Here is a 111766-nt window from a genome sequence, read left to right as displayed (position 1 = left end):
CGCCGACCTCGGCCCGGGCGACAACTTCCTGGCGTCGGGCGGCAACTCGCTCGCCGCCGCCCGACTGCTGGAGTCCCTGGAGGGGGAGTACGGCGTACGGCTGCGCGCCCCCCTGCTGCTGCGCCAGCCCGACCTGCGGGCCGTCGCACGGCTCGTCGAGGAGCGGATGCCCAGCGCGTCCCTCGCCTGAGGACCCGGAGCCGTCCCGTCCGCCGGGCCCCGTCCGGCCCGGTGCGGGACGGCTCCGCCCCCGGTGCGGGACGGCTCCGCTCCCTGTCGCGCCCCCGTCGCACCTCCCGATCTGAACAGCGGCGCCCCGGCCCCAGCGCCGGGGCACCCGGAAGGGACCCAGCCATGACGCCCGTCCTCCCCACCCTCCCCGCCCTGGTCGCCCGGCAGGCCGAGCAGCACCCGAGCGCGCTCGCCCTGACCGACGGCGCCACCTACCTCACCTACCGCGAACTCCACGACGCCGCCGGCCGGCTGGCCGCCGTCCTGGCCGCGCGCGGGATCGGCCCCGGCAGCGCCGTCGGCCTGCTGTGCGCCCGCTCGGCCCGGTTCGCCGTCGCCCAGCTCGCCGTCTGGCGGGCCGGCGGCCTCGTCGTCCCGCTCGACCCGGCCTACCCGCGCCCGCGCATCGCCGAGATGACCGCCGACGCGGACGTCCGCCTCGTCCTCGGCGACAAGGCGCTGCTCGCCGACGCCGGACTGCCCGCCGAACGCACCCTGGTGCTCACCGAGCGCGGCACCGAGGAGACCGGCGCGGCGGTGCCCGACGCCGCCGACCCGGACGCGCCCGCCCTGCTCTACTACACCTCCGGCTCCACCGGCCGCCCCAAGGGCGTGCTCGTCCCGCACCGTGCCGTCACCGACCTGGTCACCGCCCCCGACGGGCTCGCCCTCGGCCCGCGCGACCGGGTGCTGTTCCACTCCACGCCCTCCTTCGACGCCGCCACCTTCGAACTGTGGGCGCCGCTCGCCCACGGCGCCGCCGTCGCCGTCTCCCCGGCCGAGCGGCCCAGCGCCGAGGAACTCGTCCGCGACGTCGAGCGGTTCGGCGCCACCACCGCCTTCATCACCACCGCGCTCTTCCACCACCTGGCCGCCAAGGAGTCCCGGATCTTCGGCGTGCTACGCACCCTGGCCGTCGGGGGCGAGGCACTCGCCCCCGAGTACGCCGGGGCCGTGCTGCGGGCCTTCCCCTGGCTGGAGCTGTACAACGTCTACGGGCCCACCGAGGCCACCACCTTCACCACCGCCCACCGGATCACCCCCGCCGACTGCGCGGGCGGCCCCGTCCCGATCGGACGCCCCTTCGGCGGCGCCCGCGCCCTCGTCCTGGACGAGCGGCTCGCCCCCGTCGCACCCGGCGAGGTCGGCGAACTCTGGATCGGCGGCGGGCGGCTCGCCCAGGGCTACCTCAACCGCCCCGAACTGACCGCCGAGCGCTTCCGCGAGCTCCCCGGCAGCGGCCGGGCCTACCGCAGCGGCGACCTGGTGCGCCAACGCCCCGACGGCGCCCTGGAGTTCCACGGCCGCACCGACGACCAGGTGAAGGTCCGGGGCTTCCGGATCGAGCCCGGCGAGGTCGAGCAGGCCCTGCTGCGGTTCCCCGAGGTGGCCGAGGCGGCCGTGGTGGTCCGCCGCCCCGGACAGGCCGACGCCGCGCTCACCGCCTGCGTCGTCCTCGCCGAGGGCGCCGGGGCGGCCGCCGAAACCCTGCGCACCCGGCTCGCCGAACGGCTGCCCGCCCACCTGGTGCCCACCGCCTGGGCCGTCCTCCCCGCACTGCCGCTCACCGGCAACGGCAAGGTCGACCGCCGCGCGCTCGCCACCGCCCCGGACCCGGCGGCGGAGCGCCCGGGCGTGACGGCCGAGCTCACCCCGATCCAGCAGGTCGTCGCCGAGGCCTGGAGCCGCGCCCTGGAACGCCCGATCACCGACCCGGCCGCCGACTTCCTCGCCGAGGGCGGCCACTCGCTGCTCGCCATGTGGGTCGTCGACGACCTGGCCGGCGAGTTCGGCATCGACCTGTCCCTCGCCGACTTCCTCGGCCACCCCACCGTGGCCGGCCAGGCCGAACTACTGGAACGCGCCCTGCGGGACGCCGACGACACCCAGGGAGCACCCCAGCGATGAGCAACGACCAGAACGACCTGCTGCGGCGCGCCCGCAACCGCCGCACCGCCCTCACCCCGCAGCGCCCGGCCGCCGCCGCCGCCGTCGACGCCGGCCCGGCCCCGCTCTCCCACGCCCAGCAGCGGATGTGGCTGATGGAGCACCTCGGCCAGGGCGGCGCCCTCTACAACGTCCCGATCGCCACCCGGCTGCGCGGGCCGCTCGACGAAGCCGCCCTCGCCACCGCGCTCACCGGCCTCACCGAGCGGCACGCCGTACTGCGCACCCGCTACCCGCGCCGCGGCGAACAGCCCTACCAGCACCTCGAACCGGCCGGCCCCGTCCCGCTGACCGTCCTGGACGCCACCGGCGACGGCAGCGAGCAGCTGACCGCCGAGGCCGCCCGCCCCTTCGACCTCACCGACGGGCCGGTGCTGCGCGCGCTGCTGCTGCGGCACGCGCCCGAGGACCACACCCTGCTGCTGACGATCCACCACATCGCCGTCGACGGCGGCTCGCTGCCCGTCCTGGCCGCCGACCTCGCCGAGCTGTACGCCGCCGCCCGCGACGGCGTCGAGCCCCGGCTCCCGGCGCCCGGCATGCCGTACGCCGAGTACGCCCGCCAGGAGCGCGCCCGCGACGCCGAACTCACCGCCGCCGCCGACGCCCTCGCCGCCCGGCTGGCCGGCGCCCGCCCGCTGCCGCTGCTGCGGCCGGTCGCCCCCGGCGCCCGCGACCGCCGGGCCGGCCTGCACGCCGTGCCGCTCGACCCCGCCACCGTCGAAGGCCTGCGGCAGCTCGGCGCCCGGCACGGCGCCACCCTGTTCGCCGTCGTCCTCACCGCCGCCTTCGCCACCCTGCGCACCGCCGCCGGCCAGGACGACCTCACCCTCGGCTGCGCCAGCGGCCACCGGGCCCGCCCCGAACTGCGCCGCACCGTCGGCCTGGGCGTCAACACCCTCGCGGTGCGGGCCGAACCGGCCGGGGACGCCTCCTTCGCCGAGGCCGTCGCCCTGGTGCGCGGCGCCCTGCTGGAGGCCCAGCAGCACCACCAGGTCCCCTTCGACCTGGTGGTCGAGCGGCTCGGCGCGGCGGCGCGCGGCGCCGACGGCACCCCGCTGCTGGCGGCCAGCTGCGACCTGGTCCAGCCCGCGACCGCCCTGACGCTGCCCGGCCTGGACGCCGAACACGTCGACGTCGACCTGGAACTCGCCAAGTTCGACCTCACCCTGGTGCTGGAGGAGGGGCCGCGGCCGCGCTGCCTGGTCCAGCACGACCACGCGGCCCTGGACGGCGCCACCGCCGCCCGGCTGGCCGAGGCCTTCGCCGCCGTGCTCCGCGCGGCCGTCGAGGACCCGGACCGCCCGCTCGCCGAACTCCCCGGCGAACCGCTGGTCCGCGCCGACCGGCACCCGGTGCTGGCGGCCCTGACGGCCCACCCCGGGGTGGCCGACGCGGCCGTGGTGGAGACCGCCGACGGGCCGCCGCTGGCCTACGCGGTGGTGCGCGGCGCGGTCACCCCCAGCGGCACCGACCTGCGCGCCCGGCTCCGGGCCGCCGTCCCCGCCGCCGAACTCCCGCTGGCCGTCACCCTGATGGACCGCATCCCGCGCGGCGCGGACGGCGCCGTCGACCGCGGCCGGCTGCCCGGCGCCGGTGCCGCGGCTCCTGCCGGTGCCGCCGCTCCCGCCGGTGCCGCCGCCCGGGCCGGGGCGGACCTGGCCACGGCGGCGACCGGCCCGCTCGACCTGGTCCGCACCGCCTTCGGCGAACTGCTCGGCAGCGTCCCGCCCGCCGACGGCGACTTCTTCGCCCTCGGCGGCCACTCGCTGGTCGCCGTCCAGCTCGCCGAACGCCTGCGCACCCGTGTCGGGGTGCCGCTCACCGGCCTCGACATCCTGGAGCACCGCACCCCGCGCGCCCTCGCCGCCCTGCTCGCGGTCCGCGAGGAGGAGCGCCGCGCCGCCCTCACCCGCGTCGACGGCCTCCACAGCACCGAGCCGCGCACCGGCACCGTGCTGCTCACCGGCGCCACCGGCGGCGTCGGTGCCGCCGTGCTCCAGGAACTGATGGCCCAGGGGCGGCCGGTCCGCGTCCTGGTCCGCCCGGAGTCGGCCCACCTGCCGGCCCTGCACGGCGCCGAGATCGCCGAGGGCGACCTCGCCGACCTCGACAGCCTCCAGCGCGCGGTCAAGGGCGTGGACGCCGTCATCCACGCCGCCTGCACCTTCACCGAGCACGAGGTCGACACGGCCGCCATGCGCGCCCTGCTGGACGGCTGGTCCGGCGGCCCGTTCGTCTTCGTCAGCAGCATCGACGCCTACGGGCGCCCGCCCGGCACCGAGGTCGCCGAGGGAGGCCCCAGCGGCGCGCCCGTCACCGCCTACGGGCAGGCCAAGCTCGACTGCGAGCGGATGCTGTTCGAGACCGCCGAGGCCACCGGCCACGGCCCGGCCACCGTGGTGCGCGCCCCCATCGTCTGGGGCCCGCACCACCGCCTGCGCGACCAGCTCCGCTGGGGCTCCACCGGCGACCTCTACCAGGCCGCCCTGGCCGGTCGGCCGGTCGCCCTGCCGGCCGCGGCCGACGGCGAGCCGGAGGAGTGGAACGGCGCCGCCTGGGTGCACTCCGCCGCCCTCGCCCGCGCCCTCGCCGCCTGCGCCCTGCCCGACGGCCCCGCCGCCGGCCGGATCGTCAACGCGATCACCGGGCACGTCTCCTGGGCGGAGTTCGGGACCGAGCTGATCCGGCTGCTCGGCTCCGACAGCACCCTGGACCTGCGCCCCGACGCCGACGCCGAACTGCGGCGCCCGTGGCACTACCGGGCGGAGACCCTCGCGGCCGCGCTCCAGCCGGAGCCGGGGGAGGACTGGCGCAGCGTGCTGGCGGCCATGGTGGGCTGACGGCACCCGCCGGGCGGCGGTCGGCCAGCTCCGATCCGGGGGCCGGCCGCCGTTCGACGGGTGTGAGGTTCTGAGCTGCCGGGATCCGCCGGAACCCGGCTGGCCCGTCGAGGGAAGGGAGGGCGACCGTGCTGACCACTGTGGGCCCGTTCCGCCTCGAACGAGGGGTGACGTGCCTCCGCGACGAGGACGATCCGCCGCTGCCGTCGACCGACCCCGCCGCCTGCCGGTCGGCCTGGCACGCGGCGGCACGCAGCGCGCGGGGCCGCGCCGGTGAGTTCGTCGAGCGGGAGTACCCGCAGAGCTTCCACACCGCGACGCTCACCGACCGGGCCGGCCACCACGTCCTGCTGTTCCACGCCCAGTGGCCCGTGGTCGCCTTCGTTCCGGACCGGCGGTACCGCTGCACGGACGAGTTCCTGGACGCCCCGGGCTGGGCCGACACCCCCCTTGCCGGGGCCGGCTTCGCCGTGCTGGGGCGCGAGTTGCTGCTGTCCCCCTTCGCGGAGTGCGACAGCTCCGGGCTGTCGGACGCGGAGCGGCGGCAGATCCGGTACTGGCGGCCGTCGACCCTCGGTGCGGCACTCTTCAACACCTGGGACTGACCACCCCGTGCCGGTCGACGGCTCGGACCACCTGGGGCCGGGCGCCCCCCCGCCGGGCAGTGGCTCGGCGCCGGGCGGTGGCTCGGCGCCGGTGCGGCCGGGCCGTGGCCGTGGCGCGGATCCGCCGGGTGCGTCCGTGATCGGCCAGGAGGCCGAGCGCGGGGCCGCTGGGGGCCGTCCCGGCGGTGCGCAACTGGAGCCGGTCGGCGGCGGCGAGCACCTGCTCCGCCGCCCAGGGCTCGCCGAGGGTGACCGCCCGCAGCTGTGCCCACTCGTGCGGGCGCCGCACGGCGGACTCGTCGGCTGCCACGGCCTCCTCCGGGTTGCGCTGCGGGCGGGTTGTGCTGCGGGCGGGTTGTGCAGCGGGGTCGTGGTCGGCCCGTCGTCGTGCACGGGGTCTCCTCTCGTCGGGCCCCTCAGCCGATGTCGACCACCCGAGCCCAGCTCGGCGGTGCGGCCGGCCGGTACTCGCCGTTGTTCTCGTCGTACCGGGCCTGGCGACGGAACCGGCCCACCACCGTTCGGCACGAGGGCGCGACCGACGGCCAGGGCGTCTGCCCGTCCGTCAGCACCACGACGACGTCCGGCTGCGGCCTGGTCCGCAGCGCCGCCGCGAAGCCCGTCCGCAGGTCCGTCCCGCCGCCGCCGACCAGCGGGATGCCCGCCGCGCGGCAGAGCGCGCCGACGGACTGCAGGGCGGCGTCGCAGGACAGCACGGTGACCAGGTCGTGCCGGCCGCCGACCGCCCGGCCGATCGCCGCGACCTCCAGCAGCGCGCTGCCCAGCTCCCGGTCCGCGACCGACCCCGAGGTGTCGATCACCACCGACACCCGGGGCGGGCGCCGCCGCAGGCTCGGCAGCACCACGCCCGGCAGCGAGACCGCGCGGCGGGCCGGCCGGCCGTAGCTGTAGTCCCCGCCCGCGCCCGGCCCGGACACCGCCGAGCGCAGTGCCGCGCCCAGCAGTCGGCGCCACGGCTGCGGCGGGTGGAACGCCTCCTCGGCCCAGCGTCGCCAGCCCGCCGGGGCGTTCCCCGGGCGGCCCCGGATGCCCTCGGCGACCCGGAAGCGGACCGCGTCCTGTTCCTGGGCGGTCAGCCCGTGGGCACCGTCCGGGCCCAGCTCCCAGGGGCGGTCCACGCCGTCGGCGCCGCTGCCGCAGTCCAGCCAGGCCAGGTTCAGCCGGCGCAGGTCGAAGCGGAAGCTGCGGACGTAGTCCTCCATCAGCTCGCCCCCGGGCAGGTCGAGGAGGTCCGGCGTCAGCGCGCCCGCAGGCGTGACCAGGCCGTCGCCGAAGGCGTCGTCGTTGATCTCGCAGTCGGCGGCGATGTTCATCCGCAGCCGGTCCGCCGGTTCGGTCAGCCCGAGGCTGCGGGCCAGGCGGTCGCTGCGCCCGTGGTGGTCGCGCAGCAGGTGCGAGACCTCGTGGACCCAGATCGAGGCGAGGTCCTCCACCGGGGTGCGGTCGACGAAGGCGGGGGAGGCGTAGCAGCGCCAGTGGCGGTCCACGGCCATGGTCGGCACCTGGCGGTCCTCCACCAGGTGCAGGGCGAACAGCGCGGTCGCCAGGTAGGGGCGGGCCCGGGCGGCCTGGAGCCGGGCGGCGTACAGCTTGTCGCGGTCCAGTGGGCGCGCGTCCGCCGGGTCCGGTACCGGCTTCCGCCCCGGTGCGGACAGTGGTGGGGGCACCGGGACGACCAGCGGGCGGGCGGTGAGCGGTTTGCCGCGCCTGCGGACGTCCAGCGGGGTGGCGGCGGGCCGGGCGTTCCACCCGGTGTCCTTCGGCGTGGTGCCCTTCGGCGTGCCGCCCTTCGGCGTGCGGCTCGTGCTCATCGGCCGGCCGTCACGTCGGTCCGGGCGGCGGTCCGGACGGCGGCGCGGTCGGCCCGCCGGGACAGCGCCACCGTCGAGGCGAGGTGCTCGATCGCCGCCGGGACCTCCCAGTCCTCCCGGCGCAGCGAGGCCAGCGTGGTGGCCGGGACGACCAGCACGTCCGGCGCGCCGGTCGCCATCGCCCGTACCAGCAGCGCCCAGGCGGCGTCCCAGCGGGCCCGCTCCGGCCGGTTGCGCACCGCGGCCACCACTCCGTCCAGCACCACCTGGCGCAGGTCCCCGCGTTCGGGCAGCGCGGCGGCGGCCGGGTCGGCGAGCAGCAGTTCGGGGTCCGGCAGGTCCATCCGGTCCATGCCGGCCATCAGCTCCAGCCCCGGCCCGTCCCCGACCGTGCCCCGGACCAGCAGTGACAGCACCTCCCGGGAGGAGCCCGCCGCGGTGGCGAAGGCGATCAGCCGCAGCGTCATGTCCCAGCTGCGCGGGGACGGCCAGGCGCCGCCGCGCCGGGTCTCGTTGGTGGGCAGCCGGTGCACCAACTCCGGCCTGACCGTGAGCAGTTCGCAGACCGCCCGGCGGGCGAAGCCGACCGCGGCCGAGAGCTCCGCCGGATCGAGCTCCGGCAGGGTGGCGACCGGCCACACCCCGCCGAGACCGCGCACCACCACCTCGTGGTCGTGCACCCACTGGAGGTGGACGAACCGGTTCGCCAGCGGCGCGCTCAGCTCCCACCCGTCGGCCGCCGAGGAGCGCGGGTTCGCCGCCGCCACGATCCTCACGCCAGGCGGAAGTCGGAGCGAACCGATGCGCCGCTCCAGGACCAGCCGGAGCAGCGCCGCCTGGACGGCGGGCGGCGCGGTGGACAACTCGTCCAGGAACAGCAGCCCGTGCCCGGCCCGGACCAGACGCACCGCCCAGTCCGGCGGGGCCAGCGGGATGCCCTGCTGCGCGGGGTCGTCGCCGACGACCGGCAGGCCGGAGAAGTCCGAGGGCTCGTGGACGCTGGCGATGACGGTGGTCAGCGGCAGGTCCAGGGCCTCGGCGAGCTGGGTGAGGGCGGCGGTCTTGCCGATGCCGGGCTCGCCCCAGAGCAGTACGGGCAGGTCCGCGGCCACCGCCAGGGTGAGCGCCTCCAGTTGGTCGTCCGGGCGGAGTTCGGTGCGGGTGTCGGCGAGCAGGTCGAGGAGCTGACGGGCGACGTCGAGCCGGGCGGGGGTGGGCGGGGTCATGGGCATGGGCATGGGCATGGGTGATCACCTTTGGAGGTCGGACGTCAGTGGGTCGTTCGGGATGCACGGGATGCACGGGATGCACGCGGTGTACGGGATGCACGCGGTGTACGGGGTGCGCAGGTCGCGTGCGGCCGAGCGGTGTTCAGCGAGTGGCGGCGATCCGCGGCGGGCGTGGGAACGGGTAACTGCCGTGCAGGTGGCCGGGCATGCGGAACCGGTAGAGCCCGTAGGGGGTGAAGCCGGCCTCGGCCCTGGCCCGCCCGTCGACGGTCAGGCCGGAGCGGTAGAGGCCGTAGGCGATCCGGCGCTCGGCGGCCGCCGCGAGCTCGTCCCGCAGGGAGCCCTCGCGCAGGGCCGCCTGTCGGCCGAGCAGGTCCTCCACCACGGCCAGCGCCCCGGCGGTGTCGCCGTGGTTCAACCGCTCGCGCACATCGGCCAGTTCGGCCGGATCGCGGTGCGCCTGGTCGATGGCGCGCAGGCAGGGCAGCGGGGTGCCGGACAGCGCGGCCAGCAGCTCCTCGCGGCGCAGCTGCACCGGGTCGTGGTCGAGCGCGGTCAGCACCCCGTCGACCACGGCGATCCGGTGCCGGGTGCCACGGCACTCCACCAGCCGTTGCCCGGCGGGCGGTCGGTCCTGTTGTCGGGGCCGGTGGCCGGGCGCCAGCGCGGCCGCGACCAGTGGGTGCAGCCGGTCGGCGTCGAGCTCGCCGCTGTGCAGCAGGTCGAGGTCGGGCGGTACCCAGGTCGCCGCGTCGGGCAGCAGCGGCAGCGCCCGGACATCCCCGACCGCCGCTTCGGTGCGGCCGTCGGGTCCGAGCACCAGCCGCTCGCCGCGCCCGAGCCGGACCGCGACGGGCCCGGGCGGGAGTCCCTCGGCGCGCAGCAGCAGCTCGGCCTCGGCGGCCCAGCGGTGGTCGGCGCGGCGCAGCCCGTGCGGCCCGACTCCGCTGTGCGGTGGCCCAGTTGGCGGGTGGGATCCGGCTCGCGCCGTCAACTCGCCGCTGCGGCCCGCGTCCCACAGGTGCCGGTGCAGGTCGAGCCGGTACCGGCGGCTGGGGCGCGGATGGGGGTGCGGGGCCGGGCCGGGAGCCGAACCGTCCCAGAGCGCCAGGCCGATCCGCTGCCCGTACTCCGCCCAGGCGGGCGGCGTCCGGACGACGAGGTGCACCGGCCGTTCGCCCGGATAGCGGGCGAGCGGCACGGTCAGCCCGGCGCGCAGCAGTCCGGCGGGGGCGGTGCGCGGCAGGTGCCAGCGCAGCAGGTCCGGCGCCAGACGGCGCAGGTCCTCGCGTACCCGTTCGGCCAGTGCGTGCCCGTGGGTGCGTGCGACGTCCCGCAGGCGGAAGTCGACCTCGACGTTGGCGGCGGCGCAGGCCCCGGCCCAGTCACCGGCGAGTCGGCGCGCGGTGGCGGTTTCGATCATGGAGGGCGGCACGGCGTACTCGCGTACGCGCCGCCAGAGGGAGAAGCGGGAGTCATCCTCGTTCGCGGTGGGGGTGAGCATCAGCACTCACCTGTGGCGAACGGGACCTCCGATCCGAGAGCAGCGAAAGTGTTCATCGCCGGGGAGCATAGCGCCCGCCGTCGCTGCCGCGCCACGGTTATTCGCCACGGCTCCGGTGCGGGTCGGTCCTTCCGGTGTGCGTCCGCCGGTTCGCTCAAGGATCGCTGGAGGGCGGGTCACGGGCGGTGGACCGGGTCGGCCGGGCTGTGCTCCGGTGGACGCCGGAGGAGGTGGGCCCCGGCTTGTCCGGGCCCCGTCGGTGCCTTCGTCGCGACGGGTGTCGCGGCCCGGCTCCAGCACCGGGCCGGCCGGCGGCGGGCGGCGTTCTGGGCGGCCGGGGCGGCCCTGCTGTACGTGGTGGCGCTGATGGTCGCCATGGGCGTCGACATCCCGCTGAACGACGACCTGGCGGCGGCCGGCGACCCGTCCCGGATCCTCGAACCTCGCCGCGGTGCGGGCGAGGTTCGAGGGGACGTGGGTCGCGGCCAACGGGTGCCGCACCGCGCTCTGCACGGCGGGGCTGCTGGCGCTCGGCCGGGCGCTCGTCCTGCACGGGCGCGGCGCGCGCTGAGCCCGGCCGCTCGCGGGGGAGCGGACCCGACGCCCGCGGCGGGCTCCCACCGGGGGCGTCCGGGCGGTACGTCCGGCAGCGTGTGCTCCTGGTCAACCCGCCGTCCGGCTGGCCGATTTCGCCCCCTTTCGCCCCCGGGCCGGTCGCGGTGCCGGGGGTCGGCGGCGCAGACTGGTCGGTACCCGGAAGTTCCGACACCAGGGGGCAGGCATGGCCTTACGAGCCTTTGGGCGCAGCGGAGTTGGACGACGGGCGGGTGGACGGTCCCGGGCGGTGGCCGGCGCGCTCGCCGTCGCCGCGCTGGCGGCGGGTGCGGTGGTCGCGGTCCCGGCCGACACCGCGGCGGCGGCCGGGCCAACGGGGGGCACGGGCGCCAAGGTCGTCTACCTCACCTTCGACGACGGCCCCAGCCCCGCCCACACCCCGAGGATCCTCTCGATCCTCGACCGCTACGGAGTCCGCGCGACCTTCTTCGAGCTCGGCGAGAACGTCGCCGCACACCCCTCGCTCACCGCCCAGGTCGCCCGGCAGGGCCACAGCGTGCAGAACCACTCCTGGTCGCACCCGGACCTGCGCCGGCTCTCCGGCTCCTCCTTCGACGCCCAGGTCGCCGACACCGACCGGGCCATCCGCGCCCGGACGGGGCACACCCCGACATGCCTGCGCCCGCCGTACGGGGCGGTCAACGGCACGGTGCGCTCCCGGGCGGCGGCGCTCGGCGAGCAGGTCGTGCTCTGGTCGGTCGACCCGGCCGACTGGTCCCGGCCGGGCACGGCGGCGATCCGGTCGCGGGTGTTGAACAACGTCCGCCCCGGTTCGGTGATCCTGCTCCACGACGGCGGCGGGGACCGCAGCCAGACCGCGGCTGCCCTGCCGACGATCCTGTCCACCCTCAAGGCGCGCGGGTACCGCTTCGCGACCCTCTGCTGACCGGCCGGGGCCGGGCCCGGTTCAGCCCCACCAGGCCCAGTTCAGCCCGACCGGGCCCCGCCGGAAAACCAGTTGCCCGCGGGCCGATCCTCGACCACGATCACCGCATGGACTTTTAACGGCTGCCACGTAGCACCAGCGAACCCTGTCGCGCGATCGACCTCGGAGCCTGACGGCTCGGTACCGAGGCGATGACCCGCGCCCACGTGTGCATCCGTCATCCCGGGAGCGCCCGCGATCCGCCCTGCCCAGCTCCGGCCCGCCACGGTCGGGGCCGCGCGGGATCGGGGTCCGTGGGGCGTTCCCGCACAGTCCTGAGAGCAACCACCACCATGAATACCGACCGCAAGGCCCACTGGGCCGTGCGTCAGTCCGCCCTGCCCACCATCGTCCGCCCCTGCCCGGACTGCCCCGGCACCCGGCACCGCCCCTCGGGGAAGATCCGGGTCAACGCCAGCGGAAAGCTGCTGGACGTCTGGCTGCTGCTGAGCTGCGCGGGCTGCGACCGGACCTCGAAGGTGCCCGTCCACGAACGCGCCCACGTCTCCTCGCTCGACCCGGCCCGACTGGTGGCCTACGAGACCAACGACGCCGCCGTGGTCCGGGAGTGGGCGACGAGCGCCTCGCTCGCCGCCCGGAACGACTACCGCCTCGACTGGACCGGCACCTGGGAGCTGGAGGTCCGGACGCCCCTGCACCTGCTCGACGACCCGACGCCGCTCACCGTCCTGGTCGGCTTCGAACTGCCCGTGCCGGTCCGGGTCGAGCGGCTGCTGATGCTCGGGCTCGGCCTCAGCCGCACCGCCGTGCGGCGGATGGTCGAGGACGGGCGGGTCCAGCTGCCGCCCGCCCTGGCGCCGACAGCCAAGGCGCACCGGGACTTCGAACTCACCCTCCAGCGGCCCGCTTCGGTCGGGTCCGTATCGGGCGAGGCCGCGCCGGTTCCGGCTGCCGCGCCGGTCCGGATCGCCACGGTCGCGGACCTGAGCGGCCCGGGGGCGTCCCGTGCGCCGCGGCGCCGGCCCCTCGTGAGGAGGGTCGCGGGCGCGTAGGGACGGGTACCGCCGTGTCTCCCGCGCGGCTCACCGGCGCATCGCCCGCCGGTGGGCCGCACGGGAGTCCGGCCGGATCAACGGGCCGTTCAGCGATGCCCGTTGAGGACCAGTGCCCAGGAGAGACAGCCCAGTGCGGCCGTGCACAGCAGTGCGCGCAGCACGTTGAAGCGCACCCAGCGTGCCTCGAAGCGGGTGCGCACCGCCGCCGGGTCGGCGATCCGCTGCGGCGCCCCGGCCTTCTCCAACGCGTCGTTCAGCGGGATGTTGACCGCACGGGTGACCCCGATCGCCGCCGCGTACAGCACCAGGGCGGCGATCGTGGCGGGCAGCGCGCGGTGACCGTCCGAGGGCAGGTGCAGGGCGACCGCGCCGGCCGTGGTGAGCAGGGCGCCGACGAAGCCGAGCAGGAACCAGCCGTTCAGGATCGCCACGTTGACGCGCTGCATGACCTCGATGAACGTCCGGTCCTCGACCCGGGCGAGCGCCGGCATCACCGAGCACGCGTAGGCGTAGAACAGCCCGGCGGTCAGTCCACAGGTGACGGTGGCCGCCACCAGGACGAGTGTGCGTGCCGTTTCCAATTCCCGCAGCCCCTCTGCTCGGTCGTGCCTCTCCTGCGCCCGTGCTTCCGTTCCGCTCGTGCCGGAGCTCCGATCCGGCGGGGCCGATCATCCGGCATCCGGGCCGCTCGGGCCAGCTCGACCGCTCAAGAGTCCCTCAAAGGACGACCCGTCACATCATCTCCGGCACGTACCGCGCCCAGTGTGACCCGGTGGTCGGCCCCGTCCTGCGGATGACGGCCCCGGCGGGCCGATCCCTACGTTGGCTTTCCATTTGCCTAAGCTTCCTAGGTAATCCCATACTGTTCATAGGATGACGCGGCAGCCACCGGGACGACCCTCCGCACAGTGCTCCGGCCTGCGCCCGTCCTCGAAGGACTCCACGCCGAACACTCCACGTCGAAACCTCCGCACCGAAGACTCCGCACCGCAGAAACGAAGAAGCGCCATGATCACCACGCCCGTCACCGAAGCCCTCCTGCACGGCCACCTCGACGTCGAACACACCGGTCGCGGCCTGATCCCGCACCGACTGCCCGCCGCCGCCCGCCGCCGGATCCCCGACGAACAGCTCGCGATGGCCCAGTCCCAGCCCTCCGGCGTCCGACTCGCGTTCCGCACCCGCGCCACCGCGCTGGCCCTCCACACCGTCCCCACCAAGCGTGCCTATCCCGGCGTGCCCGCCCTGCCCGACGGCGTCTACGACCTCCTCGTCGACGGCCGACCGACCGCCGAGGCGACCGTCCCCGGCGGCAACCTGCGCACCATCGACCTCACCACCGGCCGCGGCACCCTCACCGAAGGCCCGCCCGGCACCGCCCACTTCACCGGCCTGCCCGCCCACGACAAGACCGTCGAGATCTGGCTCCCGCACACCGAGACCACCGAACTCATCGCCCTCGACTCCGACGCGCCCCTCACCCCCGTGCCCGCCGGAACCCGCAACCGCTGGCTGCACCACGGCAGTTCCATCAGCCAGGGCTCCAACGCCACCCACCCCACCGGGACCTGGCCCGCCCTCGCGGCCCTCGCCACCGGCCTCGATCTCACCAACCTCGGCTTCGGCGGCAGCGCCCTGCTCGACCCCTTCACCGCCCGCGCCATCCGTGACACCCCCGCCGACCTGATCAGCCTCAAGCTCGGCATCAACGTGGTCAACGCCGACGCGATGCGCCTGCGCGCCTTCACCCCGGCCGTCCACGGCTTCCTCGACACCATCCGCGACGGCCACCCCACCACCCCCCTCCTCGTCGTCTCCCCGATCCTCTGCCCCGTACAGGAGCACACCCCCGGCCCCCTCGCCCCCGACTTCACCACCGGCACCCTCCGGTTCCGGGCCACCGGCGAACCCGGCCCCGGCCGCCTCACCCTCACCGTGGTCCGCGACGAACTGGCCCGCATCGTCGAAGCCCGGGTCGCGGACGGCGACCCCCACCTCCACTACCTCGACGGCCGCGCCCTGTACGGCGAGCCCGACCACGAGACCCACCCCCACCCCGACGCCGTCCACCCGACCCCCGAAGCCCACCGCCTGATCGCCACCCGCTTCACCCACCTCGCCCTCACCCCGGGCGGCCCCCTGGCGTCCTGACCCGCCCGAACCCAACGATCCGCATTCGATTGCCACTTCGCGGCCGGCCGCGCATCCTGCTGGGATGCGGTTCTCCGTCAACATCCCCAACTTCGGCGACTTCGCCGACCCCCGTAACGTCGCGGCCGTCGCGGCCGCCGCCGAACAGGCCGGCTGGGACGGGCTCTTCGTCTGGGACCACGTCCTGCACCGACGCCACCAGGGCCGTCCCTTCGGGGACCCCTGGATGCTGCTGACCGCCGCCGCGCTGGCCACCTCGCGGATCCGACTGGGCACCCTGCTCACCCCGGTCCCTCGCTACCGCCCGCAGCAACTCGCCCGCCAGGTGGCCACCTTGGACCACCTCAGCGGCGGCCGGGCGATCTTCGCCGCAGGCCTGGGCGGCCCGATGGAGGACGAGTACCGCAGCTTCGGCGACCCCGCCGAGCCGCGCGTCCTCGCCGAACGGCTGGACGAGGGGCTGGAGTTGCTGGGCCGCTTCTGGTCCGGCGAGCCGGTGGACCACCACGGCCGGCACTACGAGGTCCGCGACGTGACGCTGGTGCCCGCCACCGTGCAGCAACCCCGGCCGCCGGTGTGGATCGGCGGCTTCTGGCCGCGCCGCGCGCCCATGCGCCGGGCTGCACGCTGGGACGGCGCGGTGCCGCTCTTCGAGACGGCCCGGCACGGTCATCCGCCGGACGTGACGGAGGTACGGGAGCTGGTCGACTACGTGCGCGAGCACCGTACGGCCGGGGCCGACCGCCCCTTCGAGTTCGTGCTCGGCGGCGCCACACCCCTCCACCCGGCCAAGGCCAAGGACGTGATCGGCCCGCTGCTCGACGCCGGCGCCACCTGGTGGGACGAGCGGCAACTCCAAACCGGCCCCGACCTGGACCGCCTACCCCCGGTGCTCCGCCGCATCGAGGCCGGGCCACCGGTCATCTGACCGGCGCCGCCGGGGTCCCGAGAGCTCCTTCCCGGAACTCCTCACCGGATCCGGTCACAGCCCGGGTGCCCCGGCCCGGGCCGCAAGCACCGGTGACCACGAGGGTGGGGAACACCTGACGCCGATCATGAGGAGCATGGGGATTCAGGTGACCGCTGACACTCCGAACATCGACAGGCAGGGCGCCAGCCCGCTGACCGAGACGGGGACTTCTGCGTGCGCCTCCCAGCGGTCACGGGTCAGTCAGCATGCGCCATTGTGTAAGACGACGGCGGCTGCGGTCACCTGGTTTGCTCATTTGCTCGGGAGCGTCGCCGCTTCGCTGGTGTGGGTGTGGCCGGGCCCGCCTCGTACCGCGGTTGGTGGCGGTGCGGGGCGGGCCCGGGGCGCGCATGGGCGCGCGGGGGTCAGACCAGGGCGGCGAGGGCGGCCTCGTAGTTGGGCTCCTCGGCGATCTCGGCGACGAGCTCGGTGTGCAGGACGGTGTCGTTCTCGTCGAGGACGACGACGGCGCGGGCGGTGAGGCCGGCGAGCGGGCCGTTGTTGATGGCGACGCCGTAGGTGTCGTGGAAGTCGCGGCCGCGCAGGGTGGAGAGGGTCTTGACGTTGTCGAGGCCCTCGGCGCCGCAGAAGCGGGCCTGGGCGAACGGCAGGTCGGCGGAGATGCAGAGCACGACGGTGTTGTCGAGCGAGCCGGCCTTGGCGTTGAAGGTGCGGACCGAGGTCGCGCAGGTGGGGGTGTCGATGCTGGGGAAGATGTTGAGGACCTTGCGGCGGCCGGCGAAGTCCTGCAGCGAGGTGTCGGCGAGGCCCTCGCCGACCAGCGTGAACGCGGGGGCCTGGGTGCCGGCGGCGGGCAGCGCGCCGCCGATCTCGACCGGGTTCCCCTTGAGCGTGACCTGAGCCATGAAAAGCCTCCTACCAGCGGTGCATGAGTGACAACGCTGCCGATCCTACTGCCCGCACCCCGCCCCCGACGCGGGGTGACCGAGGAGCGGACAGCCACCTGCCCGGGGCTGCGGGCACCGGCCGTGGTCCTGGGCCCGAAGCGGGTGGGCGGGGCTGTGCGATGCTGACGGGACGGTAGGCGGCAGTCGGCCGGTGGGACAGGGGGAGGGGCGGATGGCCGAGGGCGGCGGGAGCGGCTTCGACGTGGTGCGGCGCGGCTACGACTGTGCGGAGGTGGACGCCTACGTGGCCCTGGCACCGTCCCGGCGCCCGGACGCCCCGCGATTCACCATCGCCCGGCGCGGCTACGACCGGGCCCAGGTCGACCGCGCGCTGGCCGCCGCGCACCCCGCCGGTGCCGGTGCTCCTGCCGCCGCTGCGGCGCCGGCGGACGCGGTCGCCCGGCGGGGGTTCGATGTGGCGCGCTGGGGCTACGAGCGATCCGAGGTGGACGCGGACCTGGCGTCGGCGCCGGGGCGGGGTGCGGGTCGGCCGCGGTTTCGCGTCGTGCGGCGCGGCTACGACCCCGCGCAGGTCGACCGGGCAGCGGCGGGCGCGGTGCCGGTGTTCGCCACGGCGTGGCGCGGCTACGACCCGGCGCAGGTGGACGCCCACCTGGCGCAGGGCGCGCACCGGAGCCCGACGGCTGCGGCGTTCGCGGTGGTGCCCCGGGGCTACCGGCGTGCCCAGGTGGACGGTTACCTGGGGGCGTACGGTCCGGGCGCGGTGGCGCCGTCCTGAGGGCTGCCGGGCCACCGGCGGTTGTGCGCGTTCGGTGACGCCACGTCAGTTCCCCGTGGTCTACTGCGTGCCGGATCATTCGTGCACAAGTCGCCGCGAGGAGTGGACCGTTCGATGAGCGCCGTATGTCCGGGGTGCGCCGCCGGGGAGCATGCCCTGCCCGTGCCCGAGGCCTTGGAGGACGTGGCCGGGGCCGCCGTGGATCCGCCGGCGGCCGCCCACCTGGCCCCGCCGCCCGCGCCGGGGCCCGAGCCCGTACGGGAGACTGCGGCGGTGGCCGTGCTGGTGGTGCTGGCGGCGCTGTGGCTGCTGGTGGGGGTGCTCGGCATGCTGCACCCGGATCCGGACCCGGGCCGTCACGACGACGCCTACCGCGCGGGCTACCTGCTGGGCGGCCTGGTCGGCCCGGCGCTGCTGACGGCCGCGGCGCTGGTGGTGCGCACCGTCTCCCGGCGGCGGGGCCGGCGGCGGGAGGAGGAGCGGCTGCGGGTCCAGCACGCGCGCTGGCAGCACCTGGTGCAACGGTGGCGGTGCGGCTGGTGGTGCCGGCGCTGCCGGGCGGCGTTCTTCCCGGCGGGTGCGCTGTACCCGGGCAGTCCGCCCTCGCCCGCGCTGGCGGCGCAGCACTACCCGGCGTGGGTGCTGGGCGCCGGAGTCCCGGGGACGCGGGGGACGGGTGGCCAGGTGCTCTCGTAGTAGGCCAGGCGCGCGTCGCGGCCGATCGGGCGCATGCCGGCGGCGGCCATGAGGCGCTGGGAGGCGGTGTTGTCGAGGTCGGTGTCGGCGAGCACGCGCGCCGCGCCGTGGGCGCGGGCCGGTTCCAGCGGGGCCCGCAGCGTCTCCGTGGCGTAGCCGCGGCCCCTGGCCGCGGGCACCAGCCCGTAGCCGACGGTGACGGCGCCCTGCGGGTCGGGGGCGGCGTGGAAGCCGGCGCCGCCGATCGCCCGGCCGTCCTCGCGCCGTCGGATCTCGTAGGCCAGGTCGTCCATGCCCGGCTTCCCACCACCCGCCGTCGCGCCCCGCACCCGTGTTTCCTGCGACCTGCGCGGGGCGGTTCGGCCGACCGGAAATCCGTGTGCGGGGTGCGGTGCCGGCCTGCCGGCTTGCGCGCCGGCCCATGACGGGTGCTGGGGGAGTGCGGGAGTGTCAACCGGTCATCAAGGCCGGCAGGGAAGGCGCTGACGGCCCGCACGGTGGCCGACGCGACAGACTCCGTCCCGGATTTGACGGGTCATGTCGGGTGCCGGAAGGCTTAACGATCACAACACTTGATGCAGCGCCAGGTCGTTCGGTCCGTCGCAGGGGCGCCCGGCCCGGCCGCCGCCAACCCGGAGGAAAGTGTGATCATCAATCGATCGGTCCGTGCGGCGATACTGGCCGCGACCGCCGCCCTAGGGATCGCTTTGACCGCGGCGAGTCCGGCCGGCGCGGTCATCGGCGGCCCGGAGGCTACCGCCGGCGCCGTGCCCTTCCAGGTCAGCGTCCAGAGCACCTCTCACCGTTGCGGAGGGGTCATCCTGGACCGCAACACCGTGCTCACCTCGGCCCAGTGCGTGGCCGGCAGGTCAGCGAGCGTCCTCAACGTCCGCTCCGGCAGCCTGCGGCATGCCTCGGGCGGCACGATCACCAAGGTCCGGTCCGTTCGGGCCCATCCGCAGTGGAACGCCCTCTCACTTGCCAACGACATTGCGATCCTCAAGCTCGCCACCGACATCCCGCTGAACGGCACGACCATCGCCGCGGCGCAACTGCCCACCTCGGACCAGACGCCGGCCGCCGGTACCGAACTGACCGTCAGCGGCTGGGGAACCACCTCACAGGGCGGCTCGCTGCCGGCGGTGCTGAGGTCCGTCAAAGTCGCGGTGACCAGCCCTCAGGCGTGCCAGAGCGCCTACGGCGGACTCGACGTCGGACTCCTGAACCGCTGGGACCGTGGCACACCGACCCTCCTGGGCGATTTGGTCGAGACACCCGTCTACGACAGCACGACGATGTTCTGCGCCGGGGTAGCCGGAGGTGGCAAGGACGCTTGCCAGGGCGACGGCGGCGGCCCGGCACAGACCGACGGCATCCTTCGCGGCCTGGTCTCCTGGGGCAGGGGCTGTGCCCAGGCGGGCTCCCCGGGTGTCTACACCGACATCGCCCACTACCTGGATTGGATCACCGCCAACCGGGGCTGAGCAGCCGCGGTCCTGTCGATCCGAGGGCAGGGCGTGCAGTTCGGAGTTCGGAACAGGCGAGTGGCCCCGGCAACTGATCGACTGCCGGGGCCACGGCGGGCGGACTGTCGCCCTCGATTCGTCAGCAGTCACGACGACCGGTGGGCGGCATCCCGAGCCCACCGGCAAGCACGGCCGCAGCCGTTCCTTCGAACGCCCTCTGAGGTCGACGGTGCCCTCGATTGTTCCGGCGACCAGATAGTCCTGCCCCTGGACGCAGTTCAGCGTCAGCGCGGCAATGCCGTTGCCGCTCTCAGGGTTGGCGTAGACGTTCGTCATCCTGAGGCTGACCGGCGCCACGTCGGCGTGTGCCGCAGGAGCCACGAGCGCGGCGAGGAGCACCACGCACGCCGGAAGTGCGGGGGATCGGAAGGCAGTGCGGATTCCGACCACGAGCGACTCCGAGTCCGAGGCGGTACCCATCCTCAGCAGCTTTGTTTCCCGCTGCCTCCCGGGCAACATGGATGCTTCCGTTCGGGTGCGCGGAAAGCCTCTGGAAATGCTCAGCGCACGTTGGACGCGGGCTCCTGCGTGAGCGTGAAGCGCAGCGGCAGGTGTTTGAAGCCCCCGGTGAACGTGGTGGCGATCAGTCGGGGGTCTCCGTCGAGCGTGATGGCGTCGACTCTGGGGATGAGTTCGGCGAAGAAGGCACAGATTTCCATCTGGGCCAGAGCCACGCCGAGGCAGCCGTGGACCCCGTGGCCGAAGGCCAGGTGGGGATTGGGGGTTCGGGTGACGTCGAAGGTGTCGGGGTGGTCGAAGACGGTGTCGTCGCGGTTGGCGGAAGGGTAGGAGAGGAAGACCGCGTCGCCTTGGCGGATGGTGGTGCCGTGCAGGTCGTAGTCGCGGGTTGCGGTCCGCATGAATCCCTTGAACGGGGTGGTGAAGCGGATCATCTCCTGGGCTGCGCGCGCCAGCAGGGCGGGTTCGCGCTTGAGGAGGTGGAACTGGTCGGGATTGCGGGCGAGGGCCAGGAGACCGCCGGCGATACTGGCCGAGGTGGTGTCGTGACCGCCGGTGGCGATCACGGCGTAGTAGGACAGAGTGTCTCCCCAGGACAGGTGCTTGCCGTCGATGCGAGCGTTGGCGATGGCTGAGGCCAAGTCGTCGGTGGGGTGGGCGCGGCGCGCTCTGGCGACTTCGCGGAAGTACCTGAACAGGCGGAACAGGACGATGGGCTGCGCGAACGGGCCGGAGTTGAGCTGGAGTTCCGGGTCGTCGGTGCCGAGCAGCTGCTGGGTGAGGGACTGCAGTCGGGCGAGGTCGCGGTCGGGCAGTCCGAGCAGGGACAGCAACGTGGCCAGCGGGTAGCGGGCGGCTGGGTGCTGGGCGAAGTCGCAGCTCCCAGCGGTTTGCAGGAGGTCGGTGACGTGGTGCTCGGCGAGTTCGTCAATCCGCTCCTGGAGCTGTCGCATCACCTTCGGGCGGAACCAGTCGGTGCTGATCTTGCGCATGGCCAGATGGTGTGGGCCGTCCATCTGGACCATGAGATTCAGTCCGATCAGGCGTCGGGCCCACACGGTGGTGCGATCGCGCGCGGCGGACATCAGCATCGCGCGGGGGCCGTTGATGAACACGGCGTGGTTGTGCTCGATCTCCCGGATGTCGGCGTTCCTGGTGATGGCCCAGAACGGCCGGTAGTGCGGTGGCGTGCACCAGTGCACCGGGGACTGGTCGCGCAGGAGCGCCAACGCTTCGTACAGCAGAGGTTCGGCGGTGTATGCGGCGGGGTCGGCCAGTATCAGGCCCGCCTGATGCACGGTCATGGTCACGGCGATACCCTCCTTGCCTCGGAAGGCGCACTCCCGAGGTGTGATCAGGGAGAAGGAACGGGGATTGTTCGGTGGGCCGGGCAACCTCGCTCAGTGCGGGAGGAGATAGCTGGGCAGGTCGGGGTTCAGCTGGCCGGAGGCTGGGGTGAAGGCGATCGCGAAGGCGATCATCCAGGCAATGGATGCCAGGCAGGACAGGCCGGTGACGGCGAGGATGCGCACATAGGGACGGGCTCGGGTGGGGAGCTGGTCGCTCCCGCGGAAGACGGCGACTTCGGTGCCGCGGTCGCGCGCGAACCTATCCATGAGGACGAAGACAGCCGACCACACACCCAGCAGAAGCCCGTCGAGCAGCGGCAGTTGGTACCAGTGGCCTGCGAACAGGACGGGCCCGGGCAATGCCCTGGCGGCGTACGCCCAGGCGCCGGTCAGGATCCACACCTGCTCGAACACGATGTCCAGCACGGTGAGGACAATCAGCGCGACGGCAGCCAGGGTGACCGGCCGCCAGTGTCGCTCCGGGGGGCAGATCCGGTCCAGGAGCCAGCGTCCACCCCAGACCCAGAAGATCATCAGCCCCCAGGCCAGGCCGTCCGCGGAGAGCAGGACGAGGGGCTGCTGCTGGGCCTCACCTCCATGCCAACCGGGGATGAAGGAGCCCCAGCTGCTGAGGTTGACCGCGGAATGGCTCGTCACGAGGGCCCGGCCCGAGTAGTTGAGGCCAGGGCCGAGCGACGAAGCGATCAACATGGCGATGTAGAACGCCATATCGAAGGTGATCTTTCCTTCCCTGCGGCATTGGCGGATCAACCGCGCGATGATGCCGGCTGCTACGACGACGACGATCCCCTGCCATGCCCAGATGGCGACGGAACGGGCAGGTGAGATGCGGTAGGGGAGGGAAGCGACGGGGTGAAGTGCGCCGCCGGCGACGTAGCGGCCCAGAACCCAGGCGATCAGCGCGAGGAAGAGTGTGCCGACCAGCGCCCAGACCACGATGGGTGTTGTCCACGTTGTCCGGCCGGCCGAAGCTTCGGCGCTAACGAGAGGGCTGTTGCTCTCCTTGGTGCTCATACCGTTTCCTCTGCTTCGAGGGTGGGTTTGTCGCTGTGCAGGCCGAGGTGTTCCAGCAGCCAGTCGGCCAGGCTTGCCGCGCTGGGCTTGACCCAGATGACGCCGAGCTTCATCTCGGTGCGCAGAGCTCGTTGCAGGCGTAGCTGGAGCTGGACCGCGCCGAGGGAGTCGAGGCCGAGAATGACCATGCTGGTGTGCGGGCCGATGTGGCGGGTGGTACCGCCGAGGAGCTCACGGATGCAGCTGATGATGAAGGTCTGGAGCAGCTCTCGGCGTTTGTCCAGGCTGGCTGCGGCGAGCAACGTTTCGCGCACGGTGACGGTCTCATCCGGCATCTCGTCGTCGGCCAGCAGCGGGGCCAGCAGCGTGCTGGTGCGGACGGCCGGGTAGGGGGCGGTCCACTGACCGATGTCGAGGGGGGAGTAGGCGACCTGGTGGTAGCCACTGTCCAGGATGCGTTCCAGGGCACCGATCCCGTCGCCGGGGGTGATGGTGAGGAAGCCGCGCTGCGCGAGGTGCTGGCCGCGACCGACCTCGCTCCAGGCGCCCCACTGGATGCCGGTGGCGGGCCGGCCGTGGTGCAGGCGGTGGGCCACCAGGCCGTCGAGGAAGGCGTTGGCGGCGGTATAGGCGGCCTGGCCGGGCGAGCCGACCAGGGAGGCGACGGAGGAGTAGACGACGAAGAGGTCGAGGTCACTGGCCTCGGTGGCCTGATGAAGGGCCCACGCTCCTTCGGCCTTTCCACGCCATACCCGTTGCAGAAGCCGGTCGTCGAGGTTGGCAACGGTGGCGTCCTCGACGACTCCGGCTGCGTGGATTACGCCGCGCAGTGTCCGGCCGTCGTCGCCCGCCGCCGCGACCGCGTGTGCTGCTACGGCCGGATCGGCGATGTCACCGCGGACGAGGCTGATCCCGCTACCCGCCTTGCGCAGGGCGTGCAGCCTGGCATCGGTCTCGGGCGTGGCCCGGGAGCGGCTGACGATGATGACGCGGCCCGCACCGAGCCGGGCGAGCCATTCGACGGTGAGCAGGCCCAGGCCGCCCAGGCCGCCGGTCACGAGGTAGGCCGCTTCGGGGTGTACCAGTGATGAGCCGGTGTGAGCGATGGTGTCCGGCCCGGCGAGCACGTGGGCGGTATGACGCCCGTGCGGCAGCAGCGCGGTCTCGGTGAGAGACTGCCGGTCGTCGAGCAGTTCGGCCACGATGTCCGCGTGCGATGTCGTCTCAGCTGTGAACTCCAGGATGCTCGCGCATAGTTCGGGGTGCTCGTACGCCAGCGTCCTGAAGAGTCCGCGCACGGTGGCCGAGGTGAGTGGAGTCCTGCCTGCGCGGCTGAGGGCCCACAGTCGGGGCGGGTGCTCCCACTGGGAGAGCCGGCGAACAAGGGCGAGGGTGAGGGAGACCAATTCGCGGGTGGCGACGGCAGACTCCTCGCCGAGCCGCTCGTCGCTCAGTGCAAGGACAACACCTCTGCACGGGGGCAGCGCGGTCGGGTCGTCAAGGACGGTGGACAGGGGCAACAAGTGACAACCTGCCGTGTGCGAGTCGAGTTGCCGAGCGAGTTGACTGGGCCAGGCGGTGTCCTGGGCGTCGAGCACGACCCAGGTACCGTCGGTGGCGCGCGGCCGGTTCCCTGGCGCGGAGTTCGGCACCCACTCTTGGTGGGAGAGCCGGGCAGTGAACCGCTCACCCGGAGAAGTGATGTTGCTGACGCGCAGGCCGCGGACTTCGGCGACCACGGTACCGTCGACGGCAGCCAACTGGGCGGAGGCCGTGCAGCCCAGATCATCAGCCTGGTGCAGGCGGACGGAGGCTCTGCGGGTGTGGGTGGTTGGGCCGTATACCCGTACTTCCTCGAATCCGGCGACGACCACCGGGCCGGGCGTCAGGGGGTAGTGGGCGAGCCAGGCTGCGACCGCGGTCTGGACCACCTGGTCGGCGAGGGCAGGGTGGAGGGACATCGGCCAGGCGGAGACCCGCGCGGCCTCGTGCGTGTGCAGCCAGGAAACGGCCAAGTCTTCGGCAGGGTGCACGTGAATACGGTCGATCGCGGTGAAGGCCGGGCCGTGGAGGACATCGTGCTTCTCCCTGAATGTCCGGTGCAGCGCGGCAACTTCGCGCTCCTGCCAGCTATCGGCATCGATTGCGGCGGGGGTAAGCGCCTCGTGGTACTCGTCCTCGGGCAGCGGGCGTACCGTACCGCGCGCGTGGACCGCGACGCCGCCGTCACCGGCGGACACGATCTCGACGACGGCGGTGTCACCGTCGCGGACGAGACGGGTGGTGACCAGGGGCTCGGGGTCCAGAATCAGCGGGCTCATCACCGTTACGTCGCGGGCGCTGACGCGGTCGGTGGCGAAGATGCGGGCTGCGGCGGCGAGCATCATCTCGACCATGCCGGTGCCAGGCAGTACTGGCACGCCCGCCACCCTGTGGTCGCCCAGCCAGGGCAGCCGGGCGGGACTGATCGGGGTCTGCCACAGGAACCGCTCGGGGTGGTCCGGGTCCTGGACGAAACCGCCGAGCAGCGGATGCTGGTCGGCGCCGACCAGGTGGGGCGCGACCAGCCGGTAAGGGGCGGCGTCGCCGCCGTGGCGGGTGCGGTGCCAGGCGGTGCCCGGCACGTCGACGAGTTGGCCGTCGCCGTAGCGGGAGGAGAAGTCGATACCGTCGTAACCGGCCGCGTGAAGCTGGCCGAGATGGGTCAGGAACGCGTCCTGGTCGTCGCTGCCCTGCCGCAGACTGCCGACCGCGACCGCGTCGTGGACGCCGTCGTGGCGGGCGGTGTCCAGGATCGGACGGACCGCCAGAGGGTGGGCGGTGCACTCGATGAACAGCCGGTGCCCGTCGGCCAGCGCTGCGGAGACGGCGGCATGGAAGCGAACGGTCTGACGCTGGTTGCGCACCCAGTACTCCCCGTCCAGCGTCTCGGGCTCACGCGGGTCGGTGGTGACGGTGGAGTAGAACGGGATGACCGGCCGTGCGGTGGGAAGGGCCGCGAGCTTGGCGCGGAGCTCGTCCAGGATCGGGTCGACCTCGGGCGAGTGCGAAGCGACGTCCACGTCAATCACCCTGACCACGACGCCGTCGGCCTCCCATCGCCCGGCCAGGGCAGCTATCTGGGCGGCGTCGCCGGAGACCACGGTGCTACCGGGTGAGGTGAGTACTCCGAGTGACACTCCATCGGCGCCGGCTTCGTCGATGGCGGCCTGCACCTGGTCCGCGCCGAGCATGACCGAGGCCATCCCCCCGCCGAAGATGGTCGCCAGCAGAGCGGAGCGGCGACAGATGACCGTCACCCCGTCCGCCGCGCTCAGGCCGCCTGCGACCACCATCGCCGCGACCTCGCCCAGGGACTGGCCGATCACCGCAGCCGGTTCGATGCCCCAGGACCGCCACACCGCCGCGAGGGCCACCTGAACGGCGAAGAGTGTGGGCTGGATGCGCGCCAATCCGACCAGAGCCTCCGGCCGGGCGATCATCTCGCGTACGGAGAATCCCGCCTCCCGGCGGATCAGGGGTTCGAGCTCCTCGATCACGGCTCGGAAGACCGGCTCGCTGCGCAGCATGCCCTGGCACATCCCCGGCCGCTGCGAGCCCTGGCCGGTGAACACGAACACCGGCCCACCATGTGAAGGCGGCAGTACGGGTACACCTGAGACGACGCCGTCGCTCTCCGCGCCGGCGGCGAACGTGCGGGCCCGTGTGGCCAGTTCGGCGTGACTGCGGGCGACGATGGTCAGCCGGTGATCCGCTGCGGAGCGGCGCATGGCGAGGGTGTGTGCGACATCCAGCAGGCTGGTGTCGGCACCCTCGCCCTGTGACCAGTCGGCCAGTCGGGAAGCTGTCAGGGAGAGGGACTGCGGCGAACTGCCCGATACCGTGAGCAGGAACGACTCCTCGACCGGCACCGAGGACGAGTCACGCCTTGCGGGGCGGGGGCGGGTCGGCTCGGGGGCCGCCGCGAGCACCAGATGGGCGTTGGTGCCGGTCACGCCGTACGAGCACACGGCGGCCAAGCGGGTACCTCCGTCGACCGGCCAAGGGGTCATTTCGGTCGGCACGAACAGCCGGGACCGCCCGTCACGCAGGATCGAGGGGTTCCATCGTTCGAAGTTGAGGTTGGGCGGAATCTGTCCCCGTCGAAGGCACTCGATCGCCTTGATGGTTCCGGCGACGCCCGAGACCGGCTCCGAGTGCCCGATGTTGGTCTTCACCGACCCCAGCGCACAACGGCCTCTGCCCTGGCCGTAGACGGCATCGATGGAGGTGTACTCGATGGGGTCGCCGACCGCGGTCCCCGGACCGTGGGCCTCCACCAGTCCCACCTCGGCCGGGTCGATGCCGGCCTTCTCCGCGGCCTCCCGGAAGAGCTGCTGCTGCATCACGGTGGACGGCGCGGTCAGCCGGCTGGCCTGCCCGTCGTTGTTGACCGCGCTGCCCCGGATCACCGCCAGCACCCGGTCCCCGTCCCGGCGGGCGTCCGCCAGACGCTTGAGGACCAGCATCCCGGCACCCTCACCGCGCACGTACCCGTCGGCCCGGGCGTCGAAGGCGTGGCACGCGCCGCGCCGTGACAGCAGCAGCGGGGCCTCGTAGTACTGCGTCTCCGGCGAGACCATCAGCAGCACCGCACCCGCCAGGGCCGTGTCGCACTCGCCCAACGTCAGCGCGCCGCACGCGGCGTCCACTGCCACCAGCCCGGACGAACAGTGGGTGCTGACCACCATCACCGGCCCGCGCAGATCCATCGCGAACGCCACCCGGCCGGCCGCCCCCGCCGTGAAATTCCCGAACAGGTAGGGGCTGTTCGGCGCATCCTCGACAGGCCGGGCTTCCCGGAAGAGGTTGTCCGGTGCATACGTCCCCACATACACCCCCGTGCGCGAGCCGCGCAGCCGGGCGAGCGGGAGACCCGCGTGCTCCACCGCCTCCCACGCCACCTCCGCCAGCAGCCGGAACTGCGGGTCCACCCACCGCTGCTCGGCCGACGCCACCGAGAGCGCCACCGGGTCCCACGCCCAGATGTCACCGTCCACGAAGCAGCCCACCCCGGCTCTGGCCGCGTCATCCGGATCATGGAAGGCCGCCAGTCGCGCCGCGTCCCACCGGCTCGCAGGCACCGGGCCTGCGGTGCGGCGACCGGCGGCCACGAGCCGCCACAGGCCGGCGGCGGAGTCCACACCGCCGGGGAACCGGCAGCCGACGCCGATGACGGCGATGGGTTCTGCGTTCGATGCCGACATGGCTGCTCCTCTATTCGGCGATCGCCGTGCTGTAGGTCCACTGGAACACCGGCAAGTCCTGGCCCTCGACCGTCTCGACCTGGGTGGTCCGCTCGAAGTGCAGGTGCTGCCCGTAGTACGTCACCGTGAAGCGCGACAGATCCGGCACCGCGTCGCCCGGCAGCCGATACACCTTCCCGAGCCCGGGAGGACTTCCCGCCAGCGCCACCAGCTGCCCCGGACCGACGTCGTCCGCCTCATCGACCATGACCAACTCCTCTGTCAGACCCGCGATGCCCACGGCTGCGCCCTCATGTCCGAACGGGTGGCAGCGCGCAGGCTGTCGGTGCAGTCGCGCTCGCCTCGGCTCAGCAGAGGGAACCGGTCAGGCCACGGTGGACGGGTGCCGTCCGTCGAGCGGAGGGAAGTCCTGCCACTCGCGCCGGTTGCCCAGTTCGCTGAGTCCATTGGACGGCTGCCGGTCCACCGTTCGGAAGGTCCGTAGCCTGCGGGCATGTTGCACGACGGTCGCTTGTGCACGCCCATCGCGCCACATCCGTCCCACTACCCCCAGGACACGCGGGGACGGCCATGTGGCGGGTGGGAACGAGAAGTCGGGGGAGCCGGTGGACTGGCGGATGTGAGTCCAGCTGCCGTACCGTCGGTGGCCGACGCTCCCGGAACCGGCAAGCGCGGCCAGCGACAGCGCAGGTCGCCGCCGACGCGGACCCGGCCGGTAGAGCCGACCCACCTCACGTACCTCTCCTCGTGCGGCGCGTGCGACGGATGAGCCCGAAGGTAGCGAGATCAAAATGACGCGATCACGTCGACCAAACCATCATCTGCGGACCCTGCTCGAAGAGGCAGGAATGAGCGGGGACGACCTGACCCGTGCAGTGAACAAGGCCGGGTCGGAAGCCGGGCTGGAGCTGCAGTACGACCGGACCGCCGCCGCCCACTGGCTCGCCGGCTCCTGCCCTCTGGCGCCGGTTCCGGAGCTCGTGGGCGAGGTGCTGTCCCGAGCTCTCGGACGCACCATCACGAACCAGGACACGCGGCTCATTCGTGCGACGACGCGTACGGCTGCCCACGAGGGCGAGTCGCCGGGTCCAGCGGACCTCCTGACGCAGCTGGGCCGCTCGGGTGACGGGCGCCGAGGCTCGACACCCGTCTACGTCCTCACCCCGGCCGGAGCTCCAATCCGTCCGACGGCCTTCCGGGCCTCGTGGGAGACCGTGCCCTCCGATGAGGGGGGCGTACGGGCAACCATGGGGGACGCACAACTCGACGCACACCGCATTCGGCTGGCCGAGGATCTGCTGACCGCGATGCACGCCTCGGAGGAGACCCTGGGCGGAAGTCTCGTCAGACCGGCCCTGACCGGCTTTCTGGGAACCATCGCGCCCGTCTGGCTGCGTGCTCCCGGGCCCTCGCGCCTCCACCGCCAACTGCTGGTCACCACCGCGCAACTGTCCCTGCTGGCCGGATTCACCTGGTTCGACGGACAGTCGCACGGCATGGCACAGGCCTACTACCGGACAGCTGTCGAACTTGCCGAAGAAGCCGCCGACCGAGAGGTCCGAGCAAGGGCGCTACGTGCCATGAGCGTCCAGGCGCACTACCTCGGGCACCACCGCCATGCCCGGGACCTGGCCGATGAGGCAGCCCGGTACGGCGCGGTGCTGCCGGCCCGCGAGGCCGCGTACGTCATAGCCCAGCAGGCAGTGGCCACGGCCGACTACGGAGATCGCCGGCGGGCCTACGAGCACCTCGCGCAGGCCCGTCGACTCCTCGACCGTGCGCCCGAGCCGACCGCCGGGGCCTCGTACTACGGCTGGGCCGCCTACTCGCACCAGGAGGCCGAAGTCCTCACCGCCCTGGGCGACATACCCGGAGCCATAGCCGCGTTCACCCAGTCGATCAACAACCGCCCGACCCCGGAGCGAAGAGCCAGAGCCATCACGACGGCAAAGACGGCCGAACTCCTCATCTCCGTGGGGCACCTCGACCGGGCATGTGCCACCTGGCATTCCCTGCTCGACGACTACCCCCTACTGGGCTCGGGGCGATTGGGGGCCGCCACGGCCGCGATGACCTCACACCTGTCCCGCTACGCCTCCCACCCGCCCGCGAGAGCACTGCTCGCCAGAGCCGCCGGGCTCGGCATCCCGACCCAGCCCCAGGCCACACACCGCACCACGCGGAAGCCGCCCACCGGACCTGGGACCGGAGGGCTTTCCCAGTAAGGCGCCGACGAGGTGGACGAGTCCACGACCGGCCCTCGACAAGTGCTCGGCCACGATCGCCGCGGACCACCAGTCTCGATGCCTCAACTGCCGTGAGTCCGAAGCTGGTACGGTAGCGACCCCGGCGGCCCGTCCGGCTCGAGGACTGTGACGGTGGAGCGCCTCACGAGGCGGTTCGGGCCCAGTCCACGCAGCGCCGTCAACAGCTCCGTTGCAAGGCCATCAGGGGCATTCACGGTCTCGGCCACCGCGACCGCCGATGCCTTGGCCAGCCATCCGGCCTCGATATCCTCGACCCTTTCCACAACCCGGGTCTGCGCACCCGCGTCCGTCGCCCAGCGCGCGACCTGCGACGCGTCCGGATCGCGCGGCGACGCCGCGGCGACCAGGACCAGCTCGGCGCACGCGGCAAGCGCTCGTACGGTGTCACGCCGGTCGTCGGCAGCGAAGCACAGGCTCGACGGCCGTTGCGGAATGACATGGCCGAAACGTTCCCGCAGTACCTGCGCGGTCGCCAGGGCTTCCCCGACGGCCTGACCCGGGATCGCGACCACCCCGACATGTTCCGGGTCGGCGACGAGCGTGCGGCGCGCCGCGAGGACGCCCTCGGCCAGGCTCGCGTCCGCGCCGGCCGCCTCCGCCAGGCAAGGCGTGGCTGCGGCGTCCTGCCGGCCGGTCAGCACCACTTGTTCTCCGAGTGCCGAGATCCTCGACGTTTCCGAGCGGGCCGCTGCCACCAGGGTGCAGGTCGCGTCGACCATCGCCACTCCGCGCGCTGCGGCCTCCTGGTGAAAGCGCTCGGGTGCTCCGGCCGGACCGATCACCAACGTCGCGCCCGCCTCCATGGCTGGCAGGTCGAGGCTGAGCCGACCTCCTCCTGCGGTGATCCGGTCCGCCACTGCCTGCCCGCATCCGGCAACGCCGACCGCGTACAGAGGCGAAGCCGCGGCAGGTGAAAGAGCATCGAAGGCCTCGACGAACCTCTCGACCCCGCCGCAGTGCGCGGGGTAGGTGCTTGCCAGTAGCAGGCGCGTGCGCAGGACCGCCGTCCATTCGCCGACACAACGCCGGATCACTTCCGCAGCCTCCGCGTCAGCGTTGGACGCAACCGCGCCGAGCCCCACCGGCGTACCACCGTCCACGGTGAACGAAACGGCCGACCCGCTGACGCTCGCGGCCTCGACGGTTTCACGGTCGACGATCTCTCGAAGGTGAGTCCGTAGGCCGGCGCGGGCCAGAGTACCGGCCAGCAGCCTGGCTCCCGGACACTCAACGTGGCCGCGCACCGGATGCCAGAAGGCGGTCAGCACAATCGCTTCTCCCAGGCTGAGCTCGTGGGAGGCAGACGAGGGGTTGCTCATTAGTACTGATCTGTACATGGTGCTTCGTCTCCGGGAATGGGTTGCAGGCCCGCCGGCGCACCGTCATCCCCGTTCGGACGTGGACCTGGATTTGCGGCGCGGGGTCAGGCTAGTCGACCTCCCGCGCCAGAACATCCCCAGTGGCGCCCGTGTCCAGGCAGCGGTACAATTCGGCGTTTTTCGAGCAATTGACTCCACGTAGCGCCATCTGCTGTTTCGGCGACTGCGCCCAGAGGTCTTGACGCCTCCCGCCCGGGGCTCGCGACCCGAGGTTGCCGTGTCACCAGCACCAGCACCAGCACCAGCACCGGCGCAGCCGCGACTGCACCACGACGACGAGTGATCGTGACCCGCGAGCGCCCCTGGGCAGCGCGGCAGGCTGTCAGTGCTCTGTCCGCCGAAACGGCTCCATTCCGGCCGCCGCGGATTCGCAGGCGTCCGCCCGGTCCGTCCGACGGATGCGAGTCGGGCGAAGTGACGGAGGCCACGGTCCCTGCTAGCCGAGTGAGGCCACAGGGGTCAAAGTCCTCATCCCCGGCGTGACGTAGAACCTGAACCTGCGGGTAGCGGATAATGACCTCTTTCGTTGCGCCGAAATCTACTTTCCGCACGTGTCGCACGGAAATGATGAGCAGGCATTCACGCCACCTGCACCGCGGTCGGCTGATTCGGTGAGGACGCCTCGCTTGCGACCGACGATTTTCTTTGCGGCGTCGGTTCCCTGCTGGCCAGGGCACGTTGGTGGAGGTTCTCATGCTCTGGGTGTCGATCACCGAGGCGGTCGGCTCGGGCGTGCGCCCTTCCTTCACCCGGGCCAATCCGGTGAGGTCGTAGTTGAGTTGGGCCCCTCGTCGCGCCGGGCGGCGTAGTAGGTTTAGACGGTGCCGTGGTCGGGGAAGTCGTGCGGGAGGTACTTCCAGGGGATTCCGGTGCGGTTGACGTAGAGGATCGCGTTGAACACGTCGCGCAGTTCGACCTTGGCCGGTTGGCCGGTTGGCTGACGGTCAAGCCGGGCCTTTCTCCATGCCGTCAGAACCGGCTCGATCAGGGCCCATCGGGCGTCGGACAGATCGCTCGGGTACGGCTTGCGCTCGGTCATGGCCCAGCGTCAGCACCGATGTGGCGGAGGATCCCGTTCCGCTGTCAGGCCGGCGTTTCTATGACTTCTTCAAACCAGACGGACTTCACGGCACAGGTGTGGGCGAGACGGACAGTCGATCCTCCGATCGAAGGAGGGGCGTTGTCCATCTATCGGCATGTCGTCACCAAAGCGGCGCGACCATAAGAGCTCGTAACACGATCTCGTGGATACGGGCTGGTGGGCCGTGTCCGGTGTGACGATTCGTCCGTTGGTGGGGCGTGAGTGCTCCCTGGATGGTCGATGACGAGTTGTGGGCGCTGATCGAGCCGGTGCTGCCGCCATGGCCGGAACGCTCGCCGGGGCCCCGGCCGGTGGACGACCGGCTGTGCCTGCAGGGAGTGCTGTTCGTGCTGTTCACCGGCATCACCTGGCAGCAGCTCCCACCGGAGCTGGGCTTCGGCTCCGGGCAGACGTGCTGGCGGCGCCTGTGCCGGTGGACGGAGGCCGGGGGCTTCGACCAGGTCCACCGGATACTGCTCGCCGAACTGAACGCCGCCCGGCAGATCGACTGGACGCGCGCCTGCGTGGACGCCTCCCACGTACGCACGAAAAGGGGGGCGCCGGGGTTGGCCCGTCGCCGGTCGATCGCGGCAAGTCGGGCAGCAAGCACCACCTGATCTGCGACGGCAGCGGAACGCCACTGAAGGTCATCACGACCGGCGGCAACGTCCCCGACGTCACCCAGGCCCTCGCACTGGTCGACGCGGTCCCGCCCGTGGCCGGCCAATCCGGACGCCCGCGAAAGCGGCCCCAGGCCCTGCTCGGAGACAAAGGCTACGACAGCAGGCACGTCAGGCGGGAGCTGGCCAGACGCCGCATCCTGCCCGTCATCTCCCGGCGCGGGGAACCGGACATCCAGGGTCTTGGGAAGCTCCGCTACGTGGTGGAGCAGACCTTCGCCCTGCTCCACCAGTTCAAGCGCCTCGCCGTCCGGTGGGAACGCCGCCTCGAACTGCACGACTCACTCGTCTCGCTCGCGTGCGCGCTGATCTGCTGGCGACGGCTCAACAAGCCGACGGCGTAATCGTGTTACGAGCTCTACGGAAGATAACCCAGGCGCGGGCGTACTCGCACCAGTAGGAGGCGAGCGGGGGCTTCCACTGGTCCGCGCCCTGGTCGCCCTTGCTGCGGTTGGAGGCGGCGGAGACGGCTACGAGCTGGCTGTGCGTCAGGTCGTCGGCGGAGCTGGGTCACTGACTCAGCCGCCGTTCGTCCCGCGAAGACTACTGGCGCCCCCTGGTCAACTGCCGTGTGCCTTTGTTAGGTTGCGCCGGAACCGACATTCGGCCACTTCCCTCTTCGGGCCGTAACGGTCATCTCTCTGATCCGCTTACACCGTTTGGGAGAGTCATGCGCAAATTCAGAGTGTGGCACGCCGCGATCACGGGCGTCGTCGCCCTCGCCGTCGCCGCTGTGCCCGCTGTCGCGTTCGGCGTTCAGGAGCAGCCCTCGTCGACGACTGCCGGGAGCGACGCGTTCTACACCTACAACGGCAGCAAGCCGCTGTCCTCGTACAGTCCCGGGGACGTGCTCAAGGTCCGGACGCTGCCGTACCACGTCCTGGGTATCGCGACCCCCCTCCAGGCGACGCAGCTGCTCTACCGCACCACCGACGCGCAGGGCCACCCGTCCGCAGGCGTGACCTCCGTGTTGCGCAGCCCTGGCGGCGACGGCCGCAAGGTCGTGTCGTACCAGTCGTTCTACGACTCGCTCGACCCCGAAGACGGTCCGTCCCGGGCGGTCGCGGGCAACGTCAAGCTGCCCGGCGGCTTGATCGCAAACGGCGAGTCCACGCTCGTGGCGTCGCTCCTGCTGTCCGGCTACGACGTCGTCCTCCCTGACACCGAGGGGCAGGCCGCCCACCTCGCGGCCGCCCGCGAGTACGGGTACAACACGCTGGACTCCCTGCGTGCCGCTTCCAGCGCGGCGTCGAGGACCGGCATCAGCCCCGACGCGCGCGTCGGCCTCATGGGCTACTCGGGCGGCGCCGTCGCGACCAACTGGGCCGCCTCCCTCGCGCCCGAGTACGCCCCTGACGTCAACAAGCGCCTGGTGGGATATGCCGAGGGCGGGGTGCTCGTGAAGCCCTCGCACATCCTCAGGTACATCGAAGGCAGTCAGGTGTGGTCCGGGCTCATCCCGGAGTTGCTCATCGGGCAAGCGCGTTCGTACGACTTCGACCTCAAGAAGTACCTGAACGACTACGGCAAGCAGCTGGTCGACGAGCACCAGCACTCCTCGATCGCCGACGTGCTGGGCCACTACCCCGGTCTGACGTGGAAGAAGATGGCGAAGCCGGAGTATGCGAACCCGAACTCCGTGCCCGAGCTCGTCGAGGCGGTCAACAAGGCCAACCTCGGCCTGGCACCGACCCCGACTGTCCCCGGCTACCTCGGCCAGGGTAACGCCGGCTTCCTCGAGGGAACCACGAGCAACATCGCGGGCATCGGCTCGGGCGACGGCATCACGGTCGCCGGGGACACACGGGCGCTGGCGCGGAAGTACTGCGCCGAGGGCGCCGCGGTCTGGTACCAGCAGTACGACGCCCTCAGCCACTTGACCGCGCCCATGGCCACGGTGCCCACCGCGCTCGCCTGGCTGCGCGCCCGGTTCGCCGACAAGGAGGCCCCATCCTCCTGCGGCAGCATCGCCGAAGGCAACTCACTTGCGGCTGACGAGACGGTCCCCGCCGGATGAGGACCTGACGGGGGCCGCAGCGAACTTCGCCAAGACTGCTTAGTACTCCAGCCGGACTTCTCCGTTCCCGCTGGTCAACGGCCTGGGAGTGGGGAGTGTAGCGGTCGGACGAGCTGTCAGGGGCGGTCTTCATGAGACCGCCCCTCGATCGTGTGCAGGCGGCGTTGATAGTGGCAACGACGGGCGACTGCCTGGCGCGTCCGGCGCCAGATGGACCGGTTCAAGGCATGAGCGCGAAACGCGTGCTGCGGCGGACTCGGGCCGTGGGGCCGGCCGTTTGCCAGGAGTCGCCGGATCTCCGCCACGGTGAGGTCGACCAGGGTACGGGAACCGTTTCTGCAGTGGTGGCTGGCCAACAACGGCCAGGTCGGCGGCCGCCGGGTGTCAGAAGAACTGCGCGGACACCTGGTAGGCGTCCGCGACCGCACCCACCGAGGCGTAGGTCGCGAACAACGCCACCGGCCGCCGCCTACGGGCGGCGTCCGGGAGCCACAACGCTCTCTCGGAGGACGTTCTGAGCTGCATTGCCCGATTCGACTGTTGGCCCGGGTCAGGAGGCGGCGACGAAAGCCACGAAATCCAGCGTCACGCCAGATCCTTGCGCATCAGCGTGCACATCGTCTCGTACCGCTGGAGAGACCCGTCCTCGGCCTCCACGTCCCAGGAGTCGAGCTCGCGACTGAAAGCCCGGTAGCCGAGGCGCTCGTAGAGGGCGCGGGCGCGCGGGTTGTTCTCCTCGACGCCGAGTTCGGCGCGGGTCAGGCCCCGGGTGCGGATCCGCTGCTCGGCGGAGCGGATCAGCAGCGTGCCGATTCCGCAGGACTGCAGGGCCGGGTGGACGCCGAGTTGCCAGAGCGTGCCGGCGTCGGGCTTGACCGTGTAGTCGATGCCGCCGACCGCCACCGGGAGCCCGACCGGCGTGCAGACCGCCAGGTAGTCGATCTCGCCCGCCTCGGCTCGGCGGATCTGGTGGACGAGCTCGCGCACGTGCTTGGGGGAGCCGGCCCAACTGCAGGACGGCAGGTCCGCGTCAGTGAGGTCGCGCACCGACAGGTGCAGCCTGATCTCGGTCATCGCCGCATCCCTTCGAGTCCAACAGCGGCCGTCTCCTATTTCAGCAAGCCGGTCCCCGTGCCGTCCAAGGGGTTTCGGACCGGCCTTGACGTCAGCCGAAAGGGCTTGCGCTTGCGACGGGCCGGGCGTCGGCGAGGTTCAGGGCGTCAGGGGCAGCACGGTGACGCCCACGGGCGTCGGCTGAGAAAGCTGTCAGGACGGGCCGACTGCCGATTGACCTACTCTTCGCGCAGGAAGGCCCGCAGGTCAGCGGCTACGGCCGTCATCCCTTCGCCGGCCTCGATCACGGTCGTCACAGTGCAGCGCCAGTCGCCGGGGAAGAATCCGGACCGCAGGGTCCAACCCAGATACACATGACCACCCGGGCCGAACGTCGCTGTCACGACCAGGTGGTTATTGGTCCAGACCCGCTCGCCCTCCCAGCCACGGAAGTCGCGCGCGAGGCCATCGAAGAACTCGCTCATGTTGTCCCAGACGGTCACGGTCACGGTCTCGAGCCGTGCACGCACACCGTCGTCGATGGCCTCCACAGCGAAGGCGACCTCGGACTCCGCCCGCGACCAATCGAACAGCCGGACCGAGGCCGCCGACGCCCCTGACCCCTGAACGACGAGATCGACCTGCCCCGGAACCATCTCGATCAGACTCACCCAGTGAAGGATACGGACGCTACCAAGCCGACGTCACCACCATTCCCAGGCGCCGGAGCTGCTGCTACTTCTCATCAATGCTGCGGTCGACGCCCTGCTGGCCGACCTGGAGCAGGCCGATCCGGCGCACCCGCAGCTCCAGGCCGCCCGGGGCTGGGCCGCCTGGTCACTCGTGAGGAACGCCCGGGTGGCGCACGCCTTCGAGATGTTCCAGGTGATGGGCCGCGAGGTGACGGGCCCGTGGCGCGCCTACGACGATCCGCAGACGGCCTTCCACCGGATGCGCACGATCACCGTGGACGCGATCGCCCGGGCGAAGGTCTGACGGTTCGCACCGGACGGGCGCCGATCAGCGTCCGTCCGACGCCGACCGCCCCGCCGGTGCCGGCCGTCCGATCGGCCAGCGCGGTCCGTCCGGGCCGCCCTGCCACGCCCACTGGGCGTCGGGGGTGACGGTGATGCCGTAGTCGTACCGGTCCGGGCGGCCGAGCTCCTCCCACGCGGACCGGGCGGCCGTCACCTCGTCGCCGATGCGGCGCGGGCCGCCCTGGTACAGCACCACGGAGCCGTCGCCGCGCGCGGTGAACGCGGCCCACGACCGGTCGCCGTCGTGGACCCAGGCGTTGACACCGTCCTCGTCCCGGCCGGTGAGCAGCGTCGCGTCCGGTACGGCCACGCGCAGGGCGAAGCGCAGGTCCCAGTCGCTCTCCAACGGGCCCAGGTCGTACGTCGGCAGCAGACGCTCCGTGTCGGGTGCGGCCGTGCCGCGTACCGCGGTGTAGGCGGCGTGGCCGACGGGTGTCGGGGTGGGGGCGGTGCGGTCGGCCATGAACTGGGCGAGGCCCTGGACCCAGCCGGTCGCGCTCTTGCCGTCCTCGGCGACGGTGAGGGCGACATGCCCCAACAGGCCCCAGGGGTAGACGATCCGGCCGCCCGGCCGCACCGCCTCCACCCAGGCCCACGGGACGGCCTCCACCGCGTAGGTGGCGTGGATCCGGTCGACCGGCACGCCGCCGGGCACCCCGCCACCGGTCGCGTTGCCGGTCACCACCTCGACGGCGAGGCCGGCGGCCGCCAGGCGGCGGCGGGCGGCGGCGGCCAGGCGCTCGTCCACCTCGCTGGAGACCACCAGCCCGGGACCGGTCCGCCACGCGGCCAGTGCCGCCGTCCACCCCTGCCCGGTGCCGATGTCCCACACCCGGTGGCCGGGCTCCAGACGGAGGCTGTCCAGCATGTCCGCCACGACGGACGGCGCGGACAGTGACGAGGACGGCATTGACGAGGACGGCAGCGACGCGGGCAACAGCGACGAGGACGGCAGCGACGCGGGCAACAGCGACGAGGACGGCAGTGACGAGGACGGTGGCCCGCCGTCGACCTGGGTGACGGCCGCGTCGTGGACCCCGGCGAACAGTTCGTCCGCCCAGCCCGGCCGGTCCGTCGCACGGTCGAGCGGTACGTAGGCCCGGCCGTCCCAGCGCCACAGCCGGTCCGGTGCGAAGCGGTCCCGCGGCACCGCCGCCATCGCCTCGCGCACCCACGGGGAGGCGGCCGGCCACGCCCCGTCGCGCTCCATCGCCGCGTCCAGGCGCGCCCGGCGGTCCGCCAGGTCCTCGTCGTCCGTCATCGTGCGTTACTTGCGCCGCGTGCCGGTGCCTGGCGGCGGGGGCGGGACCTGCCCGTCGTTGTTCCCGGGCGGCGGGGTTCCCGTTCCGGGGTCCGGCGCCGGCTTCTCGTGCTTGCCCATGCGGTTTCCCTTCGGTCGCGTAGGGGACACGGTCGGCCGCTCATCCTCGCCCACCCCGGTGCCGCACGGTAGTGGGCGCGCGGGAGCGCCCACGGGGCGCGCGCCACGGCGCCGCGCCCGCCACCGGCCCGTCGTTCGCCCCGGGAGGGTCGTCGTTGCCGCCAGGGGGGCCGGCCGGTCAGAAGGACCGGAAGATGCCGTCCGGGGCGTCGTGCGCGGCCCTGGCGTACTCCTCGAAGCCCATGTTGGCGATGCTCAGTGCCGGCCACCGCAGGGCTCGCCCCGTTCCGCCGCCGCCGCCACCACCGCTTGCCAGCCGGCCTCGTCGTGGTGGTCGGTGCGGATGACCAGGGCGTCGAATCCGCCGTGGTCGGCGACACCGGGCAACGTTCTCCTGGGTTCCCTTCCCTCGGAGCCGACCGGCGATCTGCGGTCGGGACAGGGCCGTACCCGCCAGTCTTCCGCGGGGCACCGACAGCACCGCAGGTGGCCCGGGCCCGGGCCCGGGCCCGAGCTCCGGGGGGCCTGCCGGCCCGTCCGACGTCACTGTCCGTGGGCTTCCGAGGTCAGAAGAGGGTGGGCTCGGCCCCGTCGGCCCCGCCGAGTCCGGGAAGGGCGTCCTGCCGGATGACGGCGTCGGCCAGCGGCACCTGTTTCATGCTGCCTTCGCAGAGGATGAGGGAGCGCCGGTCCCGCTTGTGGTCATGGATCACGCCGTAACCGGCACGGCGGGTCGGCATGAGGGCAACCGGCCGTTCGCAGGCCGGGCACTGAACTCTCGGGGCACGCATACGCACAGGTTGCCCGGTGCCACTGACATTGACCAGGGTCGTGCGGATGCGGGCAGCGGTCCTACTCGTCCTCGTCCTCCTCCTGGTCGTCCTCGTCGTCCTCGGACTCGGCGGTCCACCAGAGGTCGATCCGGTAGGTCTCCAGAACCTCCTCGTGCGCGGCCCAGATCGCCTCGGTGTCGCCCTGCCAGCGCAGTTGCGCCGCGCCGAGTTCGGCGAGGAGGCTCGCCTCCTGCGCGGCGGCCTCGTCGCGCCCCCGCCAGGAGGCGCGGCCTTCGTAGACCCCGGGGCGGGGCAGCCGGAAGTGACCGGCGATGTGCGGGGTGAACGCTCGGATCACCACCTCGCCCGTGGCGCTGTCCAGCACCACCGGGCGTTCGCCCACGGCTGCCCAGTCGCCGTCGGCAGGCGCAGGGCCCTGCCACACCCGCACCAGGATCTCGGCGGGGGCGATGCCCTGGAGGCTGTGGAGGTAGATGTGCGGGCCGGTGCCCGCCACCACCGTGTACCGGCTCTGCTCGGCGGCTTCGGAGTCGGTCAGACAGGCATCGGAGTCGTAGATCTCGATGAGGCCGTGGTCGGGCCTGGCTTCGGTGCGGAACTCGTACAGGAGCGGCACTGGTTGTCCTCCGGTCGGTCAGGGCGCCACGGGACGATCCGGAAGCGGGACCGGCGGTACGCGGCGGTGTTGGGGTCGACGGCGGTGACCAGCCCCACCAACCGCAGGCCGTCGTTCACGAAGCGTCCCCCCGATGCGATCGAGCCGGGCGATCCTGGCGAGCGGCCTCCGGTGCGATGGCACGCCAGTCGGCGCACCGTCACCGTCACCGGCGGCGGCCCGGCGTTCCCGCACGGTCCATGCTGCCGCACGATCTCCCCCGTTCGGGTGAATGCCCGAAGTCCTCTGCTCGGAAGGGGCGGTGTCGGCCGTACTCACAGGGAAGCGAGCAGCCCCTCCCGGTGCTGCCGACGGAAAGGACGGACAATGCGCGCGCGTCGGCCTCCAGGACGCCGGCGACGGCCAGTGGACGTACGGAGCCTGGCGCACGGGGGGTGTGTGACCCCGTGCCCCAACGCCGCAACCCCGTCGGGAGGATGCCGTGCCCCTGCCCAGCCTGCTCGCGGTGATGGCGCACCCCGACGACGAGTCGCTCGTGGCGGGCGGCGTGCTCGCCCAGCACGCGGCTGCCGGAGTCCGGACCACCGTCGTCACCGCGACCTGGGCACAAGGGACGCAGCGCGCAGGGGAGTTGGCGGAGGCGGCCCGGCTCCTCGGAGCGGACGAGCCCCGCCTGCTCGGATGGGCCGACCACCGGGTCCCCGAGTCCGCCCCCGGACGGCCGCGGCTCTGCGACGCGCCGCTGGACGAGGTGGTCGGACAACTCGTCAGGATCCTGCGCGAGGTACGGCCAGAGATCGTCCTCACGCACGACGCCCACGGCGGACTGACCGGACACCCCGATCATGTGCACACCCATCGCGTCACCCTGCTCGCCGTCCAGGCCGCGGCACTCCGGCACGCCTACCCCGATGCTGGCGACCCCTGGCAGCCCCGCGCCCTCTACTGCGCGACCCACCCGGACTCCGCCGTCGGCGATCTGGGCCCGCTGCTGACCGGGGTGAGCAAGTCGGTCCTCAGCGTTCCTGACGCGCACATCACCGCGACCGTCGACGTCCGCCCCTGGCTGGCACAGAAATGGTCCGCGGTGCTCGCCCACGCGAGCCAGGTCGGCAGGGACCGCTCACTGCCCGGCCTCCTGTCCCGCCTGAGCCCGGACACCCGAGAACGGATCATCGCCACCGAGTACTACACCCGCCTCGACATCCGCCCCACGCGGGGTTGCGGACCGGGAGAGCCCGATTCTGCCGGGAGCTGACGGGCCCTCCCCGTCGGTCGAGGCCTCGACGCGCGTGCTGAGCCGTCCGGGGGAGGCCTTCCGCTGTGCCTTGTGACGCGTGCGCCTTGTGACGCGTGTGCCTTGTGACCCGTGTGCCTTGTGACGAGCCGCGACGGTCCGGCTGTCCGACGTGGGTTTCGACGGCTCGCCGTCGCGAGGCAGCGTGCCGTCCGGCGGGCCGGTCTGTCGGTGGTGACCACTACGTTCATCACCACAAGCGCCGCCGCCGTGATGCGGCGCGCTGTCCCCCCAACCCCATTGGAGATGGTGTGCTTCTGCCTGCCTGGGAAGGTTCGAGTACGGTCCGGGTGGTTCCGTCCGCCCGGCCCCGCAAGCTCGCCAAGGTGCCGTTCGTGCAGTTGGCGGACGGTCGGTTGCAGGGTGTCGTGTCCAGCGGCTCGGACATCGGCCGGGTCTACGTGTCGGCGGTCGAGGCCGGTTCCTTCGCGTTCTCGTGCAGCACCAACAACAACCGTCCGTGCGGCGGTGCCCGGGGCGGCTACTGCAAGCACCTGGAGGTGCTGGTCGGCGAGGCCGTGGTGCAGTTCGGCGGCGACCGCGTCGCCCGTTACCTGCGGGTGGACACCGGTACGGCGGAGGCCACCGCCCCGGTCATCACCGGTGCCATGACCGCCACCCGCCCGGCGAAGGCCGCCGAGTCCCCTGCGGCGGCGGTGTTCACCCGGTTCCTGAACCACCTGGAGTACCTGGAGTTCGAGCCGGTGACCGCTCCGCTGCCGGACCTGCACTGGTTCCCGACCACGCGGGCGGTGGCGTGATGCGCACCGACCTGCTCCACGCGCCGGTCGGCGGCCTCGACGAGGCGCTCGCCGTCGTCGACGCCTTCGACCGGGCGATGTCCGACGGCCTGCTGCGGCCGCGGCCCGCCCAGGCCCAGGCACTGGCCGGGCTCGCCTCGGCCGTCGCGGACTCGCCGCTGGCGGCCCTCGTCGCCGAGGCCGCCGAGAAGGCGGCCGCCGGCACCGCGGACGGGGGCCATCTGCTCGCCCTGGCCGCCGCCCGTACCGCTCTGCTCGGCGCGGCCCACGACGCGCTCCACGGCGTCGTGGGCGAGGCGACCGGCCGCGCCACCGCCCCGTGGACGGTGCCCGCCGCGGGCCCGGGCGGTTCGTCGAACGTGCTCACCGCCGCCCGCGCCTGGCTCGCGGACCTGGCCCGTACGGGCTGGCTCGGCATGGACCACGACCTCGTGTCGGCCTCGGCGCAGGTCGTCTCCGCCATGCTCCCGGAGCCGCGGCTGCGCCGCCTCGCGGTGCTGCTGGACGGGTTCGCGGGCGAACTCGCCGCGTCCTGCCCGGGAGCGAGCCTGGAACGCGTCCCGGTCCGCCGTTGGGCCGACCTGTGGTCACGGGCCGTGCTGCTGACGACTCCCGGCGCGGGCACCGTCCCTGACCCGCAGTCGGTCACCGGACGGCTGCTGCCGCTCGGCGTCGACCTGCACGAGCACGCGACGGCCGCGCAGGCCCAGGTCCACGCCGTGTTCGAGCCGGCGGACGGTTCCGTGCCCCGGCTGGTCCGGGCGTCGGTGTCGGCCCCGAAACCGGACAGCGTTCTGGGCGCCGGGGTCTGGCAGTTGCTGCGCCGCCGGATGTCGCTGCTCGCGGCGGCGGGCGAGGGCCGCGCCGTGACGGTGACGGACATGCCGCTCACCGCCGAGGGCGACCTGCTGTGGAGCGACGACCTCGCCCGCACCGCAGCGGAGGCCGACCCGTTCGCCACCGCCCGGGTGGTGCTGCCCACCGCCGTGGGCGCGCCGGTCGCGCCGCTGGAGCGCCACCCGGTCCGCCTGGCCGAGCCGGTCTTCCTGGAGGGGTACACCGCCCAGGAGCGGGACGGGGTGCTGACCTTCGACCTGGCCGGCCACCCGCTCGCCGTCGACACCGACCGCATCCCGTCGGCCGGGCCGCTCACGCCGCAGGCGGTGGCCGGGTCCACCGCGTGCATCGGCCTGCTGCGCTGGGACGCCGGGGCCTTCGTCCTCCAGCCGCTCGCCGTCGAAGCCACCGTCAAGCGCCGGACGGTGGGCCTGCACGCCGGTGCGTGGGCGGGTGGCACCACCGACAAGAACGGCGGCAAGGCCGAGGCGGCCGCCACCGAGACGGTGACCGTGCTGCGCGAGCGCGCCGGCAAGCTGCTGCGGAAGTGACCGGACCCATGACCTCCATCCCCACCGCCACCTCCACCGAGGGGAACGGCGCCCCCCTCGCGGACCCCGAGGGGAACCGCCGACAGGTGTTGTACTGGCAGTTGCTGGCGCGCCTGTTCGACCCGGCGGAACAGCCCGCCCTGGAGACGGCGAGCCTGGCCGTCGTCGAGGACCTGGGCCTGCCCGCGGGCCTGCTGGACCCTCGTACGTCTGTCGACTCGCTCGTCCAGCGCCACCCCGGCCTGGCAGCGGAGTTCGACGGCCTCCTGGCACCCGACGCCGACGCCGACGCTGCAGCCTCCACCCCCGCCGCCGCCCCCGCCGGGGCCCGCGACCGGGCCGCCGAGGTACGGCGCGCGGCCCTGTACTCCAAGATCCTCCTCAACGCCCTCGCCACCGGCTCCGGCACGGTGACCGCTGGGCAGCTCTCCCGCTGGCAGTCCGACGCCGGATGGCTGGAGCGCGCCCTCGGCTGCAAGCCCGGAGAGCTGCGCGCCGGCCGCCACGCCGGCACCGGCCTACGCACCGGCACCCCCGGTACCCCGGACCTGTCCACGCTGATCCCCGTGATCGGCCCCGAACTCGCCGCCATCGAGGCGGACCTGGTCAAGCGGATGCGCCTGCGCGAGGTCCTCGCGGACAGCAAGCTCGCCGCCCGCCTGACCCCGAGTATGTCGCTGATCGAGCAACTGCTGCACGACAAGGGCAACCTGGACGGCACCGCGCTCGCCAACGCCAAGGCCCTGATCCGCCGGTTCGTCGACGAGGTCGCGGAGGTGCTGCGCACCCAGGTGGAGAAGGCCACGGTGGGGGAGCTCGACCGCTCGGTGCTGCCGAAGCGGGTGTGGCGCAACCTCGACCTCAAGCGCACGGTCGAGAAGAACCTCGTCAACTGGAGCCCCGACGACGAGCGGCTCTACGTCGACCGGCTCTACTACCGGCACACCACCCGCAGGACGACGCCGCAGCGCCTGATCGTGGTCGTGGACCAGTCCGGCTCGATGGTCGACTCCATGGTCAACTGCACCATCCTCGCCTCGATCTTCGCCGGCCTGCCCAAGGTCGACGTGCACCTGGTGGCCTACGACACCCGCGCCGTCGACCTCACCCCGTGGGTCCACGACCCGTTCGAGACGCTGCTGCGCACCCAGCTCGGCGGCGGCACCGACGGCACGGTCGCCATGGCCCTCGCCCAGCCGAAGATCGCCGAGCCGGGCAACACGGTTGTCGTGTGGATCTCCGACTTCTACGAGTGGCGCGGCGAGGAGCTGCTCGCGCAGATGGCCGCCGTGCACCGCTCCGGCGCGAAGTTCATCCCGGTCGGCTCGGTCACCAGCGCGGGCCGGGGCAGCGTCAACCCGTGGTTCCGCGCGCGGTTCAAGGACCAGGGCACCCCGGTGGTCTCCGGCCACATCAGCAAGCTGGTCCACGAGCTCAAGACGTTCCTCACCTGACCCGGCGCCCCGCGCCGCGCCCACGTCACTCCCGAACCCCGAACCCCGAACCCCGAACCCTCCAACCCCACGCCGCAGAAAGGCTCCTGCCCGATGTCCGACATGCTCCGCGCCCCCGCCGAGACCAAGTACGCCGACGAGCTGGACTACCTGGAGTCGGTCGACTCCGGCCCCAAGCCGTCCACGTGGCGGCTCTCCCCGAAGATGATCCGCACGTTCGTCCTCGGCTCCGAGCCCTCCGACGGCCTGGAGCGCGAGGTGGCTCAGAAGTGGTTCGGCGAGCGCAGCGTGGTCGAGCGGGCGATCGTCACGCTCGCCTCCGACCGCGGCCTGCTGCTGCTCGGCGACCCCGGCACCGGCAAGAGCTGGCTCGCCGAGTTGCTGGCCGCCGCCGTGTGCCGCAACTCCACCCAGGTCGTGCAGGGCACGGCGGGCACCACCGAGGACCACATCAAGTACTCGTGGAACGTGTCCATGGTGATCGCCAAGGGCCAGTCGCGCGCGTCGATGATCCCCTCGCCGATCATGACCGCGATGGAGACCGGCACGATCGGACGCTTCGAGGAGCTCACCCGCTCCACCAGTGACGTCCAGGACGCGCTGATCTCCATCCTCTCCGAGAAGTACGTGTCGGTGCCCGAGTTGAACGGCGAGGACGGCACCGTGTTCGCCAAGCCCGGCTTCGCGGTGATCGCCACCGCCAACAGCCGCGACCGCGGCGTCAACGACCTGTCGTCGGCGCTCAAGCGGCGCTTCAACTTCGTCCAGATCCCGGTGGTGACGGACAAGCGGAGCGAGGCGGAGATCGTCCGCTTCCGCACCGAGGAGCTGCTGCGCCGCCACCAGATCGAACTGGACGTGCCGCCCACCCTGCTGGACGTACTGCTGCGCTCCTTCGAGGACCTGCGCGCCGTCGCGACGGCGGCGGCCGGCGACGACGAGCGACTGGAGTCGGCCCTGTCCACCGCCGAGCAGATCGGCGTGCTGGAGGACGCCATCCTCCACAGCGACTTCTTCGGCGAGCGCGCGCTCACCGCCCACGCCCTCGGCTCCTCCCTGGTCGCCTCGCTCAGCCGCCGCGCGCCCGAGGACACCAGCATCCTCACCAAGTACCTGGCCAACACCGTCCACCAGCGCAGCGAGCAGGAGGGCGGCGAGTGGCCGCAGTTCCTCGCCGCCGGCCTGGAGACCCTCAAGGCGCTCGCATGAGCCGCGCCGCCACCCGGGTGCCCGCCGTCGGCGGGCGCCCGGGCCCCGACAGCGTCGAGGCCTTCGACGCGCTTCGCGCCCAACTCGACGCCGCCGCCGTCGAGTTCGCGGACGGGCCGGGCGCCCTGGACGGCATCCTCCACGGCCTCGTGAGCGACGTCGAGCGCGCCCTGCGCGAGCCGCTGGAGATCTTCCCGGTCTGCCACCACTCGCCCGCCTCCGCCACCGCCATGGCCCGCCACCTGCGCGCCCGGCAGCCGAGGACGGTCTTCCTCGAACTGTGCGAGGACCTGGCCCCGTTGCTCACCGAGCTGCGCAACTGCCGCCTGCCGGTGGCCGTCCAGGCCTTCGCCACCCGCATCGACGGGTTCCCCGCCGACTGGGCGCCGCTGTCCGTGGTCGCGCCGATCACCGAGGCCTCCGCCGAGTACCAGGCCATCGCGTACGCGCTGGAGACGCCCGGCGTGGACCTGGTCCTCGTCGACCGGTCCTCGGACCACGTCTTCCAGTGGCAGCCCCGTCCGGACGCCGGGAACGCTGCCGAGGCCGCCGACGCCCCGACCGACCCGGCCCCGCGGACGGGTACGGCTGCCCCGGGCGCTACCCCCTCCGAGGAGGCCGCACTCCACGGCGACGCGGTCGGCGTCGAACTGGGCGACCTGCGGCCCCGCTTCGCCGACCTCGAACGGCATCTGCTGCGCCACGGCAAGGTGCGGCACTGGTCGGAGTGGTGGCACCAGTACGTCGAGGGGCCGCTCGGCGACGCCGACCACGACACCTACCGGCAGGTCATGTTCCTGATCGGCAGCCTCTTCCGCCGCCTGGCGCCCGGCGACGCCGCCCGGGTGCGGGTGGACGAGGACCGCGAGCGGTACATGTGGACCCGCATCCGCGAGCACCTGGCCGCCACCGGCGCCGACCCGGCGCAGAGCGTCTACATCTGCGGCGCCTTCCACGCCGCCAGCCGGGTCGAGGAGTTCGGCCTGGATGGCACCGACACCTTCGCCGTGCCCCCGCGCACCGCCACCGAGTGGCAGTACGGCCTGATCCCCTCCAGCCACAGCGCCATCGAGCGGCAGTTCGGCCTCGAAGGCGGGTCGGTGTCGATCGCCGCCGCCCAGTGGGAGAAGAACCTCAAGCGCACCCGGGTCCAGCCCTACCGGCTCAAAGGCCAGGCCGGTGCGGGCGCCAAGGCCACCCGCGCCCGCAGGACGGCCGCCCCCGCCGGCCGGACCGTCGCCCCCGTTCCCGTCGCGGAGGCCGACCGCACCGACAAGCTGTCCGGGTTCCTGCGGCGCCCGCCCGTCCTGGACCGGCTGGACCAGGAGGAACTGCTCGGCTGGTCCGTGGAGATCGTGCGCGCGGCCCGCCGCAACGGCTACCTCGCCTCCACCGCCGACGCCATCGCCGTGTACGAGACGTCCATCCTCCTCGCGGGCCTGCGCGACCGCGCCCGCCCGACCCCGTACGACTTCCAGGACGCGGCCGTCACCTGCATCGAGAAGGACACCGTGCCCGGCCGGCGCGACGTCCGCCGCCTGGTCGAGATCATGATGGGCGGCGACCGGATCGGCCAGGTCGGCTACGAGTCGCTGCCCCCGCTGGCCCGCGACGTCCACGACCGCCTCGCCCCGCTCGGCCTCAACCTCCAGGCCCGTGGCGTCAAGCGCGCGCTGCTGGACATCAAGTCCCAGCCCGACCTGCGCCCCTGCTCCGACGTGCTCTGGATGCTGCGCCACCTGATCCCCGACGCCGCCCGCCCGATCATGGGCGAGCGCACCCTCGGCGACGAACCCAAGCAGGAGTCCTGGGACCTCTCGCTCGGCACCCACCAGCGCGCCCTGATCGAGCTCGGCTACGAGGGCGTCACCCTCGAACAGGTCCTCGAGCAGCGCCTGCGCCGCGAGGCCACCGCCCCGCAGGCCGACGCCGCAGTCGTCCTACGGACCGTGGAGGACGCGATCCGGTACCTCGGCAGCCGGCGGCTCGCGGACGAACTCGGGGCCCGCGCCCTCCAGGTGCTGACCACCGAGCGCAGCGTCGACGGCGCCCCCGAGGTGCTGCGCCGGGTCCGGAAGCTGCTGGCCTTCTACCGCACCAGCGAGCCGGTTCTGCCCCGGTGGATCGAGCGTTTCGCCGAGGCTGGGTACGCCCACTACTGCGCCCTGCTGCCCACCGCGTTCACCGACGAGACGGCGACGGTGCGCCAGGTCGCGGCCATGCTGAGCTTCCTGTTCAGCATGGAGGGTCTGGCCCTGTCCCTGGGCGGAGACCGCGCCCAGCTGGAGCTCGCCGTCGCCCGGTCCGACCCGCAGGACCAGTCCAAGCGCGCCCTGCTGTGGGCCGCGCAGGTCCACCTCGGCCACCTCACCCGCCAGGACCTGCGCGAGCGCTGCGACGAACTGCTCGGGAATCCGCTCCTGCTGCCCGCCTACCCGCGCTACCTCAGCGGGCTGCTCCACGCGCTGGAGCCGGTCCCCGGCCTGGTCGACCTCGTCGTCGAGGCCGTCTCCCACGCCTTCGCCCGCCTGCCCGACCCGGTGCTGCTGCCGTGGCTGCCGACCCTGATCACCACCCTGCGCAGCGGCGGCGTCGAGCTCGCCCCGAAGCTCACCAAGGAAGCCGGACGCATCTTCCCCGGCCGACTCGCCGAACTGGACGCCTGGGTGCCGCCGTGGCTCGCACCGGCAACCCAGCCGGCCCGGCCCGGCAGCAGCCCGGCCGGACGGGGATCCGCCCTGCTCGCGGCACACCCCGCCGGCTGCGACGCGCTCGCCGTCCTCCTGGACTGCGACGGATCCTGGACGGCGCCGCACACCCCGGCGGGCTCGGCGCTGCTCGGCCGGCACCCCGAGACGGCCGGCGCCCTGGCGTCCCTGCTCGGCGCCGCCTGAGCGGAGCGCGAGCGGCCGCCGCTGCGCCGTCGTCCGTCGTCCGTCGGGCCTGTCCCGGCCCCGGCCTGACACCCGACCCCGTCCTGACACCCGGTCAGGACGGGGCCGACGGGCCCGGTCAGCCGATCGGTGGCGCGAGGTACTCCAGCGCGTAGCCGCTCCCGGCGGGGGACACGCGGGCGATGCCGGGGGAGTCGAGGTGGGCACCGGCGACGAAGTGGTGCGGCCGGGTGAGCTGCTGGAGGAGGGCGGCGCGGGCGGCGCGGGCCCGGGGCTGGTCGCCGTCGAGCTCCCAGGAGACGTTCGGCTGCTCGAACTGGAGGGTGGGGACGTGCACGGTGTCGCCCCAGACGAGGAGGTGGCCGGTTCTGCTCCTGACGTGGTAGACGGTGTGGCCGGGAGTGTGGCCCGGGGTCGGGACGGCGGTGGCCCAGTCGTTGATCGCCACCTCCTGCGACACGGGGACGACCCGGTCGCGGACCGGCGCGAGCCGTCCCGTGAACACCGAGACGTCGCCCGCGCCGATCCAGACGCGCTCGAGTCGGGCGAAGGCCTGGGAGCCGTCCGGTGCGATCAGGCCGCTGACGTGGTCCTCGTGCCGGTGGGTGATGGCCACGTCGGTGATGTGCGCGCGGTCGATCCCCGCTTCGTCGAGCGCGTCGTGGAGAAGCCCCATGGTGGGGTCGTGCCAGGCGTTGGACGCTCCGGTGTCGACGAGGAGCGAGCGGGTGCCGTCGGTGACGTGGAAGGCGTTGACCGACAGCCGCAGGTTGTCGTTGGCCAGTGGGACGGCGGTCGGCAGCTCGGCGAGCGCACGGCCGTCCTCGTCGCGCAGGCGGGTCGGCGGCATGTCGATGTAGCCGTCGCGCAGCGAGGTCACCCGCAGGTCGCCGAAGTCGAACGTGGCGTGGTGCCGGCCACTTGAGATCAAACGCATGGAACCGCTCCGTCGTGTCGGGCGCACATAGCGCGTCTCCTATCGGAGATCAGATCTTCTTTAGGAGAAACCTTACACTGTGGGCAGCGGGACACCCATCGATCGAGGAGCACAGTGGTCGGGCAGGACGGAAACGCGGCGAACGCGCAGCACGGTGACGAGCCGGCCGGCGCGTTCGGCGGCAACGTACGGCGACACCGCGAGGAGGCGGGCCTGACGCTGGAGCAGCTGTCCACGCGGTCGTCGGTCAGCCGGGCGATGCTGTCCAAGGTCGAACGCGGCGAGAAGAGCCCGACGATCGGTGTCGCGTCCAGGATCGCCCACGCCCTCGAGGTCTCCCTCTCCGACCTGGTCGGCGCGCCCCCCGCCGCGTCCGGCGTGGCCGTGGTCATGCGCAGGGCCGAGCGCCCCGTCTACCGCGACCCGGAGACCGGCTTCGAGCGGCACATCGTGTCGGCGGCCCCGGGTGCGGGACGATCCGAGATGATCGTCCACCACCTCCCCGCGCACGTCTCCACCGGACTGCTGCCCGCGTACCCACCCGGCACGGAGAAGCAGCTCGTGGTCCTCGACGGCACCCTCACCGTCATGATCGGCGGGATCAGCGAGACCCTGGACACGGGCGACTCCCTGTACTTCCAGGCCGACGCCGACCACGGCTTCGCCAACCGGACGGACGCCCCCTGCGGATACCTCATGGTCATCTCCCGCAGGACCTGACCGCCCGTCCGCCCGCCCGTCCGCCCAGCCGTCCAACCGCCCGGCCGTGGCTGCCCCGCCCCGCCCCGTCAGCGAGCCGACGGGATGAGGACGGTGCGGTCGAAGGGGCCGCCGTGCGAGGCGGCGTACGCGACGGCCTCGTTGACCTCGTCGAGGCCGAACGACCGGACCCGTTCGGGGGCGAGGTCCAGGGCGCCCGAGGCGAGCAGCCGGATGATGCCGACGTTCGCCGTACGCGGGTACATCCACTGGCCGCGCACGGTGACCGAGTTGCGCATGATCCACGGGTAGGGGAGTGCGAGGTCGTCGCCGCCGAGCATGCCGACGCCGCCCATGAGGACCACGCGTCCGTACTCGCGCACGGTCATGGCCGCCGTGCGCGCCACCGAGCTGGGAGCGCTCGGCGGCAGCAGGTCCAGCACCATGTCGATCGGGCCGTCGCCCGCCGCGGCCATCGCGGCGCGGTCGTCGGCCTCGTCCCCGGTGAGCGGGACGGGGCGCACCCGCGGGCCGAACCGGTCGGCGAGGAGGTCGAGCGCGGCCCGGTTGCGGCCGGGGGCGACCACCCGGCCCGCCCCCATCGCCAGCGCGAGCGCGACCGCGCTGCTGCCCAGGTTGCCGGTGGCCCCGCTGACGAGCAGCGTCTCACCGGCCGCGAGCCCGCCGGCCAGCAGCCCGCCGTACGGGATGACGTGCACGCCGAGCGCGGCCCAGCGCGCCGGGTCGTCCCCGGCCGCTGCGGGCAACGGGAACACGTTCTCCGTCGGGACCCGCATGAGCTCGGCGAACGACCCGTCGTGCAAGTGCCGGGCGAGCCGCGCGCCGCCCTCGCCGCGCGAGCTCCAGCCCTGGAGGGTGATGTCGGGCGTCAGGGCGTCGTCCCGCGAGCGCACCGTGCAGTCGCACCACACCAGGTCGCCGACCCGCAGCCGGGTGGCGTCCGGGCCCACCCGGACGACCCGCGCCACGCCGCCGATGCCGGGCACGACGGGAGGCACGAGGGGGTACTTCCGCTCGCCGCCGAACACCTCGGCCGCGTACGGGGCCACGCAGGCGGCGAGCACCCGGACCACCACCTCGCCGCCGCCGGCCTCGGGGTCGGGCACCTCCCGCACCGTGAGCGGGGCGCCGAACCGCGTCAGGACCGCTGCTCGCACGTGTTGACCTCCGTGTTCGTCCGTGTGTCCGTGTGTCCGTGTTCGTCGGGATCGACCCTAGGAGCCCGACGCACATGCGGGAAGCGACGATCGAGCATGTGTGGTATGCGTATGCGGCATGGACGTCACCAGCACCGGCCTGCGGGTCCTGCGACAGATCGCGGAGTCCGGCAGCTTCACCGCAGCCGCCGCCCGGCTCGGCTACACGCAGTCGGCGATCTCCCGCCAGGCCGCCTCGCTCGAACGAAGCGCGGGCACCGCCCTGTTCGAGCGCCGCCCCGACGGAGTGCGGCTCACACCCGCAGGCCTGACCCTGCTGCGCCACGCCCGTACGATCCTGGACAGCCTGACCGCGGCCGAGCGCGACCTCACCGGCACCGCGCCGCAGGCCGAACTGCTGCGGCTCGGACTGTTCCTGAGCGCGGGCGCGGGCATCCTGCCCCCTGCGCTCGCCCGCCTCGCGGCGACCGACCCGCAGATCACCGTCACGACCACCGAGGGCAGCACGCCCACCCTGGTCCGGGCCCTGCGCGCGGGCTCGATCGACCTCGCCGTGCTGACCTCCCGCCCGCCCCACCGCCCCCTGGACGGCGAGTCGCCGCGCCTGCACGTCGAGACCGTCGCGGACACCGAACTGGTCCTGGCGGTGCCCTCGACCGGAGAGTTCGCCGGCCGCACCACGGTGCACGTCGACGAACTGCTCGACGCCCGGTGGATCGCCACCCCGGCGTCGAACTCCGAACCGCTGCTCGGCGTCTGGCCCGGCCTGCCCGGCCGGCCACGCATCGTCCACTCCGCGCGCGACTGGCTGACGAAGCTCCACCTGGTCGCCGGCGGCTTCGGAGTGACGACGGTGCCGTCCCGGCTCGCGCCGCTCCTTCCGCCCGGGGTGAGCCTGCTGCACGTCGAAGGCGCCCCGCCCGAGATCCGCCGGATCCTGGTGGCCCGACTCCCCGGCCGCCCGACCCCGACCGTCACGGCCGTCACCCGAGCCGTCATCGCCACCGCCTGAGCGGGGTGGACGCCCGGCCCAAGGCCCCCGTGAACGTGACCGGGTGACGGGGCTCGATGCCCCTCGACTGCGGGGGTGTTTCGTCCTGGTCGGCAACCCCGACCCGCGCGAACGCGCCAGGTCCGTCCCGCACGAGTCTCCGGCGGCATGCGCCAACGCACCGTCAGCGCCCTGGCCATCGCGCCACCGAGGAAGACCTTCGCCCGGCCGTGGCACCCCTACTCGGACGGCGACTCCAAGATCGCCGGCGCCGGCGCCCCCGAGCAGATCGAGGCCGTCAACAAGGTCGAGCAGAAGGCCCGCCTACAGCCCGCCGGCCTCGGTGCGGTAGACGCGCAGGCCCCGGCGCTGGTAGTTGACGAGTGCGTTCGGATGGTCGTCGGAGTTGGTGTGCAGCCACACCCTGCGCACGACCTCCGCCTCCAACGGTTCGGTCGCCCAGGCCTGTTGCAGTGCCAGCGTCAACGCATGTCCGCCGAGCCCCCGGCCGACGTACTCCGGCAGCAGCCCGAAGGTGCGGATCTCCACCTCCCCGCCGGCCAAGGGCTCCAGCGCGGTGATCCCAGCCGTCTCGCCCTCCAACACGATCAGCCAGTACTGCCGGAGCGGATGCGCCCGCGCCAACTCCTCCCACTCCCGCTCCGACCGCGCCGCACTACGCCACCCGTAGGCCGCACCGACCCGCGCCTGCACCGACCGCACCAGAGCTGACAGCCCCTCCTCCCGCCGCAGCCCCAACGCCGACACAACGCGCCCGGGCCGCAGCTCCCCGAGACCGGTCATCTCCAGATACGTGACAGTCCTACCCATCCCGCCACGCTACCCACGCCCGCCGACACATCGCCCCGAGCCTCCCGAACCAGCGCGCCCGTCGACCCCTGGCCGCCCCCCCCGCAAGCCCAGGCAGCCCACGTTCCCCAGAACATGCATCCCTCCGGTCAGCGGCTGACGCCCGCAGGTGCGGGGGAGGACCCTTCACGACCTGCAGCGATGCAGCGGCTTTGCGGGTTCCTGGCCGTCGGCCGATGGTCGTCGTTGGAGTGATGGCGACAGAAGCTGACGGTGAAGCGGTTGAGGAGTCAAGGAGCTCTGACCATCCTGCCGCGAGCCCGGGTCGTGAGCTGACGGATGCTCATTTCCTCTGGGTGCTGCACTGCTTCACTCCCCGGTCAGGGGCGTTGGTCGAGGCGCGACGCCATGGCCCGGCGCGATGCGAACCCGTGCTCGCAGGGCCCCGGAGAACAGCACTGCGGGGCGTGACGTGTTCGGTCGTCGGCCGCCGGGATCCGGTCAACTCGGAGCCGTAGCCGGGGGAATTCACCGAGTTCGCAGGTGGCCGGGCAGGAGCGGACTCTACGCTCGCACGAACACTGTGGCGCGAAGGGGGAGTGCCGTGGCCCGTGGACCTGTTCGGCGACGCCGGTCGACCGCCGCGCGGAGGGCCCGCCGGGTGCGGCAGGCGCGGGACAACGCGCTGCTGCTGGGCGTGGCGGCAGCGATCGTCCTGGTGCTGGTCTCGGTGGTGGTGCAGTGGCTGGCCCAGCACTTGCTGCTGGTGGCCGTGCTGGTCCTCGCGGGCGTGGGGGCGGGCGTCGCCGTGCTGCGCACGCGCGTCCGGGCGCGGCAGCGGGAGCTGGACACGCGGGCGGCGCAGCTGCGCCACATCGGGCCGTTCCTGGCGATGAGCCCGACGGCGTTCGAGCACGCGTTGGCGGACCTGTGCCGACGGGACGGTTGCACGAAGGTCTCGGTGGTCGGCGGTGCCGGGGACCTCGCGGCGGACGTGCTGGCCACCACCCCGACCGGACAGCGGATCCTCATCCAGGCGAAGCGGTACGGGCCACGGACGTTCGTCGGCTCGCAGGACGTCCAGCGGGTCAACGGCACGTACCGCGACGTGCACCGCTGCGACCTGGCCGCCGTGGTGACGACCAGCTCGTTCACCAAGGCCGCCGCCGCGTTCTGCGCGCGGGTCGGCATCCGCGCCGTCGACCGGCGGGCGCTCGCCCGGTGGGCGGAGGGTACGGGCGGCCCGCCCTGGGCGTGACCCCCGGCCCAGCGCCCGGCCATGGCACCTGATGCCGCGGCCGCGCGGCCCGGAACCCGACCACCAGGGCGGCCACAACAACGGGACGAGAATGCCGAATTCGTACGGGTCCGAGTCCTTCGGCGACGAGCCTTGCGGGCAGGGACCGGCGGTCCGACGGCTCGTGGGTGCGGTCATGGCGCTCTCTCCGGGGGAGGCGGACCGGTGAGCGCCGGGGCCGCCGTGACGGGTGGCGTGCCCGTCGTAGCCGGCCGGTCGGGAATGCGGTCAGCCGGTGGAAGGAGCCGCAGCCGACCAAGAGGGGGCGTTGGCCGATGCGCGCGAAGGGCTCGCCCTCGTCCATCTCCGGGAGCTGCTGGGTCGGCTCCCCGTCGGCTTTCGGGGTTACGGGTTGTCGTCGGCCGGGTGCAGAACGGCCTCGGCGATCTCGCGGACGCGAGCCATGGTGATTCCGGTCCGCTGCTCGACGGCAAGGGGGTGGTCGGTGGGTTCGAGCTCGATGAGGGGGCGCTGGCCGAGGGGCCTCGTGTGGAGGCGGGTCTTGAGGTTGACGGTGCTGGACGCGTAGACGGGCAGCTCGGTGGTCAGCCAGCCGAAGTACGGCTTCTCGGATTCACGCCCTGGTGTGTCCCAGAGGTCTGCGGCGCGGGAGAAGTTCTCGCGGCTCAGGGAGACCCAGACGCCCCAGGAGAACACGTCGCTGCTGCCGATGACCGGTATCTCGACCAGGCCCTTGACGAAGTGGTGCTGCGCTTTGATGACGCACTGGTCCGACGAGAGCAGGCAGTCCGGGGCTCCGTCGAAGCTCGGGTCCCAGACGTAGGGGGCCGTTGCCGAGTAGTTCATCGGCAGTTCTGCGTGGTGCGCGCCGCAGCACGAGCAGGTGAATCCGGGATCACTGGTCATGGGCGGAAGCCTACTGATCGGACCCGACGCCTGTCGGGGCACTCCGCCTGCCGGGACCGGCGGCGGGGCGGCCGAGTATCGCGAGCACGGAGATCCGTACGTCCTTGTCGTTCGTCACCGAGCAGAGGGCGTCGACGCCTCGCGTCCGGTTCCCGGTCCGGGTCGGCCAGGCCGACCCGGACCAGGTCGACGGCGTACTCGTGGCACCGGGGTGGGCGGCGGGCCCAGCACCTCCCCGATCCACCCCGAGACGGCCTCTCGGGGGCAGCCCGTTCCAGCTTCGAGGCGGATGGGACGCAGATGCGCCCCGGTGTACGCGGCGGCGGGTTGACGGGGCTTGACGGCCGGGGTCCAGGCACAGGCGCCTCACCACCTCCTCCACGCCAAGTGAACGGATTCCGCTGAGGGGCGGTTCACCTCACCCGGGTCCGTCCGGGAGCGGTCCGGGAGCGGTTCGGGGACGCTCCTCGGGCAACGGCCTTCGTGCGGTCGGATGTTGGGCACGGGAGCGGAAAGGGTGGCGGTCACCGGATCGGGGTCCACCCCGATGGGCGGTTGGCGGGCAGTGAGACGCCAGCAGTACGGCGGCGTGTCGGTGTACGCCGCAGGTTGGATCATGGGCCCGTCCTCGCGCCGTACGAGATGCGGATGCGCCGGACCGAAGACTGGAGGTGATCCCGGACACCGACTCCGCACGGAGGAACTGCATGGCTCGGCACGGCGCACGAACGATTCCCGCACTGACGGTCGGTGTTGCAGCCGCCGTCCTGGCGGCGCTGACTCCCGCGACGGCCTTCGCGGCGGGAGATCCGCTCCAGCCGTACGAGCGGCAGGGGCTCCGTTGGGAGCGCTGCGACGCGGACCGCCCGGAGGAGTTCGAGTGCGCCAAGGTCAAGGTGCCGCTGGACTACGGCGACCCCGGGGGCAGGCGGATCGACCTCGCGATATCGCGGATCAAGGCGAGCAGGCCGAAGGAGCGGCACGGCGTGCTGCTGATCAATCCCGGGGGCCCGGGCGGTCCGGGGCTGACCATGCCCGTGGAGATGCAGCCGCTGCTGCCGGCCGGAGTGCGGGAGCGGTTCGACCTGATCGGGTTCGACCCGCGCGGAGTCGGGCAGAGTTCGCCGATCGGCTGCGACCTGACGGCGGACGAGCAGGCCTTCCAACACCCTTACGCGGCGGCGACGTTCGCCCGGGACGTGGCCCGGGCCCGTACGGTGGCCGACAAGTGCTGGGCCAAGGCGGGGGACGTCCTTCCGCACATCACCACCCGCAACACGGCGCGGGACATGGACGTCGTCCGGGCGGCGCTGGGGGAGCGGAGGATCTCCTACTTCGGGCACTCGTACGGCACCTACCTGGGCGCGGTCTACACCCAGATGTTCCCCCGGCGCTCGGACCGGGTCGTCCTCGACAGCGCGCTCGATCCAGCGCTCGCGTGGCGGGGATCGCTGCGGGGGTGGTCGGCAGGGGCCGAACTCGCCTTCACCCGCTGGACGGAGTGGGCCGCCGCCCGCAACACCACGTACGGGCTGGGCGGGACTCCGGCCGAGGTCCGGAAGGCGTTCTGGGACCTGATCGCCCACGCCGACCGGACGCCCGTCCCCACGACGGGCGGGACACTCGACGGGGACGCCATCCGCTCCGGGTACGCCGCGTTCGTCCGGGTGGAGACGGTGACCCCCTGGATCGTCGCGTTGAGGGCCGCCGCCGCCGGCGGGGCGCCGGCACCTGCCGGGCCCACGGAGCCGGGCGCCGCGGCAGCGGGTGAGTCGGGCCCGAACCGACCGGACACGGCGCGCGCGGGGGCGTTCGGAGCGGCCGTTCCGGCGGACAACATGCCCGCCGTCGCGTGGGCCGTCTTCTGCGGAGACACCCGGAGCTGGCCGCGCGACCCCGAGCGGTACCGCCGCGACGCGATCCGGGACCGGGCCGAGTACCCGTTGGCCGGCGACCTGGGGGCGGGCATCATGCCGTGCGCGTTCTGGAAGTCGGCGGCCACCGAGCCGGCGACCGTGGTGGACAACGACGTCAACGCGTTGATCGTGCAGAACCAGTGGGACCCGCAGGCGACCCTGGCCATGGCACAGGGCATGCGGCGGGCACTGCACGGCGCACGGATGGTCACGGTGGTCGGCGGCGAGGGCCACGGTGTCGTGGTGGCGGGCCCGTCCTGTGCGGACGACAGCGTCACCCGGTACCTGACCACGGGCCGGCTGCCCGCGAAGGACCTGAGCTGCGGGGCCTGAGCTGCGGGGCCTGAACCCGAGGCTGGGGCTTCCGTCGCACCTGACCCGGGGGCCGGTGCCTGACATCGGCCCGGGGCCGGTGTCAGGCGAGGAAGGCGCGGAGCAGGGAGGCCGTTGCGGCGAGGTGTTCCTCGGTGGCGCGGCGGGCGGCGTCGCCGTCGCCGGCGAGGATCGCGTGGACCATGGCCCGGTGCTGTTCGGCGGCGTGCTCGATGTTGCGGTCCAGCATGGGGATCGCGTTCAGGAGGTCGTTGAGGCGCATCCTGGCCTCGGCGATGGCCGCGGCGAGGGCGGGGGAGCCGGTGAGTTCGCCGATGGCGAGGTGGAAGCGGGAGTCCAGCTGGCGGTACTGCTCTGCCGGGGCCGCGTCCAGTTCGGTGAGCCGGTCCTCCAGGTGGGCGCGCTGTGCGGGGGAGAGGGGGCGCCGGGCGGCGGCCTCGGCGGCGCCGACCTCCAGGACCTGCCGGTAGGTCAGCGCGTCCTCCAGGGCGCCGCCGAGGTCGCGGGCGGCGCGGCGCAGGTCGGCGACGTCCGGTTCGGGCATCCGGTAGGTGACGAAGGTGCCGCCGTAGCGGCCGCGGCGGGGTTCGACGCAGTCGGCCTGCTGGAGCGTGCGGAGTGCCTCGCGCAGGGTTTCGCGGCTGACGCCGAGCCGGGCGGCGAGGTCGCGTTCGGCGGGCAGCCGGTCGCCGGGGCGGAAGACGCCGAGCTTGATCGCCTGGAGCAGCCGTTCGACGGTCTCCTCGAAGGCGTTGCCGGTCCGGATCGGGCGGAAGATCGCCCCGGCCTCCCAGTCGAGCCGTGCCTGCTCACGTGTCACATCCACGTCCACGCCGGAATCGTACCTGCGATCGGATCTTCCGCACTCGTTGCCGTCCCGCCCTTGACGTGGCCACCGTCCAGCCGGAACGATGCTGCTCACCCACCCAATGGTCTGACTTTAGACCATTGAAGAGCCGTCCGACCGTCGAAGCCGCCGGGGCGGGTGTGCCACGCCGTCGTGGCCGCGCGCACCCCGGCACACCCTCAACCCCCAGGGGTGCCCATGACCGACGCACGCTCACCCGACCACCCTGGCCCCGCCGTGTTTCCGCTGGACTCTTCCCCCGTTTCCGCCGACGAACAACGCCTCCGCGAGCTGGGCTACACCCAGGAGCTGGCCCGCTCGATGTCGGGCTTCTCCAACTTCGCCGTCTCCTTCTCCATCGTCTCGATCCTCTCCGGTTGCCTGACCCTCTACGGGACGGGGATGAAGACCGGCGGCCCGGCCCTGATCATCTGGGGCTGGCCGGTGGTCGGCCTGCTGACGCTCTGCGTCGGCCTGGCGATGGCCGAGATCTGTTCCAGCTACCCGACGGCCGGCGGGCTCTACTACTGGTCCGCCAAGCTGACCCGCAGCCGTAGCCGCGGCCCGGCCTGGAGCTGGTTCACCGGCTGGTTCAACTTCCTCGGCCAGGTCGCGGTGACCGCCAGCGTCGACTACGGCGCCGCCTTCTTCACCAACGCGTTCCTCGACCTGCGCTTCGGCGCCGCGGCCACCCCCGCGCACACCATGGAGATCTTCGCGGTCATCCTGGTGGTGCACGGCCTGCTCAACACCTTCGGGGTGCGCCTGGTCGCCGTCCTCAACAGCGTCTCCGTGTGGTGGCACCTGATCGGCGTCGCGATCATCGTCGGCGCGCTCGCGCTGCTCCCCGAGCGGCACGCCTCCGCCTCCTTCGTGTTCACCGAGTTCGTCAACCAGACCGGGTTCCACAGCCAGTTCTACGTCGCGATGCTCGGCCTGCTGATGGCCCAGTACACCCTCACCGGCTACGACGCCTCCGCGCACATGACCGAGGAGACCCAGGACGCCGCCCGCTCCGGCCCGCGCGGCATCGTCAACGCGATCACCGTCTCCCTGGTGGCGGGCTGGATCCTGCTGCTCGGCATCACCTTCGCGATCCGCGACTACGACGGCGCGCTCAACAGCGACACCCAGGTCCCGCCCGCGCAGATCTTCATCGACGCGATCGGCTCCGGCGGCGCCCAGTTCCTGCTGCTCATCGTGATCGGCGCCCAGTTCTTCTGCGGCATGGCCTCCGTCACCGCCAACTCCCGCATGATCTACGCCTTCTCCCGCGACGGCGCCCTGCCCGGCTCCCGGCTCTGGCACCGCATCTCCCCGCGCACCCAGACCCCGACCAACGCGGTCTGGCTCGCCACCGGCGGCGCCCTGCTGCTCGGACTGCCCGCGCTCTGGAACAACACCGCCTACACGGCCGTGACCTCGATCTCCGTCATCGGCCTCTACATCTCCTACGTCATCCCGGTGTACCTGCGGCTGCGCCAGGGCGAGGACTTCCCGCGCGGCCCGTGGCACCTGGGCCGCTGGAGCCGGCCGATCGGCGTCGTCGCCGTGGTCTGGACGGTGGTGATCACCGTCCTGTTCATGCTGCCGACCGCCAGCCCGATCACCGTCGACAGCTTCAACTACACCCCGGTCGCCGTGGCCGTCGTGGTCGGCTTCGCCGGCATCTGGTGGCTGGCCTCGGCCCGGCACTGGTTCACCGGGCCGCACGTCGGCGCCGCCTCCTCCGAGTCCTCCGCGCCGTCCCCGGCGTCCGACCTGGGCACCCCGCCCGCCCCCGACACCCGGGACACCGAACAGGAGACCCGATGACCACCCCCCGGCTCACCCTCGACGAGCTGCGCACCCGCGTCGCCGACGGGTCCGTCGACACCGTCGTGCTCGCCATGACCGACATGCAGGGCCGCCTCCAGGGCAAGCGCGTCGCCGCCCAGTACTTCCTCGACGACGTCGTGACCGGCGCCGCGGAGGGCTGCGGCTACCTGCTGGCCGTCGACGTCGACATGAACACCGTCGACGGCTACGAGGTCTCCTCCTGGGAGAACGGCTACGGCGACCTGACGCTGCGCCCCGACCTCGCGACCCTGCGGTCCGTCCCCTGGCACCCGGCCACCGTCATGGTCCAGTGCGACGTCGTCCAGCACGACGGCACCCCGGTCGCCGTCTCCCCGCGCCAGGTCCTCCAGCGCCAGCTCGACCGCCTGGCCGGCTACGGCTGGCAGGCCCAGGCCGCCACCGAGCTGGAGTTCATCGTCTTCCGGGACAGCTACGAGCAGGCCTGGGACAAGGACTACACCCGACTCACCCCGGCCAACCAGTACAACGTCGACTACTCCATCCTCGGCACCGGGCGCATCGAGCCGCTGCTGCGCCGCCTGCGCAACGGCATGGCCGGCGCCGGGCTGACCGTCGAGTCCGCCAAGGGCGAGTGCAACCTCGGCCAGCACGAGATCGCCTTCAAGTACGCCGACGCCCTCACCACCTGCGACAACCACGCCGTCTACAAGACCGGCGCCAAGGAGATCGCCGCCCAGGAGGGCTGCAGCCTCACGTTCATGGCGAAGTACGACGAACGCGAGGGCAACTCCTGCCACATCCACCTGAGCCTGCGCGACGAGCAGGGCGCGCCGGTGTTCGCCGGCGACCGCCCGTACGGCTTCTCCCGCACCATGGAGCACTTCCTCGCCGGTCAGCTCGCCTGCCTCGCCGACTTCGCCCTGCTGTTCGCCCCCACCGTCAACTCCTACAAGCGCTACGTCCCCGGCAGCTTCGCGCCCACCGCGATCGCCTGGGGCCGCGACAACCGCACCTGCGCCCTGCGCGTCGTCGGCCACGGCCAGTCGCTGCGCTTCGAGAACCGCGTCCCCGGCGGGGACGTCAACCCCTACCTCGCGGTCGCGGCCCTGATCGCCGCCGGACTGCACGGCGTCGAGCAACAGCTGGAACTCCAGCCGGAGTTCACCGGCAACGCCTACGCCTCCGACGCGCCCCGGGTGCCCGCCACCCTGCGCGACGCGGTCGACGCCTTCGAGCGCAGCGCCGTCGCCACCGAGGCCTTCGGCAAGGACGTCGTCCGGCACTACACCCACGCCGGACGCACCGAACTGGCCTCCTACGAAAGGGCGGTGACCGACTGGGAGCGGCGCCGCGGATTCGAGCGGCTGTGACCCACGAGGACCGCCGACCGCCCCTCATCGGCATCAGCAGCTACCAGGAGGCAGCCGCCTGGTCGGTCTGGAACCAGCGCGCCTCGCTCGTGCCCCAGACGTACGTCGACTCCGTCGTCCGCGCGGGCGGCATCCCGGTGCTGCTGCCGCCCCAGCCCGGCGCGGTCGACCGCCTGCTCGACGCCCTCGACGGACTCGTCCTGGCCGGCGGGTCGGACATCGACCCGGCCCGCTACGCGGCGACCGCCGATCCGCGCACCGGCCCGCCCCACCACGCCCGCGACGACTGGGAGAGCCGGCTGCTGCGCGCCGCCCTCGCCCGGGACCTGCCGGTGCTCGGCGTCTGTCGCGGCATGCAGCTGCTCAACGTCGAACTCGGCGGCACCCTCGTCCAGCACCTGCCCGACGACAGCCACCAGATCGTCCCCGCCCGCTTCGTCCGCCGCCCGGTCGACGTCCTCGACGGCAGTCGGCTCGCCGCCGTGCTCGGGCCCGCCACCGAGGTGTCCTGCTACCACCACCAGGCCGTCGACCGGATCGGCACCGGCCTACAGGCCACCGCGCACAGTGCCGATGGAACGGTCGAGGCGCTCGAACTGACCGGCCACCGCTTCGCCCTGGGCGTCCAGTGGCACCCGGAGACCGACCCCGACGACCTGCGCCTGTTCCACGCGTTCATCACCGCCAGCCAGAGGGAGAGCCCCCGATGACCGAACCGGACCTCTTCGAGGTCGTCAACCCCGCCACCGAGGAGGTGATCACCACCGTCGAACTGGCCGGCCTCGCCGAGACCGACGCCGCCGTCGCCCGCGCCCGCGCCGCCTTCGACACCTGGCGCCGGGTGGCCCCCGCCGACCGCGCCCGGCTGCTGCGCGCCTTCGCCGCCGCCGTCGACGCCGACCGCGAGCACCTCGCCGCCCTGGAGGTCGCCAACGCCGGCCACACCATCGGCAACGCCCGCTGGGAGGCGGGCAACGCCCGGGACGTCATCGAGTACTACGCGGCCGCCCCCGAGCGGCTGTTCGGCCGGCAGATCCCCGTCGCGGGCGGCATCGACGTCACCTTCCAGGAGCCGATCGGCGTCGTCGGGGTCATCGTGCCCTGGAACTTCCCGATGCCGATCGCCGCCTGGGCCCTCGCCCCGGCGCTCGCCGCCGGCAACACCGTCATCGTGAAACCGGCCGAGCTCACCCCGCTCACCGCGCTGCGCCTGGCCGAACTCGCCCTGGCGGCCGGGATCCCCGAGGGCGTGCTGCAGGTCCTGCCCGGCCGCGGCCCGGTCGTCGGCGGGCGCTTCGTCACGCACCCCGACGTGCGCAAGGTCGTCTTCACCGGCTCGACCAGGGTCGGCAAGGAGATCATGGCGGGCTGCGCCGCCCAGGTGAAGCCCGTCACCCTCGAACTCGGCGGCAAGAGCGCCAACATCGTCTTCGCCGACGCCGACCTCGCCAAGGCCGCCGCGACCGCGCCCTACGCCGTCTTCGACAACGCCGGCCAGGACTGCTGCGCCCGCTCTCGGATCCTCGTCGAGGCCTCCGCCTTCGACGACTTCATGGCACTCCTGGAGCCGGCCGTGCGCGGCGTGCGGGTCGGCGACCCGGCCGACGAGAAGACCGAGATGGGCCCGCTGATCTCGGCCGCCCACCGCGAGCGGGTCTCCTCGTACGTCCCGGACGCCTCGGCCGTCGCCTTCCGCGGCAGCGCCCCCGACGGGCCCGGCTTCTGGTACCCGCCGACCGTCCTCGCGCCCGTGCGGCACGACGACCGCGCCTTCACCGAGGAGATCTTCGGCCCGGTCGTCGCCGTCGTCCCGTTCCGCGACGAGGAGGACGCCCTGCGGATCGCCAACGCCACCGAGTACGGCCTGTCCGGCTCCATCTGGACCAGGGACCTCGGCCGCGCGCTGCGCGTCTCGCGCGGCGTCGAGGCCGGCAACCTCTCCGTCAACTCGCACTCCTCGGTGCGCTACACCACGCCGTTCGGCGGCTTCAAGCAGTCCGGCCTCGGCCGCGAGCTCGGCCCGGACGCCCTCGACGCCTTCACCCAGACCAAGAACGTCTTCATCTCCACGGAGGAATGATCACCATGACCCAGCGACTCGACGGCCGCGTGGCCGTCATCACCGGCGCCGGCAGCGGCATCGGCCTGGCGACCGCCCGCCGCTTCGCCGCCGAGGGCGCGAAGGTGGTCTGCGTCGACCTCGACCCCGAGACCGGCGCCAAGGCCGCGAACGAGGTCGGCGGCCTGTTCATCCAGGCCGACGTCACCGACGAGGCCGCGGTGCGCGACCTCTTCCAGCGGGCCGTCGACGAGTACGGCCGCCTCGACATCACCTTCAACAACGCGGGCATCTCCCCGCCGGACGACGACTCCATCCTCACCACCGGCCTGGAGGCCTGGAAGCGGGTCCAGGAGGTCAACCTCACCAGCGTCTACCTGTGCTGCAAGTACGCGATCCCGCACATGCAGCGCCAGGGCAAGGGCTCGATCATCAACACGGCCTCGTTCGTCGCCGTGATGGGCGCGGCCACCTCGCAGATCTCCTACAGCGCCTCCAAGGGCGGCGTGCTGGCCATGTCGCGCGAGCTGGGCGTGCAGTTCGCCCGCGAGGGCATCCGCGTCAACGCCCTCTGCCCGGGCCCGGTGAACACTCCGCTGCTCCAGGAGCTCTTCGCCAAGGACCCGGAGCGGGCCGCCCGCCGCCTGGTGCACATCCCGCTGGGCCGCTTCGCCGAGCCCGAGGAGATCGCCGCCGCGGTGGCCTTCCTCGCCTCCGACGACTCCTCGTTCATGACCGCCAACACCTTCCTCGTCGACGGTGGCATCTCCGGCGCCTACGTCACCCCGCAGTAGCCGCGGCCGGACTCCGGATCCCGCTGCGCCCGTACCGCGAAGCGTGACGACACCCGGCCGGGGCCCCGGGGAGCGGCGGCTGCCGGCTCCCCGGGGCCCGACCCTACGGGCGTGCGGGCCGGGCGGTGATCGTGCAGAGCCGCTTGGTGGCCCGGGTCAGGGCCACGTACAAATCCCGCTCCCCACCGGGGCGGGCCGCGATGATCTCCTCGGGGTGCAGGACGACGACCCCGTCGAACTCCAGGCCGCGGGCCTCGGACGCCGGCACGATCCGGGCGTGGTCGGCGACGCCCCGGGCCGTCAGCTCGCCCACCCTGGTGTCCGCGCAGACCACCCCCAGGAGCTCGCCCGGGTGCGCGGCGCTCTGGGCGCGGAGCTCCTGGACGACGGCGCCGACCAGCCCGTCCGGCGGCGCGGTCACGGTGCGGGGGGCCTCACCGCTCCGCAGTGACCGGGTGGGCTGCTGGTCCGGGGCGATCCGGGCCAGCAGGTCCCGGACGCTCTCCAGGATCTCCTGCGTGGTGCGGTAACTGACGGTCAGCTCGTGCAGCTTGAACCGCGGTCCGACATGGGGGCTCAGCGCCTCCTTCCAGTCGCGCGCCGTCGCGACCGGGCCCGCCTGGGCGAAGTCGCCCACCAGCGTCATCGCCCGTGCCGGGCAGCGGCGGACGATCATCCGCCACTGCATGGCGGTCAGCTCCTGCGCCTCGTCGACGACGACGTGCCCGTACGTCCGCTCGGGCGGCCCGTCGACCAGGCTCGCCGCCTCGTCCAGCAACGGGACGTCGGCATCGGTCCACGGGCCGTCCGGGTCGCGCAGCAGGAGGAGCCGTTCCTGCGCGCCCAGGTGGGGCAGGTGTTCGGCGAGAGCGTCGGCGTCCGCCAGGAGCGCGGACACGAGGTCACCGGGCACCAGCCGCGGCCACAGCGCCTCGACCGCCCGCTCGACACCGGCGTCGTCGAGGAGATCGGCCCGGACGGCGTCCAGGTCCAGCTCGTGGGCCGGGCCCGGGGCGGCCGCACCCTCGGTACGGTGCTGGGCGGCTCCCGTGAACTTGTCGAGGTCCAGGCCCGTCATCGCGGCGGCATCGGCGTCGATCTGCTCCAGGAGGTCGCCCATGTCCCGTTGCATCGCGTCGGTGACGGCGTCGACCAGGAGTTCCGTGAACACCCGGCGCGCCGGGTTGTGCCCCGGTACGGCCGCGACGGCCGCGTCGCGGGCCGTGGCGACCTCCTCGGCGGACAGGTGGACCAGCTCCCGCCCGACCCGCACCGTGAAGTCGCCGGCCGGGGCCTGGCGGACGCGCAGCAGGCCGGCCAGGGCGTCGGCGAGGACGGTGCCGCCCTTGAGGCGCGCCGTGTCGAACGGGGCCTTCGCGTCCGCGGCCACCCCGGCCAGCTCCCGGCAGGTCGCCAGGACGACGTCGTTCTCCCCGAGAGAGGGAAGGACCTGGGAGATGTAGTCGAGGAACCGGGCGTTCGGGCCCAGCACCAGGACACCCTCCTCCGCGGCCCGCGGGAACGCGTACAGGACGTAGGCCGCCCGGTGCAGGGCGACCACCGTCTTGCCGGTGCCGGGCCCGCCCTGCACCACCGTCACCCCGCGGTGGGCGGAACGGACGATCTCGTCCTGCTCGGCCTGCAGCGTCGCGACGGCCGCGTGCATCCGGCCCGTACGCCGCGCCGACAGGGCCTCCGTCAACGGGCCGTCGCCCACGACGTCCTTGTCGGTCGGGGCGCTCCCGTCCAGCAGTTCGTCGCTCACCGAGACGACCGTGCGCTCCTCCAGGCGCAGGTGCCGGCGCCGCCGCAGGCCCATCGGATGGACCGGCGTCGCCTCGTAGAAGGGCCGCGCCGCGTTCGCGCGCCAGTCCACGAGCAGGGGCAGGTCGTCCTCGTCCGTGTGCAGCCCGATCCGCCCGATGCGCAGGGCCGTGCCGTCCGCCCAGTCGATGCGCCCGAAGACCAGCCCCCTTTCGGCGCCCTCCAGCCGGCCGATCTCCTTGGCCAGCCGCTCGGCGGCGATTTCCCTTTCGTATGCCTCACCGGCGCTGCCCGCCGGGGCATTCAGCACGCTCGCCCGCTGTGCCCGCGCCTCGGAAAGCCGATCCGTCAGGAAGTCGTACAGGGAGGACACATAATCCCGCTCCGAGTCAACTGCGAGCGTGGTGGGGTCATTCATCGTCTTCGACAACTTCGGCAACAGGGAGCTCCTTCGATTCGAGCCATACCCTACGGTCGGAGTTCTTCGAAGGTCAGTCTTGACTTGTCCGGTGAAGACATGTCCCTGTGGCTGAATTCATGGCGGTCGGGCTGTGCGGCGTATCGAGAATTACGCCGTTACGCCGTTACGCCGTTGCGCCGTTCCGCAATTCCGTCATTCTGTGTATCGCCAATTGCGCACCTGGAACAGGGGAAATCCGGCGAGGCATTCCGGTCCCCGCCCCCGCTCCTGCCCCCGGCCCGCCCGGGCCGGGGGCAGGGGGTGTCAGGGGGTGTTGTGGGCTTCGGTGTCGGCGGCGGCGATGACGGCCGACAGGAGACCGGGGAAGCGTTGTTCGAGTTCCTCGGTGCGGAGGGTGTTCATCTTCGTGGTGCCGACGTAGTACTGCCGTACCACTCCGGCCGCGCGCAGCACGGAGAAGTGGTGGCTGGAGGTGGAGCGCCCGACCGGGAGGTCGAAGGAGCCGCAGCTCAGGTCAGCGCCCGAGTGGGCCAGGGTGTGCACCACTTTGCGCCTCGCCGGGTCGGCGAGCGCCTCCAACACCTGCTGGACGTTGACGTCCTCCACGCCGGGGTGCACGATCACTCGCGCTGTCACGCGTGCCCGTCCCACACCCACCACCCCTTCCCACGTCTGGCCCCCGTTCCGAGTCGAACCCCCGTCAATCGCCGCGCACCGTGCGTGACTTCATGCCCGACGCTACTACGGGAAGGCACCCGGCCACGCCCGCTGCAACACCTTGGCAACACTGGTCGTGCACCGGATGCACACGTTCCGCCCGGGTGTGCGCCCGGGGCCACCCGGGTGGGGTCGGGCTAGGAGTAGTACTTGTGGAGGTCGTCGGAGGCCATGCCGGTGCCGTGGTGGACGGCGCGGCTGGAGTAGGTGCTGCGCAGGTGGGTGGCCTGGCGGGTGCGTTCCAGCTCGACCAGCAGTCCCGCATCGTCGGAGTGTGTGCCGCAGGCCCTCTCCCGGTGGATCAGGAAGACGGTGGTGCCGATGACGGTGGCGACCAGTGCGGCGAGGAGCAGGACGACGGTGCCCATGTTCTCGTTCCCCCTTTCTGTCCCGGGGCGGGCGCGGCCGGTGGCCTCGGGCCCGTTCCGGGGGCTGTGGAGATCTTTGCACCGAACATCCCGGGATGGTCCGGTATCTGAGCGAATCCTGAGCAAGGGGAGGGGAGCGGCGGGCGGGAGCGGACCGGCCGCGTACCGGCACCGCGGTGGTGAGGCGCGAACGCCCGGCCGGGGCGGGTCGATGGGGAGTGGCTGGATCTGGGCGAAAGCCGGATGCGGACGGCGACGGGTCGGTAGCATGATCATGAGATTCGCTGTCCGCGGTACTGCTGAACCTGCTGTTCCTGGACGCGACCACCGTGAGGGGTGCGCAGCAGCGCGCACCCCTTCGTCCCGAAGGGAGATCGGCATGGCCACGGGTACCGTGAAGTGGTTCAACGGGGAGAAGGGCTACGGGTTCATCGCGCAGGACGACGGCGGCCCGGACGTGTTCGTCCACTTCTCCGCGATCCAGGGCTCCGGCTACCGCAACCTGGAGGAGAACCAGGCGGTCGAGTTCGAGGTCACGCAGGGCCAGAAGGGCCCGCAGGCCGAGCAGGTCCGCGCGATCTGACCAGGCGGGCGCACGAGCGCCCCGTACGAAGGCCCCGCACCGGCGAGCACACGCCGGCGCGGGGCCTTCTGCTGCTCTCTACCCCTGTCCACGCGTGCCCGCCCCTGTCCGACCGCGTCCGCCCCTGCCTGCGCCCGCCCGGCCTCGCCCGCCCTCTCGACAGATAGCTCTCACTGAGAGCTAAAATCGAGGTATGGAGACAGGACCCACCCACCCACCCGACGGCGCCCTCGCCGACGAGTTCTCCGCCCTCCTCACCGGCATCCAGCGGATGCTGCGCCGCCGCCTGCGCCAGGGCCTGGAGCAGCCCCGCCTGCGCGGAGCCCAGGTCGAACTGCTGCACCTGGTGATGGACACCCCGGGTCTGCGGGTCTCCGCCGCCGCCGAGGAACTGTGCCTGGCCGGCAACTCGGTCTCCACCCTCGTCAACCAGCTCGTCGCCCAGGACCTGCTGCGCCGCGAGGTGGACCCCGCGGACCGCCGGGCCGCCCTGCTGTACGCCACCGAGGCCGCCCACCAGCGCATCGAGGCCTGGCGCGAGCGGCGCCGGGCACTGACCGGCGAACTGGTCGCGGGCCTGCCCGGCCCCGAACGGGCCGCGCTGGCCGCCGCCCTGCCCGCGCTGCGCTCCCTCACCCAGGGGCTGCGCGACCTGCCCGAGGAGGACCCGCGATGACCGAGCCGGAACCAGCAGGAACACCGGAAATACCGGGCGCGGCAGGAGCGTCGGCCGCGGCGGAGGCCGTGGTGTGCCGGGGCCTGGAGTACAGCTTCACCCACGGCCGGGGCAAGGTCACCCGCGCGGTGGACGGCGTCGACCTGACCGTACGGACCGGTGAGGTCTTCGGCCTGCTCGGTCCCAACGGTGCGGGCAAGACCACCACCATCCGGGCGATCACCACGCTGCTGCCCGCCGGCCCCGGCATGGTGCGCGTCTTCGGCCACGATGCCGCCCGCCGCCCGATGGACGTACGGCGCCTGCTCGGCTACGTGCCGCAGCAGTTGTCCGCCGACTCCGGGCTGACCGGGCGGGAGAACGTCGCCCTGTTCGCCCGGGTCTTCGACGTCCCCCGCGCCGAACGCGCCCGCCGCGTCGCCCAGGCGCTGGCCGCCGTCGACCTCACCGACGCCGCCGACCGGATGGCCGCCACCTACTCCGGTGGCATGGTCCGCCGCCTCGAACTCGCGCAGGCCCTGGTCAGCGCGCCGCGCCTGCTCGTCCTGGACGAGCCCACCATCGGCCTGGACCCGATCGCCCGCACCGGCGTGTGGGAGCGCGTGGACGCCGTGCGCCGGGCCACCGGGATGACCGTCCTGGTCACCACCCACTACATGGACGAGGCCGAGCGGCACTGCGACCGCATCGCCCTGATGGACCGCGGCCGGATCCGGGCCCTGGGCACCCCCGCCGAGCTCAAGGAGAGCATCCGCCACGCCGTCCCCGGCGGTGACGAGCCCACCCTCGACGACGTGTTCCGCCACTTCGCCGGCCGCGACCTGGCCGACGCCACGGAAGGAGACTTCGGCGATGTCCGCCGCACCCGCCGCACCGCCAGCCGCGTCGGCTGAGCCCCCCACCCCCGCTACCACGCCCGCCGGTGTCCCGGACCTGAGCCTGCTGCTGGTGCCCCCGCGCGCCCGCACCGGCTGGCGCCTGGTGCCCGCCCGCGTCGCCGCGATGTGCGCGGTGGAACTCCAGAAGCTGCGCCACGACCGCACCGAGCTCTACACCCGTGCCGTCCAGCCCGCCCTGTGGCTGCTGATCTTCGGCGAGACCTTCACCCGCCTCAAGGCCATCCCCACCGGCGGCATCCCCTACCTGGACTACCTGGCCCCGGGCATCATCGCCCAGTCCGCGATGTTCATCGCGATCTTCTACGGCATCATGATCATCTGGGAGCGGGACTCCGGCGTCCTCACCAAACTCCTGGTCACCCCCACCCCGCGCGCCGCCCTGGTCACCGGCAAGGCCTTCGCCGCCGGCGTCAAAGCCGTCCTGCAAGCCGTCGTCGTGGTCCTGATCGCCGCCGCCCTCGGCGTCGCCATGACCTGGAACCCGCTGCGCCTGCTGGGCGTGGTCGTCGCGGTGCTGCTCGGCTCGGCGTTCTTCTCCTGCCTCTCGATGGCCATCGCCGGGATCGTCCTGACCCGTGACCGCCTGATGGGGATCGGCCAGGCCATCACCATGCCGCTGTTCTTCGGCTCCAACGCCCTCTACCCGGTCGACCTGATGCCCGGCTGGCTACAGGCCGTCAGCAAGGCCAATCCGCTCAGCTACCAGGTCGACGCCCTGCGCGGCCTCCTCATCGGCACCCCCTCCCACCTACCCCTGGACTTCGCCGTCCTGGCCGCCGCCACCGCGGCCGGCATCGCCGCCGCCTCCGCCCTCCTGGGCCGCCTCGCCCGCTGAGGCGGCCACCCGGGCGTACGAGTCCCTCCCCTTCGTCCTCCTCCCGAGGAGCACGTTGAGCGAGCATTCCGAGCCCTACGAGGTCACCGACCGCCCGATGCCCGACGCCGACGGCGGGAAAGACGACAGGAGGTGTCGGGTTTCGCCGCGAGAGTAGGGGGACCGGTCGGCGCGGTGACGGTGCCGGCCGGGGCCACGTACCACGGACAAGGGATCCCATGCTCGAGACGCCCGACGACCTCGCCCGCCTCCAGGACCTCCTGGACGCCTCGCTCGCCCGTTCCACCGCGCACCTGCGCTCGATCATCAACAGCGAGCGCACCCTCACCGCCGTCCAGCTCACCGGCGTACTGACCGGGATGTGCACGCTCGCGCTGTCCACCGTCACCGCCAAGGGCGAGCCGCGGATCAGCGGTGTGGACGGCCACTTCCTCTACGGCAAGTGGCACTTCGGCACCGCGCGCACCGCCGCCAAGGCCCGTCACCTGGCCGCCCGGCCCGCCGTCAGCGCCGCCCACCTGCGCGGGGAGGACCTGGGGGTGTTCACCCACGGCACCGCCGAGGCCCTCAACCCCCAAAACGGCGAGCAGGCCGCCGACTGGCCCGAACTCCTCGCCTACTTCCAGGACTTCTACGGCCGCGACACCTTCGACTGGGAGCAGGACGTCGTCTACTACCGGCTGCGCCCGCACTGGATGGCCGCCTTCGCCTCCGACCCCGCCGAACTCCTCGCGACGGCGGAGCGGGCCGGGCGGGCGTGACCGTGACCCGTGCCCGGTGCGGGCGGTGCGGGCGGTGCGGGCAGTGCGGGCGGTGACAATGGGGTGACGGACATCAGGGGCGGACGGAGGAGGAGGGCCGGGGTGCGGGCGAGCCGGGCGATCGCGCTGCTGCTGCTCCTGCAGAACCGGCGCGCCATGACCGCCGCCGACCTCGCGGCCGAGCTGGAGGTCTCCGAACGCACCGTGCAGCGCGACGTCGCCGCCCTGGCCGAGGCCGGGGTGCCGGTGTACGCCGAGCGCGGCCGGGGCGGCGGCTACCGGCTGGTCGACGGCTACCGCACCCGCCTGACCGGCCTGGAACGTGCCGAAGCCGCCGTCCTGCACCTGGCCGGTCTGCCCGGCCCGCTGCGCGACATGGGCCTGGCCGGGCAGGCCCTGGCCGCCCGGCTCAAGGTCGCCGCCGCGCTGGGCGACACCCCCGCGGCCGCCGCCCAGCGCTTCCACCTCGACGCCCCGGCCTGGTTCCGTGGGACCGACACCCCACCGCTGCTCGCCGAGGTCTCCCGCGCGGTGTGGGAGGACCGGGTGCTGCACGGGCGCTACGCCGCCCGCGGCGGCACCCGGCAGCGGCGCCTGGAACCGTACGGCCTGGTCCTCAAGGCCGGGCAGTGGTACGTCGCGGCCCGCAGCCCCTCGGGGCGCGTCGGCTCCTACCGGGTCGACCGCTTCGAGACCGCCGAGGCGGGTGAGGAGCGCTTCGACCGTGACCCGGACTTCGACCTCGCCGCCCACTGGGAGGAGGCCGCCCGCGCGTTCACCCGCACCATGCTGCGCGAGCGGGCGCTGGTACGGCTCAGCCCGCGGGCCGTGGACAACCTCGCCGCCCTGCTGGAGGCCACCGCCGCCGCCGACGCCCTCGCCACCGCGGGCCCGCCGGACGCCGAGGGCTGGGTCACCGTGACCCTGCCGGTGGAGAACTGGGAGATCGGCTACCTCGAACTCCTGCGGCTGGGACCGGAGGCCGAGGTCCTCCACCCGCCCGAGTTGCGCGCCCGCGTGGCCGAGGCGACCCGTCGGGCGGCCGCTCTCTACGCCTGAGCCGGGACGGGCACCCCTGGGCGGTCCGGTGCCGTCCTCCGGTTACGGCGTCCGTCCTTCCTGGTCGAGGCGCGTGAGTGCACCGCGCACGAACTGCTCATACCTGGTGTGGTACCAGGGCGCGTCGGTGGGGATGTGCGAAGCGGCGTCGAGCGCTTCGTGCAGGAGGGCGCGTCGCGCCTGGGGCAGGTCGGCCAGGCGGTGGTGGCTGCTGAGGTCCAGCAGGACCCGGGTGAGGTGGTAGGCGTAGGCACGGGGGTTCACGGCGAACAGCGTCCGGTAGACCCGCAGGCCCTTCTCGCCCTCCAGCCACTGGTCGTGGAGCAGGAGCTGTATCCGCGCCCGGAGTACCAGGTCCGGATGCGGTGTCGGGCGCGGCGTCGCGCGCGGTGTCGGGTTCTCGGCGGTGCCCTTCATCGGGCGCCTGCCTGGCCGAGTCGGCGTTCGGCGTCCTGGAGCTGCGTCACTGTGTACTCCCACATGCGGCGCTGGTGGGCGGGGGCGTCGGCGGGGATCTGCGCGCTCGCGGCCCGTGCCTCCTCCAGCAGCGCCTCCCGGGCGCCGGGTCGGCCGGCCGCGCGGGGGCTGGTCTCGGCGAGTGCGCGCAGGACGTAGGCGAGTTTGTAGGCGTACACGTGGGGGCTGACGGCGAACAGGGTGCGGTAGACCCGCATGCCTTCCTCGCCGTCGAGGATCCGGTCGTTGTGGCTCAGCAGTGTGATCCGGGCTTTCAGCACCAGGTCGGTGTGGACGGTCATGTCCGTTGTCCCCCTTCGTCGTTGCTCCTGTGCGCACCCCGCCCCCGCGTACCGTGCCGGACGCGTCCGGGCACGTCGGCGTGCGCGCCGGCCGCCCGGAGAATGCGGGCGGCGGCGCGAAGGCCGGCGGGGGAGCGGGGTGTTGCACGAGTGTGCGGGGTGCGCGGGGGCGGCGGCAAGGCACGAGAAGGGTGTGCTGAGTCCTACCGATCCTTGGCCTGACCTGGCAGGATTGGGGTCGGCACCCTCCGGGGGGCAGGTCCGCAAGCCCGTTGTCAGGTGAGTCGGGCGGTCATCGGGCGGTCAGGGGAGCAGGCGCGCGCGGACGGTGTCCTCGCAGAGTGCGCCGGCCACACCGGCGGCGTAGGCGGCGGAGGCGTCGAGACCGAGGCCTGCCGCGACGTCGTGTTCGTGGTCGAGGTCGGTGCCGAACATCGCCGGGTCGTCGGTGTTGATCGAGCACAGGGCCCCGGCCGCGCGCAGCCGGGGCAGCGGGTGCTCGGAGAGGTCGCGGACCACGCCGGTGCGGAGGTTGGAGGTCGGGCAGACGTCGAGCACCACGTTCCGGTCGACGATCTCGGCCAGCAACCGCGGGTCCTCCGCGGCCCGGATGCCGTGGCGGAGTCTGACGGCGCCGAGGTCGAGGGCCTCCCGGATCGACTCGGGGCCGGCGGTCTCGCCGGCGTGCGGGACGAACGGGAGGCCGCCGTCCTCGGCGATCCGCACGGCTTTGGCGTAGGGCGCGAGCGGTCCTCGCCGCTCGTCGCCGCCGATGCCCAGGCCGACCACGCCGCGGTCCCGGTAGCGGACCGAGACCCGTGCGCATTCCTCGGCCAGTTCCACGGGGCACCCGCGGTAGAGGTCCGGGGTCAGCCGTACGGTCACGCCGTGGCGTTCCTCGGCCTCGACGGCACCTTCGCAGTAGCCCGTGTAGATCTCGTCCCAGCTGGTCGCGCCGGCCTCGACGCGTTCCGCGGGGGAGAAGATGCCCTCCAGGTAGACCGCGCCCTGGGCGCCGGCCTGCCGTGCGTAGTCGACGACCACCTGGCGGAAGTCGTCGGCGGTGCGCAGGCAGTTGGTCGTCATCACCCACACCTGGATGAAGTGACGGAAGTCGGTGAACCGGTAGAGCTCGGCCAGGCCGTCGACGGTGTCGGCGGGCAGCGGCTCGTGGTTGCGCCGGGCGATCTCCAGCAGCGTCTGCGGCTGGATCGACCCCTCCAGGTGCACGTGCAGTTCGATCTTCTTGGTCGTCATGTGCGGGAGCATTCCACAGCCCGGACAGGTGTCCGCCCGGCGGCCGACCGCATACGGGCCCCGCTCCGGGGGTGGCCCAGTGGGCCGGTGTCGGATTGGCCCTGTGTGGCCGGTCAATTCGGTACTACGGTGGGCGCCATGACAACCGGAACCACTGCGACCGACCAGCCCGCATCCGTCACCCCCGCCGAGGCGCCGCTGCGCCAGGCGCGCAACTCGGCTGCCTTCTGGGCCGCGACCGGCCACTCCCGGGGGCACGAGGTGATCCGGCGGCGCGGGTTCCTCGCCGTCGACGGCGGCGTGCGCGCGGGCCTGCGGATCCTGGTCCAGGAGAGCGACCTCGACCCGGACGAGCTGGCGGAACTGACCGCGTTGGCACGGCGCGCCACCGGCCCGGTCAACGCCGAGGATCCGTTCAGTGCCACCGACCTGAGCCACCTGGGCCTGCGCAACTGGCAGATGCCCGTCATGCTGCGCCCGCCCGCCCCCGCCCCCACCGGTGGATCGGGGCTGGACGTGGTGCGGGTGAGCGGCGGTGAGGACCTCCAGGCGGCCGAGCGGGTCGTGATCGAGGGTTTCGAGCTGTCCGCCTTCGAGCCCCACCGCCCCGGAGAGCTGTTCCCGGCGGCGCTGATCGGCCGCCCGGGCGTGGACGTCTTCCTCGCCTCGCACCAGGGGGTCGCCGCCGGCGCCTGCGTCAGGGTCGTGGACGAGGGCCTCGCCAGCCACTACTGGGTCGCCACCTCGCCCGCGTTCCGCTCGCGCGGCGTGGGCCGGGCCGTCATGACCGCCTCCCTCGCGGACCTCGCGCAGGTGCCGGCCACCCTGACCGCCTCCAAGCTGGGCCGCCCGCTGTACGAGTCGCTGGGCTACACCGTCGCGGCGCCTTCCACCTGGTGGGCCTCCCGCTGAACCCCCGCCCCGCGGCCCCGGCTTCCCGCCCCGCCGCGCCGCGGGTCGGCCCGCGCCGTTAGCCTGGCGGCATGTTCGTACTGGAGTTGACGTACACCACCGCTGAGTTGGAGCGGATCGACGAAGCCCTGCCCGCGCACGTGGAATGGCTGAACGGCCACTACGCGGCGGGGACCTTCCTGGCTTCGGGGCGGAAGGTGCCACGTGAGGGCGGGGTGATCCTGGCGGTGGGCGAGGACCGGGCCGCGATCGAGGCGCTGGTGGCCACCGACCCGTTCGTGCGGCGGGGCCTGACCGAGTACCGGGTGACGGAGTTCCTGGCCACGACCACCGCCCCGGCGCTGGAGGCGTACCGCCAGCAACTGCCCGCCTCCTGAGCCCCGCCCGGATCCCGCCGCACTCGTCCGCGTTCCTCCGTAGCCCACCCGCGCCCTGCGCGGAATCCCGCCACCGTGCCCCGGACCCGCCCGTACGGTTCGGGGCACGGTCGTCTTGTGGCTACGATCGGTGAGCGCGGGGCGAGGACGTAACGCGAGTGTTCGTGGAATCGGCGGGAGTGGACGGATGGCACACGCACGGGCCGGGCAGCCGGCGCAGCCCGGGGACCTGGTGGATGTGGCGCGGTTGGTGACGGCGTACTACGCGTTGCGGCCGGATCCGCAGGAGGTGGCGCAGCGGGTCGCGTTCGGGACGTCGGGGCACCGCGGCTCCTCGCTGGACGTGGCGTTCAACGAGGACCACATCGCCGCGACCACGCAGGCGATCTGCGAGTACCGGGCCGAACAGGGCGTCGCGGGCCCGCTGTTCCTCGGCGCGGACACCCACGCGCTGTCCGAGCCGGCCAAGGCGACGGCGTTGGAGGTGCTGGCCGCCAACGGGGTGGAGGTGCTGGTCGACGCGGCGGACGGGTACACGCCGACGCCGGCGGTCTCGCACGCGATCCTGGCGCACAATCGGCGCAGCCCGCGGGCGTTGGCGGACGGCATCGTCGTGACGCCCTCGCACAACCCGCCGCGTGACGGTGGTTTCAAGTACAACCCGCCCAGTGGGGGGCCGGCGGGCTCCCAGGCGACGGGGTGGATCCAGGACCGGGCGAACGAGCTGATCCGTGAGGGTCTGCGGGGGGTGTGCAGGGTCCCGTACGCGCGGGCGCTGGCGGCGGCCACGACGGGTCGGTACGACTTCCTGGGCACCTACGTGGAGGATCTGCCGTCGGTGCTGGACCTGGACGCGGTGCGGGCGTCGGGCCTGCGGATCGGTGCGGACCCGCTGGGCGGGGCGTCGGTGGCCTACTGGGGGCGGATCGCGGAGGCGCACCGTCTGGACCTGACCGTCGTCAATCCGGTGACGGATCCGACGTGGCGGTTCATGACGCTGGACTGGGACGGGAAGATCCGCATGGACTGCTCCTCGCCGGCGGCGATGGCGTCCCTGATCGGCCGCAAGGACGAGTACGCGATCGCGACGGGCAACGACGCCGACGCCGACCGGCACGGCATCGTCACACCGGACGGCGGGTTGATGAACCCGAACCACTACTTGGCGGTGGCGGTCGACTACCTGTACCGCCACCGGGCCGACTGGCCCGGGGACGCGGCGGTGGGCAAGACGCTGGTGTCGTCCTCGATGCTGGACCGGGTCGCGGCCGATCTGGGGCGCGCCCTGACGGAGGTCCCGGTCGGCTTCAAGTGGTTCGTCGACGGCCTGCTGGAGGGATCGATCGCCTTCGGTGGCGAGGAGAGCGCGGGCGCCTCGTTCCTGCGCCGGGACGGCGGGGTGTGGACCACGGACAAGGACGGCATCCTGCTGGCCCTGCTGGCCGCGGAGATCACCGCCGTGACGGGTGCCACGCCGAGCGCGTACTACCGCGAGCTGACGGAGCGTCACGGCGCTCCGGCCTACGCCCGCGTCGACGCTCCGGCGGACCGCGAGCAGAAGGCCCGCCTGGCGCGTCTGGCGCCGGAGCAGGTCACGGCGGGTGAGCTGGCGGGGGAGAAGATCACCGCGGTGCTCTCGCACGCGCCCGGCAACGGGGCGGCCATCGGCGGTCTCAAGGTGTGCACCGACAACGCCTGGTTCGCGGCCCGCCCGTCGGGGACGGAGGACGTGTACAAGATCTACGCCGAGTCGTTCCTGGGGGCCGAGCACCTGGGCCGGGTGCAGGAGGAGGCGCGCGCCCTGGTCGGCGGGGTCCTCGGCGGCTGAGCCGCCCGGGGCTCGCCGCTGGCCCCCAGTCCCGGCCCCAGTCCCGGCCCCGGCTCCCGTACGCACGGTCGCGTCGGGGGCCGGGGCCGGTGCGCCCGGCTCTGGAGGCGGGAACGGGAGTCGTCCGTCGACGGCTTCGGGCTACCGGTCCCGGTCCGAACCCGGTCCTGACGGGTCAGCGGGCGAGCGAGACGGCGAAGGGCTCGAAGCCGTGCCGGCGCAGGATGTGGGGAACCACGAGGATCATGGCCTCGGTGGCGCGGGCCGTGGTGATGCCGCCGAGGTCCTCGATCCATGCGCGCTGCCAGCCCAGGTCGCCGAGCAGCCCGGTGACGGTCTCCTTCGCGTTCCGGTCGTCGCCCGAGAGATAGGCGGTCGGTGGGACGGCCAGGGTTTCGGGAGCGGTCATGACCATGGACACCATGGTGTTGAGGGTCTTGACCACCGGGGTGTCGGGGAGCGCGGCCTGGAGCTTCTCGGCGAGGCTGCTGCCGGGATAGCACAAGTCGCCGGGCAGGCCGTCATCGGCGTCGCGGGTGGCGTTGGAGACGTCGACGAGGATTTTTCCGGAGAGCTCGGAGCGCAGGCCGGTCAGTCGGTCCAGGGAGGTGTCACCGGGCGTCGCGTTGATCACGAGGTCCGCGGTGCGGGCGGCGGTGCGCTGGTCGGCGAAGGCGATCTGCTGGGAGACGCCCACGGCACGGGCTGCGCTCTCCTCCGGGTTCCGGACGCCGAGGGTGACACGGTGTCCGGCCGCGGAGAGCTTGCCGGCGAGGTTGGCGCCGACGCGGCCGGCGCCCAGGATGCCGATGCTGGTCATGGGGTGATGCTCCTTGCGGTGTCGGGTGGGTGGAGCGGGGCTGCCCGGTCAGGCGATGGTCGACAGGACCCCGAGGGCGGCGGTGTGGATGCCGGGGGCGGCGGCCAGGAAGTCGCGGCTGCCGGTGTGCCAGGGGTCGCCTGCCAAGTCGGTGACGGTGCCTCCGGCCTCGGCGACCAGCAGGGCCCCGGCGACCAGCCCGGAGCGGACGTCGGAGAACTGCCAGAAGGCGTCCGTGCGTCCGGCGGCGACGTGGATGAGCTGCATCGTGGCGGGAACGGACACGCGCACGACCAGGCCGTTGACGAGCATGGCGGTGACCGAGTCGCCGATCCGCCGGAAGGTGCGCTCGTCCTCGCCGGGCCTGGCCTGGCCGGTGCCGATCAGCGCGGCGCCCAGATCGGTCTTGGCGGACACCTGTAGCGGCCGGTCGTTGAGGCGGGCACCGCCGCCGGCGACGGCGGTGTAGCTGTCGCCGGTCAGCGGCAGGTGGACGACGGTGAGCACCGGCTGGTTGTCGCGGACCAGGGTGGCGGTGACGGCCCAGTCCTCCATGCCGTGGACGTGGTTGATGTTGCCCTCGGCGGGGTCGACGACCCACCACTCCCCGGCCGGGAGCGCGCCGCCGGCCAGCTCGTCCTCGGCCCACCGCGATCCGGGCCGGGCCCGCAGCAGCGGCTCCCGCAGTACGTCCAGCACCGCGTCGTCGTTGGCGTGGATCTCGGCGACGACCTCGTCCAGGCTCACGCCCCGGGCGTGCGAGGTGTGGCGGTCGCGCAGGGTGAGGCCCGCGGTCCTCACCGCGGCGGTCACCTCGGGCAGGAGCGTCGTGTCGGCGGCGAAAGGCATGGCGGTGCTCATGGCGGGCTCCCCGGGTTCGATGTGTGCGGGCGGCTCGTCCCGCGCCCGCACTTCGAAGGTAGGGCCCCCGATCGTTAACAACAAGTGCATGCTGTGCACTTGTAGAGTTACCGGCATGCAACTGGACCTGAACCTGCTCACGGCCCTGGACGCCCTGCTCGAAGAGGGCAGTGTTGCCGGCGCCGCAGCACGCCTCCACGTCACCGCACCGGCCATGAGCCGCTCCCTGGGCCGCATCCGCAAGGCCACCGGCGACCAGATCCTGGTCCGCACCGGTCGCAGCATGGTCCCCACCACCCGCGCCCTGGCCATGCGCGCCCAGGTCCACGCCTTCGTCCAGCAGGCCCACCAACTCCTGTCCGCACAGCAGGAACTCGACCTGGCAGCGCTGGACCGGGTGTTCACCGTGCGCTGGCACGACGCCCTGACCGCCGCCTGCGGCACCGCCCTGATCACCGCCGTCCACCGCCGAGCCCCCGGCGTCCGACTGCGACTGTCGGCCGAACCCGGGACGGACGACGCCGAGCTGCGCCGGGGCGAGGTCGACCTCGAATCGAGCTCCAGCGCTCCGACGCTCCCCGACATCCGCCACCGCCTGGTCGGCAGCGACCGGTTGGTCGTCGCCGTCCGACCGGGCCACCCCCTCACCGAAGGTCCGCCGAGCATCGAGCGCTACGCGGCCGCCGAACACCTCACCGTGTCGCGACGCGGAAGCCTGCGCGACCCGATCGACGACGCCCTGACCACCCGCGGCCTCCAACGGCGCGTCGTCGCCGCCGGGCCCACCGCCGCCTTCGCCCTGCGGCTCGCCCTCGACAGCGACCTGGTCGTCACCCTCCCCGACGCGGTCACCCGCGCAGCCCGGGAACAGCTCGGCCTGGCCACACTCCCGACGCCACTCCCGCTGCCCGAGGTCCCCCTGTACCTGCTGTGGCACCAGCGTTACGACGACGACCGCGCCCACACCTGGCTGCGAGACCTGGCCTCCGAAACCGTCCGGGCACTGTTCGCACCACCGACCGCCTCACAGCGGGGAGCCGGTGGGGGCCCGGGAAGCTGATGGCGAGCGGGGTGCCGTGAGCGTCGGTGATCACGTGGTGCCGGGAACCCGGCCGGGCGCCGTCGACCGGACTCGGCCCGTTCCGGGCCGCCCCGACGGGCCCGGTGGTGCGAGCCGTCGATCACCGCCCGGGACCGGTCCGGCTTCCGGCGCGTGCGGCCCGGTCAGCAGGACCTGGTGCAGTCGGTCCCGGACGCCCGGCCTCGTGCCGGTCCCGCGGCCGACGCCACCCATGTCGTCCCAGAGCCGAGATCGTATGCGGTGGCGTCGGCTCTGCGCGTCGCCCCGGGGATGTACGCCGGATACGCCCCCGGGCCGACGGCCTGGGAAGAGGTGACATCGGCCGGCCGACGCGGTGGACCGTGGTCCGTTCCTAGGTTCGTGGTCATGACGAAGGCACCGATGATCGATCTTCGCGACACGGCGAAGAAGTACGAAGACGGCCCGCCCGCACCGGCCGGCGCCACCTTGCCCGTGGCGGCCGGCGAGCGGGTGTTGCCCGTGGCGGCCGGTGGGTGCGTGGCGGTCCTCGGCCGTTCCGGCAGTGGCACGTCCACGCCGCTGAACCTGATCGCGGGTCTGGACCGGCCTTCCGGTTCTTCAACCTGCTGGACGACCCGACCGTGTCGGACAACGTGATGATCCCGGCGACCTTCGGCCTGGTGCTCGGCACGGTTTCCGGCAACCTCCTGGCCGTGCCGTGAGCGTCACCGAGCGGTCAACGGCGAAGGCGCGGCCCGATGCGACCCGTGAACGCGCCACTGCGGGCAAGCAACCCGCGCAGCATCGGCGCCGTAGCCCGTGCCGGTGGCCTGAGTTGGCACTCATCGGCTGCGGAGTCGCAGTCCTCGCCTGGGCGTTCGTGCTCTGCACCACCCTGCCGTCGACAGCGACTGCTGTGCACTGGTCGGCCGCCTGGGCCGGGTTGGACGCCTTGGAGGCACTCGGCTTCATCACCACCGGGGTCCTGGCCGCTCGTGGCGATCTCCGCCGGGCCCTGCCTGCTGCGGCCACGTCGATGCTGCTGCTGGTCGACGCCTGGTTCGACCCGATGACAGCGGGGCCGGGCAGCGATTTCGCCGTGGCGCTGGCCATGGCGTGCTTCGCCGAACTGCCGCTCGCGGTGGTCTGCGCCCTCGTCGCCTGGCGGGCGCTCCGCGTTCCGACCTCACAGCCGGTCTGACCGACCGTCAATTTCCCGAGACAGAGGACTCTTGACCATGAATCTTCGCACTGCACTCGGCTGCCCCGGAGTGCGATGGGGGCTGACCGCGGCGGCGGCCGGCACCGCGGCCCTGTCCTGGTGGGCGTTCGACTCCGCCCCCTACCCGTACGCGCAGCGCCGACTCCTCGACCTGCCCTTGCCGCTGCTCAGCCAGCAGCGGCTCGATGCGATGCTGGAGCTGCGCCAGGGCGAGCGGGTTCTGGAGGTCGGACCGGGCACGGGCCTGCAGGCGCTGCAGACCGCCCCGCAACTCGGCACTGACGGTCGACTCGACATCGTCGACGTCCAGCAGGAGATGCTCGACCACGTGATGAGCCGGGCCGCACAGCTCGGTCTCACCAACATCGCGCCGGCCCGGGCGGACGCCCACCACCTGCCGTTCGAGGACTCCGTGTTCGACGCCGCCTACCTGGTGACGGCCTTGGGTGAGATCCCGCAGCCGGAGGTGACGCTGACGGAGCTGAGCCGGGTGGTGAAGCCGAACGGACGGATCGTGGTGGGCGAGTTCTTCGACCGGCACCAGGTGCGGCGCGCCACCCTGGCTCGCCACGCCAATGCTGCGGGGCTCCACGTGACCCGGCTGATCGGCCCGCCGTTCTCCTACTACGCCCGGCTGGCGCCGTGCCGGCCGGACGGGCCACGGGCGCCGCTGACAGCCGCCGGCACCCATCACCGCACCGCGGTCTAGGGAACGAGCAGCGGCAAACGCCATTGCTGCTGGTGAGGGGGGTCGGCAGGGGGCGTTCGGCGGGTGGACGGCGGGCGTTCGGCGGGTGGACCCGCAGGTGGACCCGCGGGTGGACGGCGGCCGGCCGGTGCGGTGGCGCGTACCCCGGTCCCGCCGCCGGGGTCGGGCTCCGTACCGGTGCGGTGTACCACCGCTGTTCGGGGTGGGTGGGGTGGTTCAGGTGCGGGCGGGGGTGGGTGGGGTGGTGGTGTGGGTGCGGGTGGGGTGGTCGCGGGTGGTGGCGGCGGCGGTGGCCCAGGCGGCGAGGGCGAGTGCGGCGGCGGCGAGGGGGAACCAGCGGGTGCCCAGGACGGAGATGGCGGCTGAACCGGCGAGGCCCGCGGCGGCTGTGCCGAGGTAGAGGGCGCTGCTGTTGAGGGAGATCAGCAGGGGGGCGTTCGGGGGGTCGATCGAGGCGAGTCGGTGGGGCAGGGCGACGGAGACGGCCCAGCCGGCCAGGGGGACGACGACGGAGTAGGCGAGGGCTCCGGGCATGCTGCGTCCGAGCCAGGGCAGGGCGGTGAAGGCACAGGCGGCGACGGCGGAGCCGGTCAGCAGGACGGCGCGCACGCCGACGCGGTCGACGAGGCGTCCGCCCAGCCAGCTGCCGGCGACGGAGAGGACACCGGCGGTGAGCAGGATGAGGCTGAGCTTGTCGGCGTCGCCGCCGGTGGCGCCGTGGACGGCGGTGGCGAGGTAGATGTAGACGCTCTGGAAGGCGAGGAAGAAGGTGAGGGTGGTGGCCGCCGCGCCGAGGACGCGACGGGAGGTGAGGGGGGCCAGGCGCGCGGTGAGGGTGGGGGCGGCGGCGGGGGCGGGCAGATCGCGCAGCAGGAGCGCGAGGCCGGCGAAGGCGGCCAGGCCGAGGGCGGTGACCAGCCACATCGTCAGGCGCCAGTCGGTGCGTCCCACCCAGGTCCCCAGCGGTACGCCCAGGGCGGTGGCCACGGTCATGCCGCCCAGCACGGTGGCCAGGGCCCGGCCGCGCCGTTCGGGGGTGACCAGGGTGGTGGCCACGGCGTTGGCGGTGGGGGTGTAGAGGGCGGCGCCGGCGGCGGCCAGTACCCGGGTGGCCAGCAGCAGGGGGTAGGTGGGGGCGAGGGCGCTGAGGGCGTTGGCGGCGCTGAACAGGGCGAGCGCGGTCAGCAGCAGGCGCCGGCGCGGCCAGCGGGCGGTGGCGGCGGCCAGGGGCGGGGCCAGCAGGGCGTAGCCGAGCGCGAAGACGGTGACGAGCTGGCCGGCGGCGCCCACCGACACGTGCAGGTCGGCGGCGATGGGGCCGAGGATGCCGGCGACCACCATCGAGTCGGTGCCCATGGCGAAGGTGCCGAGGGCGAGCAGGAGTAGGCGTACGGGCACGGAGAGCCCCCCGGGGCGGATTGTGTGGACTGTTGGACGAACATGCAACAGTTTGACGCTCGTCAAACAATCGGGGATTGGTGGATGATTGTCAAACCATCCCTTCTGTCGCCCGCCCCCTGTGCGGGACCCCGAGGACCGGAGCCCACCCCATGACCGACGACGAGCGGCTGCCCCAGCCCCCCACCGCCGACATCGACCTCGTCACGGTCCTGCACGCCCTCGGCGACCCCGTGCGCATGCGCCTGCTGCTCAGCTACGCCGACGGCGCCGAACACTCCTGCGACCCCCGCGACCTGGGCCTGGAACACCTCCACAAGTCGACCGTCTCCCACCACATGCGGGTCCTGCGCGAAGCCGGCGTCACCACCACCCGCGTCGCCGGCCGCAACCGCTTCGTCAGCCTGCGCCGCACCGACCTCGACGCCCGCTTCCCCGGGCTGCTCGACGCCCTCCTGGACTCCGCCCCGCGGCCAGCGGAGGCCGCCTCCAGTGCGGCCCCCGCCACGGGCACTGCCTGAGCCTGCCGATCGACCTCGGGTCTCCTCATCCGCGTCGCCGACCGATCGGGCGCGGACGCGGGTGTCGCACTCACGCGGGTGTCGCACTCACGCCGGTATCGGCCGCCGCGTAGGGTGCAGGTCGCACTGCCGGAACGCGAAAAAGGGGGACGGTCCATGCCGATCAAGGGCGTGCTCTTCGACGTCGACGACACCTTGTTCGACTACACCCACTCGGAGGAGGCGGGCATCCTCGCCCACCTGCGCGACGTCGGCCTGCTGGAACGCTTCCCCACCCCCCGGGCCGCCCTGGACCTGTGGCGCGCCGTCATGGAGCACAGCTACGCCCGCTACCTCGCCCGGGAACTCACCCTGCGCGGCCAGCAGTACGAACGCACCCGCCGCTTCCTCGCCCACCTCGGCCAGGACGGCGCCGAACACCTCACCGACGAACAGGCCGCCGCCTGGTTCGACGGCTACGCCGTCCACCGCGACGCCGCCTGGCGGGCCTTCCCCGACGCCGAACCCACCCTGCGCCGCCTCGCCCCCCACTACCGCCTGGGCATCGTCTCCAACTCCGACACCGACCACCAGCGCCGCAAACTGAGCACCATCGGCCTGCTCGAGCACTTCGGTGACGTCATCGTCTGCTCCGATCAGCACGGCGAGGCCAAACCCGCCCCCAGCATCTTCCACGCCGCCTGCACCGCCCTGGGCCTGCCCCCGCACGAAGTCGCCTACGTCGGCGACAACTACACCGTCGACGCCGAAGGCGCCCGTGCCGCCGGCCTCCACGCGTTCTGGCTCGACCGCGCCGCCACCACCACCCCGGTCGCCGAGGGCATCCACCTGCTCCACACCCTCCACCCCCTCGCCCCCACCCTCGCCGCCCTCCCCACTCCCTGACCCCGAAGACCCCGAAGGCCTCAGGGCCTCGCGCCGCAACCCGCCCAGTCCACCCGCACGGCCCGTCCGACCTCCCGCGCGGGGCCGGTTCCGGCAGCAGCCCCCGGCGGAAGGCCGGTGGCCTGTACCTCCCGCGCACCGGAGCCTGCTGGCTCGCTGGGCTCTCCCGCCCACCCGCCGCGCACGGAAAGTCGGCCCTGTCGACTTCCGGTGCCTTGGCGTCGTCGGCCCACCCGCGCCGCTGCGCGCAAGAAGTCGGCCGACCCGCGCCACTGCGCGCAAGAAGTCGGCCGACCCGACTTCACGTGCAGGGGGGCTGTGCCCTGCCGTACCGCAGGGCTCTCGGCGGTGGCCCCTGCCCGCGAGGCAGGTGGATCGACCTCCAGCGCGGGGGAGTTGGTTCCCTCGGTGGGCTCTTCCCGCGCGCCTGGCGCGCACGGGAAGTCGGGTGACCCGACTTCCTGCGCCGAGGCCTCGCCGGCCCGTCGCCGCACAGGAAGTGGACCGGGTCGATTTCTCGTACGGGCTTGGTCCTGCGTCCCCTTGTGCTGTGGGGTCTTTCGGTAGCGCTCGCGCGTGGCATCGGGGGCTCCGGCTTGGCGCGCGCCGGAACTGGCTCGCTCGGTGGACTCCTTGTGCGCTTGCCGCGCGTGGGAAGTCGACCGGCCCGGCTTTCTGGTGCCGAGCCTTTGGCGCCCGTCACACGACCTTGCCGATCGATGCTGGTGGGGCGTGACCGATGTGACGATCCGCCTGTTCGTACTGGTGTGGGCAACAAGCCGTGGGTGGTGGACGACGGCTGTGGGCCCGGATCGAACCGCTGCTGCCAGCGTGGGCGGAGCGGTTACCCGGTCCGCGTCCGGCGGACGGCCGGCTCTGCCCGCAGGGCATCCTGTTCGTGCTGTACACCGGCATCACCTGGCATCAGTTGCCGCTGGAACCGGGCTTCGGCTCCGGGCAGACGTGCTGACGGGCTGACGGTGGCTCGGCCGCCGGCAGCAGGGCCGGGGTGTTCGAGGCCCTGCACCGCTTGCTCCTGGCCGAGTTGAACGCGGCCGGACTGATCTACTGGACGCGCGCCTGCGTGGACTCCTCGGCGCCGAGTCGGCCACCCCCGCAAACGCCCCAACGCCCTGCTCGGCGACAAGGGCTACGACAGCGACCCCGACCGCCGGGACGTGCGCGAACGGCGGATCCTGCCGATCATCTCCCGCAGGGAGAACGCGAAATCATCGGCCTCGGCAAGCTCCGCTACGTCGTCGAGCAGACCTTCGCCCAGCCCCACCAGTTCAAGGGCCTCGCCGTCCGCTGGGAACGACGCCTCGACCTCCACAGCGCATTCGTCTCACTCGCCTGCACACTCATCTGCTGGCGACGACTCATGAAGCTGCCGGCATGACGGTCCTGTGGGCTTTTCACGCCGGCTTTCAGTGGAAGCGGCCCAGGCCGGATGGTGTGAGTTCCCACCCGTCGAGGAAGTCGTCGTGGACCCGCACTGCCAGCAGGACCGAGTCTGCCGACGTTCGGTCTCCCGGACCCGGGTCCGAATCGGCCTGCGCCGAACCGAGGTGGAAAGCGACGACAGGGGCTGAGGGATCGTCAGTGGCATAGCTGAGATTCTTGGGTCGATAAGGGTCCTGTGGACCGAACGTGACCGATGGCGGACCGAATTCGGCCAGGATTTCGAACAGGGAGCGATCGGTCCCCGACCAGGCCACAGCCCTGTCGACGACGACGGCGTGCTCAGCGGTTGTCGACTGCCCGGTCTGCTGGCGTACTGGGCCCGCGCGGGCTGCTGCGGGCAGGGGGACTTGGTGTGCCGCCTCCGTGCGGCTGCGGCCGCGGCACCCGCGGACAGGAAGTCGGCTGGGTCGACTTCCTGTGGGGGAGCCGGGCCGCGCGGTGGGTGGGGGCTCAGGAGGGTGGGGTGTCGGCGCCTCGGAGGGTGTGGCAGGCGGCGGTGAGGCCGGTGACGGTGACGGGCGCGGGCGGGCCCTGCCAGTGGTCGCGGGACAGGCGCAGGCGCCGGGACTCCACCACGCGGCCGTCCAGGACGTCCAGGGTGATGCCGTCGTCGCGGTAGCCGAGCTTGCGGGAGACCGCGAGGGAGGAGTGGTTGTCGGCGAAGGACGCCGACGTCGCCGACAGCGCGCCCAGCTACGCGAACGCCAGGTGGAGCATCGCCGCGCGCATCTCGGTGCCCAGTCCCCGGCCCTGGTGCTCCAGGCCCACCCACGAACCGGAGGAGATCTCGCGCCGTACCGCGAACTCCTGGGCCCGCATGTCCTGCACGCCCACCGGCCGCCCCTGGTGGAAGGCCACCAGGCCCAGCGCCCAGTGCTGCGCCGTCCAGCGCCCCATCCGCCGCCAGTGCATCTGCAGGACGTGCCGGGCCCGTTCGGCGGGTGCCAGCTCGCCCCAGGGGGTGAGGAAGGGCCGCTGATCGGGCGCGTGGACCCCGCGCGCGGCGAGGTCGGCGACCTCGGGCAGTTCGTCCTCGCGGGGCAGGCGCAGCTCCAGACGCGGCGTGTTCACGCGCAGGCCCATCAACGGCCAGTGGTCGGTGATCATCGGCACAGTGTGCCGGGCCCCGGGAGCCGCCCGCATCCCGGTTTCGCGCCCCCGCACCGAACCACGGCACGGCACGGCCGTCCCGGGCTAGGGTGAGGACCATGGTTGCCACCTCCGCAGCACAAGCGGCCGACAGCGCCCGGGAGTTCGTCAGCGCCCCCGCCTTGATCCTCCGGTCCCTCGCCTCGCACCCCGAGCGGCGGGCCATCACCTCCGCCGACGGCGTCGAGATCACCGCCGGCGACTTCGCCGCCACCGCCTACCGCCTCGCCCACGAGCTGCTCGCCCGCGGCGCCGGCCGCGGCAGCACCGTCACCCTGCTCACCGGCAACACCCCCGAGGCCCTCGCCGCCCGTTACGCGGCCGGCCTGGCCGGGGCCCGGGTGGTCAACCTGTACGACGGGATGAGCGCCCCCGTGCTGGCCGAGATCGTGGCCAGCGTGGACACCACCGTGCTGCTCGTCGACGCCGAACGGTACGCGGGAGCCGCCGAGTTGCTGCCGCTGATCGACGTCCCGACCGTCCTCACCCTCGGTCCCGACGACACCGGGATCGGCGAGGACGCGATCGCCGCCAGCGTCACCCGCCCCGCCACCGACCCCGCCGTCCCCCTCGGCCCCGGCGACGACCTCGGCATCCGCCACACCGGCGGCACCACCGGCATCCCCAAGGGCATCCTCAGCCTGCACGGCCCGTACCGCAGCGCCTTCGACTTCCCCTTCACCGAACCCCGCCCCGCCGGCGAGAAACCCCGCCTGCTCGCCGCCACCCCCCTCGCCCACCTGGCCGGCGTCCTCGCCGACCTGACCCTGCACCACGGCGGTTCCGTCGTCCTTCAACGCGCCTTCGACCCCGGCGAGGTCCTCGCCGCGATCGAGCGCGAGCGCATCACCGACCTGTTCCTCCTGCCCCCGCTGCTCTACCGGCTGCTCGACCACCCGGCCCTGGCCCGCACCGACCTGTCCGGCCTGCGCCGCCTCTCCTACGGCGGCTGCGCCGCCTCCCCGGCCCGCGTCCGCGAGGCCCTCAAGGCGTTCGGGCCCGTCCTGGTCAGCGGCTACGGCATGTCCGAGGCGCAGAACATCGCCGTCCTGGGCCCGCACGAGCACGACCGCATCGGCCACGGCGGCCAGGTGCCGGTTGGCCGCCCCCTGCCGGGCGTCCAGGTGGAGATCCGCGCCGCGGACGGCACCGTGCTGCCGGCCGGCGAGCAGGGCGAGATCCACGTCCGCTCCGCCACCCTGATGGCCGGCTACTGGAAGCAGCCCGAGCTCACCGCCAAGGTGCTGCGCGGGGGTTGGCTGGACACCGGCGACATCGGCTACTTCGACGCCGACGGCTACCTCTACCTCGCCGACCGCCTCAAGGACCTGATCATCGTCGTCGGCGGCCACGTCTACCCCACCGAGGTCGAGGAACTCCTCCTCACCCACCCGGCCATCGCCCAGGTCGCCGTCTACGGCGTCCGCGACGACCAGCAGGCCGAACACGTCCACGCCGCCGTCGTCCCCGCCCCCGGACAGCGACCCGACCTGGCGGACGTCCGCGCCTTCGTCACCGCCAACAAGGGCCGCCTCTACGCCCCCGAGGCCGTCCACCTCGTCGACGCCATCCCGCTCACCTCCGTCGGCAAGCCCGACAAGAAGCGCCTGCGCGAGCAGGCCGCAGCGGGCTGACACCCGTCCCGCCCGCCCGGCCGTCGGACGGTCCGCCTGCGGTGCGAGCCGTCCGGACAACCGGGCGGGCCGCGCACCTGGGCCGGGCACCTGGGCAGGGCACCTGGGCCGGGCACCTGGGCAGGGCGAGGAGCCGGGCGGCGGACACGGGACGACGGGGCGGGGCACATGGCGGGAGCGGCGTTCGAACGGCTGCGGGCGATCATGGGCGCGCCCGCCTGCACCCCCGCACGGCGCCCCTGGGGGCTGGCCCCCGCCGAACTCGGTGTCCAACTGCCCTCCGACTACCGCGCGTTCATCGCTCTCTGCGGGGCGGTGAACCTCAAGGGCGAGTGGGGCCGCACCGCCCTGGTCCGCACCCGTTCCGACGGCGCACCCGACGGCGCACCCGGCGGCTTCGCCCACTGGCGCACTCGACCCGACGGGGAGCTGCGCGAAGTCGTCCACGGCGAGGACGAGTTCTGGGACCAGGACCACACCCCGGTCCTCCCCGACCCCGGCGGCCTGCTGCCCTGAGCCGCCAACAGCAACGACGCGGGGCGCGCGCTACGGCGTCGAGGGCTGGACCGCCGAGTGGTGGGCCGACCGTACCGCCGCGCTCACCATGCCCTGGCGCCGGAACCCCTGGCGGGATTCGACCGCCCAGGACTTCGCCGACCGCCACGACGCCCGCCTGGCCGTCGGCCGCAGCGCCGCTTGCGAGAGCACCCCGTGGACGCTCTCACCCGCAGCCCTGCGCCGCGCCCCCGCCACACCCCGCCTGGTCCTGCCCTCACCCAACGGCTCGGCCAGCTCCGCCGCCGCCCACCGGGCCGGCGCCACCGTCGCGGCCGCCTGCCTGCGCAACGCCACCGCCGTGGCCCGCCGCCTCGCCGAGGACGGGTACGGCACGCCCGAGCGCCCGCTGGGCGTCATCGCCGCCGGCGAACGCTGGCCCGACGGCACCCTGCGCCCGGCGCTGGAGGACCTGCTGGGGGCGGGTGCGGTGATCGCGGCGCTGCGGGAGCTGGGGTGCGGGCCGCTGTCGCCGGATGCGGCGATGGCGGGGGCCGCGCCGGGGGGCGGCCGCGGACGTGGCACGGGAGGTGTGGGGGAGCGTGTCGGGGCGGGAGTTGACGGATGGGGGCTTCGCCGAGGACGTTGCGGTGGCGGTCGAGCTGGAGGCCAGTGCGGTGGTGCCGGTGCTGGTCGACGGGGCGTTCACCGCGCTTTCCTGATCCCGGCGGGGCCGACACCGCCAGGCGTTCAGGGGCGGGCGAAGGCGGTGATGTCCGTGAGCGGTGGGTGGTAGCCGTCGGTGGTGTCCACGTGCAGCTGCGGTACGGGCAGGGAGAGTGGGGTGAAGTCGTCGATCAGGTTGCCCGGGCCGGGTGGGGCGGCGAGGAGGGCGTGGTCGGCGTGGGCGGCGCGGTGGCCGCCGGCCGCCAGGCGTTCGGCGATGCGGTGCCGGGCCACGGCGGGGGTGACGTGGCAGTGCACGATGCGCAGGTCGGTGCGGGTGGCGAGCGGTTCCAGGCCGGTGCGCCACAGGCGGTCCTGGTAGGCGGCCTCGGCGACCACGCTGATCCCGGCGTCGACCAGTACGCCCAGGACGTCGAAGAACGCGTCGCGCACGGTCAGGTCGGGTGCGGGCGTTCGGGTGCCCGCGTGCGCGAGGCCTTCCTTGAGCTCGTCGCGTACGAGTGCGGGGCAGCCCAGGGCGCGGGCCAGGGCGTGCGCCAGTGTCGTCTTGCCGCTGCCCGGCCCTCCGCTCACCACGATCAGCAATCCCGGCCTCCCGTCCAAGTCGCCCGTTCGTCGGGCCCGTTGGGACTTCGTACCCGAAACCTCCGGCGCCCGGGGCTCGTTGGACCCGGTGGAAGGACCGACCGGCCCGGGCGGCGTCTCGACGGCGCGCGGGCCCGTACACGACGGAGGGGACCATCATGACCCAGCCAGGAGACGCGGTGCGCGGCGGCAGCCCGGACTCGGCGGTCGACCGGGTGGCCGACTTCTACGGCGCCTACATCGACGCCGTCTCCGACGGCACCGACGACCTGTCGGAGGGGCTGCGCGCCCACTACCTCACCGAGGACTTCCGCCAGCGCCTGGCGGTCTGGGAGGAGGCCAACCACGCCGACGGCGTGCTGCGCGCCCAGGATGTGCCCACGGCCTGGGAGGTGCGCTACCACGACTCGGGCGCCGGGCACCTGTTCACCACCGTCACGCTCACCTGGGGCACCGGCCCCGACGCCGGGCACACCCGGTTGGCGGTGCAGAGCGACCTGAGTACGAAGCTGATCTCGGACATCGAGGACGCCCCCGCCGGAGGCTAGCGGGAGCCGGCGGCGCGGGCCGCCGCTCAGGGCCGCCGCCCGGGCGGGTTCAGGTCCGGGCGGCGGCCCGGGCGTGTTCAGACCAGGGCGTGTTCAGACCAGGGCGGGCTCAGACCAGGGCGGCGGCCAGGCGCGTGGGCAGGGTGTCGTAGGGGTGGCAGTCGACCACCGGCAGGCCCGCGGCGCGGGCCTGGTCGGCGAGCCAGTGGGAGTAGCGGGCGCTGATGTCGGCGCGGGTGTTCTGGGGGCCGGCGTCGGGTTCGCGGTGGGCGTAGTTGGCGGTGATGCGCCGCGGGTCGCCCTCGTGGAGGAAGACGGCGCGCAGGCGCCGGCCGAGGGCGGTGGCCTCGGTGGCGGCGCGGACGGCGGCGGCGGGGGTGAGGTAGTCGCCCTCGACGACGGCCGGCACGTCCACGCTGAGGCGGTTGCGTACGACGCCGAGCAGGGCCTCGTCCAGGGCGTGGGCGGTGGCGATCTGCAGCTCCAGGACGCGGTCGGCGCCCAGCTCCTGCTCGGGGTCGCGGTAGGGGGCGAAGTGGTGCAGCCCGGGGTGGGTGGCAGGGGTGGTGGCGGCCTGCAGGGCGGAGACGACGTCGTCGAACTCGACCGTGAACGCGCCGTGGTCGGCGGCCAGGCGTTCGGCGGCGCGGCTCTTGCCGAGGCCGGAGGCGCCGCCGATCAGCAGGACGTCCCAGGAACGGTGGTCGGTGTGCATACCGTCACACTAGAGGAGACGGGTCATCGATTTCGGGTGCCGGTGGGCTCTGTGAGGTGGGGAAGGCGGGGCGCGCGGTGAGCGGCGTCCCGCGGCCAGGCCCCCGGCGTCCGGAAGCCGGCCCACGGTCTGGTCCCGGTGCCGCCGCCCGCGCGTCCGTACCCGTTACGGGCGCGCGGGCGGCGGCCAACGGGCCCGGCGGGGCGGCTGGGCGGCGGGGCGGCGGGGTCCGTCCAGTGGCCGGGAGGCCCTCAGGGCCGTTCGCGAGTGGTGGCGCGACGGACCGCCCAGGGCAGGGCGAACCAGAGGGTGGCGAAGATCAGCGCGATGACGGCCGTGATGGCCACGGCCGGCCCGGTGCCGAGGACGACGTCCAGGACCAGCAGCACGGCGCCGGTCAGGGCGCTGGCGAGCAGCAGCAGGCCGTACTGGGCGATGCGGGCGGAGACGTCGACGATGCGGGCCTTGCCGGGGTGGCGGTAGAGGCCGCGGTGCAGGGCGACGGGAGTGGCCAGGACGGCGGCGGCGACGACGGTCAGCAGCAGGGTGGTGACGTAGATGTCCTGCTGGGCGTCGGAGAGTTCGGCGAAGCGCGGGGTGAAGGCGACGCCGAGCAGGAACGCGAAGACGATCTGGACGCCGGTCTGCAGCACCCGCAGTTCCTGGAGCAGCTCGACCAGCCGGCGGTCGGCCCGTACGGCCGGGTTCTCCCAGCCCGGCGGCGGGGGTGAGGACCCGTCGGCGCGGCCGGGATCGGGATCGGGATCGGGATCAGGGTCGGGTGGGGGAGGGGTGCTCATGCGTCATATTCTGCGCGGCCGGGGTCGGTGGGAGTGGCCACGGCGGGGCCCGGCGCTGCAAAGGCCGGCGCTGCGGGGTCGTCGAGGCGCCGGTGCCAGGCGGTGAGCAGGGCCTGGAGGGCGGTGGCCTCCTCGGGGGCGAGGTGGGCGAGCAGGCGGTGCTCGTTGCGCAGGTGGGCCGTGAACGCCTCGTCGATCAGGCGCACCCCGGCGTCGGTGAGGGCGACCACGCGTCCGCGCCGGTCGTCCTCGGCGGGGCGTCGGGTGACCAGGCCGGCGCGCTCCAGGCGGTCGATCCGCTTGGTCATCGCGCCGGTCGTGACCATGGTGTGGGCGGCGAGCTCCCCGGGGGCGCGCTCGTAGGGGGCGCCGGCGCGGCGCAGCGCGGCGAGGACGTCGAACTCGCCCTCGCTCAGGCCGTAGCGCTGGTAGACGAGGGTGAGTTCGGCGGTGAGGCGGTCGGCGAGGCGGTGCAGGCGCCCGATCACGGCCAGCGGGGAGACGTCGAGGTCGGGGCGTTCGCGGTGCCACTGGGCCTGGATGAGGGCGACGTGGTCGGCGGGGGCGGCGTCCGCGGGCTCAGGCCGGTGCTGGTGGAGCTGCTGGTCCGGGCGGTGCTGGTGGCGGTCCGTGGGGTCCATGGGCCCATCCTACCCCTGATAGTTTCCAGGGAAGCTATATTGTCTTCCATGGAAGCAAATACCCGGTGGGTCCTGCTGACCGCCCTCGCCCCGCTCGCCTGGGGCACCAACTACTGGGTCACCCACGCCTACCTGCCTGCCGACCACCCCCTGTGGGGCGCCGCCCTGCGTGCCCTGCCCGCCGGACTGCTGCTGCTCGCCCTCGCCCGCCGCCGCCCCCACGGCCCCTGGTGGTGGCGCAGCGCCCTGCTCGGCCTGCTCAACACCGCCGTCTTCTTCGTCCTGCTCTACCTCGCCTCCCAGCTGCTGCCCACCAGTACCGCCGCCACCGTCATGGCCGCCTCCCCGCTGGCCATGCTGCTCACCGCCTGGGCGCTGGCCGGCCAGCACCCGCACCGCGCGCACCTGGCCGGGGCGGTGATCGGCCTGGGCGGGGTGGCGCTCACCGTCCTCGGCGGCGACGGGCTGCCCGACGGGAGGGGGCTGGCGGCCTCGGCGGGCGCGATGCTGGTCTCCAGCGTCGGCTACGTCCTCGCCGCCCGCTGGCGCGAGGGCGCCGACCCGCTGGCCGCCACCGCCTGGCAGCTGACCGCCGGCGGCCTGCTGCTGCTCCCGCCGGCCGTCCTCGCCGAGGGTGCCCCGCCGCCGCTCGCGGGCCGCACCCTGCTGGCCTTCGGCTACGTGACCCTGGTGGCCACCGCGCTGGCCTTCGCCTGCTGGTTCGCGGGGCTGCGGCACCTGCCGGCCGGCACCGTCGGCCTGCTCGGACTGCTCAACCCGCTGGCCGGGGTACTGCTGGGCACCGCGCTGGACGGCGACGCGCTGGGGCCGCGCCAGGGGGCGGGGTTGGCGCTGGTGGCCGTCGGGATCCTGCTCGGGCGCCCCCGCACCCGCGAGGCCGTACCGGACGCCGCCCCGGCCGCTCCCGCTCCCGCTCCCGCTCCCGCGGTCCCGCGCGGAGCAGCGGGGACAGGCTTGCCGCGGCGCCGTGGCGCGTGATCGGATGGCGGGCAGCATCGCGTGCCGGTGGCGGACCGCGCCAGGCATGGAGGTGTGCAACCGAAGGGACCGCCCGCTCGTGGCCTCCCCGTACTCGCACGGCCGAACGGTCGCGCTCAGTCTCCAACTCTCCCAGGCGCACAACGAGTTGCGCCGCCGCCTGACCAACCTCCGCGCGGGACTGGGCCGTCGCACCCTGCCCGACGACTCCCTGGGCGCGCACTGCCTCGCCTTCTGCACCGCTCTGACGAACCATCATCAGGGTGAGGACCAGGGTCTGTTCACGGCCCTGGTGCGCGAGCGACCCGACCTCGCGCCCACCGTCGCCAAGCTCGTCGAGGACCACGGGTTCATCACCCACATCCTCGCCCGGGTCCGCGACCTCGCCGACCAGGCCGTACGGGCGGCGCACGGGCCTGGCGCGGGGCCCGATGCACGGCCCGGTGCCCAGCCCCGCGAACGGCCCGGTGCCCACCCCGGCGAACGGCCCGGTGCGCGGCGGGACGCGGAGCTGGAGGCCATCGGACGCGAACTCGACGGCCTGGCCGCCATCATGGAGTCCCACTTCGCCTACGAGGAACGTGCCATCGGCGCCGCCCTGGACGCCGGAGTTGGTGACCGCGAGACCTGGTCGGAAGCGGTCCTGCGCTTCCGCGCACCGTAAAACCCCTCGCCGACGCGAGCCCGTCCTCCCTAGACTCGCCCCGCAGCCGCGCCCCGAGTGCGCGGCCGACCATGACGACGGCAATCGGAGAGGGGGCAGGGCGGCCATGCCGAAGCACAGCGCCGCCGCCCCCTCTCCCGCCTCGCGGTACGAGGTGATCCTGGTGTCCCCGTCCTTCCGGTGCCCGCTGCGCGGCCGGCACCGGAACAGTGCCGCCACCGTCTGAACCGGCCCGCACGAACTCCGTAAGGGCCCACTCCCGTCAGTGATGTGACGGAACGTCAGACACCGGTGGCGGTACTGTGACAATCGCGCGCTTCCACCCGTAGCACCGCCTCGAAAGGCACCGGGCCATGCGCACCGACACCAGCACCAGCACCAGCGTCAGCACCGCCACGACCGCCACGACCGCCGCGACCGCCGCGATCGCCGCCGTCCGTAACCTCGGCATCCTCGCTCACGTCGACGCGGGTAAGACCACGCTCACCGAACGGATCCTCTACCTGACCGGTGCCACGCACAAGCGCGGCGAGGTCCATGACGGCACCACCGTCACCGACTTCGACCCCCAGGAACGCGACCGCGGTATCACCATCTTCGCCGCCGCCGTCAGCTGCGCCTGGGCCGGGTACCGGATCAACCTCATCGACACCCCCGGTCACGTCGACTTCGCCGACGAGGTCGAACGCAGCCTGCGCGTCCTGGACGGCGCCGTGGTGGTCTTCGACGCCGTCGCCGGTGTGGAGCCGCAGAGCGAGTCGGTGTGGCGCCAGGCCGAACGCCACGGTGTGCCCCGGATCGCCTTCGTGAACAAGCTCGACCGCGCCGGAGCCGACCTGGATGCCGCCGTCGCCTCCATCCGTGAACGCCTGCATCCCCATCCGCTCGTCGTCCATCTGCCCATCGGCGCCGAGGACGCCTTCACCGGACTCGTCGACCTGGTCCGTCTGCGCGCCCTCACCTGGGACCGGGACGGCACCCTCGCGGAGGGGCCCGTCCCCGACCACCTCGCGGCCGAAACCGCCGCCCGACGCCGCGCCCTGGAGGTAGCCGTGGCCGAACTCGACCCGCTGGCCCTGGAGGAGTTCTGCGCCCACGACACCCTGGGTGCCGACACCCTCACCACGGCCCTGCGCGACCTGACCCGCACCGGTGGGGCCGTAGTCGTCCTGGCCGGTTCCGCCTACCGCAACCGCGGCGTCGAACCCCTCCTGGACGCCGCCCTCGCCTACCTCCCCTCACCCCTGGACACCCCACCCGTGCGGGCCGCCGACAGCGACCAGCAGCGCCACCCCGACCCCGGGCAGCCCCTCACCGCCCTGGCATTCAAGGTCACCACGGCCCCCACCGGCCGCCTCACCTACCTGCGCCTGTACGCCGGCACCCTGCGCAAGGGCGACACCCTGCTCGACGCCGCCACCGGCCGCACCGAGCGCATCGCCCGCATCCTGCGCGTCCAGGCCGAGCGCCACACCGAGACCGACCACGCCCTGGCCGGCGACATCGTCGCCGTCATCGGCCCGAGGAACGCCCGCGTCGGCGCCACCCTGTGCGACCCCGACCACCCCATCCTCCTGGAGGCACCCGTGCGCGCCGAACCCGTCGTCACCGTCGCCGTCGAGGCCCGCCGCGCCGCCGACACCGACAAACTCACCGCCGCCCTGGCCCGCCTCACCGACGAGGACCCCTCGCTGCGCCTGGCCACCGACCCCGAAACCGGCCAGCGCACCCTGTCCGGCCTGGGCGAACTGCACCTGGAGGTCGCCGTGGAAAAGGTACGCCGCGACGCCGGTGTGGAGGCCGTCGTCGGCCGCCCCCGCGTCGCGCTGCGCGAGGCCCTGGTCGAGGGCGTCACCGGCTTCACCCACCGCCACGCCAAACAGGACGGCGGCTCCGGCCAGTTCGCCCACATCGTCCTCGACGTGGCCCCCGCCGACGACGCCTTCACATTCACCTCCACCGTCACCGGCGGCCGCGTCCCGCGCGAGTACGTCCAGGCCGTCGAGGCCGGCTGCCGAGACGCCCTCACCGAGGGCCCGCTCGGCGGCCACCCCGTCACCGGCGTCGCCGTCACCCTCACCGACGGCCTCACCCATCCCAAGGACTCCTCGGAACTCGCCTTCCGCACCGCCGCCCGCCAGGGCCTGCGCGAGGCGCTGCGCGCCTGCCGCCTCCACCTGCTCGAACCCCTCGCGCAGGTGAGCGTCGCCGTGCCCGAGGACGCCATCGGCGCCGTCCTGGGCGACCTCGCCGCCCGCCGCGCCACCGTCCAGGGCACCCGGCCCGGCCCGGGCGCCACCGCCGAGGTCAGCGCCCTCGTACCGCTGGCCGAACTCTTCGGCTACGCGGGCCGCCTGCGCGGCCGCACGCAGGGGCGCGGCAGCTTCACCACCCGCCCGGCGGGCTACGCCCCGGCCCCCGCGGCCGGCCGGGCGGCCCGCTGAGGCGCGGCCCGGCCCTCCCCACCCACGGGGAGGGCCGGGCCCCGGCCCGCCCGCCGGGCCCGTCCTGCCTGCCCGCCTTGTCGGCCTACCCGCTTGCCGGTCCCGTTCGTTCGTTCGTTCGTCAGAATCGTTGCTCTGTCCCCCGGGTGCGGTGGTAAACACCCGGGGGAGCGAACCTGGGCATTCCCGCCTGTGGGTCTGATCGACGAGTGCCGACGCGACCACCCCGCCGGCGCGTCGCCCGCGGACGTGCCGCCCGCGGACGTGCCGTCCGGTGGGACGGTCGCCGTGTGTGCCGTCATGGCCGCGCCGCGTGAGCGTGAGGCGCTGGTGGACGAGCCGGCCGCTTGAACGCGTCACCCGCTGGACGCTCCGAGCGTCGCCGGAACCGGGCCCAGCTGCTGGGCGTGGCGGGGCGACTCGCAGTCCCTGCGTATCGACGGCGACTCCGAGATCGTCGAGCGGCTCATCGCCGGGGACCCGGACGCGTAGGGTCGGGCTTCGAACTCCTTGCTGCGGCCGGGCCGGACGTGGTCACAGCGCCCCGGCCTGCGCCGCCGCCCAAGCGGACGGGAACAGCGCACGCCAGCCCAGGTCCCGGCGGGCGGCCGCGGTCGACACCTGTCCCTCCCACGGGTCGAACTCCGCCCCGGGCGCCGAAGTGCCGGGGTGGGTACGGCCGTTGAGGACGTGCAGGTCCCAGGCGGTCAGCGGCGCGTCGTCCGACACGTTGTAGGTGCGGCCCTCGATTCCCGGGGTCACCGCCGCCCGCCACAGCGCCTGCGCCACGTCCGCGTGGTGGACCACCGCCAGCCGCTGGTGGGCCGGCCAGTGCGCGGCCCAGTGCAGCGACTGCGCCAGGTGCGGATCTCCCTCCCCGTACACGAACGCCAGCCGGGCCACCACCAGCGGCAGTTCGTCCGCGAGTTCGCGCAGCCCCGCCTCGGCCTGGGCCTTGGATTGCGCGTACACCCCCCACGCCGGGTCGGGCGCGAGAGCGTCCTCCTCCACGGCGGGGCGCCCCAGCCCCCGCCCGTACACCAGGTTGGTGCTGGTGTGCACGAACCTGGCCACCCCGGCCTTCGCGGCCTCCCGGCCCAGCGCGATCGCCGCGTCCCGGTTCACCGCCCACGCCTGCTCGTCCGGCACCCCGCGCAGCGCCGCCGCCACGTTCAGGACCACGTCGGCGCCCGCCAGCGCCCGCGCCCGGTCGGCGGGTTCGCACACGTCCCCGACCACCGTCTCCACCCCGTCCAGCCCCAGCCCCAGCGCCTGCGCCTTGGCCGCGTCCCGCACCAGCACCCGCACCGAGCCACCCTCGGCCCCGGCCCACCGTGCCAGGCGCGGCACCAGACGCCGCCCCACCGAACCGGTCGCCCCCGTCACCAGGATCTTCGTCATGCTTGCTTCCCCTCACTGGAGTTGTGCTCTCCGACATGCATCAGCCTGCCCGCCGTGCCCTGCCGGCGACAGAGACCCGCCGATCCAGGGACTGGCGATCCCTGGTTGAGCACCCGCACCGCGGCGGGGCCGGTACGGGTGGGGTGTCGCGGACCGGGCCGTTACGGATGCGGCGGTGCGAGGGCCTTGCGCGGGTCGCGCGCGAGCGCGGCGGCGACGGGCCCGGCGACGGTGTGCCGTGTCGTCCGACACCTCGGCCCGCTGCCGGCGCTGGAAGCCGCTGCACGCCCGCTCCCGTGTCTGGAGCGGCTGCGGGGGCACTTCCCGCCTGGCGTCCGGTCGTGCCCCCGCACCGGCCCTACCGCCCCGCCGCCCGGTGGGGCTCCCTCGCCCGGTCGCCGGCGTGTGTCCGCCCGGGGACGCCGGCATGTTGTCGGGGTGTGGGGCCGGCTGTGTAGGGGGGTGTCAGCCGAGGGCGCCGGTGAGGGCGTGGGCGAGTACGGTGTCGAACCGGTCGTGGGGGTCCTCGGGTGCGCGTCGCTGACCGACCAGGTCCAGCCATACGTCCGCGAAGTCGACCTCGGCCTCTTCGCCCGGGCGTTTGGCCTGCGGGACCGTGCCGTCGAGGTGGCGGCGGCCCTCCCTGGCCTCCAGGAGCAGCTCCGGTCGCCGTTTGCGCAGGTAGTCCCGCACCGTCGAATACGCCGCGAGCTCGAAGTCGTGCTCGGCCGCAAGCCGCTCCAGGACCCGGTCGATGGTGTGCCGCTGCTTGCCCGGCGCCATCAGGTCCTCGCGCAGCATCGCGTCGATGAAACCCTTCACCGGCTCCAGCGCGTTCTTGCGCGGCGGCGGCTTCTTCCGCTTCGCCGGCACCGGGGAACCAGCGCCTTCGCGACCGTGTTCCGCGACACCCGGTACCGCTGGGCAAGCTCCCGCCCCGACAGCGTCGGCTCCAGGCGCTTGTCCCGGCGAATGCGCTAGAAGATCCACTCACGCGACCTGTACACACCGGTCTCCTGACACGACCGTGATCAACAAGCAAAGCGTGAGCGGCCAAGCAGCCCATTATGCCGAAAGCGGTATGTCGCACCATCACGCCGGGTGGCTCCCAATCTCAGGTTCTGGCTCAACTTCCGTGGTCTGCGCACGATGAGTGACGACGTACCGATGCGGTAGGCGTCGGGAAGTTGCCCGGATCTCACTGGTGGCCGAGTCGTGGTGGCTGACAGTGCGGGACCGTGGATGATCTGGTGCCCCGGTTGGAGGGGCTGCTGTTTCCGTCGGTCGCGGGTGTGACGGTACTGTCGGACGACGTGGACATCTAGTCGGTGAACGTACCAAGTCTGCGGCGGTGGGGAACAGTTCTCCGGGGTGCGGGGGTTAGTCCACCTGGGTGCACAGCTCCTACCTGCGGTTTCCCGTCGACGGTCCGGTTGGGGGATGCGGGTCCGGCTGAGCTTGCAGGTGCGGCGCTTTGTGTGCGGCGACCTGTCGTGCGGGCGGCGGACCTTCGTTGAGCAGATCGAAGGGCTGACGCGGCGCCACAGCCGATGGACCGAGCAGTTGCGGGCCACGCTCGCCTCGGTCGGTCTGGCGCTGGCCGGGCGGGCCGGCGCGCGGCTGGCCACCGTGTTCGGGGTCTCGGTGAGCCGGAGCACGGTGCTGCGGCTGGTCGAGGAGCTTCCCGATCCGCAGCCGCCGGCCCCGCGGGTGGTCGGCGTCGACGAGTACGCGACGCGCAAGGGCCGTGCCTTTGGGACGGTGCTGGTCGACGCTGAGACCCGCCGACCGGTGGGCCTGCTGCCCGACCGGGAGGCGTCGAGCCTGGCGGGTGGCTGGTCGAGCGGCCGGGCGTCGAGGTCGTCTGCCGCGACCGCGCACCGTTCTTCACCGCGGCCCGCCACCACCGGTGCACCGCAGGCAGTCCAGGTCGCGGACCACTGCCACCTGTGGCACAACCTCAGCGAAGCGACCGAGCGGGCCGTCGCTTCCCACCAGAAGTGTCTGCATGTCACAACTCCGCTGGCCAGTCGAACCGTTACTGCCGGGTCCGCAGACCGGGAGGAGAACGTGGATCAGCCCTGTCCGACAGGCCACCGGTTCGCCGACCGGACTCGGGCCCGGCACGCCGAGGTGCACGCCCTGCTGGCCGCGGGGCACAGTCAGCGCGCCGTCCAGCGGCAACTCGGCATGAACTGGCGCACGGTTAAGGCCCTGGCCGACGCCGCGAGTCCGGAGGAGCTCTTTCGGGGTCAGTGGCAGGGCCGCCCATCCGTCCTGGACGAGTACAAGCCCTACCTGGACGATCGCTGGAACGAGGGCTGCACCAACGCCTGGAAGCTCTGGGAGGAGATCGTCCCGCTCGGCTACAGAGGCAGCTACCAGCGCGTCCGCGCCTACCTATGGCAGAAGCGGACCTCACCGCGCCCCGTGACCGCGCAGCCGCGGTCACCTCGCACCGTCGCTGGCTGGATCCTCCGGCAGCCCACGACGCTCTCGGAGGCCGAACAGCTCCAGCTCAAGACCGTCCTGGCCCACTGCCCCAAACTCGACGCACTGACCCGGAACGTGCGCTCCTTCGCCGTCATGCTCACCGAGCGCCAGGGCGAGCGCCTCCCGGAATGGCTCAACGCGGTCCGTCAGGACAACCTGCCCAGCCTCCACACCCCTACCGCCGGAATCGACCGAGACCGGGACGCCGTCATCGCCGGTCTCACTCTGCCCTGGAACCCCGGCATCGTTGAAGGTCATGCCAGCCGGATCATTCTGTGGAATCAGCTCTGTCAAGCAGCGGTCGTCATCCGGTGGCTGTCATGGTCTGCTGTGTGGCCGCTACTCGGGCAGTGGCCTCTTCAACCTGGCGTCGGCCAGATTCGCCTCGGCTCCAGATGAACGCGCGCCAACGACGTGGCGCGTCGCTGCTCCAGTTCCGGAACTCCTCAACCGCGACGTTGTCGGACAGCCGCCATCGGATGGTGTTGCCTGATGCATCGGGGATGTCGGTGAGGCCGTCGAGTTGCTCGGCGAGTGCGAAGCTGTCGACCTCGGCGGCGGTGCGGTCCCAGGTCGAGACCGTGTCGGTGAGAGCGTGGGATTCGATGAGAGCCGGGATGGACGGGGCGATTTCGAGGAACGTGCCGCCTCCATCGTCCACTCCGACTCGTCCGTCCGTGTGCACCAGGTAGCGCACTGGGGAGGACACACGTTCCCCGAACCAATCGAAGTACCAGCCGTCGGCGGCGCCGGGCCACATGCTCTGGCCCAGGTCGTAGTGCCAGTCGCGAAGTACCTCGCGGCGTTCGCCCTCGACGGTGTAGCTGCTTCGCACTTGGTAACGGAGTCCGCCGTACTTCTGCTCGAATCCCTCCCGGCGGATCACGAGCATCATGGGCGTGGGAATCAACTGGCCGAAGCAGTCCCGGATCCGCAGGAACTCGGTGGAGAGCCGAGGTTCCTGCGGATCATCCCGCCGGCCGGTTCGTTCAAGCAGACTCTTCGCACGAGAGGAAAGACCGGTGAGGTCATCCAGGATGTGCATCCTGCACTTCTTTTCCCAAGACAGGGGCATGGATTCGCGGGACCGCACGATACCCGGTCGAGGCGGTTCGGTGCAGGTGGAACCCCAGTTGCCGTGACCGTCGTGGGTTCAGCATTGACCTCCCGGACCGCACTCTCGGGGACGGGTGGTCACGTTGACGACCGGCAGTAGTGTCGTGGTAGCTGGGACGCCGATCTGACGCAGCGTAGGCCCTGCTGGCGTGGGGATATCGGTGAGCCGTTCCAGCAGCTGGTCCAGAGCGGCCTGGCCGTCGCCGACGGCGACGCGTTCGTCGTCGGTGAGCGGGATGGCCGCGAGCATCTTCTGCAGGTTCTCCTTCGCCTCCAGCAACTGGCCCTTGCTGGAGCTCTTCGGCGTATAGAAGTCGCAGCGCGCGCAGGCCATCCGGCGCTGGCACTGCTCGAAGAAGGTGTAGGTGCACCAGCCGTGGCCCAGGTCGAAGTACTGCCAGGGCTCACCGCCGGCGGCAGCACCGGTGGTGATCGCGTCGCGGTCGACGAGGACCTCGATGGTGCGCACGTTGCGCTCGAAGTAGCCGGCTTCGGAGTAGGCCTTGGACAGGGTGATGGGTGTGATCTTCGCGTAGTACCGGGTGGATTGCGGGGAGCGGTGTCCGAGCCAGGCCTGCAGCTCGAACAGGGTCATCGGCTCTTTGGCGTTGTAGAGCTGGCTAGCGATGGTGGACCGGGCACGGTGGCCGGTGATGTTGCCGCGGACATCGGCGGCCGGGACTCCGGCCTTGCGGCAGAGCATCGGGATGACGGTGTTGTTGATGTAGCTGGTGGAGACGCGGCGGGCCCGGATCGCGAACAGCGGGTCGACCAGCTCGCCGGTGCGGCGGTCGGTGAACTTCGGCTGGTCGGGGCGGGCGGCCTGCCAGGCGTCGACGGCCTGGGCGAGGATCGGGTCGACCGGTTTGGTGAAGGCGGTGCCGGTCTTGTGGGTGGGGACGTCGAGCAGGCAGACCGCGTCGCGGGCAAGGACCTGCTGCGAGTTGCCGGCGATCGCTGTCCCGTCGTGCTGCCAGCGGATGCAGCCCACCTTCAACCGGGCGACCTCGTTGCTGCGTTGTCCGGAGAACAGCCAGGTCAGTGTGACCGCGCGGACCAGTTCGAAAGGGCAGAAGTGCCCGGAGCGGGTCTGGGGGAGGTCGGCGGGTTCCAGGTTCAGGCCCGCCCACAACAGTTTCGCCCAGACCTCGTCGGCGATCACCCTGGGGTCGGGCCCGAGGAGGGCGGTGATGCTGCGGGGGATGGCCCACGCGCGAACGGGGTCGAAGCGGCGGGGCAGCCACTCCCATTCCTGGCAATCGGGGAAGAACGTTCGCAGCGCGGTGATCTGCCCGGCCTTGCTGGGAGCCTCCAGCGGCTTGCCGAGACGGTCCCCCAGCCCGATCGTGCGCTGGACGTAGTCGCCGACCTTCATCCGGTCCAGCGCGGCGATCCACGAAGCGCAGGTCTGCCGGGTCCAGTCGGCCGGATCTGCGACGTCGGGCTGTTCGGCGGCGATCCACCGGCCGACCTTGAGCAGGTTCGAGCGGACGCCGCCGCGAACGCGCGGGGTCAGCGTCGAGGTGGCGTGCCAGCGGTCGGCCCACTGTTCCCAGATCGGCGCGCCGCCACTGGCCCGGGCCGAGTGGCGACCGGTGCCGGGACGCGGAGGATCACAGAATCCGAGTTCGGCGACCGCCTGCTGCATCGCGTGCAGCGTGTTCAGCCGACTGCCCTCCAGCAGCCCGTCACGGCGGACCCGGTCGAACAGCGCGGTGTCCAGATATTCAAGATGCGGGCTGCGGTTGAGCAGGATCAGCTGGCAGGCCACCATCAGCAGCAGGGCGTCCTCGTCCCGGCCGAGCCGGTAGCCCCAGGCGGTCGGGACCGTGCGGAGTCGTGCGACCTCGCCGTTGAGGCGGTCGCGTCCGAAGATCCGCCAGGCCAGGGTCAGCCTCTGGAAGCCGCCGAGCCGGTGGAACTCGTTGAAGCCACCGAGCAGGTAGGCGTGAGTCGCGAGATAGGGGCGGACCTGGTCGCCTGCCCGGGTTGGCGCGTGCTGGCGGAACTCGGCCTGAGTGCGGCCGAGCAGGTGGAACCGTTCCTCCTCGGTCCAGCCCCAGAAGGTCCTGCCGGTCTCCGCGCACCGCGTCAGCAGCACCGCGACCACGTCGAGCATGGCCCGTCGGCGGTGCGGGGTGGGCGGGGAGTCCAGTGCGGCGTTGACCGCCTCCAGCGAACCCAGCAGCCGGGAGATCACGCGCCAGCCCGGCGCGGACGGGTCGTAGTACTGCAGTCGCCGCAGATTGCGCACGCCCAGGTCGGCCAAGGCCCTGGCCTCGGCGGGTCGCACGGCCACCGGGGCGTTGTCCCGGGGCGGGGAGATCGGCCAGGACCAGCGTTCGGCCCCCCTCGGCGGCGACGGCTGGCAGTGGTGCGGTCACCTCAACACCTCCGCCGTCGCGCTGTCCGTGGACGTGAGCATCTGTGTTCGCCAGGCATGAATGTGCTTCATGCCGCGGGCCAACTTGTCGGCCAGGTCCCGGCCGGACAGGTGGATGTACTGGAGCGTGGAGTCGGTGTTGCGGTGGCCGGCGAAGGTCGCGATCGCGTGCAACTCCCAGCCCATCCGGGCCAGATCGGTCAGACACAGGTGCCGGGTGGTGTGGGTCGAGAACCGCGGGACCCCGGCGGCCAGGGCGATCCGGCGGACCACCTTCGACCAGGTCCACAGGGTCAGCGGCTGTCCATGGTTGCGCCGGGACTCCGACAGGAACAGCGGCCCCCTGGCCCGGCTGATCGTGGCCCGGTGGGCGAGGTAGGCCGACATCAGCACGCTGGTCGACGCCGAGTACGGCACCACCCGCTCCAGCCGGTTCTTCGTCGTCTCCGCCCGCACCCTCAGCGTCCGGTGGGCCGGATCAAGGTCGTCGGTCCGCAGCGAGCAGCTCCTCTCGCCGCAGCGCGGCATCGTAGGCCAGGGCCAGCATCACCCGGTTGCGGACCGGCTCCTCCCGCGCGACCTGCAGGATCCCCAGCCACTGCTGTTCACTGGGGATCCACGGCAGCTTCGTCAGCCGCGGCACCAGCCCGCGCTGCTGCCCGCCCCTCTGGCGCCCCGGGGTGTAGCGGCCCCGGCCCACCGGGTTCGACTCGCGCAGAACCTCCTCCATGAGGAAGTCGTAGAACAGGCGGACCGGCACCAGGCGCTGCTGGATGGTGGCGTTCGCCAGTCCCGCCCCCGAGTCGATCGAGACCACATTGGCCCCTCGACGGTGAGGCCGAGAGGTCAATTCTCTTACGTAGAACGCTATATGTGCGCGACTCGCGGTGACCGGGTCGACGTTCTCCCGTTCGCACATCAGCAGATACTCGGCCAGCCCGCGAGTGTAGGCATCGATCGTTCTCGGCCCGACCGAGATCAGTCCAGATCTGCAGCCACACCGCCGCCTGTTCGTGCCGGCCCAGCACCGGCCACTTCTCCATCAGCACCGTCGCGCCGCTCAAGCCATCTCCCAAGTCCGTGGTTGCACCGGAGAGACATGATCACCCGGCAGATTCCACGTAACTTTTAAGATGCTCAAGCGCCAGATGTTCGGCCGCGCAGGGTTTCAACTTCTACGCAAGCGCGTGCTGCTGGCGTGACCACAGGGCACGGACCCGAGTGGGGCTCGCATTGAGCGGGCTGCGACAACACAAGTACACCGCTCACTCGAAAACGCTGTAGCTTCGGCCTGTGACCGACAGCCCGAGCCAAACCGACGCCGCCTTGCCGGACGAGCTCCCGCATCACCGAACGTTCCTGGACGAGACGGACTGGGCATCACTGGCCACCCCGTGCGGGACAGGCGAAACCCTTCCGGTGGCGCTGGCACGCCTGCTGGATCCCGATCCGGGCATTAGAGCTGCGGCCGTCGTCGACGCCCTTGGGTCAGTGACCCACCAGAACAGCATCTACGAAACCACCGTGCCCGTAGCGCTGTACGTGGCAGCCATTCTCAACCATCCAGCCACCGCGACAGGCGATGATGGCCAGGATGCGAACCAGGCACCGCGTCGTCCCACCCGCGCGGCACTCCTGGACTGGCTCGGCAGCACCGCCTACGACGCCGACGACGATAACGTGGCCGCTGGCGAACGCCACTGCGGCAAAGATTTTCTCGACGACTACCAGGAGATGCGAGCGTTTCGCGACCTGCGTCCACTGCTCTACTCCGCTGTCCAGTCTCTCCTCGGCAACGACGACGCGGAGGTACGCGCCGCAGCCGTCATTGCCGCCATCCCTTTGGTGGAGCACCCCGCTCTCGCTCTGTACCGAGGAGAGTTGACCGACCGAGCCCGCGATCTGCTGGCCACCAGCACGGACCGCTACAAGCGCGACCGTGCCTTTGACGCGCTGAAGGCGTGGGGGCATGACACGAGTGACATGGAGAACGCGGATGACCTGACCGCCCGTGAACTTCGGGCCCGTCGCATAGGCGACCGCGATTCCTGGGCGGGTGGTTACGCCGCAGAACCGCCGTTCTGACCCAAGGATCGGGAGGGCTCCAGCCCCGGTCGATCTGGGCGTAGCTGCATCACAGAAGTTGAGCCAGAACCCAATCTCACCGCCCGACCGCTGGCTCCCGGAACCACCGCCTCACCGGCTCTACTTCAACCCGCCAGAAACAGCCGGGGTCCGTCGGGGTCCGTCGGGGTGTGTCAGAGTCCGCCGGCGACGCGCAGGATCGCTCCGGTCGCGTAGGAGGCGTCGGGGGACAGGAGCCAGGAGACGGCCGCGGCGATCTCCTCCGGCTGGCCCGCGCGGCCCATCGGGATGGAGTCCGCGACCTTGGCGGGGCGTTCGGGGTCCTGGTGGAAGTCGGTCCAGATGGTGCCGGGGGCGACGGCGTTGACGCGGATGCCCTGCGCGGTGACCTCCTTCGACAGGCCCACGGTCAGGGCGTCGACGGCGGCCTTGGCGGCCGCGTAGTGGACGTACTGTCCCGGGCTGCCGAGAGTGGCCGCGGCCGAGGAGATGTTGACGATTCCTCCGCCGCCCGTGCGCTGCATGTCCTTCACGGCGCGCCGCGCGCAGAGCAGGTACCCGAGGACGTTGACGTCCAGGGCCCTGCGGATCCCGGCCGCGTCGGCGTCCGCCAGCCGTCCGTTCGGGCCGCTGGTGCCGGCGTTGTTCACCAGGGCGGTGACGGGGCCCAGCCGCGCGGCCCGGTCGAAGAGGTCCTCGACGTCCCTCTCCTCAGCGGTGTCCACCCGGACGGTCAGGCAGGTGCGGCCGCGGTCACGGACCTGCGCCGCGACGGCCTGTGCTGCGGCGGTGTCCGAGTGGTAGCCGAGGACGATGTCGTGGCCCTCGCCGGCCAGGCGTCGGCAGATCGCCGCGCCGATGCCGCGGCTCGCGCCGGTGACCACGGTGACGGGCTGTGTCGTCATGTCAGTTCCCCAGGGGTGTGTGCGGGTTTCGAGTGGCCGAAACGCTCCCGGTACTCGCCGGGGGCGATGCCGACGCGGCGGTGGAAGGTGCGGCGCATGGTCTCGGCGGTGCCGAAGCCCAGGCGGCGGGCGAGCGCGGCCACCGGCTCGTCGGTCTCGGTGAGGGCGCGGCGGGCCGCCTCCACCCGTACCCGTTCGACGTAGGCGCCCGGTCCCGTGCCGATCTCGGCGGCGAAGCGCCGCTGCAGGTGCCGCGGACTCAGACCGGCCCGGGCCGCCAGCTCCGCGAGGCCGTGCCGCCCGCCGGGGTCGTCCTGGATGGCCCGTACGGCGGTGCGCACCGGCCCGGGGGCGGGCTGCGCCGACCACAGCGGGACGCTGAACTGCGACTGGTTGCCGGGCCGTCGCAGGTACAGCACCATCTCGCGGGCCGCCGCCAGCGCCAGCTCCGGCCCGTGGTCGTCCTCGACGAGGGCGAGCGCGAGGTCCATGCCGGCGCTGACGCCGGCCGAGGTCCACACCGGGCCGTCCCTGATGAAGATCGGGTCGCAGTCCACGGTCAGCTCGGGGTGTTCCTCGGCGAGCTGGCGCTCGCGGGCCCAGTGCGTGGTGACGCGCCGTCCGGCGAGGAAGCCGGTGGCCGCCAGGAGCAGCGCGCCGCTGCACACCGAGGCCACCCGCCGGGCGCCGAAGGCCGCCGCGGCGGTCCAGGCGACCAGCGCGGGGTCGCGGCGCGCGTCGTTGACGCCGGGGCCGCCGATCACGACCAGGGTGTCCAGCCCTTCGGGGGCGAGGTCCCCGATCCCGTGCGTGGCGAGCATCGTCAGCCCGCCGCTGGAGCGGACCGCGCCGGCACGGGGGGCCACCACCGGGCAGTCGTAGCCACCGACCGCCTCCCGCGCGTAATGGAACACCGCATGGGGGCCGACCAGGTCGACCGACTGGAACCCCTCGAACACCACGAACACCACCTGACGCATGCCTGCCAGGCTGCCCAAGCGGCGGCGACGGCGTCAACGACGAGCACCCCACCGATCGCGCCACGCCCCGCGCTGTGCCGGGGGGCTAGACGGCGCGCAGCAGGAGGCGGCCGTGGCGGAAGCGTTCGCCCTCGCCGGGTTCGCGCAGCAGGCGGGCGTTCTCGGCGAGGCCGGCCTCGCGGGCGAGGGCGGCGAGGTGGTCGACGGGCCAGCGGTAGGCGGTGGTCACCTTGTGGTCGAAGGCCGTCACCGGGGCGCCCTCGGACTCGAAGAAGCCCAGCAGCGCGTACCCGCCCGGGGCCAGCACGCGGCGGAACTCCGCCAGGTAGGAGGGCAGTTGCTCCGGCGGGGTGTGGATGAGGGAGTACCAGGACACCACCCCGCCCAGCTCCCCGTCGCCCGCCTCCAGCGCGCCCATCGAGCCGACCTCGAAGCGCAGCTGCGGGTGGGTACGGCGGGCGATGCCGACGAGCGCGGGGGAGAGGTCGACGCCGAAGGCGTCCAGGCCCCACTCCGTCAGGGCCGCCGTCAGGTAGCCGGGGCCGCAGCCCAGGTCCGCCACCGTGGCGGGGCCGGCCTCGCGCACCAGGTCGGCGAAGGCGTTGACGAAGCAGCGGTCCAGCGGCAGGCGGGCCAGGCCGTCCTTGACGAGGTCTGCGTAGCGCTCGGCCAGGGAGTCGTAGGCGGCGGCGGTCGTGTGCAGGTACGCCGATGACGAGGAGTACGGCGAGGAGTATGGCGAGGATTCGGACACGGGGGACGACCCTAGCGGCCCGGATCACAACCTGGGACTGGTACTCGCTGGCTTCTGTCTCTGCTGCTGGTCATGCTGGGTTTTATGGTTGATCGTGGTGGTCTTGCGGATTTCCTTGGTCGTGCTCGTGCTCGTGTTTCCCCTGCTGATGTGGGTTTGCCGCCGGGGGTGAGGCGTCGTATTCCTGGGTTGCGTCGGGAGGAGGTGGCGGGGTTGGGTGGTTTGTCGGTGGATTATTACGCGCGGTTGGAGCAGGGGCGTGGTCCGCAGCCGTCGGCGCAGTTGTTGGTGGCGTTGGGGCGGGCGTTGCGGTTGAGTGAGGACGAGCGTGATCATCTGTTCCGTCTGGCTGGTCATGAGCCGCCGGGTCGGTGGGGGGTGTTGGCGCATGTGCGTCCTGGGTTGTTGTTGATCCTGGATCGTCTGTGCGATGTGCCGGCGCAGGTGGTGTCGGATGTGGGGGATGTGTTGGCGCAGAACGCGATGGCGGGCGCGGTGTTCGGGGAGGTGGGTGGGTCGGGGCGGCGCAATCTGTTGTTGCGTTGGTTCGCGGAGCCGGCGAGTCGGGTGTTGTTTCCGGTGGAGGATCACGAGGGGTTGGCGCGGGCGCATGTGGCGTCGTTGCGGGCGGCGTGTGCGGCGCGTCCGGGGGATCGGCGGGTGGGTGAGTTGCTGGCCGAGCTTGTGGCGACGGGGGAGGAGTTCGCCGCGTGTTGGGAGCGGCACGAGGTGGCGGTGCGGCGTAGTGGGCGTAAGCGGGTGTTGCACCCGGTGGTGGGGGAGTTGGAGCTGGAGTGTGAGGTGCTGGTGGCCGGTGGGCAGGATCAGTTGCTGTTGGTGTACACGGCCGCGGTAGGCAGCGAGAGCGCGTCGCGGCTGGAGCTGCTGCGGGTGGTCGGTGCTGGTGTGTGACGCCCCTCCGTGACCCGCCCCGGCCGGGTGGGCCCGCCGTGGTCTGCCCAGGCCCGCCGTGACCTGCCCCGGCCGGGTGGGCCCGCCGTGGTCTGCCCAGGCCCGCCGTGACCTGCCCCGGCCGGGTGGGCCCGGTGGGCCCGGTGTGACCTGGCCTGGCCCGGTGTGATCTGCGGTGTGTGTGTTTGCGGCTGCGGTGTGTCGGGG

101 protein-coding genes and 5 pseudogenes (1 of these 106 cut by a window edge) are annotated in these 111766 nt (G+C 72.9%); 56 read left to right on the top strand and 50 right to left on the bottom strand.

Translation table 11 applies throughout. The features are described 5' to 3' along the window. The 4 genes from ACZ58X_RS00530 to ACZ58X_RS00515 all read left to right on the top strand — a co-directional run. Nucleotides 1-190 carry the 3' portion of a non-ribosomal peptide synthetase gene (locus tag ACZ58X_RS00530; RefSeq protein ID WP_470331445.1) on the top strand. The gene continues 1598 nt to the left of window position 1, outside the view, so the window shows 190 of its 1788 coding nt (coding positions 1599-1788); the start codon falls outside the window, past its left edge; it ends in the stop codon at nt 188-190. A gap of 164 nt (nt 191-354) precedes the next feature. Beyond that, nucleotides 355-2139 carry a non-ribosomal peptide synthetase gene (locus ACZ58X_RS00525; protein WP_470331444.1) on the top strand — a complete coding sequence of 595 codons (1785 nt, stop codon included), beginning with the start codon at nt 355-357 and terminating at the stop codon, nt 2137-2139. Then, entirely contained in the window at nt 2136-5021 is a 2886-nt protein-coding gene (locus ACZ58X_RS00520) for a condensation domain-containing protein (RefSeq protein ID WP_470331443.1), read from the top strand. The genes ACZ58X_RS00525 and ACZ58X_RS00520 overlap by 4 nt, the downstream gene beginning before the upstream one ends. Nucleotides 5022-5149: 128 nt before the next feature. Next, complete coding sequence (locus ACZ58X_RS00515; RefSeq protein WP_470331442.1) at nt 5150-5626, top strand: hypothetical protein; 477 nt, start codon at nt 5150-5152, stop codon at nt 5624-5626. On the opposite strand, the gene ACZ58X_RS00510 is transcribed toward ACZ58X_RS00515, so the two are convergent. From ACZ58X_RS00510 to ACZ58X_RS00495, 4 genes are all read right to left on the bottom strand, one after another. Further along, on the bottom strand, nt 5610-5936 hold the full coding sequence (locus ACZ58X_RS00510) for a hypothetical protein (protein ID WP_470331441.1): 327 nt from the start codon (nt 5934-5936) through the stop codon (nt 5610-5612). The two genes, ACZ58X_RS00515 and ACZ58X_RS00510, sit on opposite strands and share 17 nt — an antisense overlap. 106 nt (nt 5937-6042) lie before the next feature. Next, on the bottom strand, nt 6043-7458 hold the full coding sequence (locus ACZ58X_RS00505; RefSeq protein WP_470331440.1) for a vWA domain-containing protein: 1416 nt from the start codon (nt 7456-7458) through the stop codon (nt 6043-6045). Beyond that, nucleotides 7455-8696, bottom strand: a complete 1242-nt coding sequence (locus ACZ58X_RS00500) for an AAA family ATPase (RefSeq protein ID WP_470331867.1) — start codon at nt 8694-8696, stop codon at nt 7455-7457. Before ACZ58X_RS00500 ends, ACZ58X_RS00505 begins: the two co-directional genes overlap by 4 nt. A gap of 133 nt (nt 8697-8829) precedes the next feature. Then, entirely contained in the window at nt 8830-10191 is a 1362-nt protein-coding gene (locus ACZ58X_RS00495; RefSeq protein ID WP_470331439.1) for a hypothetical protein, read from the bottom strand. An 844-nt stretch (nt 10192-11035) separates the two neighbouring features. Here ACZ58X_RS00495 and ACZ58X_RS00490 point away from each other — a divergent pair. Next, a complete protein-coding gene (locus tag ACZ58X_RS00490) occupies nt 11036-11692 on the top strand; it encodes a polysaccharide deacetylase family protein (RefSeq protein WP_470331438.1) in 657 nt (218 codons plus the stop codon). A gap of 332 nt (nt 11693-12024) precedes the next feature. Next, nucleotides 12025-12744, top strand: a complete 720-nt coding sequence (locus tag ACZ58X_RS00485) for a DUF1062 domain-containing protein (protein WP_470331437.1) — start codon at nt 12025-12027, stop codon at nt 12742-12744. Between the two features lie 89 nt (nt 12745-12833). Here ACZ58X_RS00485 and ACZ58X_RS00480 read toward each other — a convergent pair whose 3' ends face one another. Beyond that, nucleotides 12834-13301, bottom strand: a complete 468-nt coding sequence (locus ACZ58X_RS00480; RefSeq protein ID WP_470331436.1) for an anthrone oxygenase family protein — start codon at nt 13299-13301, stop codon at nt 12834-12836. 454 nt (nt 13302-13755) lie between these two features. Here ACZ58X_RS00480 and ACZ58X_RS00475 point away from each other — a divergent pair, with 454 nt between their 5' ends. Together ACZ58X_RS00475 and ACZ58X_RS00470 are read left to right on the top strand one after the other, a co-directional pair. Then, the gene (locus ACZ58X_RS00475; RefSeq protein WP_470331435.1) at nt 13756-14898 is read left to right on the top strand and encodes a GDSL-type esterase/lipase family protein; all 1143 of its coding nucleotides are present in this window, start codon (nt 13756-13758) and stop codon (nt 14896-14898) included. A 64-nt stretch (nt 14899-14962) separates the two neighbouring features. Next, nucleotides 14963-15826, top strand: a complete 864-nt coding sequence (locus ACZ58X_RS00470) for an LLM class flavin-dependent oxidoreductase (protein ID WP_470331434.1) — start codon at nt 14963-14965, stop codon at nt 15824-15826. A 407-nt stretch (nt 15827-16233) separates the two neighbouring features. On the opposite strand, the gene tpx is transcribed toward ACZ58X_RS00470, so the two are convergent. Next, a complete protein-coding gene (gene tpx, locus ACZ58X_RS00465) occupies nt 16234-16734 on the bottom strand; it encodes a thiol peroxidase (RefSeq protein WP_470331433.1) in 501 nt (166 codons plus the stop codon). Between the two features lie 214 nt (nt 16735-16948). On the opposite strand from tpx, the gene ACZ58X_RS00460 reads away from it, so the two are divergent. Both ACZ58X_RS00460 and ACZ58X_RS00455 read left to right on the top strand, forming a co-directional pair. Next, nucleotides 16949-17515, top strand: coding sequence for a DivIVA domain-containing protein (locus ACZ58X_RS00460; protein WP_470331432.1), 567 nt, complete (start codon nt 16949-16951; stop codon nt 17513-17515). 162 nt (nt 17516-17677) lie between these two features. After that, nucleotides 17678-18211 carry a hypothetical protein gene (locus ACZ58X_RS00455; RefSeq protein ID WP_470331431.1) on the top strand — a complete coding sequence of 178 codons (534 nt, stop codon included), beginning with the start codon at nt 17678-17680 and terminating at the stop codon, nt 18209-18211. Here the strand turns inward: ACZ58X_RS00455 and ACZ58X_RS00450 are convergent. Then, on the bottom strand, nt 18142-18504 hold the full coding sequence (locus ACZ58X_RS00450; protein ID WP_470331430.1) for a GNAT family N-acetyltransferase: 363 nt from the start codon (nt 18502-18504) through the stop codon (nt 18142-18144). The genes ACZ58X_RS00455 and ACZ58X_RS00450 overlap by 70 nt on opposite strands. 282 nt (nt 18505-18786) lie before the next feature. On the opposite strand from ACZ58X_RS00450, the gene ACZ58X_RS00445 reads away from it, so the two are divergent. After that, nucleotides 18787-19695, top strand: a complete 909-nt coding sequence (locus ACZ58X_RS00445; RefSeq protein ID WP_470331429.1) for a serine protease — start codon at nt 18787-18789, stop codon at nt 19693-19695. A 542-nt stretch (nt 19696-20237) separates the two neighbouring features. On the opposite strand, the gene ACZ58X_RS00440 is transcribed toward ACZ58X_RS00445, so the two are convergent. The 4 genes from ACZ58X_RS00440 to ACZ58X_RS00425 form a co-directional block, all read right to left on the bottom strand. After that, entirely contained in the window at nt 20238-21500 is a 1263-nt protein-coding gene (locus ACZ58X_RS00440) for a cytochrome P450 (protein ID WP_470331866.1), read from the bottom strand. Nucleotides 21501-21596: 96 nt separating this feature from the next. Further along, nucleotides 21597-22580, bottom strand: a complete 984-nt coding sequence (locus tag ACZ58X_RS00435; RefSeq protein ID WP_470331428.1) for a spirocyclase AveC family protein — start codon at nt 22578-22580, stop codon at nt 21597-21599. Beyond that, entirely contained in the window at nt 22577-27826 is a 5250-nt protein-coding gene (locus ACZ58X_RS00430; RefSeq protein ID WP_470331427.1) for a type I polyketide synthase, read from the bottom strand. The genes ACZ58X_RS00435 and ACZ58X_RS00430 overlap by 4 nt, the downstream gene beginning before the upstream one ends. A 10-nt stretch (nt 27827-27836) precedes the next feature. Next, nucleotides 27837-28073 (bottom strand): DUF5988 family protein, encoded by a 237-nt coding sequence (locus tag ACZ58X_RS00425; protein WP_470331426.1) that lies wholly within the window; start codon nt 28071-28073, stop codon nt 27837-27839. Nucleotides 28074-28674: 601 nt separating this feature from the next. Here ACZ58X_RS00425 and ACZ58X_RS00420 point away from each other — a divergent pair. Beyond that, nucleotides 28675-30051, top strand: a complete 1377-nt coding sequence (locus ACZ58X_RS00420; protein WP_470331425.1) for a tetratricopeptide repeat protein — start codon at nt 28675-28677, stop codon at nt 30049-30051. A gap of 83 nt (nt 30052-30134) precedes the next feature. On the opposite strand, the gene ACZ58X_RS00415 is transcribed toward ACZ58X_RS00420, so the two are convergent. Both ACZ58X_RS00415 and ACZ58X_RS00410 read right to left on the bottom strand, forming a co-directional pair. After that, nucleotides 30135-31412, bottom strand: coding sequence for a hypothetical protein (locus tag ACZ58X_RS00415; RefSeq protein ID WP_470331424.1), 1278 nt, complete (start codon nt 31410-31412; stop codon nt 30135-30137). A gap of 664 nt (nt 31413-32076) precedes the next feature. Next, nucleotides 32077-32511, bottom strand: a pseudogene (locus ACZ58X_RS00410) (transposase); the annotation flags it as partial. A gap of 260 nt (nt 32512-32771) precedes the next feature. Between ACZ58X_RS00410 and ACZ58X_RS00405 the strand changes: the two are divergent. Then, a protein-coding gene (locus ACZ58X_RS00405) for an IS5 family transposase (RefSeq protein WP_470331423.1) occupies nt 32772-33577 on the top strand; the annotation gives its coding sequence in 2 pieces (ribosomal slippage) (nt 32772-33102 and nt 33102-33577; 807 coding nt in all). Nucleotides 33578-33602: 25 nt separating this feature from the next. On the opposite strand, the pseudogene ACZ58X_RS00400 reads toward ACZ58X_RS00405, so the two are convergent. Beyond that, nucleotides 33603-33734, bottom strand: a pseudogene (locus ACZ58X_RS00400) (HNH endonuclease); the annotation flags it as partial. Between the two features lie 169 nt (nt 33735-33903). Between ACZ58X_RS00400 and ACZ58X_RS00395 the strand changes: the two are divergent. Next, entirely contained in the window at nt 33904-35250 is a 1347-nt protein-coding gene (locus ACZ58X_RS00395; protein ID WP_470331422.1) for a lipase family protein, read from the top strand. A gap of 384 nt (nt 35251-35634) precedes the next feature. On the opposite strand, the gene ACZ58X_RS00390 is transcribed toward ACZ58X_RS00395, so the two are convergent. From ACZ58X_RS00390 to ACZ58X_RS00380, 3 genes are all read right to left on the bottom strand, one after another. Continuing rightward, entirely contained in the window at nt 35635-35775 is a 141-nt protein-coding gene (locus ACZ58X_RS00390; protein ID WP_470331421.1) for a hypothetical protein, read from the bottom strand. A gap of 60 nt (nt 35776-35835) precedes the next feature. Then, nucleotides 35836-36324 (bottom strand): GNAT family N-acetyltransferase, encoded by a 489-nt coding sequence (locus ACZ58X_RS00385; protein WP_470331420.1) that lies wholly within the window; start codon nt 36322-36324, stop codon nt 35836-35838. 218 nt (nt 36325-36542) lie between these two features. Then, complete coding sequence (locus ACZ58X_RS00380; protein ID WP_470331419.1) at nt 36543-36974, bottom strand: DUF6228 family protein; 432 nt, start codon at nt 36972-36974, stop codon at nt 36543-36545. Nucleotides 36975-37161: 187 nt separating this feature from the next. Here ACZ58X_RS00380 and ACZ58X_RS00375 point away from each other — a divergent pair, with 187 nt between their 5' ends. Next, the gene (locus tag ACZ58X_RS00375; RefSeq protein WP_470331418.1) at nt 37162-37299 is read left to right on the top strand and encodes a hypothetical protein; all 138 of its coding nucleotides are present in this window, start codon (nt 37162-37164) and stop codon (nt 37297-37299) included. Between the two features lie 24 nt (nt 37300-37323). Here ACZ58X_RS00375 and ACZ58X_RS00370 read toward each other — a convergent pair whose 3' ends face one another. The 4 genes from ACZ58X_RS00370 to ACZ58X_RS00355 form a co-directional block, all read right to left on the bottom strand. Then, nucleotides 37324-38601, bottom strand: coding sequence for a methyltransferase domain-containing protein (locus tag ACZ58X_RS00370; RefSeq protein WP_470331417.1), 1278 nt, complete (start codon nt 38599-38601; stop codon nt 37324-37326). Nucleotides 38602-38976: 375 nt separating this feature from the next. After that, nucleotides 38977-39108 (bottom strand): hypothetical protein, encoded by a 132-nt coding sequence (locus ACZ58X_RS00365; RefSeq protein WP_470331416.1) that lies wholly within the window; start codon nt 39106-39108, stop codon nt 38977-38979. 179 nt (nt 39109-39287) lie between these two features. Next, nucleotides 39288-39461 carry a hypothetical protein gene (locus ACZ58X_RS00360; protein WP_470331415.1) on the bottom strand — a complete coding sequence of 58 codons (174 nt, stop codon included), beginning with the start codon at nt 39459-39461 and terminating at the stop codon, nt 39288-39290. 112 nt (nt 39462-39573) lie between these two features. After that, complete coding sequence (locus tag ACZ58X_RS00355) at nt 39574-40131, bottom strand: hypothetical protein (protein ID WP_470331414.1); 558 nt, start codon at nt 40129-40131, stop codon at nt 39574-39576. 481 nt (nt 40132-40612) lie between these two features. On the opposite strand from ACZ58X_RS00355, the gene ACZ58X_RS00350 reads away from it, so the two are divergent. The 6 genes from ACZ58X_RS00350 (at nt 40613) to ACZ58X_RS00325 (ending at nt 49134) form a co-directional block, all read left to right on the top strand. Then, nucleotides 40613-41389: a PIG-L deacetylase family protein gene (locus ACZ58X_RS00350; protein ID WP_470331413.1), complete on the top strand. Its 777-nt coding sequence runs from the start codon at nt 40613-40615 to the stop codon at nt 41387-41389. Nucleotides 41390-41667: 278 nt separating this feature from the next. After that, nucleotides 41668-42189, top strand: coding sequence for a hypothetical protein (locus ACZ58X_RS00345; RefSeq protein ID WP_470331865.1), 522 nt, complete (start codon nt 41668-41670; stop codon nt 42187-42189). After that, nucleotides 42159-43577 carry a hypothetical protein gene (locus ACZ58X_RS00340; RefSeq protein ID WP_470331864.1) on the top strand — a complete coding sequence of 473 codons (1419 nt, stop codon included), beginning with the start codon at nt 42159-42161 and terminating at the stop codon, nt 43575-43577. Before ACZ58X_RS00345 ends, ACZ58X_RS00340 begins: the two co-directional genes overlap by 31 nt. Nucleotides 43578-43585: 8 nt before the next feature. Beyond that, entirely contained in the window at nt 43586-45031 is a 1446-nt protein-coding gene (locus ACZ58X_RS00335; protein WP_470331412.1) for a VWA domain-containing protein, read from the top strand. A gap of 93 nt (nt 45032-45124) precedes the next feature. Next, nucleotides 45125-46240: an ATP-binding protein gene (locus ACZ58X_RS00330; protein WP_470331411.1), complete on the top strand. Its 1116-nt coding sequence runs from the start codon at nt 45125-45127 to the stop codon at nt 46238-46240. Further along, the gene (locus ACZ58X_RS00325) at nt 46237-49134 is read left to right on the top strand and encodes a DUF5682 family protein (protein ID WP_470331410.1); all 2898 of its coding nucleotides are present in this window, start codon (nt 46237-46239) and stop codon (nt 49132-49134) included. The genes ACZ58X_RS00330 and ACZ58X_RS00325 overlap by 4 nt, the downstream gene beginning before the upstream one ends. A gap of 118 nt (nt 49135-49252) precedes the next feature. Here the strand turns inward: ACZ58X_RS00325 and ACZ58X_RS00320 are convergent, their stop codons facing one another. Further along, nucleotides 49253-50071 carry an MBL fold metallo-hydrolase gene (locus ACZ58X_RS00320; protein ID WP_470331409.1) on the bottom strand — a complete coding sequence of 273 codons (819 nt, stop codon included), beginning with the start codon at nt 50069-50071 and terminating at the stop codon, nt 49253-49255. A gap of 114 nt (nt 50072-50185) precedes the next feature. Between ACZ58X_RS00320 and ACZ58X_RS00315 the strand changes: the two genes are divergently transcribed. Then, complete coding sequence (locus ACZ58X_RS00315) at nt 50186-50791, top strand: helix-turn-helix domain-containing protein (RefSeq protein WP_470331408.1); 606 nt, start codon at nt 50186-50188, stop codon at nt 50789-50791. A gap of 68 nt (nt 50792-50859) precedes the next feature. Here the strand turns inward: ACZ58X_RS00315 and ACZ58X_RS00310 are convergent, their stop codons facing one another. Further along, nucleotides 50860-51948 carry an alcohol dehydrogenase catalytic domain-containing protein gene (locus ACZ58X_RS00310; RefSeq protein ID WP_470331407.1) on the bottom strand — a complete coding sequence of 363 codons (1089 nt, stop codon included), beginning with the start codon at nt 51946-51948 and terminating at the stop codon, nt 50860-50862. A 118-nt stretch (nt 51949-52066) separates the two neighbouring features. Between ACZ58X_RS00310 and ACZ58X_RS00305 the strand changes: the two genes are divergently transcribed. Further along, nucleotides 52067-52960 carry a LysR family transcriptional regulator gene (locus ACZ58X_RS00305; RefSeq protein ID WP_470331406.1) on the top strand — a complete coding sequence of 298 codons (894 nt, stop codon included), beginning with the start codon at nt 52067-52069 and terminating at the stop codon, nt 52958-52960. 303 nt (nt 52961-53263) lie between these two features. Here ACZ58X_RS00305 and ACZ58X_RS00300 read toward each other — a convergent pair whose 3' ends face one another. Then, entirely contained in the window at nt 53264-53770 is a 507-nt protein-coding gene (locus ACZ58X_RS00300) for a GNAT family N-acetyltransferase (RefSeq protein WP_470331405.1), read from the bottom strand. Nucleotides 53771-54410: 640 nt separating this feature from the next. On the opposite strand from ACZ58X_RS00300, the gene ACZ58X_RS00295 reads away from it, so the two are divergent. Further along, nucleotides 54411-55007, top strand: a complete 597-nt coding sequence (locus tag ACZ58X_RS00295; RefSeq protein WP_470331404.1) for a restriction endonuclease — start codon at nt 54411-54413, stop codon at nt 55005-55007. Nucleotides 55008-55391: 384 nt separating this feature from the next. On the opposite strand, the gene ACZ58X_RS00290 is transcribed toward ACZ58X_RS00295, so the two are convergent. Continuing rightward, nucleotides 55392-55853, bottom strand: coding sequence for a DUF2199 domain-containing protein (locus ACZ58X_RS00290; protein WP_470331863.1), 462 nt, complete (start codon nt 55851-55853; stop codon nt 55392-55394). A 767-nt stretch (nt 55854-56620) separates the two neighbouring features. Between ACZ58X_RS00290 and ACZ58X_RS00285 the strand changes: the two genes are divergently transcribed. Beyond that, nucleotides 56621-58162, top strand: a complete 1542-nt coding sequence (locus ACZ58X_RS00285) for an alpha/beta fold hydrolase (protein WP_470331403.1) — start codon at nt 56621-56623, stop codon at nt 58160-58162. Between the two features lie 82 nt (nt 58163-58244). Here ACZ58X_RS00285 and ACZ58X_RS00280 read toward each other — a convergent pair whose 3' ends face one another. Beyond that, nucleotides 58245-58994 (bottom strand): FadR/GntR family transcriptional regulator, encoded by a 750-nt coding sequence (locus ACZ58X_RS00280; RefSeq protein ID WP_470331402.1) that lies wholly within the window; start codon nt 58992-58994, stop codon nt 58245-58247. 213 nt (nt 58995-59207) lie between these two features. On the opposite strand from ACZ58X_RS00280, the gene ACZ58X_RS00275 reads away from it, so the two are divergent. The 5 genes from ACZ58X_RS00275 to ACZ58X_RS00255 are packed head-to-tail and all read left to right on the top strand — an operon-like array spanning nt 59208 to nt 65032. Then, nucleotides 59208-60824, top strand: a complete 1617-nt coding sequence (locus ACZ58X_RS00275; protein WP_470331401.1) for an amino acid permease — start codon at nt 59208-59210, stop codon at nt 60822-60824. Then, nucleotides 60821-62179, top strand: a complete 1359-nt coding sequence (locus ACZ58X_RS00270; RefSeq protein ID WP_470331400.1) for a glutamine synthetase family protein — start codon at nt 60821-60823, stop codon at nt 62177-62179. The genes ACZ58X_RS00275 and ACZ58X_RS00270 overlap by 4 nt, the downstream gene beginning before the upstream one ends. Further along, nucleotides 62176-62889: a gamma-glutamyl-gamma-aminobutyrate hydrolase family protein gene (locus ACZ58X_RS00265; protein ID WP_470331399.1), complete on the top strand. Its 714-nt coding sequence runs from the start codon at nt 62176-62178 to the stop codon at nt 62887-62889. Before ACZ58X_RS00270 ends, ACZ58X_RS00265 begins: the two co-directional genes overlap by 4 nt. Next, a complete protein-coding gene (locus ACZ58X_RS00260; RefSeq protein WP_470331398.1) occupies nt 62886-64259 on the top strand; it encodes an aldehyde dehydrogenase family protein in 1374 nt (457 codons plus the stop codon). The genes ACZ58X_RS00265 and ACZ58X_RS00260 overlap by 4 nt, the downstream gene beginning before the upstream one ends. Continuing rightward, entirely contained in the window at nt 64256-65032 is a 777-nt protein-coding gene (locus ACZ58X_RS00255) for a 3-oxoacyl-ACP reductase (protein WP_470331397.1), read from the top strand. Before ACZ58X_RS00260 ends, ACZ58X_RS00255 begins: the two co-directional genes overlap by 4 nt. 103 nt (nt 65033-65135) lie before the next feature. Here the strand turns inward: ACZ58X_RS00255 and ACZ58X_RS00250 are convergent, their stop codons facing one another. The 3 genes from ACZ58X_RS00250 to ACZ58X_RS00240 all read right to left on the bottom strand — a co-directional run bounded on the left by ACZ58X_RS00250 (nt 65136) and on the right by ACZ58X_RS00240 (nt 68302). Then, on the bottom strand, nt 65136-67214 hold the full coding sequence (locus ACZ58X_RS00250) for a HelD family protein (RefSeq protein WP_470331862.1): 2079 nt from the start codon (nt 67212-67214) through the stop codon (nt 65136-65138). Nucleotides 67215-67520: 306 nt separating this feature from the next. After that, nucleotides 67521-67853, bottom strand: a complete 333-nt coding sequence (locus ACZ58X_RS00245) for an ArsR/SmtB family transcription factor (RefSeq protein WP_470331396.1) — start codon at nt 67851-67853, stop codon at nt 67521-67523. 218 nt (nt 67854-68071) lie between these two features. Continuing rightward, a complete protein-coding gene (locus ACZ58X_RS00240) occupies nt 68072-68302 on the bottom strand; it encodes a hypothetical protein (protein WP_470331395.1) in 231 nt (76 codons plus the stop codon). 379 nt (nt 68303-68681) lie between these two features. Here ACZ58X_RS00240 and ACZ58X_RS00235 point away from each other — a divergent pair, with 379 nt between their 5' ends. The 6 genes from ACZ58X_RS00235 to ACZ58X_RS00210 all read left to right on the top strand — a co-directional run bounded on the left by ACZ58X_RS00235 (nt 68682) and on the right by ACZ58X_RS00210 (nt 73115). Beyond that, entirely contained in the window at nt 68682-68885 is a 204-nt protein-coding gene (locus ACZ58X_RS00235) for a cold-shock protein (protein ID WP_470331394.1), read from the top strand. Nucleotides 68886-69078: 193 nt separating this feature from the next. Further along, nucleotides 69079-69561: a MarR family winged helix-turn-helix transcriptional regulator gene (locus ACZ58X_RS00230; RefSeq protein WP_470331393.1), complete on the top strand. Its 483-nt coding sequence runs from the start codon at nt 69079-69081 to the stop codon at nt 69559-69561. Further along, complete coding sequence (locus ACZ58X_RS00225; protein ID WP_470331392.1) at nt 69558-70454, top strand: ATP-binding cassette domain-containing protein; 897 nt, start codon at nt 69558-69560, stop codon at nt 70452-70454. Before ACZ58X_RS00230 ends, ACZ58X_RS00225 begins: the two co-directional genes overlap by 4 nt. Further along, complete coding sequence (locus ACZ58X_RS00220; protein ID WP_470331391.1) at nt 70414-71295, top strand: ABC transporter permease; 882 nt, start codon at nt 70414-70416, stop codon at nt 71293-71295. Before ACZ58X_RS00225 ends, ACZ58X_RS00220 begins: the two co-directional genes overlap by 41 nt. A 218-nt stretch (nt 71296-71513) precedes the next feature. Further along, nucleotides 71514-72056, top strand: a complete 543-nt coding sequence (locus tag ACZ58X_RS00215; protein WP_470331390.1) for a pyridoxamine 5'-phosphate oxidase family protein — start codon at nt 71514-71516, stop codon at nt 72054-72056. 102 nt (nt 72057-72158) lie between these two features. Continuing rightward, nucleotides 72159-73115, top strand: a complete 957-nt coding sequence (locus ACZ58X_RS00210; protein WP_470331389.1) for a helix-turn-helix transcriptional regulator — start codon at nt 72159-72161, stop codon at nt 73113-73115. Between the two features lie 42 nt (nt 73116-73157). Here the strand turns inward: ACZ58X_RS00210 and ACZ58X_RS00205 are convergent, their stop codons facing one another. The 3 genes from ACZ58X_RS00205 to add form a co-directional block, all read right to left on the bottom strand. After that, entirely contained in the window at nt 73158-73532 is a 375-nt protein-coding gene (locus tag ACZ58X_RS00205) for a hypothetical protein (RefSeq protein WP_470331388.1), read from the bottom strand. Beyond that, nucleotides 73529-73873, bottom strand: a complete 345-nt coding sequence (locus ACZ58X_RS00200; protein WP_470331387.1) for a hypothetical protein — start codon at nt 73871-73873, stop codon at nt 73529-73531. The genes ACZ58X_RS00205 and ACZ58X_RS00200 overlap by 4 nt, the downstream gene beginning before the upstream one ends. Nucleotides 73874-74176: 303 nt before the next feature. Beyond that, nucleotides 74177-75130: an adenosine deaminase gene (add, locus tag ACZ58X_RS00195; RefSeq protein WP_470331386.1), complete on the bottom strand. Its 954-nt coding sequence runs from the start codon at nt 75128-75130 to the stop codon at nt 74177-74179. A gap of 138 nt (nt 75131-75268) precedes the next feature. On the opposite strand from add, the gene ACZ58X_RS00190 reads away from it, so the two are divergent. The 3 genes from ACZ58X_RS00190 to pgm all read left to right on the top strand — a co-directional run bounded on the left by ACZ58X_RS00190 (nt 75269) and on the right by pgm (nt 78247). Continuing rightward, nucleotides 75269-76042, top strand: coding sequence for a GNAT family N-acetyltransferase (locus ACZ58X_RS00190; RefSeq protein WP_470331385.1), 774 nt, complete (start codon nt 75269-75271; stop codon nt 76040-76042). Between the two features lie 71 nt (nt 76043-76113). Continuing rightward, a complete protein-coding gene (locus tag ACZ58X_RS00185) occupies nt 76114-76419 on the top strand; it encodes a YciI family protein (protein WP_470331384.1) in 306 nt (101 codons plus the stop codon). Between the two features lie 187 nt (nt 76420-76606). Further along, nucleotides 76607-78247: a phosphoglucomutase (alpha-D-glucose-1,6-bisphosphate-dependent) gene (pgm, locus tag ACZ58X_RS00180; RefSeq protein WP_470331383.1), complete on the top strand. Its 1641-nt coding sequence runs from the start codon at nt 76607-76609 to the stop codon at nt 78245-78247. Between the two features lie 175 nt (nt 78248-78422). Here the strand turns inward: pgm and ACZ58X_RS00175 are convergent, their stop codons facing one another. Beyond that, on the bottom strand, nt 78423-79067 hold the full coding sequence (locus ACZ58X_RS00175; RefSeq protein WP_470331382.1) for an NADPH-dependent F420 reductase: 645 nt from the start codon (nt 79065-79067) through the stop codon (nt 78423-78425). A gap of 48 nt (nt 79068-79115) precedes the next feature. Beyond that, complete coding sequence (locus ACZ58X_RS00170) at nt 79116-79928, bottom strand: inositol monophosphatase family protein (protein ID WP_470331381.1); 813 nt, start codon at nt 79926-79928, stop codon at nt 79116-79118. Nucleotides 79929-80043: 115 nt separating this feature from the next. On the opposite strand from ACZ58X_RS00170, the gene ACZ58X_RS00165 reads away from it, so the two are divergent. The 4 genes and pseudogenes from ACZ58X_RS00165 (at nt 80044) to ACZ58X_RS00150 (ending at nt 82901) form a co-directional block, all read left to right on the top strand. After that, nucleotides 80044-80988, top strand: coding sequence for a LysR family transcriptional regulator (locus ACZ58X_RS00165; protein ID WP_470331380.1), 945 nt, complete (start codon nt 80044-80046; stop codon nt 80986-80988). Between the two features lie 387 nt (nt 80989-81375). Continuing rightward, a pseudogene (locus ACZ58X_RS00160) lies at nt 81376-81638 on the top strand (hypothetical protein); the annotation flags it as partial. A 167-nt stretch (nt 81639-81805) separates the two neighbouring features. Beyond that, nucleotides 81806-82171 (top strand): iron-sulfur cluster assembly scaffold protein, encoded by a 366-nt coding sequence (locus tag ACZ58X_RS00155; RefSeq protein WP_470331379.1) that lies wholly within the window; start codon nt 81806-81808, stop codon nt 82169-82171. Nucleotides 82172-82208: 37 nt separating this feature from the next. After that, nucleotides 82209-82901, top strand: coding sequence for a methyltransferase domain-containing protein (locus ACZ58X_RS00150; RefSeq protein WP_470331378.1), 693 nt, complete (start codon nt 82209-82211; stop codon nt 82899-82901). A gap of 216 nt (nt 82902-83117) precedes the next feature. Here ACZ58X_RS00150 and ACZ58X_RS00145 read toward each other — a convergent pair whose 3' ends face one another. Next, nucleotides 83118-84299, bottom strand: a complete 1182-nt coding sequence (locus ACZ58X_RS00145; protein ID WP_470331377.1) for an MFS transporter — start codon at nt 84297-84299, stop codon at nt 83118-83120. Nucleotides 84300-84451: 152 nt separating this feature from the next. Between ACZ58X_RS00145 and ACZ58X_RS00140 the strand changes: the two genes are divergently transcribed. The 3 genes and pseudogenes from ACZ58X_RS00140 to ACZ58X_RS00130 form a co-directional block, all read left to right on the top strand. Then, nucleotides 84452-84820: an ArsR/SmtB family transcription factor gene (locus ACZ58X_RS00140; RefSeq protein ID WP_470331376.1), complete on the top strand. Its 369-nt coding sequence runs from the start codon at nt 84452-84454 to the stop codon at nt 84818-84820. Nucleotides 84821-84976: 156 nt separating this feature from the next. After that, entirely contained in the window at nt 84977-85705 is a 729-nt protein-coding gene (locus tag ACZ58X_RS00135; RefSeq protein ID WP_470331375.1) for an HAD family hydrolase, read from the top strand. Between the two features lie 719 nt (nt 85706-86424). Further along, nucleotides 86425-87097: pseudogene (locus tag ACZ58X_RS00130) on the top strand (transposase); the annotation flags it as partial. A gap of 522 nt (nt 87098-87619) precedes the next feature. On the opposite strand, the gene ACZ58X_RS00125 reads toward ACZ58X_RS00130, so the two are convergent. Together ACZ58X_RS00125 and ACZ58X_RS00120 are read right to left on the bottom strand one after the other, a co-directional pair. Beyond that, a complete protein-coding gene (locus tag ACZ58X_RS00125) occupies nt 87620-87745 on the bottom strand; it encodes a hypothetical protein (RefSeq protein ID WP_470331374.1) in 126 nt (41 codons plus the stop codon). A 117-nt stretch (nt 87746-87862) separates the two neighbouring features. After that, a complete protein-coding gene (locus ACZ58X_RS00120) occupies nt 87863-88276 on the bottom strand; it encodes a GNAT family N-acetyltransferase (RefSeq protein ID WP_470331373.1) in 414 nt (137 codons plus the stop codon). Between the two features lie 101 nt (nt 88277-88377). Here ACZ58X_RS00120 and ACZ58X_RS00115 point away from each other — a divergent pair, with 101 nt between their 5' ends. The 3 genes and pseudogenes from ACZ58X_RS00115 to ACZ58X_RS00105 form a co-directional block, all read left to right on the top strand. Beyond that, nucleotides 88378-89952: an AMP-binding protein gene (locus tag ACZ58X_RS00115; protein WP_470331372.1), complete on the top strand. Its 1575-nt coding sequence runs from the start codon at nt 88378-88380 to the stop codon at nt 89950-89952. Between the two features lie 168 nt (nt 89953-90120). Further along, nucleotides 90121-90468: a hypothetical protein gene (locus ACZ58X_RS00110; RefSeq protein WP_470331371.1), complete on the top strand. Its 348-nt coding sequence runs from the start codon at nt 90121-90123 to the stop codon at nt 90466-90468. Nucleotides 90469-90556: 88 nt separating this feature from the next. Further along, nucleotides 90557-90901 (top strand): annotated as a pseudogene (locus tag ACZ58X_RS00105) (2-phosphosulfolactate phosphatase); the annotation flags it as partial. A 296-nt stretch (nt 90902-91197) separates the two neighbouring features. Here the strand turns inward: ACZ58X_RS00105 and ACZ58X_RS00100 are convergent. Then, a complete protein-coding gene (locus tag ACZ58X_RS00100) occupies nt 91198-91710 on the bottom strand; it encodes a P-loop nucleotide/nucleoside kinase family protein (RefSeq protein WP_470331861.1) in 513 nt (170 codons plus the stop codon). Nucleotides 91711-91877: 167 nt separating this feature from the next. Between ACZ58X_RS00100 and ACZ58X_RS00095 the strand changes: the two genes are divergently transcribed. After that, nucleotides 91878-92267 carry a hypothetical protein gene (locus ACZ58X_RS00095; RefSeq protein WP_470331370.1) on the top strand — a complete coding sequence of 130 codons (390 nt, stop codon included), beginning with the start codon at nt 91878-91880 and terminating at the stop codon, nt 92265-92267. A gap of 109 nt (nt 92268-92376) precedes the next feature. On the opposite strand, the gene ACZ58X_RS00090 is transcribed toward ACZ58X_RS00095, so the two are convergent. The 3 genes from ACZ58X_RS00090 to ACZ58X_RS00080 form a co-directional block, all read right to left on the bottom strand. Further along, the gene (locus ACZ58X_RS00090; protein WP_470331369.1) at nt 92377-92982 is read right to left on the bottom strand and encodes an AAA family ATPase; all 606 of its coding nucleotides are present in this window, start codon (nt 92980-92982) and stop codon (nt 92377-92379) included. Nucleotides 92983-93233: 251 nt separating this feature from the next. Then, nucleotides 93234-93782 (bottom strand): DUF6328 family protein, encoded by a 549-nt coding sequence (locus tag ACZ58X_RS00085; RefSeq protein ID WP_470331368.1) that lies wholly within the window; start codon nt 93780-93782, stop codon nt 93234-93236. Next, nucleotides 93779-94423 carry a MarR family winged helix-turn-helix transcriptional regulator gene (locus ACZ58X_RS00080; protein ID WP_470331367.1) on the bottom strand — a complete coding sequence of 215 codons (645 nt, stop codon included), beginning with the start codon at nt 94421-94423 and terminating at the stop codon, nt 93779-93781. Before ACZ58X_RS00080 ends, ACZ58X_RS00085 begins: the two co-directional genes overlap by 4 nt. Before the next feature lie 48 nt (nt 94424-94471). Here ACZ58X_RS00080 and ACZ58X_RS00075 point away from each other — a divergent pair, with 48 nt between their 5' ends. The 3 genes from ACZ58X_RS00075 (at nt 94472) to fusA (ending at nt 98530) form a co-directional block, all read left to right on the top strand. Next, on the top strand, nt 94472-95422 hold the full coding sequence (locus ACZ58X_RS00075) for a DMT family transporter (RefSeq protein ID WP_470331366.1): 951 nt from the start codon (nt 94472-94474) through the stop codon (nt 95420-95422). Nucleotides 95423-95501: 79 nt separating this feature from the next. Further along, the gene (locus tag ACZ58X_RS00070) at nt 95502-96086 is read left to right on the top strand and encodes a hemerythrin domain-containing protein (RefSeq protein ID WP_470331365.1); all 585 of its coding nucleotides are present in this window, start codon (nt 95502-95504) and stop codon (nt 96084-96086) included. 353 nt (nt 96087-96439) lie between these two features. Next, nucleotides 96440-98530, top strand: coding sequence for an elongation factor G (fusA, locus tag ACZ58X_RS00065; protein ID WP_470331364.1), 2091 nt, complete (start codon nt 96440-96442; stop codon nt 98528-98530). 534 nt (nt 98531-99064) lie between these two features. Here fusA and ACZ58X_RS00060 read toward each other — a convergent pair. Both ACZ58X_RS00060 and ACZ58X_RS00055 read right to left on the bottom strand, forming a co-directional pair. Further along, entirely contained in the window at nt 99065-99931 is an 867-nt protein-coding gene (locus ACZ58X_RS00060) for an NAD-dependent epimerase/dehydratase family protein (protein WP_470331363.1), read from the bottom strand. A gap of 465 nt (nt 99932-100396) precedes the next feature. After that, nucleotides 100397-100804, bottom strand: coding sequence for a hypothetical protein (locus tag ACZ58X_RS00055; protein ID WP_470331362.1), 408 nt, complete (start codon nt 100802-100804; stop codon nt 100397-100399). A gap of 567 nt (nt 100805-101371) precedes the next feature. On the opposite strand from ACZ58X_RS00055, the gene ACZ58X_RS00050 reads away from it, so the two are divergent. Continuing rightward, nucleotides 101372-102823: an ISL3 family transposase gene (locus tag ACZ58X_RS00050; RefSeq protein ID WP_470331361.1), complete on the top strand. Its 1452-nt coding sequence runs from the start codon at nt 101372-101374 to the stop codon at nt 102821-102823. Here the strand turns inward: ACZ58X_RS00050 and ACZ58X_RS00045 are convergent. The 4 genes from ACZ58X_RS00045 to ACZ58X_RS00030 all read right to left on the bottom strand — a co-directional run bounded on the left by ACZ58X_RS00045 (nt 102729) and on the right by ACZ58X_RS00030 (nt 106740). Continuing rightward, nucleotides 102729-103469 (bottom strand): hypothetical protein, encoded by a 741-nt coding sequence (locus tag ACZ58X_RS00045; RefSeq protein WP_470331360.1) that lies wholly within the window; start codon nt 103467-103469, stop codon nt 102729-102731. The genes ACZ58X_RS00050 and ACZ58X_RS00045 overlap by 95 nt on opposite strands. Nucleotides 103470-103577: 108 nt before the next feature. Next, nucleotides 103578-105839: a tyrosine-type recombinase/integrase gene (locus tag ACZ58X_RS00040; protein ID WP_470331359.1), complete on the bottom strand. Its 2262-nt coding sequence runs from the start codon at nt 105837-105839 to the stop codon at nt 103578-103580. An 81-nt stretch (nt 105840-105920) separates the two neighbouring features. Further along, complete coding sequence (locus ACZ58X_RS00035; RefSeq protein ID WP_470331358.1) at nt 105921-106379, bottom strand: tyrosine-type recombinase/integrase; 459 nt, start codon at nt 106377-106379, stop codon at nt 105921-105923. A gap of 22 nt (nt 106380-106401) precedes the next feature. Next, entirely contained in the window at nt 106402-106740 is a 339-nt protein-coding gene (locus ACZ58X_RS00030; RefSeq protein WP_470331357.1) for a hypothetical protein, read from the bottom strand. Between the two features lie 476 nt (nt 106741-107216). On the opposite strand from ACZ58X_RS00030, the gene ACZ58X_RS00025 reads away from it, so the two are divergent. Beyond that, on the top strand, nt 107217-108008 hold the full coding sequence (locus ACZ58X_RS00025; protein WP_470331356.1) for a hypothetical protein: 792 nt from the start codon (nt 107217-107219) through the stop codon (nt 108006-108008). A gap of 173 nt (nt 108009-108181) precedes the next feature. Here ACZ58X_RS00025 and ACZ58X_RS00020 read toward each other — a convergent pair whose 3' ends face one another. The 3 genes from ACZ58X_RS00020 to ACZ58X_RS00010 form a co-directional block, all read right to left on the bottom strand. Next, nucleotides 108182-108913, bottom strand: coding sequence for an SDR family oxidoreductase (locus ACZ58X_RS00020; RefSeq protein WP_470331355.1), 732 nt, complete (start codon nt 108911-108913; stop codon nt 108182-108184). Next, nucleotides 108910-109893 carry a GlxA family transcriptional regulator gene (locus tag ACZ58X_RS00015; protein ID WP_470331354.1) on the bottom strand — a complete coding sequence of 328 codons (984 nt, stop codon included), beginning with the start codon at nt 109891-109893 and terminating at the stop codon, nt 108910-108912. Before ACZ58X_RS00015 ends, ACZ58X_RS00020 begins: the two co-directional genes overlap by 4 nt. Nucleotides 109894-109978: 85 nt before the next feature. Then, nucleotides 109979-110647 (bottom strand): class I SAM-dependent methyltransferase, encoded by a 669-nt coding sequence (locus ACZ58X_RS00010; RefSeq protein WP_470331353.1) that lies wholly within the window; start codon nt 110645-110647, stop codon nt 109979-109981. Between the two features lie 84 nt (nt 110648-110731). On the opposite strand from ACZ58X_RS00010, the gene ACZ58X_RS00005 reads away from it, so the two are divergent. Next, nucleotides 110732-111559 (top strand): helix-turn-helix transcriptional regulator, encoded by an 828-nt coding sequence (locus ACZ58X_RS00005; RefSeq protein WP_470331352.1) that lies wholly within the window; start codon nt 110732-110734, stop codon nt 111557-111559. Nucleotides 111560-111766: the final 207 nt, after the last annotated feature.

The organism is Kitasatospora sp. NPDC040550, from assembly GCF_055594965.1.
This window is presented reverse-complemented; position numbering and strand designations above follow the sequence as displayed.

Excerpts from the sequence above, each read along its gene's own strand:
- ACZ58X_RS00445 (WP_470331429.1), top strand. The coding sequence starts at position 18,787 with ATGCAGCGCCAGGTCGTTCGGTCCGTCGCAGGGGCGCCCGGCCCGGCC.
- ACZ58X_RS00170 (WP_470331381.1), bottom strand. The coding sequence starts at position 79,928 with ATGAGCACCGCCATGCCTTTCGCCGCCGACACGACGCTCCTGCCCGAG.
- ACZ58X_RS00395 (WP_470331422.1), top strand. The coding sequence starts at position 33,904 with ATGCGCAAATTCAGAGTGTGGCACGCCGCGATCACGGGCGTCGTCGCC.
- ACZ58X_RS00505 (WP_470331440.1), bottom strand. The coding sequence starts at position 7,458 with ATGAGCACGAGCCGCACGCCGAAGGGCGGCACGCCGAAGGGCACCACG.
- ACZ58X_RS00255 (WP_470331397.1), top strand. The coding sequence starts at position 64,256 with ATGATCACCATGACCCAGCGACTCGACGGCCGCGTGGCCGTCATCACC.
- ACZ58X_RS00330 (WP_470331411.1), top strand. The coding sequence starts at position 45,125 with ATGTCCGACATGCTCCGCGCCCCCGCCGAGACCAAGTACGCCGACGAG.
- ACZ58X_RS00140 (WP_470331376.1), top strand. The coding sequence starts at position 84,452 with ATGACCGACGACGAGCGGCTGCCCCAGCCCCCCACCGCCGACATCGAC.
- ACZ58X_RS00520 (WP_470331443.1), top strand. The coding sequence starts at position 2,136 with ATGAGCAACGACCAGAACGACCTGCTGCGGCGCGCCCGCAACCGCCGC.
- ACZ58X_RS00235 (WP_470331394.1), top strand. The coding sequence starts at position 68,682 with ATGGCCACGGGTACCGTGAAGTGGTTCAACGGGGAGAAGGGCTACGGG.
- ACZ58X_RS00525 (WP_470331444.1), top strand. The coding sequence starts at position 355 with ATGACGCCCGTCCTCCCCACCCTCCCCGCCCTGGTCGCCCGGCAGGCC.
- tpx (WP_470331433.1), bottom strand. The coding sequence starts at position 16,734 with ATGGCTCAGGTCACGCTCAAGGGGAACCCGGTCGAGATCGGCGGCGCG.
- ACZ58X_RS00240 (WP_470331395.1), bottom strand. The coding sequence starts at position 68,302 with ATGGGCACCGTCGTCCTGCTCCTCGCCGCACTGGTCGCCACCGTCATC.
- ACZ58X_RS00200 (WP_470331387.1), bottom strand. The coding sequence starts at position 73,873 with ATGACCGTCCACACCGACCTGGTGCTGAAAGCCCGGATCACACTGCTG.
- ACZ58X_RS00250 (WP_470331862.1), bottom strand. The coding sequence starts at position 67,214 with ATGAATGACCCCACCACGCTCGCAGTTGACTCGGAGCGGGATTATGTG.
- ACZ58X_RS00460 (WP_470331432.1), top strand. The coding sequence starts at position 16,949 with ATGGCCGAGGGCGGCGGGAGCGGCTTCGACGTGGTGCGGCGCGGCTAC.
- ACZ58X_RS00425 (WP_470331426.1), bottom strand. The coding sequence starts at position 28,073 with ATGGTCGATGAGGCGGACGACGTCGGTCCGGGGCAGCTGGTGGCGCTG.
- ACZ58X_RS00220 (WP_470331391.1), top strand. The coding sequence starts at position 70,414 with ATGTCCGCCGCACCCGCCGCACCGCCAGCCGCGTCGGCTGAGCCCCCC.
- ACZ58X_RS00225 (WP_470331392.1), top strand. The coding sequence starts at position 69,558 with ATGACCGAGCCGGAACCAGCAGGAACACCGGAAATACCGGGCGCGGCA.
- ACZ58X_RS00500 (WP_470331867.1), bottom strand. The coding sequence starts at position 8,696 with ATGCCCATGCCCATGACCCCGCCCACCCCCGCCCGGCTCGACGTCGCC.
- ACZ58X_RS00290 (WP_470331863.1), bottom strand. The coding sequence starts at position 55,853 with ATGAACTACTCGGCAACGGCCCCCTACGTCTGGGACCCGAGCTTCGAC.
- ACZ58X_RS00335 (WP_470331412.1), top strand. The coding sequence starts at position 43,586 with ATGACCTCCATCCCCACCGCCACCTCCACCGAGGGGAACGGCGCCCCC.
- ACZ58X_RS00135 (WP_470331375.1), top strand. The coding sequence starts at position 84,977 with ATGCCGATCAAGGGCGTGCTCTTCGACGTCGACGACACCTTGTTCGAC.
- ACZ58X_RS00285 (WP_470331403.1), top strand. The coding sequence starts at position 56,621 with ATGGCTCGGCACGGCGCACGAACGATTCCCGCACTGACGGTCGGTGTT.
- ACZ58X_RS00275 (WP_470331401.1), top strand. The coding sequence starts at position 59,208 with ATGACCGACGCACGCTCACCCGACCACCCTGGCCCCGCCGTGTTTCCG.
- ACZ58X_RS00060 (WP_470331363.1), bottom strand. The coding sequence starts at position 99,931 with ATGACGAAGATCCTGGTGACGGGGGCGACCGGTTCGGTGGGGCGGCGT.
- ACZ58X_RS00320 (WP_470331409.1), bottom strand. The coding sequence starts at position 50,071 with ATGCGTTTGATCTCAAGTGGCCGGCACCACGCCACGTTCGACTTCGGC.
- ACZ58X_RS00495 (WP_470331439.1), bottom strand. The coding sequence starts at position 10,191 with ATGCTCACCCCCACCGCGAACGAGGATGACTCCCGCTTCTCCCTCTGG.
- ACZ58X_RS00095 (WP_470331370.1), top strand. The coding sequence starts at position 91,878 with ATGACCCAGCCAGGAGACGCGGTGCGCGGCGGCAGCCCGGACTCGGCG.
- ACZ58X_RS00075 (WP_470331366.1), top strand. The coding sequence starts at position 94,472 with ATGGAAGCAAATACCCGGTGGGTCCTGCTGACCGCCCTCGCCCCGCTC.
- pgm (WP_470331383.1), top strand. The coding sequence starts at position 76,607 with ATGGCACACGCACGGGCCGGGCAGCCGGCGCAGCCCGGGGACCTGGTG.
- ACZ58X_RS00475 (WP_470331435.1), top strand. The coding sequence starts at position 13,756 with ATGATCACCACGCCCGTCACCGAAGCCCTCCTGCACGGCCACCTCGAC.
- ACZ58X_RS00485 (WP_470331437.1), top strand. The coding sequence starts at position 12,025 with ATGAATACCGACCGCAAGGCCCACTGGGCCGTGCGTCAGTCCGCCCTG.
- ACZ58X_RS00150 (WP_470331378.1), top strand. The coding sequence starts at position 82,209 with ATGAATCTTCGCACTGCACTCGGCTGCCCCGGAGTGCGATGGGGGCTG.
- ACZ58X_RS00270 (WP_470331400.1), top strand. The coding sequence starts at position 60,821 with ATGACCACCCCCCGGCTCACCCTCGACGAGCTGCGCACCCGCGTCGCC.
- ACZ58X_RS00470 (WP_470331434.1), top strand. The coding sequence starts at position 14,963 with ATGCGGTTCTCCGTCAACATCCCCAACTTCGGCGACTTCGCCGACCCC.
- ACZ58X_RS00190 (WP_470331385.1), top strand. The coding sequence starts at position 75,269 with ATGACAACCGGAACCACTGCGACCGACCAGCCCGCATCCGTCACCCCC.
- ACZ58X_RS00415 (WP_470331424.1), bottom strand. The coding sequence starts at position 31,412 with ATGAGCAACCCCTCGTCTGCCTCCCACGAGCTCAGCCTGGGAGAAGCG.
- ACZ58X_RS00175 (WP_470331382.1), bottom strand. The coding sequence starts at position 79,067 with ATGACCAGCATCGGCATCCTGGGCGCCGGCCGCGTCGGCGCCAACCTC.
- ACZ58X_RS00260 (WP_470331398.1), top strand. The coding sequence starts at position 62,886 with ATGACCGAACCGGACCTCTTCGAGGTCGTCAACCCCGCCACCGAGGAG.
- ACZ58X_RS00390 (WP_470331421.1), bottom strand. The coding sequence starts at position 35,775 with ATGCAGCTCAGAACGTCCTCCGAGAGAGCGTTGTGGCTCCCGGACGCC.
- ACZ58X_RS00430 (WP_470331427.1), bottom strand. The coding sequence starts at position 27,826 with ATGTCGGCATCGAACGCAGAACCCATCGCCGTCATCGGCGTCGGCTGC.
- ACZ58X_RS00450 (WP_470331430.1), bottom strand. The coding sequence starts at position 18,504 with ATGGACGACCTGGCCTACGAGATCCGACGGCGCGAGGACGGCCGGGCG.
- ACZ58X_RS00205 (WP_470331388.1), bottom strand. The coding sequence starts at position 73,532 with ATGAAGGGCACCGCCGAGAACCCGACACCGCGCGCGACGCCGCGCCCG.
- ACZ58X_RS00360 (WP_470331415.1), bottom strand. The coding sequence starts at position 39,461 with ATGCCGACCCGCCGTGCCGGTTACGGCGTGATCCATGACCACAAGCGG.
- ACZ58X_RS00115 (WP_470331372.1), top strand. The coding sequence starts at position 88,378 with ATGGTTGCCACCTCCGCAGCACAAGCGGCCGACAGCGCCCGGGAGTTC.
- ACZ58X_RS00435 (WP_470331428.1), bottom strand. The coding sequence starts at position 22,580 with ATGAGCACCAAGGAGAGCAACAGCCCTCTCGTTAGCGCCGAAGCTTCG.
- ACZ58X_RS00165 (WP_470331380.1), top strand. The coding sequence starts at position 80,044 with ATGCAACTGGACCTGAACCTGCTCACGGCCCTGGACGCCCTGCTCGAA.
- ACZ58X_RS00370 (WP_470331417.1), bottom strand. The coding sequence starts at position 38,601 with ATGACGGACGACGAGGACCTGGCGGACCGCCGGGCGCGCCTGGACGCG.
- ACZ58X_RS00020 (WP_470331355.1), bottom strand. The coding sequence starts at position 108,913 with ATGACGACACAGCCCGTCACCGTGGTCACCGGCGCGAGCCGCGGCATC.
- ACZ58X_RS00385 (WP_470331420.1), bottom strand. The coding sequence starts at position 36,324 with ATGACCGAGATCAGGCTGCACCTGTCGGTGCGCGACCTCACTGACGCG.
- ACZ58X_RS00215 (WP_470331390.1), top strand. The coding sequence starts at position 71,514 with ATGCTCGAGACGCCCGACGACCTCGCCCGCCTCCAGGACCTCCTGGAC.
- ACZ58X_RS00045 (WP_470331360.1), bottom strand. The coding sequence starts at position 103,469 with ATGCACATCCTGGATGACCTCACCGGTCTTTCCTCTCGTGCGAAGAGT.
- ACZ58X_RS00085 (WP_470331368.1), bottom strand. The coding sequence starts at position 93,782 with ATGAGCACCCCTCCCCCACCCGACCCTGATCCCGATCCCGATCCCGAT.
- ACZ58X_RS00050 (WP_470331361.1), top strand. The coding sequence starts at position 101,372 with ATGCGGGTCCGGCTGAGCTTGCAGGTGCGGCGCTTTGTGTGCGGCGAC.
- ACZ58X_RS00325 (WP_470331410.1), top strand. The coding sequence starts at position 46,237 with ATGAGCCGCGCCGCCACCCGGGTGCCCGCCGTCGGCGGGCGCCCGGGC.
- ACZ58X_RS00005 (WP_470331352.1), top strand. The coding sequence starts at position 110,732 with ATGGTTGATCGTGGTGGTCTTGCGGATTTCCTTGGTCGTGCTCGTGCT.
- ACZ58X_RS00090 (WP_470331369.1), bottom strand. The coding sequence starts at position 92,982 with ATGCACACCGACCACCGTTCCTGGGACGTCCTGCTGATCGGCGGCGCC.
- ACZ58X_RS00230 (WP_470331393.1), top strand. The coding sequence starts at position 69,079 with ATGGAGACAGGACCCACCCACCCACCCGACGGCGCCCTCGCCGACGAG.
- ACZ58X_RS00440 (WP_470331866.1), bottom strand. The coding sequence starts at position 21,500 with ATGACCGTGCATCAGGCGGGCCTGATACTGGCCGACCCCGCCGCATAC.
- ACZ58X_RS00015 (WP_470331354.1), bottom strand. The coding sequence starts at position 109,893 with ATGCGTCAGGTGGTGTTCGTGGTGTTCGAGGGGTTCCAGTCGGTCGAC.
- ACZ58X_RS00300 (WP_470331405.1), bottom strand. The coding sequence starts at position 53,770 with ATGGGTAGGACTGTCACGTATCTGGAGATGACCGGTCTCGGGGAGCTG.
- fusA (WP_470331364.1), top strand. The coding sequence starts at position 96,440 with ATGCGCACCGACACCAGCACCAGCACCAGCGTCAGCACCGCCACGACC.
- ACZ58X_RS00110 (WP_470331371.1), top strand. The coding sequence starts at position 90,121 with ATGGCGGGAGCGGCGTTCGAACGGCTGCGGGCGATCATGGGCGCGCCC.
- ACZ58X_RS00080 (WP_470331367.1), bottom strand. The coding sequence starts at position 94,423 with ATGGACCCCACGGACCGCCACCAGCACCGCCCGGACCAGCAGCTCCAC.
- ACZ58X_RS00120 (WP_470331373.1), bottom strand. The coding sequence starts at position 88,276 with ATGATCACCGACCACTGGCCGTTGATGGGCCTGCGCGTGAACACGCCG.
- ACZ58X_RS00185 (WP_470331384.1), top strand. The coding sequence starts at position 76,114 with ATGTTCGTACTGGAGTTGACGTACACCACCGCTGAGTTGGAGCGGATC.
- ACZ58X_RS00420 (WP_470331425.1), top strand. The coding sequence starts at position 28,675 with ATGAGCGGGGACGACCTGACCCGTGCAGTGAACAAGGCCGGGTCGGAA.
- ACZ58X_RS00305 (WP_470331406.1), top strand. The coding sequence starts at position 52,067 with ATGGACGTCACCAGCACCGGCCTGCGGGTCCTGCGACAGATCGCGGAG.
- add (WP_470331386.1), bottom strand. The coding sequence starts at position 75,130 with ATGACGACCAAGAAGATCGAACTGCACGTGCACCTGGAGGGGTCGATC.